Annotated in this window: 117 protein-coding genes, 1 tRNA gene, 2 pseudogenes and 1 other annotated feature (1 of these 121 cut by a window edge); of the genes and pseudogenes, 9 read left to right on the top strand and 111 right to left on the bottom strand. The window is 50.4% G+C overall.

Translation table 11 applies throughout. The features are described 5' to 3' along the window. The 10 genes from NR121_RS07635 to NR121_RS07590 form a co-directional block, all read right to left on the bottom strand. On the bottom strand, positions 1–1,576 hold a 1,576-nt coding region (locus NR121_RS07635; RefSeq protein ID WP_256831043.1), incomplete at its 3' end, for a dynamin family protein. A 57-nt stretch (positions 1,577–1,633) separates the two neighbouring features. After that, positions 1,634–1,906 carry a hypothetical protein gene (locus NR121_RS07630; RefSeq protein WP_054818310.1) on the bottom strand — a complete coding sequence of 91 codons (273 nt, stop codon included), beginning with the start codon at positions 1,904–1,906 and terminating at the stop codon, positions 1,634–1,636. Between the two features lie 21 nt (positions 1,907–1,927). Continuing rightward, positions 1,928–2,620 carry an endonuclease III gene (gene nth / locus NR121_RS07625; protein ID WP_062408827.1) on the bottom strand — a complete coding sequence of 231 codons (693 nt, stop codon included), beginning with the start codon at positions 2,618–2,620 and terminating at the stop codon, positions 1,928–1,930. Between the two features lie 174 nt (positions 2,621–2,794). Further along, the gene (locus NR121_RS07620; protein ID WP_256831042.1) at positions 2,795–5,557 is read right to left on the bottom strand and encodes an S-layer homology domain-containing protein; all 2,763 of its coding nucleotides are present in this window, start codon (positions 5,555–5,557) and stop codon (positions 2,795–2,797) included. A gap of 46 nt (positions 5,558–5,603) precedes the next feature. Beyond that, entirely contained in the window at positions 5,604–6,188 is a 585-nt protein-coding gene (locus NR121_RS07615; protein ID WP_054818309.1) for a GerMN domain-containing protein, read from the bottom strand. 13 nt (positions 6,189–6,201) lie between these two features. Further along, on the bottom strand, positions 6,202–7,842 hold the full coding sequence (locus NR121_RS07610; RefSeq protein WP_256831041.1) for an N-acetylmuramoyl-L-alanine amidase family protein: 1,641 nt from the start codon (positions 7,840–7,842) through the stop codon (positions 6,202–6,204). Between the two features lie 213 nt (positions 7,843–8,055). Beyond that, positions 8,056–9,555 (bottom strand): AAA family ATPase, encoded by a 1,500-nt coding sequence (locus NR121_RS07605; RefSeq protein ID WP_062408830.1) that lies wholly within the window; start codon positions 9,553–9,555, stop codon positions 8,056–8,058. Continuing rightward, positions 9,548–10,081 (bottom strand): hypothetical protein, encoded by a 534-nt coding sequence (locus NR121_RS07600; protein ID WP_054818308.1) that lies wholly within the window; start codon positions 10,079–10,081, stop codon positions 9,548–9,550. The genes NR121_RS07605 and NR121_RS07600 overlap by 8 nt, the downstream gene beginning before the upstream one ends. A 192-nt stretch (positions 10,082–10,273) precedes the next feature. Next, complete coding sequence (locus NR121_RS07595) at positions 10,274–10,771, bottom strand: cell wall elongation regulator TseB-like domain-containing protein (protein ID WP_054818315.1); 498 nt, start codon at positions 10,769–10,771, stop codon at positions 10,274–10,276. Positions 10,772–10,803: 32 nt separating this feature from the next. Further along, positions 10,804–12,102 carry an amidohydrolase gene (locus tag NR121_RS07590; RefSeq protein ID WP_256831040.1) on the bottom strand — a complete coding sequence of 433 codons (1,299 nt, stop codon included), beginning with the start codon at positions 12,100–12,102 and terminating at the stop codon, positions 10,804–10,806. Positions 12,103–12,375: 273 nt separating this feature from the next. On the opposite strand from NR121_RS07590, the gene NR121_RS07585 reads away from it, so the two are divergent. Both NR121_RS07585 and NR121_RS07580 read left to right on the top strand, forming a co-directional pair. Then, the gene (locus tag NR121_RS07585; RefSeq protein WP_054818307.1) at positions 12,376–12,996 is read left to right on the top strand and encodes a DUF47 domain-containing protein; all 621 of its coding nucleotides are present in this window, start codon (positions 12,376–12,378) and stop codon (positions 12,994–12,996) included. A 51-nt stretch (positions 12,997–13,047) separates the two neighbouring features. After that, on the top strand, positions 13,048–14,049 hold the full coding sequence (locus NR121_RS07580; protein WP_054818306.1) for an inorganic phosphate transporter: 1,002 nt from the start codon (positions 13,048–13,050) through the stop codon (positions 14,047–14,049). 46 nt (positions 14,050–14,095) lie between these two features. Here the strand turns inward: NR121_RS07580 and NR121_RS07575 are convergent, their stop codons facing one another. From NR121_RS07575 to NR121_RS07510, 14 genes are all read right to left on the bottom strand, one after another. Further along, entirely contained in the window at positions 14,096–14,719 is a 624-nt protein-coding gene (locus tag NR121_RS07575) for a redox-sensing transcriptional repressor Rex (protein WP_256831038.1), read from the bottom strand. Beyond that, positions 14,716–17,568, bottom strand: a complete 2,853-nt coding sequence (gene dinG, locus NR121_RS07570; protein ID WP_256831037.1) for an ATP-dependent DNA helicase DinG — start codon at positions 17,566–17,568, stop codon at positions 14,716–14,718. The genes NR121_RS07575 and dinG overlap by 4 nt, the downstream gene beginning before the upstream one ends. An 87-nt stretch (positions 17,569–17,655) precedes the next feature. After that, positions 17,656–18,297, bottom strand: coding sequence for a tetratricopeptide repeat protein (locus NR121_RS07565; RefSeq protein WP_054818305.1), 642 nt, complete (start codon positions 18,295–18,297; stop codon positions 17,656–17,658). A gap of 119 nt (positions 18,298–18,416) precedes the next feature. Next, positions 18,417–18,800, bottom strand: coding sequence for an aspartate 1-decarboxylase (panD, locus tag NR121_RS07560; protein WP_054818304.1), 384 nt, complete (start codon positions 18,798–18,800; stop codon positions 18,417–18,419). Positions 18,801–18,828: 28 nt separating this feature from the next. Continuing rightward, positions 18,829–19,698, bottom strand: a complete 870-nt coding sequence (panC, locus tag NR121_RS07555) for a pantoate--beta-alanine ligase (RefSeq protein ID WP_062408836.1) — start codon at positions 19,696–19,698, stop codon at positions 18,829–18,831. Positions 19,699–19,719: 21 nt separating this feature from the next. Beyond that, a complete protein-coding gene (gene panB / locus NR121_RS07550; protein ID WP_074726818.1) occupies positions 19,720–20,586 on the bottom strand; it encodes a 3-methyl-2-oxobutanoate hydroxymethyltransferase in 867 nt (288 codons plus the stop codon). Between the two features lie 272 nt (positions 20,587–20,858). Further along, positions 20,859–21,830: a biotin--[acetyl-CoA-carboxylase] ligase gene (locus tag NR121_RS07545; protein WP_062408838.1), complete on the bottom strand. Its 972-nt coding sequence runs from the start codon at positions 21,828–21,830 to the stop codon at positions 20,859–20,861. Next, positions 21,827–23,137, bottom strand: a complete 1,311-nt coding sequence (locus NR121_RS07540; RefSeq protein ID WP_254611290.1) for a CCA tRNA nucleotidyltransferase — start codon at positions 23,135–23,137, stop codon at positions 21,827–21,829. Before NR121_RS07540 ends, NR121_RS07545 begins: the two co-directional genes overlap by 4 nt. A 14-nt stretch (positions 23,138–23,151) precedes the next feature. Continuing rightward, positions 23,152–24,318, bottom strand: coding sequence for an N-acetyl-alpha-D-glucosaminyl L-malate synthase BshA (gene bshA, locus NR121_RS07535; RefSeq protein WP_256831036.1), 1,167 nt, complete (start codon positions 24,316–24,318; stop codon positions 23,152–23,154). Positions 24,319–24,354: 36 nt separating this feature from the next. Next, entirely contained in the window at positions 24,355–25,053 is a 699-nt protein-coding gene (bshB1, locus tag NR121_RS07530) for a bacillithiol biosynthesis deacetylase BshB1 (RefSeq protein ID WP_054818303.1), read from the bottom strand. After that, the gene (locus NR121_RS07525; RefSeq protein WP_171005824.1) at positions 25,050–25,469 is read right to left on the bottom strand and encodes a methylglyoxal synthase; all 420 of its coding nucleotides are present in this window, start codon (positions 25,467–25,469) and stop codon (positions 25,050–25,052) included. Before NR121_RS07525 ends, bshB1 begins: the two co-directional genes overlap by 4 nt. A gap of 99 nt (positions 25,470–25,568) precedes the next feature. Beyond that, positions 25,569–26,369: a 4-hydroxy-tetrahydrodipicolinate reductase gene (gene dapB, locus NR121_RS07520; RefSeq protein ID WP_054818302.1), complete on the bottom strand. Its 801-nt coding sequence runs from the start codon at positions 26,367–26,369 to the stop codon at positions 25,569–25,571. A gap of 37 nt (positions 26,370–26,406) precedes the next feature. Then, entirely contained in the window at positions 26,407–26,925 is a 519-nt protein-coding gene (locus NR121_RS07515) for a tetratricopeptide repeat protein (protein WP_062408841.1), read from the bottom strand. A gap of 97 nt (positions 26,926–27,022) precedes the next feature. Then, positions 27,023–27,352 carry a nucleotide pyrophosphohydrolase gene (locus NR121_RS07510; protein ID WP_054818300.1) on the bottom strand — a complete coding sequence of 110 codons (330 nt, stop codon included), beginning with the start codon at positions 27,350–27,352 and terminating at the stop codon, positions 27,023–27,025. Between the two features lie 166 nt (positions 27,353–27,518). On the opposite strand from NR121_RS07510, the gene NR121_RS07505 reads away from it, so the two are divergent. Next, complete coding sequence (locus NR121_RS07505; protein ID WP_062408842.1) at positions 27,519–28,388, top strand: YitT family protein; 870 nt, start codon at positions 27,519–27,521, stop codon at positions 28,386–28,388. A 12-nt stretch (positions 28,389–28,400) separates the two neighbouring features. On the opposite strand, the gene NR121_RS07500 is transcribed toward NR121_RS07505, so the two are convergent. The 33 genes from NR121_RS07500 to mtrB form a co-directional block, all read right to left on the bottom strand. Then, positions 28,401–29,276, bottom strand: coding sequence for a sporulation protein YpjB (locus tag NR121_RS07500; RefSeq protein ID WP_074726817.1), 876 nt, complete (start codon positions 29,274–29,276; stop codon positions 28,401–28,403). A gap of 45 nt (positions 29,277–29,321) precedes the next feature. Then, positions 29,322–30,005 (bottom strand): DUF1405 domain-containing protein, encoded by a 684-nt coding sequence (locus tag NR121_RS07495; RefSeq protein ID WP_074726816.1) that lies wholly within the window; start codon positions 30,003–30,005, stop codon positions 29,322–29,324. A 62-nt stretch (positions 30,006–30,067) separates the two neighbouring features. Further along, entirely contained in the window at positions 30,068–30,961 is an 894-nt protein-coding gene (locus tag NR121_RS07490) for a c-type cytochrome (RefSeq protein ID WP_062408844.1), read from the bottom strand. Positions 30,962–31,023: 62 nt separating this feature from the next. Next, entirely contained in the window at positions 31,024–31,695 is a 672-nt protein-coding gene (gene qcrB / locus NR121_RS07485) for a menaquinol-cytochrome c reductase cytochrome b subunit (RefSeq protein ID WP_054818297.1), read from the bottom strand. Positions 31,696–31,714: 19 nt separating this feature from the next. Then, complete coding sequence (locus NR121_RS07480) at positions 31,715–32,260, bottom strand: Rieske (2Fe-2S) protein (protein WP_054818296.1); 546 nt, start codon at positions 32,258–32,260, stop codon at positions 31,715–31,717. Positions 32,261–32,504: 244 nt separating this feature from the next. Next, positions 32,505–32,960: a DUF2487 family protein gene (locus tag NR121_RS07475; protein WP_054818295.1), complete on the bottom strand. Its 456-nt coding sequence runs from the start codon at positions 32,958–32,960 to the stop codon at positions 32,505–32,507. A gap of 115 nt (positions 32,961–33,075) precedes the next feature. Next, positions 33,076–33,267, bottom strand: a complete 192-nt coding sequence (locus NR121_RS07470; protein WP_054818294.1) for an IDEAL domain-containing protein — start codon at positions 33,265–33,267, stop codon at positions 33,076–33,078. 45 nt (positions 33,268–33,312) lie between these two features. Then, the gene (locus tag NR121_RS07465) at positions 33,313–33,831 is read right to left on the bottom strand and encodes a gamma carbonic anhydrase family protein (RefSeq protein ID WP_054818293.1); all 519 of its coding nucleotides are present in this window, start codon (positions 33,829–33,831) and stop codon (positions 33,313–33,315) included. A gap of 111 nt (positions 33,832–33,942) precedes the next feature. Continuing rightward, positions 33,943–35,061, bottom strand: a complete 1,119-nt coding sequence (locus NR121_RS07460; RefSeq protein WP_054818314.1) for a hypothetical protein — start codon at positions 35,059–35,061, stop codon at positions 33,943–33,945. A 133-nt stretch (positions 35,062–35,194) separates the two neighbouring features. Then, the gene (locus NR121_RS07455; RefSeq protein WP_256831034.1) at positions 35,195–35,797 is read right to left on the bottom strand and encodes a histidine phosphatase family protein; all 603 of its coding nucleotides are present in this window, start codon (positions 35,795–35,797) and stop codon (positions 35,195–35,197) included. A gap of 81 nt (positions 35,798–35,878) precedes the next feature. Next, positions 35,879–36,514, bottom strand: a complete 636-nt coding sequence (locus NR121_RS07450) for a zf-HC2 domain-containing protein (RefSeq protein WP_174350384.1) — start codon at positions 36,512–36,514, stop codon at positions 35,879–35,881. Continuing rightward, the gene (locus NR121_RS07445; RefSeq protein WP_062408848.1) at positions 36,511–37,104 is read right to left on the bottom strand and encodes an RNA polymerase sigma factor; all 594 of its coding nucleotides are present in this window, start codon (positions 37,102–37,104) and stop codon (positions 36,511–36,513) included. The genes NR121_RS07450 and NR121_RS07445 overlap by 4 nt, the downstream gene beginning before the upstream one ends. 444 nt (positions 37,105–37,548) lie before the next feature. Then, positions 37,549–38,637, bottom strand: a complete 1,089-nt coding sequence (locus tag NR121_RS07440) for a prephenate dehydrogenase (RefSeq protein WP_062408849.1) — start codon at positions 38,635–38,637, stop codon at positions 37,549–37,551. Beyond that, positions 38,634–39,734: a histidinol-phosphate transaminase gene (hisC, locus tag NR121_RS07435; RefSeq protein WP_054818291.1), complete on the bottom strand. Its 1,101-nt coding sequence runs from the start codon at positions 39,732–39,734 to the stop codon at positions 38,634–38,636. The genes NR121_RS07440 and hisC overlap by 4 nt, the downstream gene beginning before the upstream one ends. Positions 39,735–39,779: 45 nt before the next feature. After that, positions 39,780–40,592 carry a tryptophan synthase subunit alpha gene (gene trpA / locus NR121_RS07430; RefSeq protein WP_074726813.1) on the bottom strand — a complete coding sequence of 271 codons (813 nt, stop codon included), beginning with the start codon at positions 40,590–40,592 and terminating at the stop codon, positions 39,780–39,782. Further along, positions 40,579–41,784, bottom strand: coding sequence for a tryptophan synthase subunit beta (gene trpB / locus NR121_RS07425; protein ID WP_256831033.1), 1,206 nt, complete (start codon positions 41,782–41,784; stop codon positions 40,579–40,581). The genes trpA and trpB overlap by 14 nt, the downstream gene beginning before the upstream one ends. Further along, a complete protein-coding gene (locus tag NR121_RS07420) occupies positions 41,777–42,454 on the bottom strand; it encodes a phosphoribosylanthranilate isomerase (protein WP_062408852.1) in 678 nt (225 codons plus the stop codon). The genes trpB and NR121_RS07420 overlap by 8 nt, the downstream gene beginning before the upstream one ends. An 8-nt stretch (positions 42,455–42,462) precedes the next feature. Then, entirely contained in the window at positions 42,463–43,272 is an 810-nt protein-coding gene (trpC, locus tag NR121_RS07415) for an indole-3-glycerol phosphate synthase TrpC (protein WP_054818290.1), read from the bottom strand. After that, positions 43,262–44,332 carry an anthranilate phosphoribosyltransferase gene (gene trpD / locus NR121_RS07410; RefSeq protein WP_375162513.1) on the bottom strand — a complete coding sequence of 357 codons (1,071 nt, stop codon included), beginning with the start codon at positions 44,330–44,332 and terminating at the stop codon, positions 43,262–43,264. The genes trpC and trpD overlap by 11 nt, the downstream gene beginning before the upstream one ends. Positions 44,333–44,343: 11 nt before the next feature. After that, positions 44,344–45,885 (bottom strand): anthranilate synthase component I, encoded by a 1,542-nt coding sequence (gene trpE / locus NR121_RS07405; RefSeq protein WP_054818288.1) that lies wholly within the window; start codon positions 45,883–45,885, stop codon positions 44,344–44,346. 303 nt (positions 45,886–46,188) lie between these two features. Next, positions 46,189–46,566, bottom strand: coding sequence for a chorismate mutase (gene aroH, locus NR121_RS07400; RefSeq protein WP_062408854.1), 378 nt, complete (start codon positions 46,564–46,566; stop codon positions 46,189–46,191). Positions 46,567–46,569: 3 nt separating this feature from the next. After that, positions 46,570–47,667 carry a 3-dehydroquinate synthase gene (gene aroB / locus NR121_RS07395; protein WP_054818287.1) on the bottom strand — a complete coding sequence of 366 codons (1,098 nt, stop codon included), beginning with the start codon at positions 47,665–47,667 and terminating at the stop codon, positions 46,570–46,572. Positions 47,668–47,682: 15 nt separating this feature from the next. Then, a complete protein-coding gene (aroC, locus tag NR121_RS07390) occupies positions 47,683–48,846 on the bottom strand; it encodes a chorismate synthase (protein WP_054818286.1) in 1,164 nt (387 codons plus the stop codon). Positions 48,847–49,046: 200 nt separating this feature from the next. Next, positions 49,047–49,217, bottom strand: a complete 171-nt coding sequence (locus tag NR121_RS07385; RefSeq protein WP_171005810.1) for a hypothetical protein — start codon at positions 49,215–49,217, stop codon at positions 49,047–49,049. An 88-nt stretch (positions 49,218–49,305) separates the two neighbouring features. Further along, complete coding sequence (locus tag NR121_RS07380) at positions 49,306–50,085, bottom strand: CheR family methyltransferase (RefSeq protein WP_054818313.1); 780 nt, start codon at positions 50,083–50,085, stop codon at positions 49,306–49,308. A gap of 150 nt (positions 50,086–50,235) precedes the next feature. Further along, complete coding sequence (locus NR121_RS07375) at positions 50,236–51,210, bottom strand: polyprenyl synthetase family protein (RefSeq protein ID WP_137669761.1); 975 nt, start codon at positions 51,208–51,210, stop codon at positions 50,236–50,238. Then, the gene (locus tag NR121_RS07370; RefSeq protein WP_054818285.1) at positions 51,207–52,070 is read right to left on the bottom strand and encodes a menaquinone biosynthesis protein; all 864 of its coding nucleotides are present in this window, start codon (positions 52,068–52,070) and stop codon (positions 51,207–51,209) included. Before NR121_RS07370 ends, NR121_RS07375 begins: the two co-directional genes overlap by 4 nt. Beyond that, positions 52,067–52,663 carry a UbiX family flavin prenyltransferase gene (locus tag NR121_RS07365; RefSeq protein WP_054818284.1) on the bottom strand — a complete coding sequence of 199 codons (597 nt, stop codon included), beginning with the start codon at positions 52,661–52,663 and terminating at the stop codon, positions 52,067–52,069. Before NR121_RS07365 ends, NR121_RS07370 begins: the two co-directional genes overlap by 4 nt. Beyond that, a complete protein-coding gene (locus tag NR121_RS07360) occupies positions 52,660–53,532 on the bottom strand; it encodes a UbiA-like polyprenyltransferase (RefSeq protein WP_062410955.1) in 873 nt (290 codons plus the stop codon). The genes NR121_RS07365 and NR121_RS07360 overlap by 4 nt, the downstream gene beginning before the upstream one ends. Before the next feature lie 7 nt (positions 53,533–53,539). Further along, positions 53,540–54,274 (bottom strand): demethylmenaquinone methyltransferase, encoded by a 735-nt coding sequence (locus NR121_RS07355; RefSeq protein ID WP_062408859.1) that lies wholly within the window; start codon positions 54,272–54,274, stop codon positions 53,540–53,542. 13 nt (positions 54,275–54,287) lie between these two features. After that, positions 54,288–55,151, bottom strand: a complete 864-nt coding sequence (locus tag NR121_RS07350; protein ID WP_054818283.1) for a heptaprenyl diphosphate synthase component 1 — start codon at positions 55,149–55,151, stop codon at positions 54,288–54,290. 90 nt (positions 55,152–55,241) lie between these two features. Beyond that, positions 55,242–55,763, bottom strand: coding sequence for a hypothetical protein (locus NR121_RS07345; RefSeq protein WP_062408861.1), 522 nt, complete (start codon positions 55,761–55,763; stop codon positions 55,242–55,244). A 101-nt stretch (positions 55,764–55,864) separates the two neighbouring features. Next, positions 55,865–56,086, bottom strand: a complete 222-nt coding sequence (gene mtrB, locus NR121_RS07340; protein WP_054818282.1) for a trp RNA-binding attenuation protein MtrB — start codon at positions 56,084–56,086, stop codon at positions 55,865–55,867. A gap of 240 nt (positions 56,087–56,326) precedes the next feature. On the opposite strand from mtrB, the gene NR121_RS07335 reads away from it, so the two are divergent. Further along, entirely contained in the window at positions 56,327–56,545 is a 219-nt protein-coding gene (locus tag NR121_RS07335; RefSeq protein WP_375162515.1) for an antibiotic biosynthesis monooxygenase family protein, read from the top strand. A gap of 24 nt (positions 56,546–56,569) precedes the next feature. On the opposite strand, the gene NR121_RS07330 is transcribed toward NR121_RS07335, so the two are convergent. Both NR121_RS07330 and NR121_RS07325 read right to left on the bottom strand, forming a co-directional pair. After that, positions 56,570–57,490, bottom strand: coding sequence for a phosphatase PAP2 family protein (locus NR121_RS07330; protein ID WP_074726809.1), 921 nt, complete (start codon positions 57,488–57,490; stop codon positions 56,570–56,572). 212 nt (positions 57,491–57,702) lie between these two features. Beyond that, positions 57,703–57,776 (bottom strand) — tRNA-Pro (locus NR121_RS07325). A gap of 262 nt (positions 57,777–58,038) precedes the next feature. On the opposite strand from NR121_RS07325, the gene NR121_RS07320 reads away from it, so the two are divergent. Continuing rightward, positions 58,039–58,482: an aminoacyl-tRNA deacylase gene (locus NR121_RS07320; RefSeq protein WP_054818278.1), complete on the top strand. Its 444-nt coding sequence runs from the start codon at positions 58,039–58,041 to the stop codon at positions 58,480–58,482. A gap of 283 nt (positions 58,483–58,765) precedes the next feature. On the opposite strand, the gene NR121_RS07315 is transcribed toward NR121_RS07320, so the two are convergent. The 29 genes and pseudogenes from NR121_RS07315 to NR121_RS07175 form a co-directional block, all read right to left on the bottom strand. Next, a complete protein-coding gene (locus NR121_RS07315; RefSeq protein WP_054818277.1) occupies positions 58,766–60,628 on the bottom strand; it encodes a sigma-54-dependent Fis family transcriptional regulator in 1,863 nt (620 codons plus the stop codon). 518 nt (positions 60,629–61,146) lie between these two features. Continuing rightward, positions 61,147–61,914: an alpha/beta hydrolase family protein gene (locus NR121_RS07310; protein ID WP_054818276.1), complete on the bottom strand. Its 768-nt coding sequence runs from the start codon at positions 61,912–61,914 to the stop codon at positions 61,147–61,149. Positions 61,915–62,143: 229 nt separating this feature from the next. Further along, a complete protein-coding gene (locus tag NR121_RS07305) occupies positions 62,144–62,620 on the bottom strand; it encodes a flavin reductase family protein (protein WP_074726807.1) in 477 nt (158 codons plus the stop codon). 124 nt (positions 62,621–62,744) lie between these two features. Further along, entirely contained in the window at positions 62,745–63,815 is a 1,071-nt protein-coding gene (locus NR121_RS07300; RefSeq protein ID WP_074726806.1) for an LLM class flavin-dependent oxidoreductase, read from the bottom strand. A 358-nt stretch (positions 63,816–64,173) separates the two neighbouring features. Continuing rightward, the gene (locus NR121_RS07295) at positions 64,174–64,449 is read right to left on the bottom strand and encodes an HU family DNA-binding protein (protein WP_062408868.1); all 276 of its coding nucleotides are present in this window, start codon (positions 64,447–64,449) and stop codon (positions 64,174–64,176) included. Between the two features lie 196 nt (positions 64,450–64,645). After that, positions 64,646–66,124 (bottom strand): stage IV sporulation protein A, encoded by a 1,479-nt coding sequence (gene spoIVA, locus NR121_RS07290; RefSeq protein ID WP_062408869.1) that lies wholly within the window; start codon positions 66,122–66,124, stop codon positions 64,646–64,648. A gap of 256 nt (positions 66,125–66,380) precedes the next feature. After that, positions 66,381–67,109, bottom strand: a complete 729-nt coding sequence (locus NR121_RS07285) for a hypothetical protein (protein WP_062408870.1) — start codon at positions 67,107–67,109, stop codon at positions 66,381–66,383. Then, positions 67,109–67,459 (bottom strand): 2Fe-2S iron-sulfur cluster-binding protein, encoded by a 351-nt coding sequence (locus tag NR121_RS07280; RefSeq protein WP_054818273.1) that lies wholly within the window; start codon positions 67,457–67,459, stop codon positions 67,109–67,111. The genes NR121_RS07285 and NR121_RS07280 overlap by 1 nt, the downstream gene beginning before the upstream one ends. A 45-nt stretch (positions 67,460–67,504) precedes the next feature. Continuing rightward, the gene (locus NR121_RS07275; RefSeq protein ID WP_054818272.1) at positions 67,505–68,119 is read right to left on the bottom strand and encodes a nucleotidyltransferase domain-containing protein; all 615 of its coding nucleotides are present in this window, start codon (positions 68,117–68,119) and stop codon (positions 67,505–67,507) included. Positions 68,120–68,135: 16 nt separating this feature from the next. Then, a complete protein-coding gene (locus NR121_RS07270; protein WP_062408872.1) occupies positions 68,136–68,315 on the bottom strand; it encodes a DUF2768 family protein in 180 nt (59 codons plus the stop codon). A gap of 98 nt (positions 68,316–68,413) precedes the next feature. Then, the gene (locus tag NR121_RS07265) at positions 68,414–68,737 is read right to left on the bottom strand and encodes a stage VI sporulation protein F (RefSeq protein ID WP_171005811.1); all 324 of its coding nucleotides are present in this window, start codon (positions 68,735–68,737) and stop codon (positions 68,414–68,416) included. A gap of 67 nt (positions 68,738–68,804) precedes the next feature. Beyond that, positions 68,805–69,854 carry an NAD(P)H-dependent glycerol-3-phosphate dehydrogenase gene (locus tag NR121_RS07260; RefSeq protein ID WP_062408873.1) on the bottom strand — a complete coding sequence of 350 codons (1,050 nt, stop codon included), beginning with the start codon at positions 69,852–69,854 and terminating at the stop codon, positions 68,805–68,807. A gap of 25 nt (positions 69,855–69,879) precedes the next feature. Beyond that, complete coding sequence (gene plsY, locus NR121_RS07255) at positions 69,880–70,476, bottom strand: glycerol-3-phosphate 1-O-acyltransferase PlsY (protein ID WP_174350366.1); 597 nt, start codon at positions 70,474–70,476, stop codon at positions 69,880–69,882. Between the two features lie 14 nt (positions 70,477–70,490). Beyond that, positions 70,491–71,813: a ribosome biogenesis GTPase Der gene (der, locus tag NR121_RS07250; RefSeq protein WP_062410956.1), complete on the bottom strand. Its 1,323-nt coding sequence runs from the start codon at positions 71,811–71,813 to the stop codon at positions 70,491–70,493. A 253-nt stretch (positions 71,814–72,066) separates the two neighbouring features. After that, positions 72,067–72,231, bottom strand: coding sequence for a capping complex subunit for YIEGIA (locus NR121_RS07245; RefSeq protein ID WP_373864961.1), 165 nt, complete (start codon positions 72,229–72,231; stop codon positions 72,067–72,069). Further along, positions 72,220–72,710 (bottom strand): annotated as a pseudogene (locus tag NR121_RS07240) (YIEGIA domain-containing protein); the annotation flags it as partial. The pseudogene NR121_RS07240 and the gene NR121_RS07245, both read right to left, overlap by 12 nt. Positions 72,711–72,783: 73 nt before the next feature. Continuing rightward, complete coding sequence (locus tag NR121_RS07235; RefSeq protein ID WP_256831018.1) at positions 72,784–73,410, bottom strand: YphA family membrane protein; 627 nt, start codon at positions 73,408–73,410, stop codon at positions 72,784–72,786. 66 nt (positions 73,411–73,476) lie between these two features. Beyond that, the gene (gene fni, locus NR121_RS07230; protein WP_309144122.1) at positions 73,477–74,550 is read right to left on the bottom strand and encodes a type 2 isopentenyl-diphosphate Delta-isomerase; all 1,074 of its coding nucleotides are present in this window, start codon (positions 74,548–74,550) and stop codon (positions 73,477–73,479) included. A 30-nt stretch (positions 74,551–74,580) separates the two neighbouring features. Continuing rightward, entirely contained in the window at positions 74,581–75,783 is a 1,203-nt protein-coding gene (gene rpsA, locus NR121_RS07225; protein ID WP_062408877.1) for a 30S ribosomal protein S1, read from the bottom strand. Between the two features lie 84 nt (positions 75,784–75,867). Continuing rightward, entirely contained in the window at positions 75,868–76,449 is a 582-nt protein-coding gene (locus NR121_RS07220; RefSeq protein WP_062408878.1) for a lysophospholipid acyltransferase family protein, read from the bottom strand. A gap of 2 nt (positions 76,450–76,451) precedes the next feature. After that, on the bottom strand, positions 76,452–77,132 hold the full coding sequence (cmk, locus tag NR121_RS07215) for a (d)CMP kinase (protein ID WP_054818268.1): 681 nt from the start codon (positions 77,130–77,132) through the stop codon (positions 76,452–76,454). A 108-nt stretch (positions 77,133–77,240) separates the two neighbouring features. Beyond that, the gene (locus tag NR121_RS07210) at positions 77,241–77,480 is read right to left on the bottom strand and encodes a hypothetical protein (protein ID WP_054818267.1); all 240 of its coding nucleotides are present in this window, start codon (positions 77,478–77,480) and stop codon (positions 77,241–77,243) included. A gap of 60 nt (positions 77,481–77,540) precedes the next feature. Next, positions 77,541–78,194 (bottom strand): flagellar brake protein, encoded by a 654-nt coding sequence (locus NR121_RS07205; RefSeq protein ID WP_074726800.1) that lies wholly within the window; start codon positions 78,192–78,194, stop codon positions 77,541–77,543. A gap of 144 nt (positions 78,195–78,338) precedes the next feature. Continuing rightward, on the bottom strand, positions 78,339–79,694 hold the full coding sequence (gene ypeB, locus NR121_RS07200) for a germination protein YpeB (protein WP_062408880.1): 1,356 nt from the start codon (positions 79,692–79,694) through the stop codon (positions 78,339–78,341). A gap of 330 nt (positions 79,695–80,024) precedes the next feature. Next, positions 80,025–80,717, bottom strand: coding sequence for a glutamic-type intramembrane protease PrsW (gene prsW / locus NR121_RS07195; protein WP_062408881.1), 693 nt, complete (start codon positions 80,715–80,717; stop codon positions 80,025–80,027). 16 nt (positions 80,718–80,733) lie between these two features. Beyond that, positions 80,734–80,982, bottom strand: a pseudogene (locus NR121_RS07190) (glutamate dehydrogenase); the annotation flags it as partial. A gap of 140 nt (positions 80,983–81,122) precedes the next feature. After that, entirely contained in the window at positions 81,123–82,634 is a 1,512-nt protein-coding gene (locus tag NR121_RS07185; RefSeq protein WP_062408883.1) for a DnaB-like helicase C-terminal domain-containing protein, read from the bottom strand. Between the two features lie 90 nt (positions 82,635–82,724). Beyond that, positions 82,725–83,324 carry a genetic competence negative regulator gene (locus tag NR121_RS07180; RefSeq protein WP_062408884.1) on the bottom strand — a complete coding sequence of 200 codons (600 nt, stop codon included), beginning with the start codon at positions 83,322–83,324 and terminating at the stop codon, positions 82,725–82,727. 232 nt (positions 83,325–83,556) lie between these two features. Further along, the gene (locus NR121_RS07175) at positions 83,557–83,925 is read right to left on the bottom strand and encodes a hypothetical protein (RefSeq protein WP_062408885.1); all 369 of its coding nucleotides are present in this window, start codon (positions 83,923–83,925) and stop codon (positions 83,557–83,559) included. A 124-nt stretch (positions 83,926–84,049) separates the two neighbouring features. Here NR121_RS07175 and NR121_RS07170 point away from each other — a divergent pair, with 124 nt between their 5' ends. Together NR121_RS07170 and NR121_RS07165 are read left to right on the top strand one after the other, a co-directional pair. Then, the gene (locus tag NR121_RS07170; RefSeq protein ID WP_074726798.1) at positions 84,050–84,238 is read left to right on the top strand and encodes a hypothetical protein; all 189 of its coding nucleotides are present in this window, start codon (positions 84,050–84,052) and stop codon (positions 84,236–84,238) included. Between the two features lie 168 nt (positions 84,239–84,406). Continuing rightward, positions 84,407–84,625, top strand: a complete 219-nt coding sequence (locus NR121_RS07165; RefSeq protein WP_306274365.1) for a polysaccharide deacetylase family protein — start codon at positions 84,407–84,409, stop codon at positions 84,623–84,625. On the opposite strand, the gene NR121_RS07160 is transcribed toward NR121_RS07165, so the two are convergent. Further along, positions 84,615–84,833: a hypothetical protein gene (locus NR121_RS07160; protein ID WP_062408888.1), complete on the bottom strand. Its 219-nt coding sequence runs from the start codon at positions 84,831–84,833 to the stop codon at positions 84,615–84,617. The two genes, NR121_RS07165 and NR121_RS07160, sit on opposite strands and share 11 nt — an antisense overlap. Then, on the bottom strand, positions 84,830–85,423 hold the full coding sequence (locus NR121_RS07155) for a type II CAAX endopeptidase family protein (RefSeq protein WP_062410957.1): 594 nt from the start codon (positions 85,421–85,423) through the stop codon (positions 84,830–84,832). Before NR121_RS07155 ends, NR121_RS07160 begins: the two co-directional genes overlap by 4 nt. Positions 85,424–85,491: 68 nt before the next feature. On the opposite strand from NR121_RS07155, the gene NR121_RS07150 reads away from it, so the two are divergent. Continuing rightward, on the top strand, positions 85,492–86,400 hold the full coding sequence (locus tag NR121_RS07150) for a hypothetical protein (protein ID WP_062408889.1): 909 nt from the start codon (positions 85,492–85,494) through the stop codon (positions 86,398–86,400). Positions 86,401–86,476: 76 nt separating this feature from the next. Here NR121_RS07150 and NR121_RS07145 read toward each other — a convergent pair whose 3' ends face one another. Then, on the bottom strand, positions 86,477–86,806 hold the full coding sequence (locus NR121_RS07145) for a rhodanese-like domain-containing protein (protein WP_054819906.1): 330 nt from the start codon (positions 86,804–86,806) through the stop codon (positions 86,477–86,479). Between the two features lie 186 nt (positions 86,807–86,992). Further along, positions 86,993–87,235: a binding site (T-box leader), on the top strand. 76 nt (positions 87,236–87,311) lie between these two features. Here NR121_RS07145 and serA point away from each other — a divergent pair. Beyond that, positions 87,312–88,895, top strand: a complete 1,584-nt coding sequence (serA, locus tag NR121_RS07140; protein WP_054819905.1) for a phosphoglycerate dehydrogenase — start codon at positions 87,312–87,314, stop codon at positions 88,893–88,895. A gap of 91 nt (positions 88,896–88,986) precedes the next feature. Here serA and NR121_RS07135 read toward each other — a convergent pair whose 3' ends face one another. The 20 genes from NR121_RS07135 to ribE all read right to left on the bottom strand — a co-directional run. Beyond that, positions 88,987–90,834, bottom strand: coding sequence for a HAMP domain-containing sensor histidine kinase (locus NR121_RS07135; protein ID WP_256831013.1), 1,848 nt, complete (start codon positions 90,832–90,834; stop codon positions 88,987–88,989). 1 nt (position 90,835) lies between these two features. After that, the gene (locus NR121_RS07130) at positions 90,836–91,552 is read right to left on the bottom strand and encodes a response regulator transcription factor (protein WP_054819904.1); all 717 of its coding nucleotides are present in this window, start codon (positions 91,550–91,552) and stop codon (positions 90,836–90,838) included. 41 nt (positions 91,553–91,593) lie between these two features. Next, positions 91,594–92,841, bottom strand: coding sequence for a cytochrome c biogenesis protein CcsA (ccsA, locus tag NR121_RS07125; RefSeq protein ID WP_054819903.1), 1,248 nt, complete (start codon positions 92,839–92,841; stop codon positions 91,594–91,596). Next, positions 92,838–94,514 carry a cytochrome c biogenesis protein ResB gene (gene resB / locus NR121_RS07120; protein WP_062408893.1) on the bottom strand — a complete coding sequence of 559 codons (1,677 nt, stop codon included), beginning with the start codon at positions 94,512–94,514 and terminating at the stop codon, positions 92,838–92,840. The genes ccsA and resB overlap by 4 nt, the downstream gene beginning before the upstream one ends. A gap of 34 nt (positions 94,515–94,548) precedes the next feature. Then, complete coding sequence (locus NR121_RS07115; protein WP_062408894.1) at positions 94,549–95,067, bottom strand: redoxin domain-containing protein; 519 nt, start codon at positions 95,065–95,067, stop codon at positions 94,549–94,551. A gap of 67 nt (positions 95,068–95,134) precedes the next feature. After that, positions 95,135–95,896: a pseudouridine synthase gene (locus NR121_RS07110; protein ID WP_062408895.1), complete on the bottom strand. Its 762-nt coding sequence runs from the start codon at positions 95,894–95,896 to the stop codon at positions 95,135–95,137. A gap of 19 nt (positions 95,897–95,915) precedes the next feature. Continuing rightward, positions 95,916–96,257 carry an N-acetylmuramoyl-L-alanine amidase gene (locus tag NR121_RS07105; RefSeq protein WP_062408896.1) on the bottom strand — a complete coding sequence of 114 codons (342 nt, stop codon included), beginning with the start codon at positions 96,255–96,257 and terminating at the stop codon, positions 95,916–95,918. Positions 96,258–96,332: 75 nt separating this feature from the next. Beyond that, the gene (locus NR121_RS07100) at positions 96,333–96,866 is read right to left on the bottom strand and encodes a spore maturation protein (protein WP_062408897.1); all 534 of its coding nucleotides are present in this window, start codon (positions 96,864–96,866) and stop codon (positions 96,333–96,335) included. 6 nt (positions 96,867–96,872) lie between these two features. After that, positions 96,873–97,472 carry a nucleoside recognition domain-containing protein gene (locus tag NR121_RS07095; protein WP_054819902.1) on the bottom strand — a complete coding sequence of 200 codons (600 nt, stop codon included), beginning with the start codon at positions 97,470–97,472 and terminating at the stop codon, positions 96,873–96,875. A 22-nt stretch (positions 97,473–97,494) separates the two neighbouring features. After that, positions 97,495–98,667: a D-alanyl-D-alanine carboxypeptidase family protein gene (locus NR121_RS07090; protein ID WP_062408898.1), complete on the bottom strand. Its 1,173-nt coding sequence runs from the start codon at positions 98,665–98,667 to the stop codon at positions 97,495–97,497. Between the two features lie 206 nt (positions 98,668–98,873). Next, positions 98,874–99,170 (bottom strand): DUF6509 family protein, encoded by a 297-nt coding sequence (locus NR121_RS07085; protein WP_074726796.1) that lies wholly within the window; start codon positions 99,168–99,170, stop codon positions 98,874–98,876. 111 nt (positions 99,171–99,281) lie between these two features. Further along, positions 99,282–100,214, bottom strand: coding sequence for a manganese-dependent inorganic pyrophosphatase (locus NR121_RS07080; RefSeq protein WP_062408900.1), 933 nt, complete (start codon positions 100,212–100,214; stop codon positions 99,282–99,284). A 164-nt stretch (positions 100,215–100,378) separates the two neighbouring features. Further along, a complete protein-coding gene (locus tag NR121_RS07075; RefSeq protein ID WP_054819901.1) occupies positions 100,379–100,831 on the bottom strand; it encodes a DUF441 domain-containing protein in 453 nt (150 codons plus the stop codon). 185 nt (positions 100,832–101,016) lie between these two features. Continuing rightward, positions 101,017–101,484, bottom strand: coding sequence for a GerW family sporulation protein (gene ytfJ, locus NR121_RS07070; RefSeq protein WP_054819900.1), 468 nt, complete (start codon positions 101,482–101,484; stop codon positions 101,017–101,019). A gap of 66 nt (positions 101,485–101,550) precedes the next feature. Then, positions 101,551–102,243: a DUF2953 domain-containing protein gene (locus NR121_RS07065; RefSeq protein ID WP_054819899.1), complete on the bottom strand. Its 693-nt coding sequence runs from the start codon at positions 102,241–102,243 to the stop codon at positions 101,551–101,553. Positions 102,244–102,372: 129 nt separating this feature from the next. Further along, positions 102,373–102,987, bottom strand: coding sequence for an SMC-Scp complex subunit ScpB (gene scpB / locus NR121_RS07060; RefSeq protein ID WP_054819898.1), 615 nt, complete (start codon positions 102,985–102,987; stop codon positions 102,373–102,375). Beyond that, positions 102,956–103,741, bottom strand: coding sequence for a segregation and condensation protein A (locus NR121_RS07055; RefSeq protein WP_062408901.1), 786 nt, complete (start codon positions 103,739–103,741; stop codon positions 102,956–102,958). The genes scpB and NR121_RS07055 overlap by 32 nt, the downstream gene beginning before the upstream one ends. A 37-nt stretch (positions 103,742–103,778) precedes the next feature. Next, on the bottom strand, positions 103,779–104,249 hold the full coding sequence (gene ribH / locus NR121_RS07050) for a 6,7-dimethyl-8-ribityllumazine synthase (protein ID WP_062408902.1): 471 nt from the start codon (positions 104,247–104,249) through the stop codon (positions 103,779–103,781). A 29-nt stretch (positions 104,250–104,278) separates the two neighbouring features. Further along, positions 104,279–105,499, bottom strand: coding sequence for a bifunctional 3,4-dihydroxy-2-butanone-4-phosphate synthase/GTP cyclohydrolase II (locus NR121_RS07045; RefSeq protein WP_074726794.1), 1,221 nt, complete (start codon positions 105,497–105,499; stop codon positions 104,279–104,281). A 40-nt stretch (positions 105,500–105,539) separates the two neighbouring features. Continuing rightward, positions 105,540–106,158, bottom strand: the 3' portion of a protein-coding gene (gene ribE / locus NR121_RS07040; RefSeq protein ID WP_054819897.1) for a riboflavin synthase. 47 nt of this gene lie beyond the right edge of the window; 619 of the gene's 666 nt are visible here — the last part of the coding sequence; its start codon lies off the right edge, out of view — the gene reads right to left on this strand; the stop codon is at positions 105,540–105,542.

The raw sequence follows: 106,158 nt of genomic DNA, 5'->3' as shown, positions 1-106,158 counted from the left end.
CTTCCGATCTGAGCTCGGCGACCTGCCCGCGCAGCGCCGTGAGGCGCGGCTGAAGCGCCGCCGCGAGGGCGTCGGCCAGCTCGTCGGCCACGGCGAACGCCTGCTTGCGGTAGAGCGCCTTGGCCTCCGCCGCAATCTGCTTCGAATACGTCATCGTGTATTCTCCGCCAAAGACAGCCGCCTCGTTCACTTGAGCGGCCAGCCATTCGGGCGTGATCTCCGCATGAATCCGATCCGCCGCCTCGGCCGCTAAACCGGCCGGCAGACCCTGGCCTTCAAAGGCCGCTTTGACCGACTGCTGAACATGCCGCTCCACCTGCGTCTCCACCTGCGATACAAAATCGCGATGCAGCGCGGCCAGACGCTGCTGCCGCTCCGCCGCCGTCTTCGCCGCCGAGCCCAGCCAGCCTACCTTAAAGCCCGGCCGCCGGCTGTCCAAATAGACATGCGCAAGGTCCCGCGTCACAGCAGGAATGACGTTCGCGGCTTCGAGCACCGCCGTTACGTCTTTACGCAGCGCCGCCACCAGCTCCTGCGGCAGAGCGGTCAGCCGCGCAAGCTCGGCGCTCGCTTCGCGCATTTGCTCCTGCGCGGCCTCATATCCCTCGTCCGCGGCGATCTTGACGCGCAGCGCCTCCTTGGCCGGCTCGTTCGCCTCGGCCATCTTCGCGGCATGCGCCGCCGCCAAAGCGCGCGCCGACTTCTCGAGGCTGAGCCGCACCAGCGGCTCCCGAAGCTCGATCAGCCGGCCGAGCAGGCTCTCCAGCTCGCCCCACTCGCTGGCCGGATGATCCGGCATCTTCACCGAAGTATAGACGATCCCGGCAGGGGTCACCCCCCAGTTCGCGAACGCCTCGCGCACTCCGGCCTGATAAACATCCAAAGGCACTTCATGCTCGCGGTGTTTATCCATCATGTTGACAATCAGATAGAGCGGCTTGCCCCACTCCGTCAACTTTTTCGTAAACGCCAGATTGATTTCCGACTGAACATGGTTGTAATCCATCACATAAAAGACCACATCGGCCAAGTGCAGCGCCGATTCCGTAGCCAACTGATGCGCATCGTCCGTAGAGTCGATCCCCGGCGTATCCAAAAGCGCCGCATGCCCCTTCAGAAACGGAATCGGATAACGGATTTCCACCGTTTCGATCGCTTCACCGTTGCGGCAGTGCTCCGCCAGATCATCCAATGGCACCTGCTCCACTTTCGCGGCGCCGTCCCCGTCAAGGGATTCATGCCGATAAATGACCCGGGCTCCGGCTTCCCCATCCACGATACTGACGATATTGGCGCTAGTCGGAATCGGACTGGAAGGCAGCAGCGTATGCCCGCACAGCTTGTTAATCAAACTTGACTTCCCCGCCGAAAAATGTCCGCAGAATGCCAGATGAAGCCGGCCGCTCTCCGCTTTAGCCAGCAGCTGCTTGAATTTTCGGCCGTTCTCCTGATCGCCGGCCTGTTCGACTTGTGTCAGAAGATGACGGACGGCCTCCTCCATCGTTGCGTCCGGATTCATATTCCCCGCTTGCTCTTGAACCGATATGGCTTCCCCTGAAGTCATTACGCTTTTCATCCGTTTCTCTACCCCTAATCCTCTGTTTGAAAGAAAAAAAACCGAATTGCTTCGGTTTTAGTGTACCATATTTTCGGTCTCAGGGATAAAAATTTCGAATACATCGCGGTGCTGCAAAATGGTAATGTCTTTATCCTTCACCTTCATGACCACAACCTCAGGACGCTGCTTCATTCGGTTCAGATAATTTTCCGGCACGCTGCCGGACTCCGAAACGGTAACGCCGTCCACCTGCTTTTCTTCATTTTCCTGAAGCGGAGTTTGGAGCACCTTCTCATAAATATCTGAAAACACTTCAAAATTACTGGTATATACCGATATGCATTTCACTATTATCCGATCCTTTCTCATTCACACTTTTACAGTTTTTCCCTTTGACATGGATTTCCTGCTCGGGTTCGTTTTCGTTTTCAACCGTTTTTTTCCTTCTCGGCAATATTCCAGCAATGGGCACAGCTCACATTTCGGGTTTTGCGCCTTACAGTGGTAACGCCCGAAAAAAATGAGCCGATGGTGCGTCTGCGTCCATTCCTCACGCGGCACCTTTTTCATTAATTTCTTTTCCACTTCCAGCACGGAATCCTTTTCTCCAGCCAGCCCTAACCTTTTGGATACCCGCTCCACATGAGTATCGACGGCGATCGCGGGCACACCAAATGCATTGGAGACTACGACATTCGCCGTTTTTCTCCCGACACCGGGAAGCTCGACAAGCTTCTCATGCTCACGGGGAACTTCTCCATCATACTTGTCCAACAGGAGCGCGCAAAGCGCTTGAATGTTCTTCGCTTTGTTCCGGTAAAGCCCGATGCGCCGGATATCCTGCTCTAATTCCTCCAGCGGCACGGCCAAATAATCCTCAGGTCTCTTATACTTCTGAAACAACGTGGCGGTCACTTTGTTCACGGTTTCGTCCGTACATTGAGCGGACAATAGAACAGCGATCGTCAGCTCGAATGGATTCGAATGGTGAAGCTCGCAATGGGCATCGGGATACATTTTGGCGATTTGATCAAGAATGATTCTGGTCTTCGTTGGTTTCATCGTCTCGCCCCTCTTTCCGCCCATTTCTTACAGTTTACCGAATTGAGCAGGACGAATCAATGACCCGGGCCGACAAAATGCGAACTTTTTACGAAAAAACCGCCTGTGAGTAAGGTTTCCTTACCACACAGACGGCAGATAAGCGAAAAAAGTTTCATCATGGCTTAAAAAAGATTAGGGCTTTTCGATCTCGATAATTTTATCGTCCAGCACATAAATGGTCACTTCTTCATTCTCCATGAAAGCATTCGCGGCCACGGTTTGATTGCCTTTATGCAAATAAGCTTTGGCAAAGAAGCTGTATGACGTTTTGTCATTGTTGCCCGTTGGCTTCAGAATCAACTGGTTTACCGTATACATGTACGATGAAACGACGCGCTTGGAGGCAGTGGCAACATGAATCGTTATTTTATCGTTCACGTCGCGGATCACCTCCACCCGGTCATCCGGCTTCAAAGAGGTAATCGCCGCCGATGTGGTCCCATTCAGCTTGATTGTAAATTGAGACCCGAGCGGCTGCACCTGAACGTTTCCTTGGAAGTCCTGTACCGTTATGGTTCCCAGCGCGGCGTCTACAGCCGTCACCTTGCCGCGCAGTGTATTCAGAATAGTGACATTCGCCAAAGTCACACCGTTAAAGCTGGCTTTTACATACTCGTCCACCTGGATATCTTCGAAAGCGTTCGTCGATTTACCCGGATTGCTGATCTTATCGTTGCTGTCCACCACAAACGTCAGAAGCGTTCCGTTCTCGTCCTTCACACTCACCTGACGGGTAGACGGTGTGGTGTAAAGCACCTTATACACTCCAACCTTTTTCATCACGATATCTGAAATCATCGTCTGATCCCCGAGGTTGATATTAGCGCGGATCGAGTCTCCTACCTTCAGATCAGCCAGCGTGCCGTTCGTTTTGTTCTGCAGCTCCACCTTGGTGCTCGCATACGCTTTGAACGTCAGATTTTGGCCGCCTACCGTCCGGATCGTCATCTCATTGGTTGTACTGTTGATCTGTGCGACGGTACCCTCGATATACTGCGTCATTTCGACCTGAACGATTTTATCCTTGGATACCTTCAGGTCGATTTTTCTCTTATTGTTTCCATTCGAGATGAACATCGATTGGAAGTTGGACACCGGAAGCGTGGCATCTCCAATGCGAACGGCCGTGGAGTCGGTCAGCCGGAACACGCCGAATTCCCCGTTGTCGGCTTCAATCGTAAGCAGTTTCCTATCGGGGTCATAACCGACAATAGAAGCAAAAACATACTGTTTTACCGAACGGCTCGTCACAGTGACCTTGACCACTTTATCGTTGACAAGGTCCAGCTTCAGCGTATCGCCGGTTTCAATATCGTACAGGCTGGCGTTCGGCAATCCGTCGATCGATATGAGTGCATTGTCGGCAATAAAGTAAGCTCCGAGCGCGCTGCCGCCGGCTTTTTTGATCGTCATAATTTTCTTGTCGTTGCTGAGGCTTTCCAGCGTGCCTTCTACCGATTGGGTAACGTCCGCCTGCTTGCGGATCGTGATGGACACCGCCTCGTTAGACTTGATGGTGTAAGCCACCGTATCGCCGACGCGCAGCTTCGACAGGTCGGAAATCGTTCCGTCAGGCAGCGTTACCGTAGCGAGAACCGGGAAGGAATAGGTCTCCTTTTGTCCCGAGGTTTGTTCAAGGAACGTCACCTGCTTTTGTTCCAGATTAATGCTTAGTACCGTACCTTCCGCCGTTTTGTTCAGCGGAACCTGCTTCACGATGATATGGGAGATTTCATTTTCTTTCAGCAGCATGTTCCGCTTTAACTGCAGGATGCTTCCCGGTTCAATAGAGCCCAGGCTGAGCCCCCGGCCCGATGCATCCGTTATCGTTACATTGGAAGCAAGCTTATACAAAGTGCTTTGCGTCCCTTGTTGAATCGATACCATCATTTGATCCAGGAAGGTTTGGCCAAGCGTACCTTCGTACGTTTCCATCTGCTCCTGATCGTCTGTCAGCTCGACATACAAAGCTTCGCCTTGATTATGTACAACATAAACTTCATTGGTAAGCTTAATGGACGATAAAGGAATCCGGGTGTCGTCCTTCGCGTTATAGATGACCGTATTCGTCGAGATGGTGTAGCTGTCCGTCGTTCCCTGACTATTCAGCACGCTGATTTTGCGGTCGGTCAGCTCCATCACGTAACCGATGGACACCCGGTCGGAACGGGTGGTCAATTCTTTGTCCGCACGGCTGAGGAACGTGGCCATTTGAGCCCTCGTCACTTTGCCTTGCGGATGGAATCCGTTGTCTTCAAAGCCTTGAACAATCTTGAGCACAGCAGCGGCATTAATGTACCCGTTGGCCCAGTCGGACATGTCCTCGGCATCCGCGAACATAGACGACGAAGCCGCCTCCTGCCTTGCAAGATCTTCTTTTCCGATCGCCCGAATAATCAGCTTCGCCACCCATTCGCGAGTAGCGTCGCGGGATCCCCAGGCTGTCTTGGAGGACGTATCGCCGGCCTCCTCCTGCGTCAGGATCAATCCTCTGTCAAAGGCATAGGCAACATAAGGCTTGGCATAATCGCTTACCTGAACAGGTAACACCGTCTCTGCTTTATTTTCGAGCGCCTGCTTTTCCAGCCCCATCATCCGGATCGCCATCACAATGACATCCTGCTGGGACACGGAGTTTTCGGGACGGTATTCCGCTCTTTCATAGCCTTGAATAATGCCAATGGCGGCAAGCTTCGTAATATGCTTGATCGCCCAATGCTGCGGACTCACGTCAGAGAACCGCTGAACGTTCCCTGCCGTCGAGGCCGCCGATGTTCCCGTCGTGCCGGAGCCCGTCCCCGTTTGCTCGGCAAAAGCCGAGCCGCTTACCGTAAGAGAGAGCGCCAGTACGGCAGCGGCCAGCCTGCGTGCTTGCTTTTGTTTCTTGCTCTTCATGTATCCAATAGCTCCCCTCAGTTATCTGGTAATCCACATATCAGCATTAATTACGTTTGATCGGGTGCGGCAGATCCATATGGCCCATCAAGCTTTCCACTTGTTTGCCGTCCACCAGCACTTGAATCGATTGAACCTCCGTGAACTGAAACAGCGTGTTTTGCAGCGCAGTCAGGAGCATTTCCTCTCCTCCTGAACCCAAATGAGACTCAGGAGACATGGACAAATCGATCGTCAGCTGACCGTTTGACAATTCCACTTTATGGAACGTAAAGCCTTTAAATAATGGAAGCGTTTGGTTGTCCGGACTCGTTTCCAGCTTTTCCAGCGCCGCTTTGTACTTGTCCTGATCCTGTTTAAAGCTGATCGTCACTTCTTTTTCGACCAACTTCTCAAAATTGGCATCCGTATAATAGGCCTTTACCTTCAATTCCTTATTCTGTTCCTGATTCGGTTGAGGCGTCGCGGTCTGGGGAGGCTCATTCGTCCCCTGCTGAGAGCCCTGCTCCGTAGTTGCAGGGGGTGCTGCTGCCCCCGGGTTCTGCGCGGGCGGTTTACTCTGTCCACAGCCCGAAAGCAGCAAAGTGAAAACGGCTGCGGCTGCCAATCCTTTATGCCATTTTTGATTCATGGTCACCAACTCCTTAGTCAAGATTCAACTGCTTCTTAATGGCAGCAACGATGGATTCGGCAACCCGATTTTGGAATGCATCCTGATACATCAGAGCTTCTTCCGCAGGATTGGACAAAAAGCCGATTTCCAGGAGTACTGACGGCATCGTGGTGTTACGAATCACATAGAAGCGCTCCTGTTTGACCTTCCGGTCGGTAAAACCCGTTGCTTCAACAATAGATTTGTGCATCAGATTCGCAAAATCCAGGCTTTGCGGCGTCCAGTAGAACGTTTCCGTTCCTCCGACGGATTCCTTGTTAATCGTATTGGCGTGAATCGATATGAATAAATCGGCCTCGGACTCTTCCGCTTTGGCTACCCGATCCGCCAGTTCAATGAACGTATCGTCGGTTCTTGTCATCACTGCTTCGATGCCAGGCTCCTTCTGAAGAAGATCGGCTACCTTATGGCCAAGAGATAGCACTAAATCTTTTTCAAATCGGTTCGTCACCGAAACCGCACCGGAATCCTTCCCGCCGTGTCCCGGATCAATGACCACCCGGTAGCGGTCTTTACCTTTGGCGAACTTGGCGGAGATCAGACCGCCAGGCAGCACATCCGATAAGATCAATTCGGATTTTTTTTGCAAATCAATTACTATTCTAACGGTAGACGGTTCTTTTGAAAATAGAGAATAGCGAATTTTTGCCACGATATCATGCGGTTCAGTTAAAGGAACCGTACCTTCCTTGGCTTCATTGACAACCGTCGCCAAGGTCGCATCAAGCTCCGCTCCCGGGATATCCAGTACGATCCGGTCCGGTTCGGCCAGTTTGAACATCGTAGGCTTCACTTCGCCGCCGGTCGTCTGAATGCACAGCATCTCGCCATCAAATGTGATCGATTGCACCTTAACCGGCGCTTTTCCATCTTTCACAGCGGGAGCGTTGGCATCGGCCGCCCCAGGCGCCAATGACCTGGTGGCGCTTTGCGGTACTGCGCATCCGGGCGAGGGAGCGTTCGCACCCGGATTAACAGGCTGCTCGCCGGCTTTTACCGGATTGCCCGAGCCGTCTGAAGAAGCTTCCTTATCCCCTGTTTTATCTTTGCTTTCTTGCGGATTTTTGCCGCCGGCAGAGTTATTATTGCCCGCAGAATGATTGCCGGCCGCTGCCGCATCATTTCCCGGCTTGACTTTTCCGTCTTCTGAACCGGTCTGATCAGGTTCAGGGCTTTCTTTTTGTTTTTGATACAGGAATACGGAGCGGGTTGGCTCGTCCCATGTGACTTCCACACCCAGATTCTCGCTTACAAAACGAATCGGAAGCATGGTGTTCCCTTCAATAATGGTCGGAGCTGTTTCAAGAATATAGGATTTGCCGTCGACCGTCGCCTGCTTTTTGTCAATAAACAATTGGATGCTGGTGCCTTCTTTGGCCACCGACACCTTGCGCAATTTAGGGTCCCATGACACCTTGGAGCCGAGCGATTCCGCGATAATCCGGATCGGCACGATCGTATTATCGTTGACGATACGGGGGGCAACCTCGGGGACCAGCTGCTTGCCGTTCATGAACAATTGGATCGGCTGAGCCGCGGCCAAACCTATAACGGGCAGCAACAGGAATGACAGGAGCAACATCGTGAACCAGGCAGTGAAAACCTTCATCATGCACCTCAATTTATATTATTGGTTCTATGTAGAATGCCGAAAGATTGTGTTGCTTTCGGACGGCAAAAGGAAGACGGTGGTGAAATCTACCATTATATTAGACTATGAAAAAACAAAAAAGTTGCACTTTTGGCGAAACAAGCAGAAAAACATAAAAAAACGCAAAAAACCGGAGGCCAAACGCCTCCGGTCCATCGATTGCTTCTATATTCTCTATGCAATTTGCTGGTTTATCGACCTCTGCAGCAGTTCCCTGAACTGATTGCCGGACAGCACTTCCTCCGCAATCAAGATGTCGAGCGATTCTTCAAACACTTTGCGGTGCTGCTCCAGCATGTTGCGTGTAGCTGTCATCAACTGATTCAGGATCGCCGCATTTTCCTTCATCAGCTCTTCCTTGGTTACCATGTCTCTGTCAATAATGCCAAGCCTTGTGAGTCCTGAATCCATCATGGTCCGAACCATGTTCAACGCCTGCTCGAAGTCGTTGCGCGACCCCGTGCTGCGGCCGCCGTAGAACATCTCTTCTGCGACCGCACCTCCCAGCGCAATCATGATTTGATGCTCGATTTGTTCTTTGGTATACAAATACTGATCCTGCTGAGGGTTATGCCTTACAAACCCGAGCGCCTTGCCCCGCGGACTTAGCGATACTTGCGATACCGATCCCGGACGTACCAGCTCTGCTGCAATAGCATGCCCAAGCTCGTGCATGGCTACCCGCTCCCGCTCCTCTTTTGTCGACTCGCGGTCCGTTTTCTCGCCGAGCATCACTTTGTCGACCGCCAGAGACAGATGCTCCTGGCTGATCTTATCCGCGTTATCGCGCATCGCATAAATGGCCGCTTCGTTCATGACGCTCTCCAACTGCGCTCCGGAGAAGTGAAAGGTCTCCCTCGCGATCAGCTCCATATCAATATTGTCCGACAGCGGTTTATTTTTGGCATGGATGTTTAAGATATGGAGACGGCCCTTTTTATCCGGCAGATCGACTTCAATGTGCCGGTCGAAGCGTCCGGGACGAAGCAGCGCCGGATCCAGCATTTCTTTGCGGTTGGTTGCGGCCATGATGAGCACGCGCGGCGTTTCGTCGGTATGAATCCCGTCCATCTCGGTCAACAGCTGGTTTAACGTCTGGTCATATTCCCGATGCTGACCGCCGTCCCGCTTGCCTCCGATCACATCGATTTCATCGATAAAGACAATGGCGCTGTTTTTGTTTTCTTTTACCGCCCGGGTTCTGGCTTCTTTAAACAGGTCCCGAATCCGGCTTGCGCCGACGCCCACATACATCTCTACAAATTCACTGCCCGACGCCGCCATAAATACCGAATTCGTATAATGCGCCGAGGCCTTGGCCATTAACGTTTTGCCCGTTCCCGGAGGTCCCGTCAACAATATGCCTTTAAGCGGACGGATGCCGAGCCGCTGAATATCCTCCGCGCGAATCAGAAAGTCGAGCGCTTCCTTCAGCTCCTCCTTTGCCCGTTCTTGACCTCCGATATCATCAAAGGTCATGTAAGCAGGCGTTCTGCTCCTTGCTTTTCGCTCGGAACCGACATTCATGCCGTTGCGCACTCGGGTCATATACACAAAGGCTCCCAGAAAGGCCGCCATAAATACGATCGGAATGATATTCACACCAAGAAATAACAAAAATGCTATAAGAACAGGTACAACGCCAATCACGATTTCTTTACCGTACTTACTCATTAGGCCACACTCCCAATTTGGCAGGCGTCCGTGGAAGCATCACATACTTGCTGTCCTTACCGTCCGTAATCGTAATGTATACGAATTTATCGTCCATTTCTGTCGTTGCTTGAATCCCTTCGCTTTTCGCCGTACGATCTTCAAGCGTTTTTGGAATTTGCGCATACTGCTTTGTTTCCATCGCCTGAGCGATCTCGAACAATGCCGACGACCACCACTGCTCCAGCCGTTCGGACGGTGGATTGACCACTTTGAGTTTCAACTCTTTGCTGCCGAGCGTCGAACGCCCTTCGTTCTGAATCCGGTGGTACACTTCCCGGAGACTTGTCCCCGGTGCGACCGCAAGCTCCAATTGTGCTTCGTTACCCGATAATTTTATAGATTCAAGTTCAACGCCGGGAATAGCTGACACGACTTTTTCAAGAGGGCTTTCCATAGCGTAACTTTGATATGCAAAATATCCGCCGAATAATAAGGAGGCTGAAACCAGAACACTCAATACAACAGGCAAAAGACGTAGTTTCATGAATCAACGTCCTCCTTTCGTAAATAGTATATCATAATAGCCATACTCGAAGTATATCATATGATATATACTGATGGCGATGCAATGTGTGGAAAATACGTAAATGCTCTGTAAGAAAGCCAAAACACAAGGCCGCGAAAGGCATTGCTTCTTCAGCTTGCTCTCCCGCGGCCTGTATAACATCGCCTGCCGTTACTGTATGGATAACCTCCATGTATCCCGATGCAGTCCGTCTTTAAATGTATAAAAATCGTAAAAATATTGATCCCGCGAAGCGTTTTCCGGTTTCAGCTTGTAGAAAACTTCCCAAACCGGCTGCCCGTCTTGAACGCCGAGCATCACTCTGAGCACATCCGCCTGAGGATGCTTGGTCTTCACCAACGCTTCGGCCTGTCCCGCACTCAAACCGGCCGATCCCATTTCGGTTCGAATTTCATCTTCAGCCACCCACACATAAATCGGCTGTCCGATTTTATCTTCCCCATAGATGACGGTGTATGTTTTGTCGCCGACAAATCGTTCCACTTTGTTTGCCTTTGCCAATATGGTCTTCTCATACGCTGTTTGAACCGCCATTCGCTGAATGCCCCATTCACGTTCCGTCACCGCGCGAAAGGCTATGATCATTCCGATGCATAGGACTGCCGCCGCAAACACCGCAATTGCGGCGATCTTCCAGCTTTTGCTCACCAACGACTCTCCTCCTCTTTATTCCGTCCCCGTCAACCGGCAGTTAGCCGCTCAAAACATTGCTGCGCTTCAAATTTTATTTTTTCTTCATCCAATGTCAAGCACTCATTATTTCTGATAATCCATCGGCCGTCGATGCACACGTCGGTAACATCCCGGGAACTCGCCGCATAAACGACATGAGAAATCACATTCGTCCGAGGATAATAGTGAGGCTGCTGCATATCCAGCGCAATGAAATCCGCCTTCATTCCGGCCTTAAGCGCCCCTACATCCCCAAGCCATATCGATTGGGCGCCGTACAGCGTCCCGAGCTTTAATGCGTCCCAAGCCGGAACAGCTACGGGATCCCCTGACACACCCTTATGAATCAAGGCGGCTAAGCGAATTTCCTCCAGCATATCCAGGTTGTTATTGCTTGCCGCTCCGTCCGTCCCCAGCGAAACAATAACACCGGCCTTCAGCAGTTCAGGCACACGGGCTACTCCGCTCGCCAGCTTCAAATTGCTCCCCGGATTATGAGATACGCGCACGTCATGGTTTTTCAGGACGGCGATTTCCTCGTCTGTCAGGTGTACCGCATGCGCGACAAGCGTCGGCCTGGAGAATACCCCCAGCTTCTCCAAATGAGCCACGGGTCTTGCCCCGTACTGCTTTACATTTTCCTCCACTTCTCTTGCCGTTTCCGACATATGGATATGGATCGGAAGATTCAAGTCGTGCGCGGCCTGTACAATTCTTTCAATATAATCTGGAGGGCATGTATAAGGAGCATGCGGCGACATCATGGTCGTAATCCGACCGCCGGCTTGTCCGTGCCACGATTTGGCGAATTGGATCGCTTCCTCCAGCTTGGCATCCTGCTCCTCACGGGAGCACAAACCGATTACGCCGCGGGTCAGACAAGCACGTATACCGCTTTCCTCCGCAACCTCCGCCACTTCGTTCATGTGGTCGTACATGTCAACGAATGTTGTCGTTCCGCCCTTCAGCATTTCCAAAACCGAAAGCTTGGTCCCTGTCCGTACATCGTGCGCGGTAAATTTTCCTTCCATAGGCCACATTTTCTCCTGCAGCCATACCTGCAAGGCCAAATCGTCCCCATAACCGCGCAAGAGCGACATGGCGGCGTGACCATGCGTATTGACCAATCCGGGCATATACAGCTTCCCGTTTCCATCGATCCGCTCATCGAATGTCGCCTCTGGCGAGGGAGCCTGCTCTCCTATATATGTAATCCGATTACCTTCCATTGTCATATATCCGTTAATGACAGGTGTTTTCTCATTCATCGTAATAAAAGTGCCGTTCTCAATGATTGTTTTTTTCATTAGACCCTTCCTTTCCCCTGCAAATTACAAGTCCGTTTCCAATGTACAACTTCAGCGCGGCAAAATCAAGGAGTCTAGTACTTATAACCACTTTTACCATTACATATCAGAAACAAATTTTTCATATCCTAACTCAAGAAATCTTCATTGCTTTCCATCAGCCGATTGTGTTATTTTTAATTTTGTGAAAAAATTGACGGCACGTTTCTACATATTTTTTATCTTCGCGATGTGATCTTCATTAATTTTTAACAATTTCGGGAGGCCAAAGCTATGCTTTTCACTAAAAAAAATGATACGGATTTTCTTCTCCTGCTGATTAACGCATCGGAGAACACGCTGCAAGCGGCACAAATGTTTCGCAATGCCGTCATGGGAGATCAGCCTCCGGCTGCCTTCTACCCGCAGTTGAAAGAACTGGAGAACAAAGGCGACCAAATCACGCATCAAATTTTCAAAGGGCTTAACAAAGTGTTTATCACACCTATAGATCGCGAAGATATCATGGAACTGGCCGCCAAGGTTGATGACGTCCTGGACGGGATCGAAGCTACCATTGCACGATTCGATTATTTGAACATCACCGTCTCCGACAAATATATGAGAGAATTCTCGGCGGTCATCGTCGCCAGCTGCCAGCACATCCTGGATGCGTTCAAGCTGCTTTCCAAAAAGAAATATATGCAGCTCACGGAGCATACGGTTCAAATCAACAGCCTGGAAAATGAAGCCGACCGTCTGATGCGCGAAGGCATCCGTGAAATTTTCACCAATCCAACGGACCCGTACCACGATTTCAAGCTAAAAGAGCTGTACGAGCGTTTGGAACAAACGACCGACGCATGCGAAGACGTAGCCAACATTCTGGAAAGCGTTGTGCTGAGATATTCCTGAACAGCCGTTGTGCCGGCCGCTAAGGAACCCCAGCATGCTTAGGAGGACATTATGTTAACTATACTTATCATCATCGTCGCCTTGGCGTTGATCTTTGACTTTATTAACGGCTTTCACGATACGGCCAACGCTATCGCAACCTCCATATCTACAAGGGCATTGTCGCCGCGTTTTGCCGTATTTTACGCAGCGGTGCTGAACTTTATAGGTGCATTGTTTTCTTCAGAAGTTGCCAAAACCGTAGGCGGAAGCGTAGCGAATCCTGCTGCGATCGAGAACGGCATGTATGTCGTTATCGCCGCCTTACTATCAGCCATTATCTGGAACCTGCTTACGTGGTATTACGGGATTCCCTCATCGTCATCTCATACGCTTATCGGATCGCTGGCCGGAGCGGTCATCGCCGGAGGCGGGCTTAGCAGCGTCAACTGGTCGGGATTCCAACAAATCGTGCTGATTCTCATTTTATCGCCTATCGTTGCATTTGGTACCGGCTTTATCATTATGTGGATTATCCGTCAACTGATATTGGCGAGCGGCAATCAGTCACGCTCCAAGCTTAACCGTACTTTCCGCGGCTTTCAGATTTTATCGGCCGGGCTGCTGTCCTTTTCTCACGGGGGGAACGACGCTCAGAAGGCCATGGGGATTATCGTATTCGGATTGGTTGCTCTCGGCTACCAATCGGATTTGGAAGTTCCGCTTTGGGTGAAACTTTCCGCGGCCACCGCTATGGGGCTCGGAACTTCGATCGGCGGCTGGAAAATCATTAAAACCGTGAGCAAAAAGCTGCTGAAGATTGAACCGATCAACGGCTTTGCCTCCGACCTGAACTCATCCATCGTGATTCAAACGTCCACCCATCTCGGGATGCCGCTTTCGACGACCCATGTCATTTCGTCATCGATTATCGGTACCGGTTCGGTCCTGAGATTTCATGATGTCAAATGGGGCACGGTCACCCGGATGGTCATGACCTGGGTCATCACGATCCCGATCAGCATGGTGCTGGCCTTTCTGATTTACAAAATTATTTTCCCCTTTATATCGTAAAAAAAGACAAGCCCGGTGCAACTGGATCATTGCACCGGGCTTCCTTTTATTCCTCCAAATAATAGGCCAGACTTTGCAGATCCGTCGTGAAATCCGCATGGTGTACGCGAATCCCGCTGGGCACCTTGATAATCATCGGAGCAAAGTTGAGAATGGCTTCCACCCCTGCCTCGACAAACTGATTGGCCACGTGCTGCGCCTCCATAGCAGGAACAGTTATGATCCCGATCCGCACCTTTAGCGCTTGAATCGTATCACAAAGCTCCTCCATCGGTTTTACCTTCAAATTGTTGATCGATTCTCCGATTTTTGTTTTTTGGGAGTCGAACACGGCCACAATTTTCATATTATCCTTAAGATAAGCGTTATAATTGCATAACGCCCGACCCAGATTCCCTGCACCGACCAATGCAACCGGGATCACCTTGTCGATTTTTAATATTTGCCGGATTTTTTCAATCAGATAGTCCACATCGTATCCAATACCCTTTTTCCCGAATTCTCCGAAATAGGCCAAATCCTTGCGGATTTGAGCAGGGTTTAAATCCAGCTTTTGCCCCAGCTCCTGAGAGGATACCGTTTGTACGTTTTTCTTGCTGAGTTCATTCAGAAATCGGAGATAGATCGGAAGCCGACGAACAACCGCTTCGGATATTTTCGGAGTTTTCATTCTGCATTTTCACCCATCCACTGCTTTATTCTTGGTACCAACTGATTCGAATTCATGTGCTCGATCTTCGGACCTGGCAGCGAATATAAGAAATACTTGCCATAGTTCGTATCGATAACGCGAGTGTCGTATATAATCACAATTCCTTTATCCGAAGCCGTTCGCACCAGACGTCCGAAGCCTTGCTTGAAGCGAATGACCGCCTGGGGTACGGACAGCTTCATAAAAGGATTCTGGTTCTTTTGCTTCAGCTTTTCCGTTTTCGCTTCAACAAGCGGATGATTCGGGGGCTGAAACGGAAGCCTCACAATCGCCAGACAGCTGAGCGCATCGCCGGGAATGTCCACACCTTCCCAAAAGCTGCTCGTCCCAAGCAGCACACTGGCTGGGTTGCTTTGAAATAACCGGGTCAGCTTGCTTCGGTTGCTGCTGTCTACGCCTTGACCAAGTACGGTCACTCCGAATGAAGAGAGCATGTCCTTCAATCCCGCATGAGCGACCTTGAGCATCCGGTTGGATGTAAACAATACCAGCATCCGGCCGCGCGTTTCGAGCGCCACTTCCGCCAGCGACGGCACTAGCTTGTCCAGAAATTCCTTCTCGCCGCTGGCTCCCCGCAGCGTCGGAAAATCCCGGGGTATGGCGACCAGCGCCTGCTTGCGGTAATTGAAGGGCGATGGCAGCTGAACGGTTTTGAGCTTACCGTCCGGATCCCCGTAAGCCAGCCCCAGCTGCTCGCAGGTGTAATCAAACGATTTGCCGACCGAAAGCGTAGCTGAAGTCATAATCACGCTGTCCTTCACTCCGAAAAAGGTTTGCCGCAGCATTTCGCTGACATCTACCGGCACACAGAAGAGCTGAAGCGAACGGTTCTTATTGTACATGCCGCCTTCGAGCCAGTAGACATAATTGTCATCGGGCATCGTCATAAAAAAATGCAGCGCATCCCGATGCCTGTACAGTTCCTTCACGGTTCCGGTCAAATCGGTGATCGAGCTTTGCACATCGTATTCGTCCTGAACCTCTTTGATTTCCATGATCATCCGGTCAAGCCGGTGCAATGCTTCATTGAAATGAAGCTGCATGTTCTCCTCTAAGATCAGCAGCTTGTCCCAGCCGGCGGGCAGCTTGTCCTTCTTCAACCGGTACACGAACGAGCTGCCCTCCGTTTGGCTGCCATCCCCCCCGGAGACAAGCAGTTGATAGAGCAGTTCGGTCAGCTGATCCCATTCCTCTTTTAGCTGCACCAGCCTCTCCACGGCCTGATCGATCATTGCGCACCAGCCTTGCGACCGTTCTTCCTCAAATTTCTGCAGCCGCAAGCGCAAGGAGGACAACTGGCCGGACCGGGAATCTTTATATAACCAATGCAGCGTATTCATCAAACCATGGTAGTGCAGGTCAATGCCCAAATGCTTGCCGGCCACTTCTTCAAAATGATGCGCCTCATCGATCACCAAATGTTTATATGCGGGCAGCAGCCGGTTTTCCGCTTTCGTATCCGTGAACAGCATCGAATGGTTTGTAATGATGACATCCGCCGTATTGGCGTCATGCCGGGCACGATGGTAAAAGCATTTTTTAAACCAGGGACATGCACGGTTCAAGCATGAATCCGCATCGCTTGCTACCGTATGCCAGAACTGTTGGCCTTTGTTTCCAAAATGAAGCTCCTCTTCATCTCCGCGCGCTGTCTCCCCAAGCCAAACCAGCATTTGACCTGCGGTGATCCGGTCGTCCCATCCGTGTTCAAAATCAAGCGAGTTCAGTTTTTGTTCGAATTTGCGCAAGCACAAATAATGGCTTCGGCCTTTGAAAACGGCCGCTTTGAAATGAACCGGAAATAAGCTTTCCAGCAACGGCAGATCCCGTTCCCGCAGCTGCTCTTGAAGATTGATCGTGTGGGTGCTTATCAGTATTTTTTTGTCCTGCTTTAAACCGTAATATAGCGAAGGAATCAAATAGCCGAGCGATTTTCCGGTTCCCGTTCCCGCTTCAATAATAAGATGCTTGCCCTGCTCGAAAGCCGATTCCACTTCTCTCAGCATCGTAACTTGAGCTTCCCGGTCCTCATAGGCGTCAAAACGCTGCTTTAGGACCTGCTTCAGCTGATGGTAGAACGAATCAAAGTCTTCCGGCAGTTCGCCCGCCATTTTCTCATCATTTTCCGGCTCCTCCGCCCCCCAATCATTCACATTCAAGGCAAACTGGCGGAAATAGCGGTCCGAGTCCGTATCCAGCGGATTATGCAGTTCCTTATGCTGTCTCATTTCCCGAATAAACCAGCCAAAATCGTTAGCGGAGTCCTCGAAGAGCAATTCTAATCTCTGAAGTGTAAGCAGAGGAAGCGATTGAAAGCGTTCCATGCACTGGAGCCAGATGAGCGCCGTAGCTTCGGCATCGCTGTCGGCTTGATGCGGCCTGTCGTGCTTGATCCCGAAGGCATGACTGACCATGGATAGCTGCAGACTGGACAGGCCGGGATAAAGAATTCGAAGAGCATCTATCGTATCCAGCACTCTGCCGTCGAATGCAAAATATCCGCTTTCATCCAAAGCCCGCTGCAGAAACGCCAAGTCAAAAGGCGTATTGTGTCCCACCAGCACAGCATCCTGCAGCAGCGGCACCATCTCCGCGATCACACTTTCAATGTCCGGTGAATTCTTCACCATCTCGTCATCAATACCCGTTAGCGAGGTAATAGAAGAAGGTATACTCATGCCCGGGTTGACGAGTGAAGTATACCTGTCCGTAATTTCATAATCGTTTATAATAAAGAGCCCGACTTGGATAATTCGATCCGAAGCCGTGCTCCCGGTCGTTTCAAAATCCAAAACCGCAAATTTCATTGGTAGCTAGTCAATCCCTTCGTTCCCACTATTTCTATAGGATAACAAGATTACGGGCAAAAGGGAATAGCAAACTTAACCTGCGGTTTAAGAAGGTACCCGCGAGTTGGAAAAAGCAAATTCCAGCCCGCCCTTTTTCTCGCAACACACGCCCGAATCCAGCAGCGGTTGAACGCTGGCGGGATAAGTACGATAAGCCATATTGAAAAATTCGCAGGCCTTCTCCATATTGCGCTGCTCGGCTTGGATGCACCCCAATACATTATAAGAGATGGCCTTTATCTGTATATTTTCCGTGAGCTGTGTCAAAAAATGAAAGTGCGCATAGCTTTCATTCGTTTCTCCTTTGCGAAGATAAGACATCGCAAGATAGATACGCGCCAGGGTAAAGTCCGGTTGGTGTTTGACCAGCTTATCGAATTCTTGAATCGCATCATCAAACATGTGGAGCTTATAATAGCCCTGGCCGCGAATAAACCAATCCGTTCGTTTACCGGAAAGTTCCGGATCAAGCGGGTCAGCCGTTCCAAAAGAAACCCCCGGAACACTCATGAGCTTGCCCAGCTTTTCTTCGAAAAGCATCCATTCCTCAATGCAATTGTCGCTCATCGCCTTTAGCGCCCGCAGCTTTTCCTGCAATTGTTTACGTTTGTTGCCTGTAGAGGACGGGTATTCCGATATCACGTCATCGAGCATTTCGTTCATGGAAGCAAAAAGATGTTTAAACATTTCTCTAAGCACCCACCTTTACGCTTCTCGCTGACCATAGTCAGGGCTTATTGATCCCTGCCTCGGCCCTCGACTTATTGTATCTTCATTGTTTGTCTCCCCGCCCTGTTTCATTCTCTCTACAGCACTGTGGAATGAATTTCTTCTTTCAGCACACTGATGACTTTATTCTGATCGCCCATGATCGCAATACGGGGAGTATGCGATCTCGCTTCCTCGTCGGACAGCATTACGTAAGATAAAATGATGACCGTATCTCCCGGATGGACCAGTCTGGCCGCCGCTCCGTTCAAACAGATGACGCCGGAGCCGCGGGGTCCCGGAATGATATACGTTTCGAAGCGCGCACCGTTATTGTTGTTGACGATTTGCACTTTTTCGTTCGGCAGCATATCGACGATATCGAGCAAATCCTGATCGATCGTAATGCTGCCGACATAGTTCAGGTTTGCTTCCGTTACGGTTGCACGGTGAATTTTGGATTTCAGCATGGTGCGAAACACGGCTTCCGCCTCCTGTACATATATGTTCTTACGCCCTCAGGTGAAACAAACGGTTATCGATCAGACGGGTGCTCCCGAATTTTACGGCCAAGGCCACAATGATTCGATCGGCCTCCGACAAAGCGCGGATCGGTTCCAATGCCGGATAGCTCAACACTTCCGCATAATCTATCTCGGCGAGCGGAGCCGTGCGAATGGTTGCGGTCACGGCTTCACGCAGCTCGTCAGCCGAGAGTCCGTCGCGCTTGTCCCGGATCATCCGCTCCGCGGTATCGAGCGCCTGAGACAAGACGACAGCCTGACGCCGCTGCTCCGCAGTTAAGTATACGTTGCGCGAGCTCATGGCCAGTCCATCGCTTTCCCGAACCGTAGGACAGGGTACGATCGTGACAGGGATATTCAGGTCATAAACCATCTGTTCAATGACAGCCACCTGCTGTGCGTCCTTCATTCCGAAATAAGCGTAATCCGGCTGCACGATATTCAACAGCTTGGTCACGACCGTCGCAACCCCGTCAAAGTGCCCGGGACGTGAAGCTCCGCACAGCCGCTGCGTTATTCCGGAGACAGAAACGATCGTTTTGGTGGGAGCAGGATACATCTCCTCTACTTGCGGGAAAAAGACAATATCGGTTCCGGCGGCACGCGCGATAGCCATATCCCGTTCTTCATCCCTCGGATACCGGCTGAAATCCTCATTCGGTCCGAACTGAATGGGATTAACGAAAATGCTGAGCACAACGACATCGCACTCCCGCCGCGCGGTGTCAAGCAGCGATTGATGGCCTTGATGAAGATATCCCATCGTGGGTACAAATCCGATTCGAGCCTCCGGCCGATTCCATCGGGTCTGACGGATGAATTGCCTAAGCTCCTGTATATGCTTTACGGTATGCATAAGTCCCTTTTCTCCGATCTTTTAACTTCTGGGGGAAGCAGCGCTTCCGTACAAGCTTGCCGCAAATTCTTCTTCCATACGGAACGTATGCTCTTGAGCCGGGAAGCGGCGTCCTTTCACTTCATCGACATATTGGCGGATGCCGCTGCGGATCAATTCGCCTATCGACGCGTACTGCTTGACAAAACGTTTCGGATGCAGCTCTCCTCCATACCCGAGTAAATCGTGAAATACTAGGACTTGGCCATCACAGGAAGCGCCTGCCCCAATGCCTATCGTAGGGATGGAAAGCTGTTCGGTGACATGTGCCGCAAGCTGATCGGTGACCAGCTCCAGCACAATCGCAAAGGCTCCGGCCTCCTCCAATGCCTTCGCATCATCCATTAACTTTTGTGCAGCCGCGGGGGTTTTCCCCTGGATCTTATAGCCTCCGATTTGATGGATGGATTGGGGAGTCAGACCGATGTGTCCCATAACGGGAATCCCCGCTTGCACCAAGGCTTTCACGGCTGGCACGATTTCCGTGCCGCCTTCCATTTTTACCGCTTTGCTGTGCCCCTCCTGCATTAGCCTGGCCGCGTTCTTCAACGTTTCATCGATACTTCCGTGATAGGTCATAAAAGGCAAATCCGTTACGACAAAGGTCGTCTTCACCGCTCGCGTCACCGCTTTGGAATGATAAATCATGTCATTCAGCGTAACCGGAATGGTCGAATCATAACCAAGCACCACATTGCCCAGCGAATCTCCCACCAGTATCATATCGATGCCTGCCTGCTCCGCCAGCATGGCGGATGGATAATCGTAGGCCGTCATCATGCTGATCGGAACCCGGTCCTGCTTCATTTTTTGCAGTTTCGCCGTCGTTATCGGTTTACGTGTTTCCATAAAGCACCTCCGTCCACCTTTTTGTTCATAGTATTTCAAAGAACGGCCGGATTGTTGCAAAAGCAAAAAACCTTTTAGCCGGGAAAGCAGAGGCTAAAAGGTCACATGTTCTGTGTCATATGATCCTTCTGTCTCGGTCCGGTTAGGCTCAGAGCAGAATCCGACATATAGCATAAAGCAGCTTTTCAGTTGGGAAAACACAAAACGCAGGAGTGCAATTCCGGCCGGATACTGCCTCCGTGTGTTGATTATACCAATCATTACATGAAAAGTCACCTGAATTCGACATCGCCTGAATACATTTTCCTGATCGTCCCGTCCTGCAGTCTGATCGCAAGTGCCCCCAGCTCGTCAATCCCCTCAGCGTACCCGTCGACAAGGCCTTGTGCGGTTTGGCAGCGAATCGGCTTATGAAGCGATACTGACAGTGCCTCCCAAAGAAGCTTTATAGGGGCAAATCCCTGCTCATGGTACAGGGCATACAACTGCTCCCATTCCAGCAAAAAGCGGCAAAGCAGCTCCACTCTGTCAATCCGGTATCCGGCCTCGATAAAGAGCGATGTAGCCACATTACGCAGCTCGGGGGGATAATCGTCCGGTTCCAGGTTGACCCCGATGCCTACACCGGCAATAATATGCTGAAGCGTCTCATTCTCCGCGCTGGATTCGAGCAAAATCCCGGCCGCTTTTCGTCCGCCGATCAGCAAGTCATTGGGCCATTTGATGCCGGCCTCCACAGGGACTATAGCGCGGATGGCACGGCATAAGGCAACGGAAACCAGAAGCGTGAGCTGAGGAGTGAACGATAAGGGGATATGCTTCGGCCTCAGGATCATGCTCATCCAAAGACCTTTGCCCTTCGGAGAGTGCCACTGTCTGCCCATCCGGCCCCGGCCCGCCGTTTGGCGCTCAGCCAGAACAAGCGTTCCTTCAGGGGCCCCTTCCGCTACCAGCGATAAAGCAACCGTTTGGGTGGAATCCACTTCATCGTAATATTTGACATGCTTTCCGAAGCGCTCCGTTTGCAGCTTGCCGATAAAAGCAGGCAGATCGAATATGTCGGGCTTCGCAAGCAAACGGTACCCCTTGCGCGGTGCAGCCTCAAAGCGATACCCCTGCTGCCTCAGTCTTTCGATTTGTTTCCATACGGCGGTCCGGCTGATTTGCAATCGTTCGCTAAGCTCTTCCCCCGACAGAAAAGCTCCATTCGACTGCTCGAACAGCTCCAGTAGTCGATCGGTCATAGGGTCCCCTTCTTCTGCATCGTGACATATTCCCGCTCCGCCGTCTGAAGCAGCGCCTCCGTTTCATTCGGAAGCTCTCCAAGGGCGACTAGCTCCAGCAAACGGTTCAGCAGCTTGCCGGTCCATGGTCCGGATTTCGCCTTCAGGCGCTCAAGTACAGCTTGTCCCGTAACGGATAATTCCGATAACTCTCCTGCAGGCATCGTCTGAAGCCAACCGTGTCCGTGATCGCACCACCGCGTAACCGCCCCGGCGGCCAGCGGACTGCTGCACCTCGCTGCAAACCATAATGCATCAGCAGCCATCAATTCCCGGATGCCTCGAAGCGTTTCACGGCCATACTGTAAAGCGGTACGCAGCCACAGCCGTCTGTACTCTTCCTCTTCAGCAGAAGAGCGGTCCAGCCGCTCAAGCCCGTGTGCCAGCATATCCGCAGCCGCCGCGGTCCGCTTGATCTCCTCCATCATTTGCTTGGAAAAGGTCAAGGTTTTCATATCTTCTGCAGCTTCAGCAGGAGAGACGCCTGCACGGAGATAAAGGTAGGCCCACCGGAGCTCATCACGGGCAATCCGTTTTAAATCGGTGATGCTGTCGGGCCTTATGGCTGCCGCAAGCTTTAGCTCCCGTTTTACATGCTCCAGGGCCCGTGACCGAGAGAGCAGCTCGAGCGCCCGATTCGGATCGTTTCCTGCCAGCATCCGCTCCAGCTCCAAACGCACGCGCTCCATGGCAATGTGCCGCAGAAGAGGCATGCAGGCGATCAGCGCCTCCCAGGTCGGTCCGTCCACCTGCAGGTTATACTCCGCGGCAAAACGAATGCACCGCAGCATGCGAAGCGCATCCTCCCGAAATCTTTCTTCCGCTTCTCCGACACAGCGAAGCACGCCTCGCTGCAAATCGGCTCTGCCGCCAAAAGGATCGATCAGCCGGCCTTCGCGGTCGATAGCCATGGCATTCATGGTGAAATCCCGCCTTTTTAAATCCTCCAGCAAGCTGTCGATGTATTCCACTTCGCTGGGGCGACGGAACGCTTCATAGTCAGCCTCCTTGCGGAAGGTCGTGACTTCAAAAGGCCTTTTGCCGATTATGACGGTGACGGTCCCGTGCTGCAATCCTGTCGGTACGGTCCGCTCGAACAGCGCTATAACCTGCTCGGGTCTGGCCGATGTAGCAATATCATAATCTTTGACAGGACGGCCAAGCTGTTCGTCTCTGACACAGCCGCCTACCAGGCAGGCTTCAAATCCCTTGTCCGTCAGCCGGTGAACAATGGTCATCGCTTTTTCTCTTAACGATTCGGTCATCATTTCCGTTTTCCTTTTCAACATTGCAGAGGTTTTGCGCTCAAAGCATCAGGTACAGGGCGTTCGAGCACCCGATAATAAAGTTCTTCGTACTGGCGTGTAATCAAGTCGTTACAGAAGGTATATCTCGCACGATACAAACAAGCCTCTCTCATGCGCTGATACATTTCGTTGTTCGTCAGCAGCATACGTGCATAAGAAGCCATCTGCTCCACATCGCCAATGTCCGCCAAATATCCGGTTTCCTCGTGTGTGATGAGCTCGGGGATGCCGCCGGCATTCGATGCGATGGTCGGCACTCCACAGGCCATGGCCTCCAGCGCCACCAGGCCGAAGCTTTCCTTTTCCGAGGGAAGCAGCATAAGATCGGCAAGCGACAGAAGCTGCGCCACATCATCCTGTTTGCCGCAAAATGTGACGCGTTCCTGGAGACCGAACTCCTTCACCTTGCACAGTACTTTGGAAAGCTCAGGCCCTTCGCCGACAAACAGCAATCTGGCCGGTATGTCCCGGTGAACCCGTTCGAATATGTCCACCACATCCATCACCCGTTTTACCGGTCGGAAGTTGGAGATATGGATCAATATTTTTTCATCCGGGTGGGCGAATTCCTTGCGAAGCGCCGTAACCTCCCGCGGATAATACACCCGTTTGTCTACGAAGTTGTAGGCCAGATCAATCGGCTTCTCAATCCCGAGCAGCTGGCGCGTTTCCCGGATTAAATCCTGGGAAACCGCCGTCACCGCATCGCTTTGGTTGATCGCATACCGGATCAAATCACTGAGAGACTCGTCCTCGGCGAGCACGGTAATATCGGTCCCATGCAGCGTCGTGACCACCTTGAGGTGAGAACCCACCATCTGCTTTGCGAGCAGCGCACAGACGGCATGAGGGATCGCATAATGCACATGGAGCAAATCCAGCTCCTCCTGCTTTGCCACCTGCGCCAATTTGCTCGCGAGCGAAAGATCGTAAGGCGGATATTTGAATACATAATAGTCGTTGACTTCCACTTCATGATAAAAAATATTTTTATGGAATTTTCCCAGCCTGAACGGCATGCTGTGGGTTATAAAATGAACCTGGTGCCCTTTCTCCGCAAGCAGCTTTCCGAGTTCTGTGGCTACGACTCCTGAACCGCCCAACGTAGGATAGCACGTAATTCCGATTTTCAACCGTTCCATCCTGCGCGCCTCCCTCGATCACAATCGATATACGTCTTAAAACAAATTCGTCAAGTAAGGCAGTTTGCTGATGAAGCCTTCGGCATAAGGCACCGAACGCTGCTGGCCAAGCAGCTGATCCCTGGCCTCTACCCGCTCCAGGTAGCCCTGATTTAGCGGGGTATGGACGTAATCATTCCCGGCGCCTGCCGCCTCGAATTGCGAGCGGTAGGCTTTCAGTGAAGAGCGCTTCTTCTCATAGACAGCGGTTACGTCTACCATGACATCCGGCGGAATGACATCGTTAATAAAATAAAAGTAGCTCTCCTGAACCGTATGCGCCGGAACATGCGGTATATACCTCCTAAGCTTCGCATTGAACAAAGCTTCCTGCACCAGCTTGCTGCACGCGATGTGATCGGGATGCCGATCCTCCCAATAAGGAGCGAATACGACGCGAGGCTTCCATTTGCGAATTTCCAGCACAATGCGCTCCACATATTCCGGCAGCAGATAAAGACCGCGGTCCGGGAGCTCCAGATTGCTCCTCATCGCAAGCCCAAGCCGCTCCGCCGCTTCCGCCGCTTCTTTACGTCGGGTTTCCACGTTTCCGTTGGAAGACATTTCAGCTGAAGTTAAATCACAAACACCGACACGGAGCCCTTGCTCCGTATGCTTAGCGATGGTGCCGCCCATTCCGATTTCAGCATCGTCCGGATGAGCGCCGAATATGAGCAAGTCCAACGATTCTTTCATCCGTCTACACCCGGCTTATATTTATGTACGAGCTCTCTCCAGGCAAAATCTCCCCGATCCAGTGCCTTGACCAGTATTTCAGCAGTTGCAATATTCGTCGCACACGGGATTCCCTGCACGTCGCAAAGCCGGAGCAGCGCGATAATATCCGGCTCATGAGGCTGAGCCATCAACGGATCGCGCAGAAAAATAATCAGATCCATCTCATTGGTGGCTACCATGGCTCCGATCTGTTGGTCGCCTCCAAGCGGCCCCGACATAAAACGGTGCACGTTCAGCTTGGTTTTCTCCATAATGCGTGTTCCCGTCGTTCCCGTGGCATAAAGACGATGTTGCTCAAAGACAGATTCATAAGCCGTTACAAAATTAACGATTTCATCCTTCTTGCGATCATGTGCAATCAGTGCAATATTCATAGGCATGTCATCCAGCTCCTCTTCTGCTCTGCCGCTTCCCTACAAACAAGGACACTCGAACGGACCTTGCGGCCTGATCCATGTCCTCCTCATTATTCATTAATCGATAAAATGCTCAAATCCGTACACCATGCCCGCATACTCCATCACTTTTTTGACGGCAACGTTCACCCCGGGCATGTAGCCCGCGCGGTCGTATGAGTCATGGCGGATTTTCAGCGTTTGACCGAAGGCGCCAAAAATGACTTCCTGCTGGGCAAAAATGCCCGGAAGCCGAACGCTGTGAATTCGGAAGCCTTGGTAATAACCGCCGCGTGCGCCTTCAATCGTCTCTTCCTCTTTCGGATTCCCTTGGCGGAGCTCCTCGCGCACTTCGGAGATCAATTCAGCGGTTTTTACCGAGGTACCCGACGGAGCATCCAGCTTCTGATCCCCATGGTACTCGATAATTTCTACATGAGGCATATATTTCGCTGCTTGAGCGGCAAATTTCATCATCAAAATGGCACCGATCGAGAAATTAGGCGCGATGAGCCCGCCAATGCCTTCCGCTTTGCACTGCTTGTCCAGCTCCTCTATATCTTCAGGAGTAAAGCCCGTCGTTCCCATTACAGGGCGAACTTTGTGCTTGATGGCCAGCCTTGTGTTCACAACAGCCGATTGGGGAGTCGTGAAATCGACCAGCACATCCGGCTTTGATTCGACGAGCGCCAGCTCCAAATCATTCGTAACCTGAACGCCGCATGGCTCCAGACCAACAAGTCTTCCTGCATCCATATTTGTCGTAGAGCGTGCAACCGCCGCCACTAATTCCAGTTCGGGATCGCCAAGCACCATCTTTACGACTTCACGTCCCATACGGCCGCTTGCACCGGCCACAGCAACTTTAATTCGAGTCATTTCGTTGTTTCGTTCCTTTCTTCCTGCGATTTGGAGTTCATCCTTTGTTCATATATTGTTTCCATTTTAAATCATAATCTTTAAGCAGTCTTTTGCCTATAGCGTGCTGAGGGTCCAGCTTCAAAAGTTCTTTGACCGCTTTCACCGCCGAACTGTATTCCTCAAGGCGATAATACGCAATACCCAGCAGAAGGAATGCCTCAATGGCCAGGGGATCAAGCTCCACAGCCTGTTGAAGCAGCGCGACGGCCAACCACAAGCGTTCATCCTGCTCCTCGAACAGCCTTTCAGCATGCAATATCAATTTCCTGGCCTGAAGATGCTGCAGGTGAAACGAATAATGCTCATCCTCCGGCTCAAGCCGAACGGCCTGCGCCGCATGACCAATCGCTTTATCGAGCTTATTGCTGCGGGCAAATGTGATGGACAGCTTATAATGATACGCCGCACAATGCGGGTCCAGGGCAATCGCGCGTTCAAACCATGCAATCGCCCTTTCGAAGTCGTGCTGTAATATCGATTCATATGCTTTTTTTATGGCGTTCTCCCCGTCCATAATGACCATCTCCTCTCCAAACCGTCCGAAGCATGTTCCCTCCTGGACGAGGTCTGCAGCATATAAGGTGATGGTACACTATATGACAAAGATGAAGTTAAGTGTCCACTCGAGTCCACCGATCGGCGTCACGCGTGCGAAACTTATGCATGATTTTGTCATGTGCCTCGGCAAGGTCAATCCCCAGGGAGTTGGCAAAGCAAATCGTGATAAACAAAATGTCGCCCAGTTCGAGCTCGATGGAGTTCTCTTCTTCCGTAGCTTTTTTCGGCTTCTCCCCGAATCGGTGATTCACTTCCCGGGCCAGCTCCCCAACCTCTTCCGACATTCGGGCCATCATGGCCAAGGGACTGAAATACCCTTCTTTAAATTGGGATATGTATTCATGCACCTCCTGCTGGAGGTCCTTTAACGATTTATCGGACATGATCCTAACGTTCACCTGCCTTCATTAAATCATTCTCTATCCATAAGAGCGCATTATCATCATGTTAACGCAAAACACGCCGTCATGACAAATTTTTTTTGAAAAAGAAGGGAACCGTTATATTATACCGAATTTCATGTTCATCTGAAACGAATGGAGTTGAATCATGCGGTTTTCTGAAGCTTCCACCCATGCCAAAAACATCATCCCGATTTGGATCGGGACGGCCGTATATGCTTTCGGGCTTCATTATTTTGTCATTCCGAATGAACTGATGGAGGGAGGGCTGACCGGCTTTGCGCTGCTCTTGAACTACATTTTCAGTTTTCCGCCATCCCTGACCACGCTCTGCATGAATGTTCCGCTGTTTTATTTGGGCTGGCGTATATTAGGAAAATCCTCCATGGCATACACCATCATAGGTACACTTTCTTTGTCGTTTTTTCTCTGGATCATGGAACGGCTGATCGGCAGCGGTTGGCTTGTGCCCTTTCGGACGGAGCACGATTACTTTCTGGTCACCGCTTATGCCGGATTTACACTGGGATTGGGCCTGGGCATCGTCTTCCGTTTTGGAGGAACAACCGGGGGGACCGATATTTTGGCCCGGGTCATCCATAAACTGAAAGGTTGGCGTATAGGGCAGATTATCCTGACGATGGACGTTATCGTGATTGGTTCCTCTCTCTTTTTCCTGCCGAAAGAGAAAATCCTGTATACGATTGTTGTTGTTTTCATCGCTTCCAAGATGATCGACATTCTGATTGAAGGAGCATATGCCGCCAGGGCTTTCACCATTATTACCCACCAGTCGGAAGCTGTCGCCGCCGCCATTACGGAATCACTCGATCGGGGAGCCACATTATTACCGGCTGTGGGCGCTTATTCCAAACAGCAGAAGCATATTGTTTACTGTGTAGTGGCCCGCAGTGAAATGAAAAGGCTTAAAGACCTTGTCCGTTCCATCGATCCTCTCGCATTCATTATCATAACGGAGGTACACGATGTCGTTGGAGAAGGCTTCAAGCCTAAATAAGTCCATATTGAACTAACGCGTATCGTCATTGCTGCGGCGAACCGGCACAAGACCGTCGTTCTTTTTGGAGAGCCGCCACCCGGCAAAAGCAAGTGAACTCAAAATGATCAACCCGAACGTCAGCGTCCACAGAATCGGATTCTGCGGCTCCGGATAAGGCAGATAGGCTGTTGTTGCCTGTCTCATAAACAGTTTGTCCAGCATTTGCCGCATGGCAGGGACGGCATTGAGCACGTCATCGAACGGTTCGCCCTGAAGCAGGGACTGTGACCGGACGAACGCGACAAGCGAATCCATTTTCTCCACATCGGAGGGCATCCGTCCAATAACCAGGCTGGGCTGCACAATGCTGTAATTATGCTCTAACCGGGAGGAAGCCGATTGTAAATCCGACTGTCTTTGGCTTTTAGCCGCTTGTTCCACACCGGTAACGTCATCCTGAAGACGGTCGTAATATTGAAGCCATAACGGCTGGGTGGGGTGTGTTAGCGCATCGGCCGCCAGCCGAACCTTTGCCGCGGCGATTTGCCGATCTTCAGGCTGAACCTTGGCCAAACCAAAAATGCGCTGTGCATCGGTAACGGTTTGGGTCAGAGCGGTCATTCCTTCAGCCGAAGTCAATCCCTCATAACGAATTTGAGATATTTGGTCTGTCAGCTGCTGCAATACGATTCGGCTATCCTCTACCTCTCCCTGCAGCAGTTTTTGATACATATCATCGGCAGTACGGTTCAACAGATCGGCCTTCTGAAGCTGCTCCTGGGAAGGCTTTGGCGCCTCCGCCTCATTTTTGTCCTTGTCATTCCCGCTGCAGCCGCCGAGCAAAGCAGCAACGAGCAGCGCCGTTATGATCAGACCGAGCCGCTTCACGTTGTAAGCTCCGAACATTGGTACATCCCCTCCTAAAAACATCGTATGGGAGGATGTCCAAATTTAGACCGATTTTGTACCGGTCTCCTTCCGTTCCTTCCGTACCCTCCATCTCCAGAGAAGCAAAGCCACGGCAATGCTGGCCCAGCTTAACAACATCGTAAAAGAGGCGATCGGAGTCAGATCATCCTCCAGCACCTCCGGGAGCCATGGATAAATGCCGACGGCGTAATCCATGATGTCGTTCAGAAGCACCCAGCAGGCTGCGAAAAGAACCGCCATCCATCGGAAACGGTAAAAACGGTAGTACAGCAATACTTCCATCGCCATCCCCAGATGTGAAAACGTCAGCATCCAATCCTGCCAAACCAGCCGGTCCCCTTGGTACGCTCCTGCCATGATCATGGCTACTGCCCATATCCCGTATTTAAATGAAGTAATAACGGCAAAAGCCTCTACAAAACTTCGTAATCCGCCAGACGGCTTCCGTCCGGTATCTTTATCGTTCGCTCTTCTCAGCAGCAAAATCAGCAGAAACCAAGTGAAAAACAAACTGGCCGTAGGGCTGTCCGGGACAAAGGGAAGATAAAGCGGAGACATGTTTTCTGCGGTGAACTTTAATTGATTGCCATACCATATGTATCCGTAAATCGTACCAAGGAAGTTCACCCAAAACAAGGTCCACAGCATCTGCCGGCTGCCCAGAAACTCGCGTGAGAAAAAGTAAGTCCAGCCCCTGATTGACAACAATGACTCCTCCTCTTCTTTCTAAAAAAACCTGACCGCATTAGCGGTCAGGTTTTATCTTGTTATTGTTTTTTCTGTCTGGAGAGCCAATCCGCAAGCTGTTCGATTTCGGCCGGTGTCAGACCTTTGCCAATGTTGGCATCATATTGTCCAGGCATCTGACCAATACCGTTATGGATAATTCCCAAAATCTCATCCTTGGAGTGAAGGTCTCCCACTCCGCGAAGCGCCGGGATTTTGGCCGAAGGCATTCCCTTCAAGTCCCCGCCATGACAGGAAAGGCAAGTCGACTTCGCATAAATTTGCGCTGCCGGATCATCAGGAGCTACAATTGCAGCGGCTTGCTGTGCGGGCGGCTTCGCTCCGCCCCCGCCTGCGCCGCCTGATGTGCCTTTGTTGGCGTGCATTTCTTCTTCACGTTTGATATGCTCCGGAATAATATTTTTCTCCTTGAGCTCTGCCTGATAGTGGCTCCAGGACACGACCGTCAAATAGGTGCAAGCGATCAAGCTCAAAAACATTAAAGCGGATGCGATCGGCCGCTTGTAAAAGCGTCTTTCCTTGCCCGTATCCAGAAACGGAGCCAACAGCAAAGCACCGAACGCGATACCCGGAACACCAACGGTACCCAGCACCACGAAATTTTCCGAAGTATACGGGTATTTGAGAAGCTGATACATGAACAGGAAGTACCAGTCCGGCATCGGAATGAACTGTGTATTCGTCGGATCAGCAGGATAGCCGAGCGGAGCCGCATGAGACACGGTCAGAGCCAAAATACCAACCAGCACGACAACGCCGACCATCCATTCTTTCAAAAGGAAGTTCGGAACAAATACTTCCGATTTTCCAGGGTAAGCAGAAAAATCTTGCGGAGTCAATTTCGTCGATTTTACTCGAACGCGTGAATCCCCAACGTAAACGATTTTCTCGTCCGATTTATGACCATGAGCCACGGAACGCTCCTCCTTCTCGTTTTCTTGGTAGAAAACCGTAAGCTGCAAATTTTACGGAAATCTTATAGCGGCCCGGAAATACCTTGCTTGCGAATCATGAAGAAGTGTCCTGCAAGCAGAGCCAATAATGCGCCCGGAAGGAAGAACACGTGCAATGCAAAGAATCTCGTTAACGTTTGCGCCCCTACGATTTCCCCGCCTTGCAGGAGGGTTTTTAAATATGGACCGATATACGGTGCGGATTCAACAATTTTAAGCGTAACGCTTGTTGCGAAGTAAGCTTTATTGTCCCAAGGCAGCAAATATCCCGTCAAACCAAGACCCAGCATGACAAAGAATATCAGCATCCCGACAACCCAGTTCATTTCCCGGGGAGCCTTATAGGATCCAGTAAAGAACACGCGAAGCGTATGTAGGAACATCATGACAATAACGAGACTGGCGCCCCAATGGTGCATCCCGCGTACTATCACGCCAAAAGCCACCTTATGCTGCAGATAGTCTACGCTTGCATAAGCGTTGATGATATCCGGCACATAATACATGGTCAGGAACATGCCCGACAGAATTTGTATAACTGTGATAAAGAACGTCAAGCCGCCGAAACAGTATACAAAAGCGGAGAAGTGATGAGCCGGGTTAACGTGCTCCGGCACCTCGTGGTCCGCTACGTCTCTCCACATCGGCGTGATATCCAGGCGTTCATCGATCCAGTTATAAACCGCTTTAAACATCTGATGCTACGCCTCCTTATTACACCCGTTTATTAGGTCCGAGCTGACCAACATACACAAAACCGTTCTCGATCTTCACTTCATATTCGTCGAGCGGCAGTGGCGCTACGGCTAATGCTTTTCCGTCAATTGTGTAATGCGCACCGTGACAAGGACAATAATACTGGTTCTGGAATTGCGGACTGCCATTCCAGTTTACCGTACAGCCCAAGTGCTTGCATGTCGGGTTCAGGGCAAAGATTTTGCCGTCCGGACCTTTTGCAATCCATGCTTCGAGTTCAGGACTGCTTTCGTACCAGCCGTCCACTTGATGCACTTGGAACTTGAAGGATTTCGGCTCGTTCGTAACTTTGGACTCTTCCACAACCTTTACCCATTCAGCTTGCGACTTAGGCTGAAGAACCGGATCCACTGCAAAGCGAACCATCGGAACCAGCATCCCTGCGCCCATGAATGCTCCTGCTCCACCGAGGGTGTAAGAAAGAAACTGGCGTCTGGACATTTCACGACGTTTGACTGGTTTATCGCCGTGATGCTGCGTCTCTTGATTCGTGTGATCGTTCATTCTCGTTCTACCCCCTTTTTGCAACATATATCAGTCGTTCGACATAACTTTACACCATACACTAGGACATTACTAATAATAGCCTACACCTCAATGGGCGTCAAGAATGGAGTCTGCTTATTCCTAGGTGTAATCTGAAGTGTCGAAGCTACATGTAACGAAATTGTCACAACTGGCGATGTTGGGTAATGTGCCAGGCTGTTACATAGAATTCTCAACATTTCCATGAATCATACATGCGTCATTAGGTCAGACTTCCATTCCACAGGTTTGCCATCAATTCCGCCGCTTGGCGCTTCAATTCGCTGCCGGAAACTCTGAGTTCCTCCGGCGTAAAACGCAGAACCAAATCGGCATGTTTCGTTTCAAGGAACCCTTCCCCAAACTCGGGTTCAGACTTGGCCGTTACGATAACAACGAACCGAAAGCCGGTTTTCTTGAGGCCTTCACAGACCTGGTCCAGCAGCAAGCTGCCAGACTCCTGCCTTGTGGCGCTTGCAAAATGCATGGCGGGATACGTTACGATACGGCCTTTGAACGGAATCTCAATCAAGTCGAGCGCATCGCGTAAATATTCCAGTTCCCTGGTGGCCTCCCAAGGCGTCTCCCCTCCGTTTAATCCCGTAACCGGCAGTACCGCCGTATCCAGATACGGACGGAGCTCGTCCCATGTCTGCTCCTCAATGTCGCTAAATTTCAATGATTTCACCTTCTTTCCCTGTATCACTTTAGCACAGAAAAAAAGACATATGAACTATCTTCATATGTCTTTCAAAGAAATGTCATCATTGGCGCTAGCTCTATTTATTCCGGATTCATTCACCCAAGTCTCTCAGTGTATTCAGTTCGGTCGTTAGGGCAATAAAGGATTGTTCGTCACCATTAGCCAATGCCTGATCTATTTCTTCGTATAATATTTCCTCTTTGTATTTACGCAGCGCTTCGTCAAGCAACATTTCTGCAAACAAACTCAGCATCATGTCGTTTGTCACGTTCATTTTGCCCATAAGAACCTACCTCCAAACCGGGTCATAATCATCCATTTACACCACTTACTGCTTAAGGCTGCCCCTCAGATACTCAGAACCTCTGACGCAATAGCTCTCCATCGTCCGCTTCATCCGCTCCAGATCCTTCTCTTGCAGCTCCCGAACCACTTTTGACGGCGATCCGAGAGAAAGCGTGTACGAGGGGATTATTTTGTTCTCGGTCACAAGCGTTCCTGCCCCTATTAAAGCATATTCACCGACGGAAGCGCCGTTAAGTACAATCGCCCCCATCCCGATTAATGTGCCTTTGCCTACATGGCATCCGTGAATGATGGCACCGTGTCCTACGGACACTTCATCTTCGATGATCAAGGGCTGATTGGTATTCACATGGCCGATGCAGCCGTCTTGAATGTTGCTTCGCTTTCCGATCCGAATGGGGGCCAAATCTCCCCGAAGCACGGTGTTGTACCAGATGCTCGCCCCTTCTTCGATAATAACATCACCGATAATTTGTACACCGGGCGCCAGAAACACCGTTGGATGAATCTGGGGCAGAATACCGTTATAACTGTGCAGCATGAACCGTTACACTCCTTGGATAGGGCGCTGTGAAGGCCGGATACTCCGCCGCGATACAGCAGCCTCGATTTTTGGAGTGATTGTAGCAAGACCTTCAAAGATTGTCAATTGTCAAACATCAATGGTAATCTTTTCTTCGTCGGGCACATACGTTCCTTCAATAATGTGACTGCCCAGCTTAGTGACCTGAACGACGCGTCCCCACCTTTCGTCCTCGCCTATCCTCAAAAGTCCAAGATGCATCATCATCTGGATAATCCGCTGGTCCAGGATCGAATCGGCCGTATCGTAGTAGTAAGGCCGAATCAATGGAGTCAACACCTCTCTTAGCGAATGATAGGTAACCCATGATTTGCCTAAACGGCTTAACCAATGGACCAACGATTGAAGGTTGGGAATAGGGCCTTTATACAGCCTTAACCAGAAACGGTAAATTTGGAACGGGTCGTCTTTTTGGCCTTCGTCCACCTTCGCTTCGCCTTTGCTTGTGAGTGCCAGCACCTGGTTGTGTTCCGTAATCAAATCGTTGTAGTAGCAGTAATCGTAAATAAAAGAAAACCGATTGGGATACTCACGGAACATTCTGCCGTAGCCGAATCTCCATGCGGTTTTGCCCACAGGGTCTTCCCTGACCGCCAAGCGTTCCAGAATCTGCTGGAGATTGCGTTTGTACATGACATTCTCAGCAGTAAGAATGACTTCCTGACTCCGGAGAAAATGAAGAAAGCTCCAGATGTCCTCCGCCAGAAATCTTTGCTCGTCCCGGTAGACGGGCGGCTCTTCGGTCGTTTGAAGCTTTTGCTGAAATTGCCTGGCCAGTACGAGAATGAATCTGCTTTTTAAATCGGCGGGCAATTGAAACAAGTATCGCGTTTGATGGGAATATCCGCTGAACAACCATCCCCTTTGCTTGAAGCGTGAAATCATTTCGCGCGGATTCCAAGCCGTGTTCTCGTCATCCTTCGTAAATCGGCTTTGCTGCACCCGGGCAATCAGCTCCTCCAAGCTGAATGACCCGCGCTGGTCAAACAAGAGCGAGTTGAGAAAACGGATGTCTTCGATCGATAAGGCTTCAACCTGAGTATCGAAAACCTCCCGCCGTCCTACCGCACACAAGATCGACTGGATGAGCTCATTTTTCGAATGGCCGTTGCACTCGCAATGATACGTAACGGCGATGCGGCTCAGCTCATGGATATCCGCATAGCTTAACATGTCGGCTAGATTCATGCGTCTGTCCCTCCAGAACTTCTTAATACCCATTATAGGAAAATGTTCCGGTTTTAAACGCGATATGAAAAAAATTGCAAAAAAAAAGCGGATTCCCATGCAGCATCTTGCTTTGCATAAGAACCCGTTGGTTTCAAATACTTTGACCTTGCTCCTGCTCCAGCTTCACCAAGTGAGAGGTACAGTTTAAGAGCCGGCAATGCCAGCTTTCTTCTACACGTTCGATGACGGTCAGAGACGTATTTTTTAAATGCTCCTCTATGGGCTGACCCAAGAAAGAAGCAAGAACAGGTGCGATATATCCCCCGTGGCTGACGATCAGAATCCGTTTCCCCCAATGATCCCGCTCCATATCCAAAAGAAATGACCGCCAACGCGCCAGAAGCGCTTCATCACTTTCAAGGCCCAAATCCAGCTCGCGCCAATTCTCCCCCCATCTTAAAAGGCGATCCTCCGTCGTCGTCCCTTCCAGTTGGCCGAAAGCTCTCTCGCGCAATCTCGAATCTACCCCTATAAAAGGCGAGCCTGTAATGTCCGCTATCAGCTGCGCCGTCTCCCGTGCCCTGATCAAATCGCTCGAGATAATCGCGTCCCAGTCTTCTCCCTGCAGCCTTTCGGCCAACAAGCGCGCCTGTATCCGACCGACCTCGGCCAAAGGCGTATCCATTTGACCCTGCATACGACCCGCCAGATTCCACTCTGTCGTTCCATGCCTTACGAATCCAAGTACAGTCATCCTGTCTTCAACATCCCTTCTAAAAGCTCAGTCAAAAAAAGAAACGGCCCTCGGGGGACGGTAGTGCCAGTCCGAAGTCCGCTAGATTTTGGTGCGTGTCAACCAGTTCATAATCAGTAAAGTACAGGTCAAACCGAACAACGAGACGAACAACATATAATCATTCACCGTCTGAATCGGTCCGACACGATACATGAACGGCTCGTTAAATCCTTTCAGACTGGCTACCGCCGTTGGCATGGCGTGGACATTCAACGATTCCCCCCCGCCGCTAGCCGCCACCACAACCGGGTCCCCCAACCGGCCGAATACGCTGGACTCTTGAGCAAGAGGAGGAGCAGCATCTATGCTCATCTCATGAGATAGAGAAAAGAAAAAAGTGAAGACGAACAGCGCAATACAAAAGGAGATGACCGCCGTAAGGTTGCGGCGGAATTTGTATGAGAATGGATGCAGCCGGTCGTGGGCCGGAATTCGCCAAGACTCATCCTCGTATATCCGCTTCATCACACTGGAGGAAACCGACTTTTCCAATGACACGACAGGCTCATCATTGGCGGTAGAACGAATCAGTTGCGTGCTTTCCTGCCAGATCTCGAACTCTTCCTCACAAGCCTTGCAATGCTTGATATGTTCATCCACCGCCTGCCTTATTAAATCGTGCTCCGGCAAATCCCAATAGACGCCGAACCATTCATGTATGTCTTCGCATTTCATCTTCGATTCATCCCCTCATACTCCTCAAATATCGGTTCAAGAAAGTATGGTTCCAACTGAAGCTTTACGCTAGCCCTTGCCCTGAATAACAAAGATTTGACCGAGCTTACCGTCTGCCCGAGAATATTGGCAATCTCCTGGTAGTCAAGCTGGTCGTATTCACGCAATATTAGTGCGGATCGCTGCTTCTCAGGCAGATTATTTATGGCATCCCTTACCATAGAAACTCTCTCGTTCCGCAGAACGGTTTGTTCCGGGAGCGTGTCCAAAGAAGTTTGAGGCGTATATCCGCTTTGCTCCAAGGAAACCTTTATATTTTTATGTTTGCGCAGCTCGCTTAACACCGTATTGCGCGCGATGGTATACAGCCAAGTGGAGAAGGTCGCCTCGACCTCACGAAACGAATGAAGGCTTTTATAAGCCTTATAGAACGTTTCGTTGCAAAGGTCTTCCGCCAGAGATTCCATCTGCGAGCTTTTCAGCATGTGAAAGATGAATGCCAAAATCTTACGTTCGTAGCGGCGCATTAATTCATCATATAGCTGGACGTTGCCGTCCTTGATTTCTCTGATCAACTGGGAATCGGTCATGCAATTCGACCCTCCTTGTGATTCCTGCTTACTCCCAGCGATACTACTTGTTTGTACTGTAGGGGGAGTATAAAAGTTGCGGTAGTTTCGAAAAAAAAATGAAAATGATACTTTGCTGCTCTTAGATGCTATACTATTCGTGGTATAAGGCCAAAATTCCTTCTTTATCGACAACTTCATAGGGTCTCCCCGATAAAGATGTACAATATATACTACGATTAGTTTATCAAAATAAGATATGCTGGAGAAGCTTACAACATGAACATGTCCGCCAACTCGTGAAAATTACAAAAAAAAGACCGCCTGAATCATCAGGCGGTTGCACATTGTGCCATTATTCGGATAGGAGTGGAGAGAAACCATACTGTACTTTTATTATATGTATCCGTTTACAAAAAGTCAACGTTTTTTTGAAAACGTTTCCTGCCAGTTTTAAAAAAAAGATTACACGTGAACCGTGTAATCTTTTTTCAGCAGCTCCAGCGCTTTATCCATATCGTATTCCTCCCGGAACGATAATCTCAAAACGCCTGGAACGTCTTCCCTGCTTTCGATAATCTGAATGTTGCTCAAGTTCACACGATGGCTGCCGAGCAGCATGGTAATTTGACCGATGACGCCCGGGTGATCCGGAACATCGACATAAATATCGTAAAAGGAGTGGATGACTCCCTTGCGGCGTTCCGGCAAACCTCCGCGGAATTGGTTTGCCTTATGAAACTCCTGCTCGATCCCTTCGCCGTTGCCGGTCTCCAGCAGCTTGATGAATCTTCCGACTTCTTCATTCCAATCCTTGAGCAAATTCAGCATCACGGTTTTGTTGCTGATCAGAATATCCCGCCATATGATCGGATCACTGGAAGCAATCCGGGTAATGTCGCGGAAACCGCCCGCGGCCAAATTCTGATAAAGCTCGTTCGATTCATTGTAGCGCGCCACCTGATTCACGAGAGCAACGGCAATAATATGCGGCAGATGACTGATAGCACCTACGATTTCATCGTGAAGCCTGGCATCCACCTTCACAATGTGCGCCCGGGTCCATTGGAGCAGGTCGGTCAAGCGGGTGTATGCCTCTTCGGGGGTATCCTTGTCCGGTGTCAAAACGTAGAACGCATTCTCGAACAACCGAGAGGTTGCCGCTTCGACCCCGGACTTTTCCTTGCCGGCCATAGGGTGGCCTCCGATAAAGGATACGCCTTGCAGGTTCAGCCTTGACGCATATTCCGCCACAGACGCTTTCGTGCTGCCCACATCGGTGATGACACAGCCCGGCTTTAGAGGAAGCTTGGACAGCCTGGTCAAGTACTCTTCCAAATTCCCTACAGGAACGCACAGAAAAATAAAATCCGCGCCTTCTGCGGCTTCCTCGAAGGAAGTGGTAGCATAATCGACCACTTCACGTTTCAAATACTTTTCTACGGAACTCGGATTGCCGGAATGACCGACGACCGTCAACCCCGGTTTTCCTTTGAAGCACAGGGCGAGCGATCCACCGATCAGCCCTACGCCGTATATTGCAATTTTGGTCATGAAACCGCCACTTCGCTCAATACTTGCTCCAGCGCCTCAAGGAATTTACGGTTTTGCTCCTCGCTGCCTACCGTTACGCGGATCTTGGTCGGATAGCCCCAGCCCGGGTCATGACGAACAATGATGCCTCTCTGAAGCAAGCCCTGAAATACCGCTTGACCCGGACGCTTCACATCGATCATGATAAAATTCCCATGAGCCTCAAAATACGGCAGGCCCAGCTTATCCAATTCCGCTGTCACTTGCCGGATACCGGCGGCGTTTGCCTCACGGCACGTGCGGATAAACTCGTGATCCTGCAATGCGGCAAGCCCCGCCTTCTGTGCAAAGCTCGTGGTATTGAAAGGCTCACGCACCTGGTTAATCGAACGAACCACATCCGGATGTCCAATGCCAAAGCCGATGCGCAGGGAGGCCAATCCGTATATTTTGGAGAACGTGCGCAGCACCACAATATTTTTGTATTTATTCAGCAGCGAAATGCTGTCCGGATACTCTTCGTTGACGGTGTACTCGGCATAGGCTTCGTCGAGAACGACCATGACATGATTTGGAACGGATTCAATGAAGGATACGATTTCCCGTTCGCTTAACATGGTGCCCGTCGGATTGTTCGGGTTGCAGATCCAAACGATCTTGGTACGTTCGTTTACTTTGGCGAGCATGGCCTTCAGATCGTGCTTTCCGTTTTCATCCACGGGAACTTCGATAAAGGTAGCCCCTTCGATTTCCGCGTTATGCTTGTACTGGGGGAACGTCGGAAACGCGGATATCGTTTCATCATTCGGCGTTAAAAAAGCGCGCGCGATCATCAGAATCACCTCGTCCGAGCCGGCGCCGAATATGATTTGATTCGGCTTTACGCCGTAGTGCTCAGCTACTGCATGCGTCAGGTCTACGGCTCCGCCGTCCGGATATATGCTGACTTGATCGAGCAATGAAACAATGGCTTCTTTCGCTTTCGGAGAGCATCCGAACGGGTTCTCGTTGGAGGCCAGCTTGATGACATCAGTAAGCCCCAGCTCCCGCTTGACTTCGCTGATCGGTTTTCCCGGTTGATACACCGGAAGATGTAAAATATTTTGTTTAGGCTGCACTTCGGTAGTCACCTCGTTATAAGATTGATGAGCAGAAATATGAAATCAGTTACCCATCAATTTTCGCACAAATTCATTAATTTGCAAGAGGCCTTGTGATTTTGTTACATCTTGTGTCAGCAGCGGCAGCGCTTCTTCCACTTTTTTCACCAAGGCGCTGCCCACGACAATGCCGTCACAGGTCTTGGCAAATCGGGCATACTGCTCTGGGGTGGAAATACCGAAGCCGATCGCAATGGGAAGATTCGTCGAGGCTTTTACCGTTTGCAGGAACTCATCCACGCCGCTGTGAAACTCCGTCCGCGTCCCCGTCACGCCAAGCGAAGATACACAGTACACAAAACCGCTTGCCCGCGAGGCGATTTTCTGCACCCGCTCCCTGGAGGTCGGAGCTACTAGCGGAATCAAATGAATCCCGTGCTTCTTGGCTAACGCCCGGACCTCTTCATCCTCCTCCATAGGCAAATCCGGAATGATCAGACCGCTGATGTCGCTTTCCTGAAGAAGTGAAAAAATCCGGTCAAGCCCCGTTTGAAGTACAGGATTGAAATAAGTGAACAATATAAACGGCAATTCGCACCCCTCGCTGCGCGCTTGTTTGGCAGCGTAGATGCAATCCAGGATGGTGATGCGGTTCGCTTTCAAGGCCCTCATGGAAGAACGTTGAATGACGGGACCGTCGGCAAGAGGATCCGAGTAAGGTACGCCTAATTCCACCATAGCCGCTCCCGCTTTTTCAAGCTCCTTGATCACATCAATCGAGGTCCGCACGTCCGGATCCCCGATCGTCAGGAAAGGAATAAAGGCCGGTTTTTGTTGCTCCCGCAGTTCGGCAAACTTCCGGTCAATGCGATTCATCGGCATTTCCTCCTAAATAACTCATGATGGCTTCGACGTCTTTATCTCCGCGCCCGGAGAGACTGACAACAATAATTTGATCTTTGCCCAAGGCCGGAGCCCGCTTAATCGTCTCGGCTATCGCATGGGCGCTCTCCAGCGCCGGTATGATGCCTTCCTTGCGGCTGAGCAGCTGCAGCGCATCGAGCGCTTCCCGGTCGGTAATCGGGATATATTCGGCACGCCCGGTGTCCTTCAGATACGAATGCTCCGGTCCGATCCCCGGATAATCAAGGCCGGCGGAGATGGAATGAGCCTCCTGCACTTGTCCGTACTCATCCTGCAGAAGATAGCTGTAGGAGCCCTGGAATACGCCCTTGCTTCCTTTGGTCATCGTGGCGGCGTGTTTATCGGTCTCCACACCGCGCCCTGCCGCTTCAACGCCGATTAACCGGACGCTCTCGTCATTCAGGAAAGGATAAAACATGCCGATCGCATTGCTCCCGCCGCCTACGGCAGCAATGACCGTATCCGGCAGCCGGCCTTCCCGCTCAAGAATCTGCTTGCGCGCTTCATCGCCGATAATGCGCTGGAAGTCGCGGACCATCATCGGGTATGGGTGCGGTCCTGTTGCCGAACCAAGGATATAGAAGGTATCGTCTACATGGCTGACCCAATAGCGAAGGGTCTCATTGCACGCATCCTTCAATGTTCTCGTGCCCGAGGTGACCGGCACGACTTCCGTGCCAAGCAGATTCATCCGGAATACGTTCAGCTGCTGGCGCTTCATATCTTCTTCACCCATAAACACCTTGCACTCAAATCCCATCAGGGCGGCAACCGTAGCTGTCGCCACGCCATGCTGGCCAGCGCCGGTTTCGGCGATAATTTTGGTTTTGCCCATCCATTTGGCCAAAAGCCCCTGACCGAGCGCATTATTGATTTTGTGCGCCCCGGTGTGGTTTAAATCCTCCCGCTTCAGGTAGATCTTCGCGCCGCCCAAATGCTCCGTCAGACGCCCGGCATAATAAAGCGAGGTCGGCCGTCCGGAATAACGATGAAGCCAATAATTCAGCTCTTCCTGAAATTTCTCGTCTTTGGCATACTTCTTAAAAGCTTCCTCCAGCTCGATCAATGCGTTCATCAGCGTTTCCGGCACATACCGCCCGCCGAATTTGCCGAATCGGCCATACTCATCCGGTCCGTTAAACAATCGATTTCACCCTTTCGACAAAAGTCGTAATTTTTCCGATATCTTTTACTCCGTCGACCTCTACGCCGCTGGACACATCCACACCGTCAGGAGCGTAGCGATCGATCAGCCCCCGTACATTGTCAGGCTGAAGTCCGCCGGCCACCAGAAGAGGAATACCCGCTTCACGGCACCATTGCTGATAGGGAGGAATCGTTTCCCAGGCAAAGGTCTTGCCGGATCCGCCGCCGTACATCGGGTCGAATGTATCCAGCAGCATGCCGTCTACCAAACCGCGATAAGGCTCCAGGCTGCCGCGGACGGACGCTGTTGCATTCTCCGATGACATGGCCGCGGAAATCGCCATCACTTTAAACACTTTGACGCCCGGAAACCATTTTTTCACGGATCGGCAAAACTCCGGGCTCTCCTGGCCGTGAAGCTGAACAACGTCAAGCGCCGCCTCGCGGAGCACGGCTTCCAGCTCATCCAGGCCCGGATTGACAAAGACACCCACGGCCTGCGGCCGGTGCTCCGCCGTCCGGATCGCGCGGAGCATCGCTGCGGCTTGGCCCGGAGTGACCTGACGTTTGCTTCTTGCGAATACAAAGCCGATATAATCAACGGGCAGACCGGCAACCTGCTTTGCCATTTCCTCTGTTTGCAGCCCGCATATTTTAACGCTGACCATCGGATACTTCACTCCTTGACCGCTTCTGCATCGGCGTAAGCTCCCAGCAATCCGTGAACCGCAGCAGATACATCCGGCTGGCGCATAAAATGCTCGCCCACCAGCACCGCATGGGCACCGGCCGAAAGCAGCCAATCGATTTCCTCCGGCTTGGATATACCGCTCTCGCTAACGACGGTAACCCCTTTAGGAATATGCTTTACCAGCTCCTCCGTCGTTGCCAGATCGGTGACGAAGGTTTTGAGATTGCGGTTGTTGATCCCGATCATCGTCGGGTTGAGCTCCAGCACACGCTCCAGCTCTTCCCGGTCATGAACCTCGATCAGAACATCCATCCCGAGATCTTTGGCAATCGTATGGAATTCTTTCATTTGCTTCGTCGTCAGTATAGCGGCGATCAGCAGAATCGCATCGGCGCCGATGCAGCGCGCTTCATAGATTTGATGAGGGTCGATCGTAAAATCTTTACGCAATAAAGGCACCTGCACGGCTTCACGTACCCTGGTTAAGTAATCGTTAGCGCCCTGAAAGTACTGAACGTCGGTCAAAACCGAGATGCAATCCGTCCCGGCCTGCTCGTAAGCCTTCGCCAGCCGGACAGGCTCGAAATCATCGCGAATCAATCCTTTGGACGGGGATGCTTTTTTTACCTCCGCAATCAGCCCCATGGAACGTTTGCGTCCGGAGCTCAGCGCCCGCTCAAATCCGAGGCAATCGGGAAGCCCGGCAATGCGCTTCTCCATTGCGGCTATGTTGATGCTCTCTTTCAGCTGTTCAACTTCCCGTTTTTTGGTCATGACAATACGATCAAGAAACATGGCTCACTTCTCCCGTATATTGGACTAACTGCTCCAGCTTTTCCTTCGCTTTGCCGGAATCGATGACTTGAGCCGCCAGCTTCACGCCTTCCGGCAGCGTTTCGCTGAAGCCGGTCACATAGAAGCATGCGCCGGCGTTGGCCAGCACAACATCCCTGCAGGCACCCGGCGCGCCGGAAAAGACGCCGCGGATGATCTCCGCATTCACCGCTGCGTCCCCGCCCACGACGTCCTTGAGGCTGTATACCTTCAGCCCCAGCTCTTCCGGAGTGATTTCAAACGTACGGATGCCGCCGTCCTTCAGCTCCGTCACCTGGGTCGCATCCGAAATGCTGATCTCGTCAAGCCCGTCCAGGCTGGCGACCACCAAGGAGCGTTTCACGCCCAGGGCCAGCATCACATGAGCGATCGTTTCTGTCTTGCCGCGATCAAACACACCCAGTACCTGCCGGTCAGCACCCGCCGGATTCGTGAGCGGTCCAAGCAGGTTGAACACCGTGCGGAAGCCAAGCTCTCTTCTGGATGCAGCCACATGCTTCATCGATTGATGATACAGCTGCGCGAACATGAAGCAAATGCCGACCTCCTCAAGGCAGCGAGCCGCCTGGGTCTCGTTTAACTGGATGTTGACTCCGAGTGCTTCGAGCACATCCGCACTGCCGCTTTTGCTCGACATCGCCCGGTTTCCATGCTTCGCCACCCGGACGCCCCCCGCCGCGGCTACAATCGCCGCCGTCGTAGAGATATTAAAGGTGTCGGCTCCGTCTCCTCCGGTTCCGCACGTATCCAATAAATTCTCCCGTCTCGTTTGTACACGATTGGCTTTGGCGCGCATGGTCTCGGCGAATCCGGTGATTTCCTCAATCGTCTCGCCTTTCATGCGAAGTCCGGTAAGCATGGCTCCGATCTGCGTCGGTGTGGCCCCTCCTTCCATGATGTGAGACATGACATCCCGCGCCTCCGCCCGTGTCAAGTTCGATTGTCCGACAATTTTATGAATCGCTTGCTGTACAGTCAATTGCTGTTGGTCCAACGTACTCGCCTCCCCATGATGGGTCATCCCCATTATGCTTATTGATAATAATCGTGGTTGATCGGCACATATTCGCTCGACTTGGTTGCGAATGCCGCCTCGGCTGTCCGGATCGACTTCAGCAGCGGTTTGGCTTTATTCACCGTTTCCTCGTACTCGTTCTCCGGAATCGAATCCCATACGATGCCCGCTCCCGCTTGTGCATAAGCTTTGCCGTTTTTGAAGATGATCGTCCGAATCGTGATGCACGTATCAAGATTGCCGGAGAAGCCAAGATATCCGATCGCTCCCGCATATGCACCGCGCGCTTCGTTTTCCAGTTCCGCGATGATCTCCATCGCTCTCAGTTTCGGAGCCCCCGACACGGTGCCCGCCGGCAGGCAGGAAATGAACGCATCGTAGAAATCCTTGTCGGCGGCCAACTGGCCGGAAACGTTGGAAACGATGTGCATGACATGAGAATACCGTTCGATTTCCATGAACGTGTCGCATTTGACTGTCCCGAATTCCGCTACGCGGCCGATATCGTTGCGTCCCAGGTCGACGAGCATCAAATGCTCCGCCCGCTCCTTTTCATCGGCCAGCAACTCCTTCTCCAGCAGTAGATCCTCTTCCGGCGTCCGCCCGCGGGGACGGGTTCCCGCAATAGGACGGGTCTCCACTCTCTCATCCTCGACCCGGACAAGAAGCTCCGGAGAAGTGCCGACAATGACTTCGTCGTCCATTTTGAGACAATACATATACGGAGACGGATTCATTGTCCGCAGGATGCGGTAAACATGAAGCGGAGATACGTCCGTTTCAATCTCAAACCGTTGGGAAAGCACCACTTGAAAAATATCTCCGGCACGAATATATTCCTTCGCCCGATTCACATTTGAAATAAACTGCTCCTTCGTCAGGTTGGACTTCACTTCGCCCAAATCGACTTCGTCCGGTATCGCCCGATTCGTCATGGACATGGCGGGCAAAGGACGCTTCAAACGTTCGATCGTGGCATCAATTTTGGCGCAAGCCGCTTCGTAAGCTTGAATAATCTCGCTATCCGTGCCGTGCGGGGGGACATGAACATTGGCGATGATTTTAAGCTGCTGTTTAAAATGATCAAAGACGATGACCTGGTCGCAGAACATAAACTGGATGTCGTTCATTTGCAGGTCGTCCTCCCGGTGCTTCGGCAGCTTCTCATAATACTGCAGCAGGTCGTATCCGAAAAATCCGACCGCTCCTCCCGTGAAGCGCGGCAGATCCGGCAGCGACGGACTCTTGTAATCACGGAGATAAGCCTTCAATACGTCCACCGGCTTCTCCATCGACGTGCTCAGGCCCTCCGGGCCCTCAATCTGTGTCACGCCGTTCTTGGCCCGGATCATCATAAAAGGGTCCGTGCCGATGAAGGAGTATCGCGCCCATTTGACGCCACCCTCAACACTCTCTAGCAAAAACGCCCGATTCTCCTCATAAAAATGCTGAAACACGCGAATCGGCGTATCCGTGTCCGCAATCAAATGGCGAACGACCGGTATCAGGTTATAATCCTTCGCCAGCCGGATGACTTCCTTCACTTCCGGTGTGTACATATCCATCTCTCCTCTTCTCACCTGAGACTTGCATCTGCTCTAAAAAACAAAAAAGCCTCTACATGGAGTAGAGGCGGTCATTCAGCCGATGATCGGTCAAGCCCAAAGTAAACAGCTTTTCAGCAGCACTAAAAAACACGAAGAAACCATGGCTCCCCCTTTAAAACCGTGCCGCAAAAACGCATATTCTCTCTTCGAGCGAAACGCTCACTCATCTCATCTCAACTGAACTCAACTGATCTCTACTCTGCTCTCAAACCAATACTTACACCTTTTACGTTAATACCAACTATACTACCTCTGTTATGCGTTTGTCAATTTGGACAAATCGGGACGGAGCCTTTTGGCCTCCCTCTGAAATACATGCTTGATCTCCGCCTGGCTCTTCTCCGTATTGACCGTCACCATCAGCCGGACGCATTTGGGTAGGCTGCCTTCCACCGGAATTTCCAGCGAGCACATGAGCGGGACTAACTCCCAGCCTTCCATCTGCCTGATGGCCTTTGCCGGAAACGTCGCCGTTAAATCTTGAGTTACCGTGACAAACACGTGAGCAATCTCTTCAGGAATGATTCCGTTTTCCGCAATAATCTCGTTCAAAAGCTCCGTTGTAGCCGATAAAATTTCGTTCTCATCATTATTTTCTACTGTTGTTGCCCCGCGTATTCCCCGTACAAACATAAGTCAGTCCTCCTGTTTCAACTGATCCACGATGTCTCTGACCCATTCCGCGGATACATTTTTATTGATCTCCACCTTGCCGATGTCCGTAGGAACGATGAAGACCATCTTGCCTTCCTTGAACTTCTTGTCATACATCATGGCCTTCATGATTTCATCCGTATCCATATGCGCAGGCACGGCAACCGGCAGACCGAATTTCTTGAAAATCCGCTTCGTCGTCGTATAGATATGCTCCGGGTTGCCCAATCGGACGGACAGCTTCGCCGCGCCCACCATGCCAATCGAGATCGCCTCGCCGTGCAGAAGCTCGTTATAACCTGCAACCGCCTCCAACGCGTGTCCGATCGTGTGTCCCAGATTGAGGATCGCTCTCAGATCATTCTCGCGCTCATCCTGCGATACGACGGCCGCCTTCACGCTGCAGCCCTTGTACAAACCATATTGCAGCGCCTCCGGGTCCAAACCGATCAGCTTTTCCGCATTGTCCTCGCACCAGGACGTAAACTCCGCATCCCAGATTAGACCGTGCTTGATCATTTCGGATAAGCCCGCACGCACATCCCTATCCGGCAGTGTACGCAGTGTAGCCGTATCGTACAAAACCATTTCCGGCTGATGGAATGCGCCGATGATGTTTTTCGCCAAAGGATGATTGACCGCCACTTTTCCGCCTACGCTGCTGTCATGCGCCAAAATCGTCGTCGGAATTTGGATGAAGCGGATTCCCCGCATATAGCTCGCCGCCGCAAAACCGGCCAAATCGCCGACCACGCCGCCGCCCAGCGCAATCACCGATGAATTCCGGTCAAGCCCTGCTTTGAGACAGGAGGTAATCACCTCCTCCAGTACCGCTAGCGACTTCGATTTCTCCCCGGAAGCTACAATGTGCGAAGCCGTCTTGAACCCGGCCCGTTCCAGCTTCCGGATGACGGGCTCCAGATGCTTCTTCGCCACATGCTCATCCGTTACGATCAGCAGCGCGGAGCGTTTGCTTATTCCATGCTTTTCGAAATACGAGTCAATATTCTCCAAAATCCCTTCACCGATATAGATCGGGTAGGATCGTGCTCCCAAATCAACCGTAAGCTCTTTTATCATATCCGGTTCTCCCGATTAATAGCTTTTCGTTTGTTCCAAATAGCTTTCATAGTTCCTGCGGATTTCTTCGATGGAATCGCCGCCGAACTTCTCCATAAACGCTCTGGCGACTTCCCAAGCGATCACATTCTCCATGATGACGCTCGCCGCAGGCACGGCGCAGGTGTCGGAGCGTTCTACCTGTGCGGTAAACGATTCTTTCGTATCGATATCGACGCTTTGCAGCGCCTTGTACAGTGTCGAGATCGGTTTCATCACTCCGCGCACGACAATCGGCTCCCCTGTCGTCATCCCGCCTTCAAAACCGCCGGCACGGTTACTGGCCCGGCAGAAGCCGCGCGCTTCGCTGTACATGATTTCATCATGAACCAGGGAGCCTCTGCGCTTCGCCGCTTCGAAGCCGATCCCGAATTCGACGCCTTTGAACGCTTGAATCGACAGCACCGCCTGCGCGATCCGTCCGTCCAGCTTGCGGTCCCATTGGACATGGCTGCCGAGACCGACCGGAACGCCTTCGATAATGCATTCTACAATGCCGCCAAGCGTATCCCCGTCTTCTTTTGCCGCATCGATGGCCGCAATCATCCGGGCTTCCGCTTCTTTATCCGTCACACGCACCGGAGATTCCTCGGTGATCCGGATCAGGTCGTCAATCGGCATGTCTTGGCGCTGCACCTCGACATCACCGATACGGATCACTTGACCGGCCACTTTGATGCCGAATTCCTTCAACAGCTCTCTGGCTATGCCGCCGATAGCTACGCGCATCGTCGTCTCTCTGGCGCTGGAGCGCTCCAAAATATTGCGCAGATCGCGCTGATTGTATTTCAAACCGCCATTCAGATCGGCATGTCCGGGACGCGGACGGTTGACCCGCCGTTTGGTTTCATCCGAGCCTTCGATCGGCTCGATGTTCATGACAGATGTCCAGTGCTTCCAATCGTTGTTCTCTACGACCAGCGCAATCGGAGCTCCGGTCGTTTTGCCATGGCGAACGCCCCCGACAATAGATGCGGTGTCTTTTTCGATTTGCATTCTGCGCCCGCGGCCGTAGCCTTTTTGCCGTCGGGCAAGCTGATGATTGACCGCCTCGAAATCAATGGACACATTGCTTGGGAAACCTTCGATAATCGCCGTCAGCTGCGGCCCGTGCGTCTCTCCTGCTGTTAAATATCTCACTTATTAGTCCCCTTTCATCCTATCCCATGAAAGCATAAGCCTCAGAGCGCTTAGTCGCTTTAGCGCTTTTATGTACTCCATTCCTGTGCTAATTATAGTATAGGTGTCTGCCTTTGACAAGAAACGCCCCCACAAAAAAAGAAACGCCGTCCTTTGGCATGATGCCAGTCAGACAGCGCCTCTTTCTTGATTCGGCTGGTTTAGCGCCAGCCGTTTGCGGGTTGTTTATTAAGTACGGAAGAGCCGTCCTTATGCTCGGGCTCGCCGACCAATCCCAGAATTTGAACCGAATCGATTCCCAGGATTTGCGCGCATTCCTGCATCGTAATAAATCCACGGCGGTACGCGGTAATGACCTTTCGTTTATCCATGTGTGTCCTCCAGCATGCTTTGCAAGCAAGCACAGCTTTCAAAAGCAATTTATTCTTAGTATGGAACAACATGGAAGCGATTATTCACTTACGCCATCTTCCGGTAAAAAAACGTATCCGCCGTTTCCAATCCATACTGGCCCGGACTGAAAATTTGCTCGGTGCTGCCTACAAACAGAAGACCGCCAGGCTTCAAAGCATGGGCAAACTTCTGATAAAGCATATGTTTCGCCTCTTCCGTAAAATAAATCATCACGTTGCGGCAAACAATCAAATCAAACTGTGTATCGAACGTATCGACAAGCAAATTTTGCTTTTGAAAACGGACCGCCTTTTTCAGCGATTCGTCAATATGATAAGTCATTTGGTCCTGACGATAATATTTGCGCAAATATTTTTTCGGCACATCCTTCACCGAGCGGTCGGAGTAGATCCCCTTCTTCGCCTTATCCAGCGCGCCTTCGTCGATATCGGTGGCCAACAACTGAGTGTTCGAAAGCGCCCCCAGCTCCGAGAGAATCATCGCCAGCGTGTAAGGCTCCTCGCCGGTGGAACAAGCGGCGCTCCAGCATTTAAGCCTATCGGTTTTGCGAAGCATCTCCGGCAAAAAGCGCTGTTCGAGCACCTCCCACCGGTTCGCGTTGCGCCAAAACTCGGATACATTGATCGTCATCCGGTCCAAAAATTCATGGAATAAAGCCTTGTCTTTGCTCATTGCATCAAAGAATGCCGCGAAGGTGGAATACCCTTTTTTCATCCGCAGCGTGGTAAGACGCCGCTTCATCTGAGCTTCTTTATACTGCGCCAGGTCTATGGACGTATAGTCCTTCACCTTCTTGATAAACAGCAGAAAATCCGTATCCTCCATGACGCCATCCCGTCCTGTCAAATCTTCTTTTGTATTGATTGATTATAGCTAAGCAATGCTTCCGCCCTGTAAAAATGGGCAATCTCCCGTTCGCCGCTCTCCGGCTTAACCATGGCAAACGATTTTTCCATTTTCCTGTCCCCTCATGCTCTAATAAGAACGGTTCCCCACAAAATGCGCAATGCTGACCAAGTCTTTTTTGGCTTGTATATCGGGCAACCCTTCCAGGGAGCGAATGGCCTTGTTAATGTAATGAGATACCATCGCCTCTGCACGGGTTACGCCTTCACTGGCGCGGATCATGTTCAGAAAATCGGTGACGTCGGTTTGCCCGTCGGAGGCTTCAATTCTTTCCAATTCACGAAGCAGAACCGGACGAAGCGCGGGATTTTGCAGAGCAAAGATAACCGGAATCGTAATATTCCCCTGCTTGATATCGCTTCCGGGAGGCTTGCCGATTTCCTTTTCGGTACCGCAAATATCAAGCAAATCGTCGCGTACCTGGAAAGCCATGCCGACATTGTAGCCAAAATTAAAAAGCTGCTTGGCCGTTTTCTCTGATGCTTGTGCCGCGATCGCCCCCAATTGGCAGCTGATGGCCAGAAGCAGCGCAGTTTTTCGTTTGATCCGGAGCAAATAATCCCTTACCGTTTGTTCCGTATGAAAGAACATACGGATTTGCTCCATTTCGCCGATACTCATTTCCACGAGAGCTTTGGACATGATCTGATGAATGGACGGTTCGGAAAGCCGGGTCACAATCGTCAAGGCTTTGGCAAAAATGTAATCCCCAGTATACATTGCAATACGATTATCCCACTTCGAGCGCACCGTCAGTTGACCCCGTCTCGTTTGGGCATCATCAATCACATCATCGTGCACAAGCGATGCCATATGAATCAGCTCCAGCGGTACCGCCACATGTTTGACCCGCTCCAGATCGTAATTTCCGAACTTGGCTCCCAGCAGGACAAATACCGGACGAATCCGCTTTCCCCCTGCCTTAAGCAGATGTAAGGAAGCCTCGCGAAGGATCGGATGCTCCACGTCGATGCTTCGCTCCAGCTCCTTCTCGATAAAGCTGATATCTTTTTGAAATTTTGCATAGATATCCAAAAGTCTCATTCCGTCACCCGTACTACAGAATTGTCATTCCAAATGTTCAGCGACACCTCCCGATCCAAAAAACCGAGCTCCGCCGCATAGCGATAATATAATTTAAGTCCCTCCTGCTGCTTAGGGCCGAACTCATAGCTGAGCGTAGAAAAATAATGCCGCCAATAAGCTTCCGTACCCCCGATTAACGCCTGCGCGTCCTGCACAAGTCTTGTCAAATCGGCCAGCGATTTGCGTTTGCTTTCCATAAAAGCATCAAAGATGCGCCGGATCTGCTCAGGCTGCTGCTCTACCGTCTGTCTCCGAATCGTGCAAACGGCAAAAGACATCCATTGGCCAGTTAATCTCGTCCATTCCGCCCCCAGATCGGTAACGAGATACCCGCTGTCTTCCCAACTGGCGCGAATCGCATGATCTCCGATAAGCAGCGCGGCATCGGCCGTTCTCATCATCGGCCTCAATTCGGGTGACGCATAAACGTAATTCGGTTCGAGCCCGTAAAATTTGGTCAAAATGATTTTGAGCAGGTTCACCGATGTAGCCGAGGTCGTAGGAAGCGCGATCGTCGCTTTCCCGAGCTCTTCCAAAGGCTTGCGGTGAAACAGCAAAATGGAATTTACATGACTGAATGCGCTGACGGACATATGGGGAAACAGCATATAATTCTCGAAATTTTCCCCGTAAGCAAACGAAGAGATCGGACCGATATCGATTTCCCCTTTTGCCATGGCACGGTTCAGCTGAGTCGGAACTTGCTGAATAACCTCCAGCTCGCTGCCGAAAGAGGAGAACGGGAAATAATAAAAGAGCGGCCATACATTGGTAAAGTCAATGCGGCCGATACGGATCGCCCGATGTTTCTTTGTCATGTCTGCATACCCCATCTTTTATACAATTGATGTTCGATTTCCATCGTGTCCAATATTTTTCCTACAACAAAATCAATCATGTCGTCAACCGTTTGCGGACCTTGATAGAACGCCGGCATCGCCGGAATCATTCGTACGCCCAGCCGGGACAGCTTCAGCATATTTTCCAGGTGAATCGCATGCAAGGGGGTTTCCCTGGGCACCAAAATCAACTTGCGGCCTTCCTTCAGCATCACATCGGCCGTCCGCTCCAGCAGATTGTCCGATGCGCCGTTGGCAATACCGGATAGCGTCCCCATCGAACAGGGGACAATCACCATGCCTTTGGTCAGGAACGATCCGCTCGCCGTCTTGGCGCCGATATCCTGGTTAGGAACGTATTCATAGGAACCGGCAGACCCGCCCAAATGTTTCTTCAGGCTTTCCTGCCTGCGCCCCGCATCCCAGCCCAACTCCTCTTTCAATACCCGCCATCCGGCATCCGTAATCACGAGATGCAAATGCTCGCCTCGTGACAGCAGAAAACGGCATAACCGGACGCCGTATGCTGCACCGCTTGCGCCCGTAATGCCGATTACCCAAGGTCTGCTCATCCCGTATTCACCACCAAATCGATTAGCGTAAATACAAATAAAACGATGCTCAAGGTGCTGTTCATTGTAAAGAACGCCGTATTCAGCCTTGTCATATCCTTCGGATTAACGATCAGATGCTCGTACATCAAAAGGGCATAGGAAATCAATACCCCGACCAAATACACCCACGTCAATTCGGTCAAAAAAAACAGGCCGATGAAACCTGCCGCAGTGATGATATGAAACCAGCGTGCAATTTTGAGCGCTTTCGGTATGCCGAACCGGCTCGGAATAGAATGAAGCCCTTCCTCCCGGTCGAACTCGGCATCCTGGCAAGCATAAATCACATCGAAACCGGCCAGCCAAAATACGATCGCCACATAAAATACCAAAGACGTCAGCGTAATTTCACCGGTTACCGCCACCCATCCGCCCAAAGGAGCAAGCGCAACGGTCATGCCCAATATAATGTGGCATGCCCAAGTGAACCGTTTCGTATAAGAATAAATAACAAGAAAAAAAACAGCGACCGGAAGCAGCTTAAAAGCCAAAGGACTCAATTGCGAAGCCGCCCAAAACAGCAAAATAAATGAAACGAGAACAAACAAAACCGCTTCCTTCGAGGAAATAAGCCCGGCCGGAATCGCCCTCATCGCTGTACGCGGGTTTTTGCCGTCAAACACTTTGTCGATCACCCGGTTGAGTCCCATCGCTGCGCTTCTGGCTCCGATCATCGCAAGCAGAATCCAACCGATCTGCCCCCATGTCGGAAGCTTGCCCAGCATGACCACAGAACCAAGCAGCGCCCCCATGAAAGCGAAAGGAAGCGCGAAAAGCGTATGCTCGATCTTGATCATTTCCATATAAATTTTGGTCTTTCTCCACAGCATGTCGTTATTCTCCCCCAGCTCCGATTGCCGCTTGCGGCTTCTTGCCCATATGAAGGGCCGCAATGCCCCCGGTAAGAGGATAAACCTCAACGTCCGTTAGACCGGTTGTCCGGAATATCTCTGCGAGCTGCTTATGATCCGGAAAGTGAACCAGGGACTCCGGCAGCCATTTATACTGCTCATAGCGTTTTACAATCAATTTTCCGAGCAGCGGCAAAATCTTTTGAAAATAAAAATAATAAATCGATTTGAACGGCTGCCAAGTCGGTTTGGAAAGCTCCAGCGAAACGACCAGCCCTCCGGGCTTGACCACCCGCTGCATCTCTTCAATGACCTTAACCAGATCCGGCACGTTCCGAAGCGCAAAGCCGATGGTCGCATAGTCGAATGTGTTGTCCTCAAACGGAAGTTCCATCGCGTTGCCGCGAACAAGACGGATCTGCTTGTCCAGACCCAGCCGTTGGATTTTCTCCCGGCCCACATCAAGCATATTTTGGCTGAAATCGAGTCCGACCATTGCCCCCGTCCCGCTTGCTTCCGCCAAACTGATCGTCCAGTCACAGGTGCCGCAGCATAAGTCAATCGCCGTGCTTCCCGGCCGCACATTCATCTTTTTCATGGTAAAGCTTCTCCATGCTTTATGCCGGCGAAAGCTTAATATGTCGTTCATCAAGTCGTATTTGGGCGCGATGCTCTCAAATACGGAGTGAACGAATTGTTCTTTGGATTTGCTTTGCATTCCGCTTGTCACCTCAAATTTCCTGCGTCGCCCGCGGTCCTGATAAGTAGCTGCGAAAAGATTCACCAATCGAGCTGAGTTCCTTCCCGAGATTCTCCGGCTGAATCCCCTGCAGCTTTTCCTGCAATTCCTTAAAACAGGCGTCAAGCAATTGGTACAGCTGGGAGGTCACTCTGTATTTCAACCAAATCGAACGAAGCTTCGCCTGATCTGCTTCCCCATGCTCAAGCAGCTTTTTCTCTTCCTTCGTCCCCCATTGCAGCACATGCCAAAAGCCCCAGCTCTCTCTGTAATGCTGGGACGTTTCGGAGCGGATGATCTCTTGCAGCAGCACTTCGCAGCGGGTAAACAATCTCAGAATCTCCGGCCAAATACCGTAAAACCGCTCTTCAAGCAGAGAAGAAAAGGATAAGAACAATTGTGTTTTTACTTCAACCATTTGGCGGATGTATTCATCAGCCGTCAGCTTGAGCTGCTTTTTCATCAAGTACAAATTCATTTTTAACCGGTTCACTTCACAAATCCCCCTGGAAAGCATACCGACCAAATCGATTTGTCCTGCATGCGACAGCAAGTAATAAAACCGGCTGCTGAAATAATCACCGGCCAGCACTTTAAGCTGTCTGGAACGGCTCTCCGCCTGTTCCTTCACATCATTGTTGACGCTGACCATGTCGTGTGTATCCATTCCGATTTGAACAAGTGAGGTCACCAGCGTAAACAGTTCGCTTTGTTGGGCCAACGCACTGTGTTTATCAAGAAAAGCATACAGCAGCCGACTGCGAAATTCGGGAAAACGAGGCAGATCCGTATGCTTTTGAATCATGTCGTACTCCAAATATTTTGCAGCGATCTCCGGAATCCGATAAGAGTTCATATGTAAGCCTCCGAACGAACGAAAAATAACTCAATCTTTCTCCATCTGAATTAGTATAGCATAAAGTGGTTTTTTTCGCATGTTCCAGGATCAGCTTTTTTCTAAAAACCGTGCCTTCCATTTCGGAGCATAGGTCATTCTATAATGCGCATCGAGAAACTGCTGCAATTCATTCGCGTTTTGCGGACGAAGCCCCGATTCGTTCGCAAGCCATTTCTCACGTCTTGCATCGGCGGCAACGAGCAGACCGGGACTTCCGCTTCCCTCCTGCGAGCCGTCCAATACCCGAATCAACACCTGATATATATTGGTTGACGAACCGAACATCACCTTGGGAATTTCATACAAATCTTCGAAAATATCTGCTTTCTCCGTCGATTTAACGGAAAGCAGATCAATGGAAACGATCGCATGGTTAAGTTCCACACGCCGGATTCTCTGATGCAGCTGCATTTTGGATACGACATCCACAATGTTGGCCTCGGAGACCGGCTGTGCCTGTACAGAACGAAACACGCTGACGGTGGCATCCAGCTTGGACAAGTAAGACAACCCGGCGGCAACTGCGACCGATACCGCTGTCATGAGCAACAGACGAGGAATCCATTTCACTATGCCTTCTTCCTCCTTTAGACGGCAGCCCCGTCCAAATCCATGTCTGTTATCATTGTACAACGAAAAAAAGCAGGCTATGCCTCCGCCTGCCCGAAAAATTATTCCTCCGTATCAATTACGCCGTACTTTGTCATAATCTTAGCCTTGCCGCGGATTTTGACCGCCGACGTATGGTCTGTAAACTGGGCAATCATGACCTCGCCTTTGTCCAGCTTCTCCGTATGATGAAACCGCGTATCCTGCCCTCTCGTAAGTCCAATCACCTGCACTCCGTTATCCATTGCTTTCACGATAAAATAATCATTGTGGTTCGTTTCCATCCGTCATGTCCTCCCGCACTTATGCTTAGATAACCCTAATCATGCAGAAAAAACTTGCCAATGTCAACTTTTAAGAGAAAGGCTGTGTTAAATTACATGGTTGATATTCGGCAGGCACAACATTTGTCCTATTGACCGGCCGTTTTAATGAGGCTGCAACGAAGGAGTTGCAGAGCATTATTGGGGTTGGTTCTGTTATTTTGATAGCAAGGAATAGAGAATACAACGTCGAATAAGGCTCTGCAAATTTCTGAACGAACAGAAGGGGATCATGGTTATGCTGAAATGGCAGACGAAATGTTAAAGCTTGCATCAATCCAGCCCGGATTTCTGGGAGTGGAAAGTGTCCGGGAAGGTTTAGGCATCACGATGTCTTATTGGGATTCTCTCGAAGCTATACAGCAATGGAAACAAAACGAGAGACATCTAATTGCACAAAGTAAAGCAAGCACGAATTGAGTCTTGCAGTTGGGCTGCCTTTATTCAGGCAGCCATCGTTTTGTTTTGAAAGGGGTCTTTATTCGTGTAAAATCCTTTGAGACGGCCCGGAACCAGCCTGACCGCCAAGTGAATCAACAGATCCGCCAGCTTCACCACCCCATATGCAAAGGCCATTCCGGCAATGACGTCGAGCACCCAATGTATCTGAAGGTACATGGTAGAGAAGATGATCGCCGAACAATAAGCAACCATCGTATATTTGAACAGGCGGTCCTTCTCGCGGAGGGCCAGAAGCAACATTGCAAACGAAATCGAAGTATGCATGCTCGGAAAACAGTTCATGACGTTCATAAGCAGGTCATTTTGCGTTGCAAACTGCCGGCTGAGCAAATCGGGCTGGCCTTTGACCCACCATACTTCCCGAAGCAGAATCAAATTGTAGAACGGCAGGATCAGCGGGAACTGCAATAAATGGCCGGAAAGTGCATACGACAGCATTTTTTTAACACTTCTCGTCCAGAAGCTGCGGACAATGCAAATCCATAGGGAAAGCACAAATCCGTAATTATAGATCCACACCATAATCCGATCTGCAGCCGGGTGGTGAAAGTGTCTGGCCCATGCGGCGTCGTTCAGCGGAATACTTCGCATAAAGGCATCCCAATTCCATGGATGACGATTGTTTTCAAACATCCAGTTGGCAATTTTCCACCACAATCCATTCCCGGATCCATAGAAATAATAGAAAATGCCAAGCAAAGGAATCCCCACAACAAAAAAACGCTTCCAATCCATGTCCACTTGATCTTTGCGTACACCCATCAAGCAAATGAGAAGAAGTACCCAACAGCCGAAGCTCCAATTGCCTATCACCCCGATTCTCCATACCAAAAAAATCGAGGCCAGAATACCGTACATTTCCCAATCTTGTGATGCCATCCATCGCTTCCACTTTACTGACATATTGTGGTCTTCCCCTCTTGCATGTGCTATGAAATTGTTTGTGTTTAGTCCTGAACTAAGACGAGATTAGTATACCAAAAAGAACAAACAGTGTCTTCATGAAATTTTAATAAATGACCGTTGTTATTACGCTATTTCTCCTGCAGCTGAAAACTTTTTTGGGAAGAAAAAAAGATCGCTCCAACATCATTGGAAACGATCTTTGCTAATAATCGGAGTAGCGGGATTCGAACCCACGACCTCACCCACCCCAAGGGTGCGCGCTACCAGACTGCGCCATACCCCGGCATCATCGCGCTGCCTTACGTTCAAAAACGCTTGTCGGACAAGGTATTCTGCATTTTCATATTCACCCGTCCTTTATTCGGCGAGATTCATTATAGCACGTAGCCGCACACCCATGCAATACTAAAACGCGCACCCGTGCGAAATAAATATTATTCTGCGAAACATGGCGCAATCCACACTAGTGACCCTCATGAATGTGGCGCGGCGGGTAAGTTATGGTAAAATATGACTCGAAGAGATTCTAAAGGGGGAGCCTTCTTATGGACAATTTAAGAACCTTTTTGCAAGAAAGCGGAGTTCAATTTGAAATCATTCATCACGAAAAACAGATTCGTACTGCACAGGAAGGCGCGGATTTTTTTGGAATTGAAACAGGTCAGACAGCACCTGCATTAGTTCTCAAGTCGGAAAAAGGCTACTTTGCGATGATTGTTTCCGGAAGTCGTGGGCGTGTAGATTTAGAAGAAGTGTCGGGAATTCTAGGATGCCATCAATTGAAAATGGCTAGCCCAAAAGAAGTCCGAGAGATAACTGGATACACTGTTGGCAGTGTCTCTATCGTGCTTTCTTTGCCTTGTATCGTTGATAGAGGACTTTTCCGTTATCCATTTATTTATGGTGGTACGGGAGAGCCGACGTCGACACTGAAAATAATCCCAAGTGCTTTGGAAAAACTAAATCAAGTTGTTGCTTATTTGGATTAAGGTGGTGGCAATTCCATGAAAATTTCACTTCTATTTTAGTACCGCGGTGCTGTATAACGGACAAAGATTTCGTAATAAATCGTACTGGTCTGTTTCTCATTTGAACAATCCGTTTTTGATGACTGGAAGCCGTTTTTCCTTCTTGTTCACCGTCTGCTCTGAAGCCGCTATTGCCGATTTCAAGCATAGCGATGCCCTCCATTCATTCTCAATACATCAGAGATGGAACATCACACTTAAGGAATAAGGATGATGTTCTTATTCACCGATTCAAACCGCAAATCTATAGCTGGTCAAGTTTAAACGTACGTAATCTGCGGTAAAACGTACTCCGCGGCAGGGCCAACAGCTTCGCGGATTTGGATACATTTCCTCCCGTCTGTTCCAGCGCCCATATTATCTGGTCTTTTTGAACACGCTTCTGGTAGTTTAAAGCCGCCGGGTCACGATTCGGCGATTCCGCAAAATCCGGGTTTTCTCCGCAGTCGGATGCATTTCCGAACAAAGAACGGATATCCAGGCCGGAAAGATTCTCTCCCCTGGACAAAACGGATAACCGCTCCAAAACATTGACTAGCTCTCTGATGTTGCCCGGCCAATGGTATCGCATCATCGTTTGCATCTGGTCCACAGTCAACTGAATGGACCAACGGTTATTTTTACAAATATAGCTAACCAGATGAGGGATATCCTCCCGCCGGTCGCGCAGCGGAGGTATAGTGATGGAATACACAAACAATCTGAAATACAAATCTTCTCGAAATGCTTTTTTTCTGACCAGTTCCCGAAGATCCTGATGCGTTGCTGTGATCAATCTGAAATTTAACGGGATCACTTTATCACCGCCTACCGGTGTAATCTCCCGCTCCTGCAAAACACGTAAAAGCGCGACCTGCACTGCGGGCGAAATCTCCCCGATTTCATCAAGAAACAGCGTTCCGCCATTGGCCTGCTCGAATTTTCCTTTGTGTCCATTGCGTTTTGCCCCGGTGAACGCTCCTTCCACGTAACCGAAAAGTTCGGCCTCCATCAACTGCGGCGCAATGGCGCCGCAGTTTACAGCAATGAACGGAGCATCCTTGCGCAAGCTGTTCTCGTGTATAGCGCGGGCGATGACTTCCTTCCCTGTTCCGGTTTCGCCGTTCAGAAAAACCGTGGTATCGGTGGGTGCAACTAATTCCATTTCCCGCAGCGTACGCGAAAACGCTTTGCTCGAGCCGGATTCCCCCCGGAAAATAAAGCCTGTTCTCCGTTGGTTCTCGACCGTGAACTGCTGATGACCAACCTCAAAATAGACGGAATATCCAATGATTCTGCCGTGGTTCGCAGAGGATATGGGAGTCCTGTATAACTCCTTGTAGCCTTCCTGAAGGATATCGTCCACCTTCAACCTGCTGTGAGGAGGAACGGAAAATTGAAGTTCATTACTGGTTAAAACGACTTCCTGCTTATTCGTGCACACGGCGACCAACCCGCCGCTTTGAATGCGGCCAATAGAATGTTGAAGCAGCTCGATCTCATCGTTTTGTTCTGCTATTTTACATTGCTGTTCAATGTTATAGGCTATCGATACGACCAGCCCAAAAGTGTAGTGGTGGAAACGATGCACGGGGCTTGTAACGTTCAGGATGCCGATTAGCGTACCCCCTCCATCATATATCGGGGCAGCGGCACAGCAGCAATGGTGGTAAGCACTCGAGTAATGCTCGGTACCGTTTACCAATAAAGCCTCCCCCGTGCACAGTGCGGTAGCAACGGCATTCGTGCCAACATCCTCCGTCCATCTTACGCCTCTAACGATGTTGGACTTCTTTGCCATTTGCAGGGTTTCCGGGTCTCCCTCAAGCTCAAGAACGCAGCCGCTAGAATCGCTTAATAATACGATGGAGCCCGAACCTTCTATGATCCCGCATATTTTCTGCATATACGGTATCGCAATGTCGATCAAGGCCGCATTCTTTTCCTGCTGTTGGATGAGTAAATCACCGGCAAGGATCGTCTTGCATTCGGCTGCAGACGGATTCACTCCTGCTTGTTGACAGCGGAACCACGATTCCGAGATGCGCTTGCTTATTCTGGACCTATCCATTACTCCTTCTCTGACAAAGCGATCCCATATATGGGTTGTGACTTTATCGTTAATCATTGACCATCCCCCTACCTGGTATAATTAGACTCCCGTCAGAAGCCGGAATAAATTCTGCTTGCTTTGAGCTTTCATAATGTATTCATTTATCAAAGAAACTGCGAAAAACCCACAATTCCTCCAGCTTTGCTATCATATCCGGTTGGTTTTGCCGGAATTCGGAGAGCCTCCCCGTGGCCCGATTCCATTCTTGGGGAAACCGGTTTTGCCGCCATCAAGTAATAATAGCGCTGTGATTTTGCATTGAATCATCTCTTCAATAAACATACTTATGGCGTTATGCAATTATTAGTATTTTGGATACTATGGGATGAATCGTGTTTTAGTTGATTCAACGTTGTTAGGGCAGCTTAGGGCAGCCTAGCCCGAATAATTCTCTTCAGGAAAACGCAAAAACTCCTAATGTCGGAAGGTAGGGGTTCCCATGGACATAAGGAGCTGCTTTTCATGTAATGCGGATATTGATATTTGTATTCCCGGATCAAACTGCTGAGGAGTAACCCCGGCCTTTCGGGTTGTCAAAGGTTGTGCAGCCAATTCAGAATCACGGTTTGCAGCTGTTGGATGCGGCCTGTAAACACATGGTCGGCGTCCGGCAGCACATGAAGTTCAATCCCGCTGCCGGATACGCGCTGCAGCGTCTGTGAACCTGCGATAGGAACAGCAATATCCGCTGCACCATGCACGATTAAACATCGTCCCTGCAGACCAGGCTCTGTTGTCAGATCAGGCTGCTTGAGCAAGTCCCGTACAAAGCCTCCGTCCAAGGTGAAGCCTTTTCCGTAAAAATTAGCGATGGTCTCTCCACGTAACGCTTGTTCCCACAGTTGAGGTCCAAGGATGATCTGCTGAAAATTTTCGACCGGCCGGACAACAGGCGCCAACGCAATTTTTCCGGCCGCCGGGCCCTCTGAATCGTCATAGGAACACGCTAAATAACCTCCCAGACTATGGCCCAGCAAACAGACCTTCAATCCGGCCAGCGTCGGCTGCTGTCCGGCCCATGCGATAACGCTGCGCAAATCCTCCTTCCACCCTGATACCGTGGTATCAGAAGCAAACTCGCCCTCGCTTTCTCCGGAGCCGGCAAAATCAAAGCGCACCACATGGATTCCGGCAGATTCCATGGCAAGTGCAAGGCGAAGGAGAAGCTGATTCGCGCCGATTTTGTCTCCTGTAAACCCATGGCACACCACAACCAGCAGGTCACCTGCGGGATGCTCGGGTGTATGAACTATCGCTGACAATCGCCTGTTACGGCTTGGGATCCAATAGTGTTCTTTCATCGTCTTACTCCCCTCCTTTCACATCTTCGGTCATCCGGTTCATTGAGCGTGTACATCGAGCACCCGGCTCTGACAAAAACCAATTTTATATCCGGATGGCTTGCCCTTGACGGGACGCGGTTCTTTCAGTTTCTATGATATCACTTATGTTTAAAACCGGGAATCCCGCGGAAAGCAATGGAGCAAGCATCGCCGTAATTCGACGGTTCAGCGTTCCGCAAAAACATATCTATATTATTTTTTTGTAGGCCCCCTTATAAAACAACAACGGATCCCCGTCATCCATTTGTATGGCCTTGACCTCCCCGACAAACAGGGTATGGTCGCCGCCGTCGTATGTTCTCCATAACGTGCAGGCTAAGGAGGCCAGGCAGTCTCTGATGATAGGAATATCTTCATGATAGTCATATTGGATCTGCTCTTCTACGGAGTCTTTACATTTCCCGGCAAAATGACCGGACAGCTCCTGCTGGCTTTCTCTCAGGATGTTGATGCCGAATGTTTTATTCTTTTCGAGATAAGCATGCGTTTGCGCCTTTTTACCGACACACACCAATACTAACGGAGGCTCCAACGAGACAGACGTAAACGCATTGGCCGTCATTCCTTTAACGGCATATCCGTCCGATGTAGTTATAACCGTCACCCCTGTGGAGAACATCCCTAACGCCCCCCGAAAATCTTTGCTGTCAAAATGGGTATTCATCGTATGCCTCCTTGTTTTATCCTGGTACGGGCACTTCACAAAGGCGGTGTCTAAAAGACGTACCGGATACGGCTATCGGTCTTCTAGACACCCATGAGCATAAGGCTTATTCACAAAGGTTGTTTCACTTTTGGATGCGCGGCAGCACTTCTTCCATCAACAGCTGCATGGACTGCTTCCACTGTTCCGGCGCATCCAGGTAATCATAGGTAGTAACCAGGAGCGTCCCAAAGCCTCCCACGGTGTCGTAAAGCGCTTGCAATTTTCTGGCTACCGTATCCGGAGAACCTACAAGCCAGCTGGTTCGCGCCATGTATTCAGGCGTTACCTCATCATCTGTGACCGAGGAATCCTGCTTAAGAATATCTAAGGCGCCCAACTCCTTGAACGTAGGCAGCCAATATTCTTTATGCTGACGTCCCATCATTCCGCCAAGCGACCATTCCAACGCTTCTTCATCCGTCCGGGCAACAAATACTTCCCTGGTAATCCGCCATTCCTCGCGGTTCGGCGTACGCCCTGTGCGTGCGGCCCCTTCGACTACCGAGTCCCAATGGCTGGCAATATACTCGTTTTTAAAGCCGAGACTCATCGGAATGTACCCTCGCTCACCGCAAAGCTTCAGTGTCGGAGAGCCCGGGCTAAGCCCTGTAATGCCGATCGGCATATGCGGCTTCTGATAAGGGTACATGTGAAATTTCAGCAAATTTCCGCCGATGTGCGTGTTCACGTTCCAGTATTGACCCTCAAATCTAAACGGCTCTTGTTCGGTCCAAAGCTTCAGCATGATGTCAAAAGCTTCATTCATCATTTTCCGGTTTTCTCCAGCCGGTATGTCTACATCGAACAGCGTACCGTCACCGAGCAGTCCGCCTGCGCCTACTCCTAACATAAGTCTTCCTTGCGCCAAATGGTCAAGGTAGGCAAGACGGTGGGCCAGTTCGATTGGATGATGGTATGGCAGCAAATGAGCCCCCGGAGCCAGTTTGATCCGTTCTGTACGCTGCAATGCCTGAGCTATAATAAGATCGGGAGAAGGCACGGGTTCCCAGGGCGAGGAGAAATGTTCCCCTATCCATACTTCTGAAAATCCTAATTGATCCGCCCACTGAATGACATCTAAATCCCATTGGGCTGCATCGTACCGGTTTCTTTCCGGGGGATGGGAAGGCATTAGAAACAATCCGAAATTCATACAAATTCCTCCTTAAGGGATTGGGATGTTTGCTCTACGGGAAGGAAGATCTGTAGATGGACTCCCGCTCGCTTAATTTTAGTGAGCAATATTCGTGCCAAAGCATTCAGCCCGTCATCCGCCGGATAAATCAACAGCCTGATGCAGCTGCCATTGTCATGTTGATACAAAAAATGGCTTAGCCGTCCCATTGTGTCCCATAATGTTCATGTATGGAAAATCACCTTAAGGAATCAACCATGGTAAAAAAACAAAAAGAGCAACAAGGCATCAGCCTGTCGCTCTTTTTCTGAAGAAGAATTTTACTGCAATTCTGCACTCTTTACAGTATGTACATTCACTTGATATGACTAAATTATTAATTGTTTGCTAAGTCTTTCAAAGCTTTACCTGGCTTGAAAGCCGGAATTTTGCTGGAAGGGATTTCGATTTCTTCACCAGTTTGCGGGTTGCGACCTTTGCGGGCGGAACGCTCACGAACTTCGAAGTTACCAAATCCGACCAATTGTACCTTCTCCCCGTTTTGCAACGCTTCGGAGATGGCCTCAAATACAGCTTCAACTGCTTTGGTTGCGTCTTTCTTGGACAACTCGCTTGTTTCAGCTACCTTGTTGATCAAATCGGATTTATTCATGCGATTCACCTCCTCCCGAAATCATCGATTATGCCGTTACTCTCTTTGTTAACCGTTTCATTAAAAAATATACGTAGATTACGTTTACAACAAGGAAATCAAGATTTATATTAATACAGCACTAAGGTATTTTCAAGTAAAAAGACAAAAAATGCACCCTTTGGAGTGCATTTTTTAGCGAAAATAGTCAAATTCGTTACAGAATGATGGCGATCAGACCGCCCGAGCCTTCGTTGATAATACGTCCAAGCGTTTCTTGAAGCTTGTAACGGGCATTGTCCGGCATCATCGCCAGCTTGCCTTGGATGCCTTCCCGTACGATGGAATGAAGAGAACGGCCAAAGATGTCGGACTCCCAAATTTTGAGCGGGTTGTCTTCAAAATCCTGCATCAAATAACGGACCAGCTCCTCACTCTGCTTTTCTGTCCCGATGATCGGCGAGAATTCCGACTCCACATCCACACGAATCATATGAATCGACGGCGCGGTGGCCTTAAGCCTTACCCCGAACCGGGAGCCTTGGCGAATCAGCTCCGGCTCGTCAAGCGCCATCTCCTGAAGCGTCGGCGGGGCAATACCATAGCCGGTCGTTTTGACCATCTCCAGCGCCTCGGCAAAATGATCGTACTCCCGTTTGGCATGAGTGAATTCCTGCATCAGCTGGAGCAAATGGTCCTTGCCGCGGATTTCCACACCGACGACTTCCATCAGGATACGGTCGTACAGCTCATCCGGAGCGTACAAATCAATCTCTGCCACGCCCTGCCCCATATTCATTCCAGCCAAAGCGGCTTTATCAATAAATTCATATTCCTCGAAGCCCGCAACGACACGATCCACGTCACGCAGCCTGCGAATGTCCTGTACCGTTTCACGAACGGAGCTTTCAAAGCTTGTGCGAAGCCAGTGATTATCACCCAGAACCATAACCCAGCCCGGCAGATTGACATTCACTTCATGTACCGGGAACTCATACAGCACTTCACGGAGTACGGACATCATATCATCTTCATTCATATTGGCTACGCTCATGGCTACGACAGGCACGTCATGCCTCGCCTGCAGCTCGCTGCGCAGCTCCAGCACCGCTTCGCTCTGCGGTTTGGTGGAGTTGACAATGACAATGAACGGCTTTCCGACTTCCTTCAATTCATTGATGATACGCTCTTCCGCTTCTATATACGAAGCCCGGGGAATTTCGGCGATGGAGCCGTCTGTCGTAATCACAACGCCAAGCGTCGCATGCTCTTGGATCACTTTGCGCGTCCCGATTTCCGCGGCTTCCTGAAACGGGATGGCCTCGTCGAACCAAGGCGTGTTGATCATACGAGGTCCATTCTCATCCTCATAGCCTTTTGCCCCCTCGACTACATACCCGACACAATCAACCAGACGAACGTTAACATTCAGCCCTTCCGCAACATGCAGCTGCACCGCATTGTTTGGTACGAATTTCGGCTCCGTCGTCATGATGGTACGGCCCGCTGCGCTTTGCGGCAGCTCGTCGGTTGCCCGGGCACGATCGGCTTCGCTTTGAATGTTCGGCAGCACGATCGACTCCATAAAGCGCTTGATGAACGTTGATTTTCCCGTACGGACCGCTCCAACGACCCCCAGGTAAATATCCCCGCCAGTACGCTCTGCAATGTCCTTAAAGATATCCACTTTTTCCAATGAGAATCCCTCCTACAGGTTGTTTAAGACGAAACTCGTACATGCTACGGTCTAGTACAAATATATGTATGACAGAGCAAAATATGATGGCAAGAGCATAAAATATTTTCGTCACTCTTTGGCCTGCCTTGTTTTCCGCAAGACGCCACAGCTTTCATTCCTGAAAAATATATGTTTGCAGGAGAGTCTTTATTCTATCTTTTTGGAAAAAGAAAAACCTCTATGACCTTTTATAAAAGGTTCATAGAGGTGATAGTCAAAAATGCGCGGCTGTGGGAACAGGACGACCGTTTTTCCATTGATAAGCAACAGAGCGGGCGGGGACGAAATAAGAATCCTGTACCAACAGCACTCGAAGATCCTGCATACCGTCCAGTTGATTCTGCAGCTGTTTGCTGTCAATCAGCCGCATAATTTCAATCGCGTAGTCAATCCAGACTTGTCCGGAATCCTGGATGATAAAAGGCAGCTTAATCGCGGGTGAATACATGCTTGCCGTTTCTTCCGCCTTGCGGTTTAATATTTTGTAATCAATGGTATAAAAGCCCGGAGAAATTTCTTCCCCCAGCGGAAGCTTGCCTCCTGATTTGATCTTGTATTCGTCAACGGCCTTCTGAAGATCCAATGTTTTTTGAAATGAAGGAATATCCATCATTTTTACCGCAGGCTTTGTTTCCACATCGACAAGAACATAGGCAGCGGTGCCGCCGTTCTCAAAGGCATTAACCGGGATAGAGCTGAGATAGGGACCCTGAAGCTTTCTAAAATCAACCGGATATTTCTCATAGATCGGTGTATTTTCGGTGCTGTTTTTGATAGGCAGTACCCCTGTCTTCGCTTTGTATTGATCAATCGCGTTCTGTACAACCATGACGTATTCACCGCTCGCCATCTGGTTTTCCTTACGCAGTTCCTTAGGGTACAAGCAGCCGCTAAGCAAGACGGCCGACAGCAGCAGCGTCCCAAAAAGACGCCATAATCTCATTACCATTCCTCCTCCTGCTGTTTTTCCAACTGACGGCGTATCGCACTTTTCAGCGGATCCTCCGGGACAAAGACGGTTACGGGTTCCTGGCCGCTTAATTTGGCCTGACAGGCTAACCGATATCCTTCTTCATAAAGGCTTCCCAGCTTCAAACGTTCATTTACGTTCATCGCCTTCAAACCCGTTTCGCCGCCTGCAATGACTCTTACCTTGCACATCAGGCAAGCGGCTTTGCCGCTGCATCGAGTTCGAATGTGCACACGAGCCTTCCGGGCCGCATCGAGAACCGTGGTGCCGGGCCTCGCTTGAATCGACTTGTCATCCGGCATAAAAGTGATTTCCGATGCCATATCACGGCCTCCTTCATTGAGTTAGAACACGGCCTAAGAACTTTCTTATTCCCCCATATATTCTAATAGCTGCTTTAAACGCGCGATCAGCTCGGCACTGAACTGATTGCGTTCCGCCAGCTTTTCCAAAACAGTCCTGTGAATGTCCAATCCACTTTTACGGCAAATGTCTGCAATCGCATGATAGCGGTCCGGACGGTTTCTCAGCATATTAAAAATCATTTCGTGCATGAGCGGCATAAGATGGATGACGGTCCCGTCGTGTAATGAACCCCTCACCGCATGCTCCGCCGCCAAGTAACCGGCTTCTACCCGATATACGCTGTCCATGGCCCGCACTTCGAATGCGCCTACCAATTCCACCTTGACTCCCGCGACCTCATAATGACTCAGAATCGAGCTGTAGATCGCCGTCTCGCTTTCGATCTGCTCATCGGTGGAAAAATGCGCCAACGCCTTGTGCATGACAGGCGCCTGCTCGCGATCAATATACAAATCCAAATCCCGCGGAGCGGCTGACAGGGCAGCACCTTGCAGCATCAGCCCCGTACTTCCTCCGACCAGCCATGTCAGGTTCATATGACGGGTGGATGCAACAAGCTCTTTAAGAGCACTATGAAGCGGCTCCGGTGCGGTTATGACGTTCTGATATTTTATCACGGCTTCCGTCTCTCCCCTACATTATGGATACAAACATGTAGAGCAGGATCGGGATAAACATTAAAAAAGCAATAAGCGATAAAATAAACCGGACCACGCCGGTCGTTTTGTTTCTTGCATACGTGATCAGCAGTGAAGCAACTACCATCAAGCCGATGGCAACAAAAGATGCCCACATCTTGTCCAATGGCGACATATCAATTCCTCAACCCCCAAAAATGCTGCATAGATAATTACATCATAACACAAAAAAAGCACAAGCGCCCTTGTACGGCAGCTTATGCCATAAAACTGTTACTTTTTCATGATGTTTTTCATGAGCTGTTCCATATTATTCGGGTCCATCTTACTGCTTTTGATCGCTTGAATGAGTTCTTTCGTGGTTTGTTCCGATACAGGGATGTTCACCAAGCCCGCTACCTGTTTGATCAGCTTTCTCAGTTGAGCTTCACTTTGCATGGTTGACGGTTTAACGCCGCTGGCCAGCTTATATATATCCTTTTCCGAAACACTTTTACCGGTCTTCTTTTTCACGACATTGAGCACTTCTTTGGGCGTGTTCTTGCCAGTCAATAATTTCGACCTCCTCAGACAGAAAATGACCACAATAGTCCGCATGGCCGGACTAAAGTTTCAGTCTGAGGTATTATATGTATCTTTTGCTAGACCCGTGTAGGCGGAAGCCTCAACACAGCCAATCCGTTTGCAACTGCTTGGCCACTTCCTCGATTTCATGTGTAGGACCGCGGCCCATCAGATCCTCTACCGCCGTCTTGGGGTCTTTACCGTCAAATAAAACCTGATGCAGCTCATCTGTAATCGGCATGGTAATCCCGTGTTTGCGAGCCAACAGATAGGCAGCTTGCGTCGTCTTTACTCCTTCTACCACCATCCCCATCTGCGCAAGAACCTCCTCAAGGGAAAGCCCCTTGGCCAGCATCGAACCGGCCCGCCAGTTGCGGCTGTGCCGGCTGGTACAAGTCACTACCAAATCCCCGATCCCGGCTAAACCTGCAAACGTCAGCGGGCTTCCGCCCATAGCCGTACCAAGTCTTGCGATTTCGGCCAGTCCGCGGGTAAGAAGCGCCGCCTTCGCATTATCCCCGAAGCCAAGGCCGTCGGAGAGACCGGCTCCCAATGCAATAATATTTTTGAGTGCGCCTCCTACTTCAACCCCTACCACATCCGGATTCGTATAGACGCGGAAATACGAGTTAATCAGCAGGTCTTGAGCTTTTTCAGCCGCTGCTTTATCATGCGCAGCCACGACAACCGTAGTCGGACAACGCTCTATCACTTCTTCCGCATGGCTCGGCCCGGACAATACAACGATCCGATTTGGGTCATACATTGGCAGCTCATCCTTCAGAACCTCGCTCATCCGTTTCAAGGTACCTGACTCAAACCCTTTGGTTGCGTGGATTAACAACGTATCTTCATTTACGTAGGACTTCAAAGCGGAGGCAATTTCCCTCATCGCCGATGATGGAGAAACAATGAACACGGCCTCCGCGCCGTTTACCGCTTCCTCCATGGAGTTCGTTGCCCGAATGAGAGGGGATAGCTCCACGTCATGTAAAAAACGGCGATTGCGATGCTCCGTGTTAATCTCCTCCACCTGGTTCTCGTTTCGGGACCACAGGCAGACCTGACGGCCGTTCTCCGCAAGCACCGAGGCAATCGCGGTTCCCCAGCTTCCTGCGACCAACACCGCAACTTTGCCGGAATCAGGCATGTACGAACACCTCTTTAGCATAGGATTAAAGTTGCTTTTTGGCACCAAGCTTATTTTCATTTCCTTTTAGCAGCTTCACGATATTGCTCCGGTGTTTAAACCACGCAAAAACAAAAAGAAGCAAACTGAGCACTAATATTTCATTAGGCAGGCCCATAAACCAGATAAAAATCGGTAAGAGAGCAGTAAACAAAAGCGAGCCTAATGAAACGTATCTGGTCAATACGATGGATAATATGGCAATGATTCCGGCATAGAGCGCTGGAAAAAAGGCAAGCGTCGCCATCACTCCGATGGTTGTCGCTATTCCCTTGCCGCCGCGGAAGCCAAAAAAGATCGGCCAGTTATGTCCGACGATGACGCTGATTCCTGCCAGTACTTCGAATAGGGAACTGCCGCCGCTTAAATAGCTGCCGATCCATACGGCGCTCATCCCTTTGATCACATCCAGCAGCAGCACGGTAATTCCCGGACCTTTGCCAAGAACACGCATCGTATTGGTGGCCCCGGCATTCCCGCTCCCGTGCTGACGGATGTCAATTCCCTTCAGCAATTTGCCGGCTAAACAGCTGAAGCTTACCGAGCCAAGCAAATACCCGATCACAAGTGACAATAAGCTCATCAAGACACGTTCTCCTACCCTTCTTCAGACTTGCGCCGAGTAAACATCCGAACGGGTGTTCCTTCAAAACCGAAAGCACTGCGGATTTTATTTTCCAAATACCGTTGATAAGAAAAATGCATAAGCTCGGGATCATTGACAAAAAAGACGATCGTCGGAGGCTTAACCGCCACCTGGGTAGCGTAATTAATTTTCAGGCGCTTTCCTTTATCCGTCGGAGGCGGATTAATGGCAACGGCATCCGATACCACATCGTTGAGGACATGGGTTTGAATCCGAAGCGTATGCTGCTCCGCAACATGATTCACCATGGGAAACAGTTTATGCAATCTTTGTTTGGTTTTGGCCGAAAGGAACACGACGGGCGCATAAGTCATGAATAAAAAGTGATCGCGGATTTTCTGGGTAAACTGGTGCATCGTTTTGTCATCCTTCTCGACGATATCCCATTTATTCACTACGAAAATCGCCGCTTTCCCCGCCTCATGCGCATATCCTGCGATATGTTTGTCCTGCTCGATAATTCCTTCCTGCCCATCGATCACGATCAGAACAACATCGGCCCGTTCAATGGCTTTCATGGCCCGCATCACGCTGTACTTCTCCGTCGTCTCGTATACCTTGCCTCGTTTGCGCATACCCGCCGTGTCAATAATGACGTACTTCTGCCCATCCTTCTCGAATGGCGTATCGATCGCATCCCGTGTCGTGCCGGCCACATCACTGACAATAACCCGCTCTTCCCCAAGAATCGCATTGACCAAAGAAGACTTGCCGACATTCGGACGGCCGATCAGCGCCACCCGGATGACGTCCTCTCCATACTCCTCATCCGAGGTATCCGGAAAATGTTTAGTCACCTCTTCCAGCAAATCGCCGATGCCTGTGCCGTGAGAACCGGAAATGCCCACGACTTCTCCGAATCCGAGACTGTAAAACTCATAGATATCGTCCATGCGCTGTAAATTATCTACTTTATTCACGGCGACGACGACAGGCTTTTTCGCCCGGAACAACAGTTCTGCAACCTCGCTGTCAGCCGGGGTGATCCCTGCTTTCGCATCGACCATAAAGATAATGACGTCCGCTTCCTCAATAGCGAGCTCCGCTTGCGCGCGAACGGAGCGCAGAATATGATCTTCGCCATCAATTTCAATCCCGCCGGTATCGATGACGCTAAATTCCCTGTTCAGCCATTCCCCTGTACCGTACAGGCGATCGCGGGTTACCCCTGGCTTATCTTCAACGATCGCCAGCTTATCGCCGATGATACGATTGAATATCGTCGATTTTCCTACATTAGGCCGCCCGACGATGGCTACGATTGGTCTTGCCATGCACTTCATTCCCTTATATATAATGTGGATAATCCAATCAAACGCGTATAGCGGTAGTTTTTGGCGCAATATCATAGCTTCCGAGCCATGCTGCAAGCTTGGGTCATTAAGCCAAAAACCATCGATGCAATTCGAAGATGAGCGACCGCGTATAGCGGTAGTTTTTGGCGCAATATCATAGCTTCCGAGCCATGCTCGCAAGCTATGATATTATAACAAAATATAGCAAGCAAGTAAATGAAATGAGACATCGCTAATCATGATAAGCTTTATGATCGACGATGATGAATGTCCCATTCTGCAAATCATAAGCGGAGGCATCCAACTTTTTCTCCAGCTTGAACGCCACCTCCTGTTGTTCATCCGGATTATCTACAATAAAGATCGGAGCTCCTCCGCCTACCTTATTTTTGTACATCGTCACCACGCGCACGGCAAGCCGGCCGTCATTCATATCCAGCCTCGCAAGAGGGACCAGAGAAGGCTCTCCTTCGTCCCGGTAAACGCCCATAATCGTTGATATATCATGGAGAAGCGCCTGCCTTTGTCACGGATTGGCGATCGTAACCCGTGCATTTTTGTCCTTGGGCACCAGTACCAGTCCGAGTGCTTTTTCGCGGAGAATGTTTTGTGATTCACTTAATCCCGCATTCTTACGTCCCTGAACTGCTGAGCGGCCATGGCCAAAAACGTAATGGCGGTATAGTTTTTCTCAAGCAGAGACGGTACGGCTACGGCACCCAGCCCCGCCGCAATCACCCCCAACGAGAGGTGAATGATTTTCCCATGAGGATAGGTCGGGTATTGCCGGTAATCCGTCCTTAGCATCGTAAACCGGGCGGCTACCCCAAACAATACGCCCAAGACAATCCCTACGGTAAACTTTTGCTCAACGATCCAAGCCTACATTTCAATCCACTTCCTTCCGGATTTTTTGACCGGCCCAGATTCACCAATGTGTTGAAGTCCCTTACTCCTTGCGCTCCCGTATAGCATTCCAAACATAATAATACGCTTTTTTGCATCCTGCAGCCGCTGACTCCAACACAAGCGAGCTTCCTCTTGCCGCATAGAGGGTCAACCACCATACATCCTGAAACCCCGCATGACCTATCACCATATCCGTTTGTTCCCGATGGGAATAGGCGTACATTCCCTCTCCAATAAGCAGCCCCAGAGACAAAGCGGCTACCTGGAAAGCAGGCCAGCGCACCAGTGCAGAAACGAGCAAACCATTGATTATCGCCATCGTCCACTCTGGATTAAGAATGATCATCGCCGGCATCAGATGGATGGTTTCCTTCAAAAAGAAAAAAACCGACCCGAGCAATAGTCCTACGGAGAATAGATGAAAACGCAGCAGCATTCCCCGGGTTCGCAAAATAACCAGAAACGACACCGCCAAAAGTAAAGGAACGCAGCCGAATATCCGCCATTGATCCAGCGTAAAGCTCCAGCCCAGTAAAAGCAGCCAAGCAATAAAAAAAAGAAGTAGACTCAGATGAGTAATACCTCTTAATATAATCTCTTTCCAGCCACTGGCGAACAAAATCAGCGATACAACAATCAATAATAAGGACAGATAGCCCGCGTTCATTCGCACCACCCCAAATGTAAACACCCAGCTCTTTACCTTAGTATGGCTTTCCATATTTGGTTTTAATCAAACTTTTCGGTATCCCGTACGCAAAGCGTAAGAGCTTATATCCACCCCGCGAGCGGCGCACCACTCCGCCGTTTCTCCCGTTATCACTACCGGCATCTCATGCAAACGTTCTATGGAGTTTGCACCCATCGCCGTCATCAGGAGACAAAGTTCTTCATGGAGCGTCACGATGTGGGTCACAAGCGCCTCCGTTCCTTGTTCGCGCAGCACTTTCAAGAGAGATCCTGCCATGCCTACAGCGGATGCGCCAAGGGTTAAAGCTTTGCAAACCTCCAGCGTCCGGGAGATCCCTCCCGCGGCAATAATAGAGGCGTCAATTTGATTCCGATGCTTAGCTTCCAACACTTCAAGAAGTGCGATCGTTGTCTTGCAGCCCCAATCATTCAGCCAATCCATAGGAACACGGCGTCGTGCATTCTCTATGGCAGCGAAATTGGTACCGCCTGCACCCCCTACATCGATTATTCGTACACCGCATTGAAACAAAGCCTCCGCGCTTTCCTTGACCATGCCGAAGCCGACTTCTTTTACCATGACAGGCACGCCGACTTGATCGACAATCGTTCGGATCCTTTCCAGCACCCCGCAGAATTCCCGGTCACCTTCCGGCATAATCAGCTCCTGCATCACGTTCAAATGAATCTGCAGAGCGTCTGCCCGAAGCATGTCCACAGCGCGTAAAGCTTGCTCCAGCGTCGCTTCGCTCCCTAAATTCCCGAAAACGATTCCTCCCGGATTTACCTTGCGGACAACACGGTAACTGGATTCCACTTCCGGATTCTTGATCGCCGACATTTGAGAGCCGACGGCCATAGCGAGTCCCGTCTCTCTCGCCGCCGCTGCCAGTTCCCTGTTAATTTCTTCCGTCTCATGAACTCCTCCGGTCATCGCATTAATGACAATCGGCGAGCTCAAATTGAGTTCGCCGATTGAGGTTTGTAACGATATCTGGTCCGAAGAAATGCCCGGGAGACAATTATGGATCAGCTTGATATCGCGAAAGCCATGCTCATCGCTATGACCAAGCTGCAGAGCATGATGTACATGCTCCATCTTCCTTGATATGCGCACCCGTATTCCTCATTTCTTGAGATAAATGGCTTATTTGAATTTGCTTAATTTATCACCAAAACGCTCACCCAGCGTTAAGTTCAAGCTTTGAAGCTCTTCATGGGAAACCGATTCTCTTTTGGATCCTCTTTCTCTATCCGCTTTCGGTTCACGAGCTGGCGCTTCTTCCGTTTCTTTAATGCTCAAGGAAATGCGTTTTTCATCAGGATTCATATCAAGCACTTTCGCCTGAACCTCTTGACCCTCCTTCAGCACTTCAAACGGAGTAGCGATGTGACGATGAGCAATTTGGGAAATATGAACCAGTCCTTCAACACCTGGAGCCACTTCGATGAATGCGCCGAATTGAACAAGACGCTTGACGGTCCCCGTTACGATATCGCCAATTTTAATTTTGTCCTGCACCTGCTGCCAAGGTCCCGGCTGAGTAGCTTTGATGCTCAGGGAAATACGCTCATTCTCGGGATCAACCTTCAGCACCTGAACTTTAACCTGATCGCCTTCCTTTACAACTTCAGAAGGGGTTTCAACATGGTGCCAAGCCATTTCAGAAATATGAACCAGACCGTCTACTCCGCCGATATCGATAAATGCACCGAATTGCGTCAGACGCTGAACCGTACCGGTCAACTCTTGACCGACGGAAATTTTGGAAAGAACTTCCTTCTTCCGGGCTTCGAATTCTTCATCCAACACATCTTTTTGAGAAAGAATCACTTTGTTTTTTTCGCGATCCATTTCTTTCACGCGCAAACGCAGCGTGCGGCCCTTGTAATCGCTGAAATCCTCAACAAAATTGCGCTCCACCATGGAAGCCGGCACAAAACCGCGAAGACCTACGTCAACGACCAAGCCGCCTTTCACCACTTCAGCAACTTTTGCCTCCAGGATCGTTTTATTTTCCATATCGGCCGCCAGCTTATCCCACGCTCTTTCATTATCGATAGCGCGCTTGGAAAGCACCAGCTTTTCCTTGTTGTCGTCAATGGTCAATACCTTTAATTCCACTTCCTGACCTACTTCAACACCTTCAGCGGCATTTTCCAATTGAAGGGAAGATAATTCACGCACAGGAATGACGCCGTCATATTTGTAACCTACATCGACGATGGCTTGGTCGGAATCGACTTTAATCACTTTACCTTTAACGATATCGCCTTTCTTAAGAACGACGACATTCGCCATGGATTCTTCTTGAGATGCCTCTTGCTGTACATTTGTTTCTTCTGTCATATCAATTACCTCCTTAACAACCTAACCACAGTAATGTATTTTAGAAAAAATTTCATCATCGTTTTTTAAGTATGCCACAATTTCTCATTTCGATTCGTGCTGCTTCACCATAGCGCGAATGACGGTCATAATTTTGTCAGTAGCCTGCTCCAATCCTTCCGGACCTCCGTCGGCAAATTCACTGATGTCAACCGGCGGGCCGTAGACTACCTTCATCCGTCTAAAAGGCTTGTAGCTGCCGATGATGGCTGCAGGAATAACGGTCGCTCCCGATTTCATCGCCAAGCTGGCCGCACCTTTTTTCCCTATGCCTCCGGCGTTGCTTCGCGTGCCTTCCGGGAATATGCCCAGCATATGGCCGTCTTTCAGAAGCTGCAGTGAAAGTCGAATCGATTCTTTGCTGACGCCGCCGCGCTTGACCGGAAAAGCTCCGATTCTCGGAAGAATATAACCCAGGACCGGGACTTGAAACAGCTCGGCTTTGGCCATGTAATGAACCTTGCGGTCAAGCGGCGTGCCCAAAACCGGCGGATCCCAGTTGCTTCTGTGATTGGCGCAGAGCACCACGGCGCCTTCCTTGGGAATGTTTTCTCTCCCTTCGGCCTGCAATCGGAATAAAATACGGAACAAAAGACGGAAAATACCGCGAAAAAAAGTGTACAGCAATCTTAGTTCACCCCACTTACACGGGTCTTGCAGAGCTCCAATATGCGATCCACCACTTCGGGTATCGTCATTTCGGTGGTATCCATCCATACGGCATCCGGCGCTTTCACAAGCGGCGAGGCCTCGCGCTGTTCATCCATCCGGTCCCTCTCCGCAATTTCGCGTTCCAATTGCTCAAGCGTAATATCCGGTCTGTCGCCGCTGATTTCCTTGAGTCGTCGTTCGGCACGGACTCTGACGCTTGCGGTCAGAAAGATTTTCAATTCGGCATCCGGCAATACATGACTGCCGATGTCTCTGCCGTCCATAACAACACCTTTCTTGCTGGCCAGTTCCTTTTGCTTAGCGGTTAGAATACTGCGGATTTCGGCGATGGATGCAATCCTGGACACATTCCCTGTCACCTCTGCCGAACGAATCATGCCCGTAACGTCTTTGCCGTCCACAAAAACCAATTGTCCGTGCTCGCCGGGTTCCAAACGGATATCCAATCTTTCCGTCAACGCAATCAAATCCGCCGTTTGCTCCAGTGGAAGGCCCTGCTGCAAAATACTCCAAGTAACGGCCCTGTACATCGCGCCTGTATCAACATATACAAAACCAAGCGCATTTGCTACGAGACGAGCTATGGTGCTTTTGCCTGCCCCTGCCGGACCGTCGATGGCGATGTTAAACTTCTCCAAGATGAGGCCTCCTTAATACAATGAAGCGGACGAGCATTTTGAAAAAAAAACAGGCCGAAGCCTTAAGCAATCAAAATTATACCATAGTTTTCCCTATGAAGCAAAACTCTAGTGCCTAATCCGGTTTATAGCCGGAGAGGAGGCTGACGGATAGGGATTGCCTTCGAGCTGTTCCACTTTTACTAAGAGATGCCGAATCTGCGGATGCTGCAGCAGCAGCTGCGATACGGCCAATGCCATCATAAGTATAACGAGCATGACGATCAGCGCTTTTTCCACCCTTTGAGCAAACAGCAAAAACAAGTCTTCGTATCTGCCCGTCGTTTCGTTATGATTCTTAGGCTTCATGAGCATGCCACCCTGTTATTTTGGATGGTAGTATACCCTATGACAGGAAAAATATGCCCTTTAATTTTTACGGATTTCGAGCTGCCTTTCGAAGCAGAAGCGGATAATCTTTTGCCGGTCGCGGTCGCTGATTTCGGCGTAACGCAGGATGACCTGCTGCTTTCCCGTTTCCACGGGCTTTACGCGCACGATTTCGCTTTTGAACGGCACATGCTCGATTTGCCCGTTCTTATAGTGAATCAGCAGCATGCAGCTTGCTGTTTGCCCGGTATGAGCGGGAATGTAACCGTCGCAATAAAAGGAAATGCCGCCGCCGCTGACATCCTCCGTCAACGTAACGAACTGCAGCTGCTCAGATAATTTCACGGCAATCTCAAGTTCGGCAGGCACACGCAAAAAATTTCTTCTCTGTGCCTTTGTTATGGATTCGGGCTGCGGTTTTTTGATGTGCACCAATCTGATGACATCATCTGAAAAACCGGTAACGGAAGTGTTAAAATAATTTTTCACTCCGTCTTCGGTAATGAAATAAACGGAAAGCTCGTCCCCTTGGTATAATCGCTTGAAACGTCCTGTTTTATCCGACATCGGAATCTCCATGCTGATATGGGATTCCGTGATATCGGCTATCCTGGATTTATACTCTTGTTTCGCTTCTTCCTCATCGATGGAGTTGATTTGTATGTACAAAATTTGGTTTATTTTTGGTAGCAAAGCCCGACCCCTCCCTGTGTGCTTACCGCCAAGTCTTTTTGTACTGTGCAGCCTACTTGATTATTATAGCATTCCAGGTGCATATGGAAAGGGGACAACGAAAAAAAGCCCTTACTGTTGAAGTACGGGCTTTTTTCACACGAATTATTGACTTACAGCGGCGGCTTCATCCGCTCCCAAATGGTCGATTTTTTCTTCGGCACCGGAGTCCGCATTAATGTAAACACGGTACACGCCTCCATTCACGCGTCCGACATACTGATAGCACAAGACCTCTTCATCAATATCGTTGCGAATCAGCGCTTTATCCACACTCGTAACCTTGAAGTTCGGACTTAATGTTTTGAGCGCTTCTTCGTTCGTCAGCTTGGGTGCCGGAAGCTGGCGGTCTTTCTTATCGAACACATAATCGCTTGCCTCAAGTCCGGTCACTTCCCCATTATCCAGCGCCACTCTAACGGCTACCTTCTCCAAATAATTGATCACATCATTCGTCCGGGCGGCGAAAGTCAAGTTGGCTGTATTGTAGTATTCGTCATAACTTACGGCTGTCATATCCTTATAGTCATGTTCGTCCAGAAATTGTGCCGCAATATCTCTGGCTTGGCGCAAATCCAGCTTCTTTTCAGGAACATCGCGCGGGGCCGAAAACCATAGCAGCTGTCCGCCTTTGCTGGAGAAATCCATCTGAATTCCGTCCGGCGAACCGTCTCTCGGCGCGCTTACGCTAAACGAATGGTTCTCGGTACCCGCCCCGTTCTCGACCACCTTCAGCGCGGATGCATCAATCCCCAGGAATTTTGCCGCCTTTTGCTTTACGTCCTCCGCCGTTACCTCCGGTCCCGAGAGCATGCTGATATCCCGTCTTTGATACATGCTCATCACGGCGGGACTCCAACTGATCTCCGGATATTCACCTACCTTTTTGTCCATGGTGGAGAAGCCGTCAATAATGGCGTTGTCTTGGTTTTCTTTGTTGGAAGCCAGAGCGAGCTCTACATCCATCCAACGTAAATTGTTCTGAAGGACTTTCGTCTGGACGTCGCGCAAATCTTTCGCAATTTCGGTGGAATGCTGGTAAAGTGCGTTCATCGTCTTGATCTCCTGCTCATCCAGCGGATGCTTGCTCAGGTCGCGGACGGCAGCGCGATAAGCGAAATTGGAGATTTTGGACAAAAAGTCTTCAGTCTTGCTGAACGGAAGCATGGTCAACGGCAGCTGGCTGATCTCATTCTGCGCCTGGCTGGTAATGCGCCAAACGTTGATCAACCCTTTTTTGTATGCATCCTGTGAGGTGGAATTCACTGCGAGCGTATTGCCGAGCTCGGTGTGCAGCTTGTCCAGATGAAACGATAAGTCATGGAAAGCACGTTGATATTGATTTTCCGCCTTCATCAAGATCGTGTTTTTTTCCTGATGCTCGAGGTACCCCCACACCCCGGTCCCGATGAGCGCCAGCAAAAGAAACGGAAACATGACGATGCTCAATCTTTTGTACATTTTCGACAGATCTCCCTTCATCAGAAAAACTTGGGCTTAGTTTGCGCTTGAAGGTAGATCCTTTATGCAATCAACAAAATAAAAAAGTCGGCTTCCGCCGACCCTGACACTTCAGAAATCATGTGTTTCGATGTCAAAATCCATTTCATTATTGCAGATGCACTGCTTAAAGCCGGTATCAATCTTTCCTTTTTCCTTCCGGCCCCTCAAAATAAATTTCTCTCCGCATCTTTTACAGCGGATCGTTACTTTCACGCGCGGGCTTGCTGCGGTCATGGCTTCCCTCCGGTATGCGCAATCGTTATTGTACTCCCATTATGGGCAAACCGGCTATATTTTAATCCGTTCTTCCCGTGTTATCCTCCCGAGAGGCGACTTGGCGTTGGCCCGGTTCACTTTCCACAGGCTCCGCAGCCACAAGAAGCACATCAGCGGCGCCATAAACCAAACCCAATACGATTTGGTGGCAAGCAAAATATAGTCAAAAATGCCGTGCCAGAAAAACGGCAGCGCGAAAGCATAGAACAAATGCCGATTGGTCCGTTCCGGAGTAAATCTCGCTTTGCCGAAATGAAAACCCATCATGACACCGAACATGGCGTGACCCGAAACGGGCAGGAATGCCCGCATCATCAAATCCGCAAAATGAAGATTGCTCAAAAAAGCGTAAATGACATTCTCCAGCGTGGCGAACCCGAGAGAAACGGCCACGGCATATACAATGCCGTCGTAGGGTTCGTCAAAGGAGGTATGCTTGAATATAACAAAATAAATGATGAACCATTTAAAAAACTCTTCTGGAAATGAAGAGGCGACAAATGAAAAGACAAACGGATCTTCACCGAGCCCCTGCAGCAGCGCATGTTGAAGCACCATGACAGGAAACACAAGGATCATCCCGAACAAAAAAAGCTTCAACACCTGAGAGATCGGCTCGGGATCGTAACGGTCTTTTAAATAAAAATACGACAGCAGAGCGACACCAGGCGCAATAGCCATCGTAAGGATAGATAAGACGCTCAAAGCGGCCCTCCCATCTTTACGCCCAGCCGCGGAAACGCGCAGCCTCCGCCATTTTGCGGACGCCGGCCATATAAGCAGCCAAACGCATATCGACATTTCTCGTCACATGAATATTATAGACATTTTCAAACCCTTTTTCCATCATTTCTTGCAGCCTGGCATGCACTTGCTGCTCCGTCCAGTAATATCCCTGATTATTTTGCACCCATTCGAAGTAGGACACCACCACGCCTCCTGCACTAGCCAGCCCATCAGGTTCCAGCAGGTCATCGCCCTTGAATACCCCAGCTTTGTAAGGGTCTGTTCAATGCTGTGCTGTGTCGCGTGAAGAACGTTTAAGTTGTCGGTCACAAGCAACCCACCCTCTGTTCAAACCTTGGAAGGAGATCAAGCCTTCCTCGGCATTTATGGGTTCGCCGCTACTACAAACACTGCCTTTTGGTCATGAAAACGCAATTGGATTGTCTTTAAAGAACCGTTTCGGTGTTTCAGCAGATGGAGAGCTACGCCACGCCCTTGGTTCGGCTCCCCGACGGGCTGCGGCTTTAACAGCATAATAACATCCGCAGAGGCCTCCACGCCTTGCGGAAGAGCTTCTTCCCCGATATCCGAAGGAATCGCTGCCAGAACGGGACCGCCCCGCTCTCTGGACCACTGCTTGAGGACATAAGCCAGCATCGTCTGATGCTCGCTTGCTGATTTGGGAGTCTGCTGCAAGCCGGTCACAGGAATCCGGTTAAGATGATCAATGAAAACGACCGGCGTTTTTCCTGCCATCGCCCCGATTCGCTCGATGGAAGCCATCACCCGGTCCATGGGCGTGTCAATGGAGCATTCGATCGTCCACAACATTTTGCTGATTTGGGTATACTGCTTGTTCGCATCACTTACTTCTTCAGGGGGAATTTTACCGCTCAGCACTTTTTGCGGCTCCGTGCCGATGATGCGGGCAATGCTTCGAGCCCATAGCTCAAAAGCCGTCATATCCCACGAAACATAGACGACTGGCGTTTGCTCGGAAGCGATATGATCGGCTATTTGTTTCATCAGCATCGTTTTGCCGGATGAGGCGCCTCCAGCAATCAAATAAAGCCCGCTGCGCAGCCCGCCGAACAACGTTTCATCGAGTTCCGCAATTCCCGTAGGAATGCCGGACGACTGGCCGCGGTGTCTTTTCATATATTCTTCCGTATATATCGTAATATTTTTTACATCGGGGGCGATGGGTAGCATCATCGTTTCTTCCATCGTTTCATTTAACAATTTCATGAAGGTATCCAACGGATGTTGTACGCGCACGAAGAAATCGTTGACATCTCTTATGGATTCCGGCATTTGAACGATGAGCGCCTGCTTGGCTATCGGTTGCAGCATGGTCAGTATTCTTACACTTTCACTCCTGCCAAGCTCATCATTACCGAGACAAATAAACACTCTCTTCTCCCTAAGTTTCTCCGCATGACTATCCTTGAAGGTCATCCAGACAGGTACGCATACCGCCGGGAGCCGGGCCTGAGCCAAGCTAAGAACATCGAAGACACCGCTTGCGAGAATGACATCCTCCGTTTCTTCCAGGATCTGTTCATTAAACATTATATCATCGACACCGAGCAGCGATTTGTATTTCGGTTCGCGATGATCGATCGAACGACCGATTAAATCAACGGCAGCGCCTTCCGCATCCGCTATCGGAATGATCACCCGGTTTTCAAAATAATCCCCCAGTTTGTTTGAATTCACATAAAAACCGATTTTACCAGGCTCGAAGCCGATCCGGTAACGTTCAACCGTTTCCTGAGCGATGCCCCGCCGCTGCAGATACAAGAATGCCTCCTCGCGCAGCTGTTTCTGATAATGAACGACCAGCTCCTCTAAATCAAAGGTAGCTACGGCCGCGCTTCTATTGGTTCCCGACATCGCCTTACTTCCCCCCGCAAAAAAAGCATTCCAACAAAAACGAACGTTTTTGTGAATGCTTCATGTCTTAGTCTGTGTAGACAGGATTAGTTAGAATTTAGCGCAAAGCACCTTCACGGCATCGGATTCAATGACCGTTTTGCCATATTCCTCAAGCATGGCTTGCGTAACCGAAGTCGCCTCCCCATACTCCGATAAAACGGCTACAATCAATTGCAGCTGTTTATCTTCCATATCGGCTGCGTCAAGGAGCAAGATCCACTTGTTTTTGTATGAATACAGAGTTCCGCCATTCGTCAATAACGGGTTAATGACTTTGGCCATGCGAAGCAGGTCTTCGAAATCATGAAAAGCATAGGTGACCTGGTCCGTTTCATCCATAGTCACTTCAAGCTCGTATACCTCTTCCAAGTCTTCGTCAATCGCATCTTCACCATGGCTAAAATTCATCTTGCCCCGTGTTACGATCACCATCATTCCTTGTGCCGGCATGGCCAGCACCTCGACGGCAAGCGGACCTGTTGCATCAAAGCCAAGCTCCATATAAGCCTGATCCATCATTTCACTAAACAGCTCGTGCACCTTAGGTATTTCTCTCCACATGTCATCCTTATGAATGCCGCGCTCCGTTAAGTCATCGAATGTGAGGAAAATCCGTATCTTGTCCTGACTTAAACGCTCCATTTTCATACTGGATTCCTCCCTTGCCGACTGTAATAATATCTTATGAAGTTTGGGTTACAAAGGTGAGCCATGGCCCTGCGATTCATGAAATGAAGAGCTTGTATTTTCATGATATGACTATTATATCACAAACCTGAAAGAAAAGAACGGTTATACCCCTAAAAATAACACAATAAAGAAAAAGACACAACCGCCGTCTTTGAAAGACAACGCTGTGCCCGATATCTAATTCTGAAAATTAATGTGCGCCATATTGTTCTTTTCCCGCATTGCTGTCCAAAATTTTTTCTACAGCGGCCTTTAGTCCGGGATCTTGATTTACAATATCGCTAACCTTGTTCAACCCGTCTTCTTTAAATAAATCTTCATTCAAGCCCTTTTTCGGCTTATTCGCCTTCTCTTTGGATCCTGATTGAAAGGATTGAGATTCCGACGCGCCCGACTTGGTTTGACCTATTGTGCCCGACGATGACGCCATGCCCATCGACGGGTTTACCGAATCGCTGCTGCTGAACGCGGCACCGAACAACGATTTGTTTCTATTGGACAAATAGACGACAGCCGCCGCTCCTACAAGTCCTCCGAGCAAAAATGCTCCTACTCTCATAGTCCATCCCTCCGCTTAGATTCGTCTTCCTCATTTATTCTCCTCTATGTAACATGGAGACATGCATGATAAAATAAGGAAAGCTGTAAGCCAACAAACATGACGTTAGAACAGGAGCTTCCTTATGAAGAATAACTGGCTTCTCTTGTCCGCGGCGGCGCTGGTCCTGACCTCTTGCGCCAATCCGAACGCCAACACGCCGGCAGCCGCACCGGTCCCTGCAAGTCCGGCGGCCACGCCCGCTTCCCCTCATGCGGCACCGCCCGCGGCCGATCCGGGAACCCCCTCCTTTGGAACAAAAGAAGCCGCCTGAACCTTCAGCCCCGCAGGAAAAGCTCAAGCTATATATGATGAATCCGAAAACGGCGCCCAAAAGGCTGTGCAGGAGCTGACAGGCAAAGCCCCGGCCTTTTACCGGCCTCCCTTCGGTTCGGCCAGCGAGGCAGTCCGTGCCAAGGTAAAAGAGGAGCATATGATTTACATGACATGGTCAAACGGTTCCAAGAACTGGGAGATGATGGTCAAAAAAAATAATCCGGGCCGGATCATCTCAAATGTATTGGAACAGCTTCGTCCCGGAAGCAACATCTTGATGCACGAACTGCCCTGGACAGCAAAAGCGCTGGACACGCTCCTGACCCGATTGAAGAAAAAGGGCTGCGCCTTCGTAGACCCCGAAACGATCGAAATCAGGAATTAAACAGCGTCCAGCCCCAAATCAAAAGACCTGCAACAAGGAGTACAAAAATCCACAACAGCGACCGATAAAAGATAAATACCCACTTTTCTTTCTCGGTCGGGTGAACCGTTTGTCGCGGCGGCAGGTAATGATCATCCAACTCCGCCACCGCTGCGTGCTCCGGTTCTTTGCGTTCTTGTTGTAACAAGGTTTGTCGTTTCCTGCTCATGTTTCCTCACTCCTGAATCGAAGGATGCAGCCCATGGTGAAGTCGATGAGAAAGTGAGCTGCGATCGGAGTCCACAGCGAGCCCGTTTGGATATAAATCCAGCCCAGGCCGTAGCTGATGCCAAATACAAGCCCGGTCATCAGCCAGTGCTGCAAATAACGGATATGAATGGCGGCAAACAATATGCTTGTCCAATAAGGCCCCCAGGAAGCCTGGATCGCACCGCGGAACAACAGTTCCTCGCAGAACGCCACGACCAGAGAAAGCAAAGCGATATGCCACAACGGCCTGTTTTTGAAAATCTTTTCATTAATGCCGCCGTCATCTGTCACTTCAGGAGGGACCTTGCTTGAAATCAATAAATCGACTATGACCACCGCTGCCGCGAAACCAATGCTCCATATAAGAATGCGGGTACCCGCGGCGATGGAAAAGATGGCGCTGAACTGCGGTTTTTGAAACAACAGGATCACCACAGCCGCGATCAGCACGACCAATTGGGTTACATACAGATTGATCAGCAAAAAACGATCGTCTACTTCATCCAGATTGACTTTTTGAAATTTAAAATGCTTTATGAATTTTTTCATCATGATTCCCTTTTTCGACATTTTCACCTATACTATCAGCATACAACAGAATCAGAGGTGTTCACCACATGGACAAACGGTTGACCCGAACGGATTACCTATTCGCCGTCACTTTTATCTTTATGCTTGTCGTGGCACTTGGAGCATTTTTCTTCGGCTTGAAGATGGGACAAGAGCGGACCGCGGTAAAATATGAAAAAATGCTCGCCGAGAAAAACGAAGCGGAAAAGGGTTTTGCCGCTTACCACCAACAGTATCTGGTGTCTTTCTATCATACCATTTATCAGCCATACAGGGAATTTCATAAAAGATGGTTCGACAAAATGGAAGAGCTGCAAACCAACAGTCCGGCGGACGCTTCCCTGATCCTGAAGGAACTCGCCAAGCTGGCGAAAGAAACTTACGACGGACTGGGCGCTAAATCGATGCCCGATTCCTCGCCTCTTCTCAAAGAGGCGCATATGAACTATATGAGAAGCTTAAAACTGTTCAATGAAGCGCTCGGCGGATACCAATCCAAGGCCAATGCGGTACCCGGTACCGAGCTTGTCTCCCAGCTGGATAAAGACGCTTACCTTGAGGAAGCGAAAAATTATGCGCTGCGGGCCGAAAAAGAATACTACGAATCGATCGTCAAATGGAATCAAACGGTGAATGAACAGTTCAAACCGATTGACGTAACCAAACCGGTATCCATCAACGATTGGAGCCGTCTTGGCCTGAATATGAAAAACGAATACATAGCTCAAATGATGATGACTTCCAAGTTATTCAAAGCGTTCACACCGCAGGATTTAACCGCCCGGATCGATGAAATGCTTGCTTCCGGACAAGCCAAGAATTTGAATTTGCAGGAAATTGAGGGCATCGTTGATGTTCTGATCGCAACAAACGCAGTCAGACCGGGCGATTTCCTCCGGGGCAAAAACAGATATGCGAATGAGACGCTGCCCCAGCTTCCTTTCTTCACCAATTAACCCTATGCCTTATCGGTCGTACCGCAAAAATAAGTACCCTGTCGGGTACTTATTTTTGCTTATACAAGGAAAAGGTTTAATCGTACTGAAACCCGCGCAGCGCAGCCAACGCAGCCATTCCTCCATCCACATTGACCACTTGATCAAACCCCTGCTGCTTCAAATAATAGCTGACATTGGCACTTCGTACGCCATGGGCGCACACGACATAGATGGGTTTATCCTTGGGAAGCTCCCCCAGTCTCTCCGGAATGGAATTCATCGGCATAAGAACCAGCTCATCCCAGCGATAATACTCCCATTCGTACGGCTCTCTTACGTCAATAATAAGGGAATCTGATAATTCCCCGTTCTCCAGCTTTCGCTTGAAGTCTTCCGGCCCCACTCGATCAAAAGGATATTCCATGAGTTCCTCCTTGCATCACTGCTCATTTCAACCTCTATCTTAGCATGTTTGACCGCTCCGTCCAAACGAACGGGAATAGAAATCCAGGAAAAAAATATTCACAAAGATTTCGTATTTTAATTTCAGTTCGACACCTATTGACAAGGCCGAAACGGTCGTGTTAATCTAATGAAAAATTTCACTTGCAATAAAGCCATGACGGAGCCAAGCATATGACGAAACGTTCAGAGAGCCGGTGGTTGGTGCGAACCGGACGAATTTCAATATGCGGAGCACTCCTGAGTTGCTGCATCGAACTTGAAGTAGCTGCAGCCGGCCGGAAGCCGTTACCCTTCCGGGTCTGTGAATTCGGCAGACCACAAGAGGCTGTTCGCGCGAGCGCACAGTGAATTAGGGTGGTACCACGAGAGCCAGCTCCTCGTCCCTTGTATACGCTAGTCGTGTCGGGGTGGGGGGCTTTTTTTGATGCTCCAATGTTATTTTTATACTAATGGAGGGTTATGAAATGTTTAAAGTATTAGTCATGGACGGAATCAGCGACATGGGGATTCAAATGCTGTACGAGGCACCGGATGTAGAGGTAGAGAAAAAGAACGGCTTGTCCGAGGACGAACTCGCAGCCATCATCGGCGAGTATGACGCCCTGTTGGTGCGCAGTGCAACCAAGGTGACCGAGCGCATCATGTCTGCCGGTACCAAGCTGAAGGTCGTCGGACGCGCCGGTGTGGGCGTGGATAACATCGATCTGGAAGCCGCGACCAAGCGCGGGATCGTGGTCATCAATGCCCCGGACGGCAACACCATTGCCACATGTGAATTGACGTTCGCTATGATGATGGCTATTGCGCGTTCCATCCCGCAGGCATACAAGAAAACGGTTGGCGGAGAATGGGACCGCAAAACGTTCGTTGGCGTCGAACTGCGCAATAAGGTGCTCGGAGTTCTCGGCATGGGCCGAATCGGCAGCGAGGTAGCCAAACGCGCGAAAGCTTTCGGTATGCAGGTGATCGGTTACGATCCGTTCCTGACAGAAGAACGTGCCGAGAAAATCGGGGTGAAACTGGGAACGGTAAACGACATTTGCGCCAAAGCGGATTTCATTACGGTGCATACTCCGCTTACCAATGAAACCCGCCATATGATCAGCCGTCCTCAGTTTGAAACGATGAAAAAAGGGGTTCGCATTATCAACTGCGCCCGCGGCGGGATCATCGATGAGCAGGCTCTTGTCGAGGCGATTGATTCCGGTATCGTGGCCGGCGCTGCCTTCGACGTATTCGAACAGGAGCCGCCTGCCCCGGATCATCCATTCCTGAACCATCCGAAAATTATTGTTACTCCGCATCTTGGCGCTTCCACCGTTGAAGCCCAGGAGAACGTCGCCGTCGACGTATCCGAAGAAGTGCTGCATATTTTGCGCGAGCAGCCGTTCAAAAATGCGGTCAACATGCCTACGGTACCGGCTAACGTTCTGAACGCACTGCAGCCTTACTTCAACTTGGGCGAGAAGCTCGGCTTGTTCCTCGGCCAAACCGTCGACGGGCCGGTCAGCGAAATCGTCGTGAACTACGCCGGCGATTTGGTCGACGTCGATACGTCCCCGCTCACCCGGCATATCGTCAAAGGCATATTGTCGAACCAGCTTGAAGGAGTCAATATCGTTAACGCCATGCATTTGGCCAAAACGAGGGACGTCAAAGTGATCGTACAGCAGTCCTCGGCTTCGCCGACGTTTACCAACCTGGTCTCCGTTACGCTCAAGACCAAGCAGCAGCAGCACTTGCTCGCCGGTACTTTGCTTGCGGGTTATGGTGAACGCATCGTGCAGATCGATCAATACCCGGTCGACATCGCTCCATCCGGTAACCTTCTGCTGATCTCCCACAATGACCGTCCGGGGATTATCGGTAAAGTAGGTACCCTTTTGGGCAGCAATGATGTGAATATCGCAACCATGCAGGTAGGCCGCAAGGTCATTGGCGGCCAGGCGATCATGGTGCTGACAACCGACAAACCGACGCCTAAGGACGTTATTGTGCAGCTGTCTCAGCTTCCTGAACTTACTGACGTTATCGAACTGACCCTGTAATCCGGTTGTTTCACGAACAACAAGAAAAAGTTGGACGATTCAACAAATAAAATAAAGCCTCCGATGACGAATCGGAGGCTTTTGTTTGGTTTTACACACCTTTGCAGGGAAGCTTGATAGAAAATGTCGTTCCCTGTCCGGTTTGACTTTTCACCTGAATGGTTCCATGATGAGCTTCGATGATATTTTTGACAATTGCAAGACCAAGGCCGGTTCCTCCGTTGGTTCCCCTGGTACGGGCTTTATCCGCCTTATAGAAACGTTCGAAAATATAAGGAATATCCTCCGCCGGTATGCCATAGCCTTGATCCGAGACTTCGATCAGAATGGCATGTTCACCTTTGTAACGCTCTTCCGACGCTCTGATTTCGATTTGAGCCCCTGCAGGTGTATGCCTAAGCGCATTATCCAGCAGATTCGTCATAACCTGCTCAAGGCGATCCTCGTCCGCTTGACAAAGCAGCAGCGGTTTATCCGGCAGCGTACAGCTTATCGCGATGCCCCGTTCTTTAGACAGCCCCGCAAATTTCCGGTGTATCCGCCTGAGGAAAGCCAACACGTCCAGTTCCCGGAAATGAAGCTCCATATTCCCCGTCTCCATCTTGGCCAGATCGAGCAAATCCCTGACCAGTCTGCCCATCCGAAGGGATTCGTCATGAATGACCTGCGCCAATTCTTTCCGTTCCTCCGGCGTGGCCGCGATATCATCGATGAGCGCCTCACTGTATCCCTGCATCATAGACAGCGGCGTCCGCAGCTCATGGGACACGTTGGCCACGAAATCCGTTCGCAGCTTCTCCAGACGAAACTCCTCCGTGACGTTGCGCATCACGGCAACGACACCGCGTACGATATCTTGGGAGTACAAGGGCGCCATGACGACGGACCATACATCACTTCTGACATGAACCTTGGAGGTCAGTTCTTTCGCTTCTGAAATCACGGATTCAAAGAGCGGCCTGAGCGGCTCGGGAATGGTGCTCATCGAACCACTGCCCGCTTGCCCGCCGGTCAGGGCAGGCTTTTCATCCGACCACTGGATCTGATTCCATTCCTGAATAATTTTCTCCCCTTGGGGATTCGTCAGTATGACACGCCCGGCCGCATCAAAAGTGATGACGGCATCGGTCATGCTTCGCAGGACGCTGGACAAATGCTCCTTCTCATGGTTGAGCGCTTTAATCGTATCGGAAAGCTGCCCGCCCATGTGGTTGAACGTTTGAGCCAGCTCTCCGATCTCGTCCGTAGATGTAATCGGCACACGAGTGCCGTATTCTCCCTTAGAGATCAGATCCGCCGCCTTCTTAAGCTGCTGTATCGGTTGGGTAATACGGGTAAGAAGGAAAAAGGCGAAAAAGGTGGTCATTAAAAAGCCGGCAACCCCAACCACCACAAAAAGCTTTTTCACATAAGCCTGCGTCTCTTCCGAGGACTGGGTAATCTGATACAGAATCAGCGCTCCGGCCACCTGCGATTGTTCCTTATTCATGAACGGCACGGCAACGGCCGTATATTGATTCTCCAGCTGTGTATTCGGCATGCCGCTATTTCTAAGGCGGTTGTCCTTAATCTCACCCGCAAATACTTTCTGCAGATCCGAATTCAGAAAAAAATCATCATAGCGTATTTCCCGATGATCGGGTTGACCGACCGGCGCCTGAATCTGTCTAAAATCCGTAGTAACGATGATGACGCTGGTATCCTGAGCGCTTAACAGCTCATTAACGACCTGCAAGTAACGCCGCTCTTCCTGGTGCAAAGAAATCTCACTGGCCACCTTCACCGCCAATTTGCTCAGCGTTTCCGCCTGGTCCTTCGATTTAGGGAATGAGGTTTCTATAAAACGGAATAAAAAAAGGCTGAGCGTAAGCAGTACGACAACGACCAGCCCGATAATCGTGATCCACAGTTTGCCTACGACGCTTTTGAAGATAAACACGTTACTTCGGCACCTCAAGCTTATAGCCCACGCCCCACACGGTTGTAATCATGGAGGCCGCTTCCGGCGATACTTTATTCAGCTTTTCGCGCAAACGTTTTACATGCGTATCAACGGTCCGCAGATCACCGAAAAACTCGTAATTCCAAACATCCTTCAGAAGCTCTTCCCTGGAGAATACCTTATCCGGCGATACGGCCAAATAATGAAGCAGCTCATATTCTTTCGGAGTCAAGGCAACCTCCTGTCCGCCGGCCGTCACCCGATGCGCATCATGCTCGATCACCAGGTTAGGAAATACGATATTGTTGCTGGAATTGACTTCCTTGGACAAATAAGCGGTAACCGAGGAACGCCTTAATATGGCCTTCACGCGATAGATCACCTCGCGCGGACTGAACGGCTTAACGACATAATCGTCAGCCCCGGATTCGAAGCCTTGTACGCGATTGGTTTCTTCCCCTTTCGCCGTCAGCATGATGATGGGCGTCGATTTAACTTGACGCAGCCGTGCGCACACTTCATTACCGTCAATGCCCGGAAGCATGATGTCGAGCAATATCAAGTCGTAGTCCGTTTCGAGAGCTTTCCGAAGCGCCGTCTCCCCGTCCTCCGCTTCATCGATATGGTAATTCTCTTTCTCCAGATACATCCGCAAGAGCCGGCGGATCCGTTCTTCATCATCCACAACCAAAATACGCGTATTTGTGTCTGTCATGGATATCCCTCTTTTCTTCAGATGTAAAAGATATGGCGCCGCTACGTACCGGAGTAGGAGTGCAGCCCGGCAATAACCAGATTGACGCCAATAAGCGTAAACATCACGACGAGAAAGCCGATAACCGAAAGCCATGCCGATTTCTTGCCCTGCCAGCCGCGGGACAGCCGAAAATGCAGGTACGCAGCATAAAAGAGCCACACGATGAGCGCCCACACTTCTTTGGGATCCCAGCCCCAGAAGCGCCCCCAGGCTTTTTCCGCCCAAATCATGGCAAAAATTAATGCGCCCAGCGTAAAAATAGGATAGCCTATGGCAATCGAACGGTAACTGATTTCATCGACATCGTCCGGGTCAATCCCTTTCATCAACGGCTGCAGAGCCCGGCCAAGCGGCTTTCTTGCAATCCGCCGGAGCAGAGAATAGAGTACGATCCCAAGCAAAATCGACCAGATCACCGTATTCAGCTTCCTGCCGGCGTTCGCTCCCTCCATCCAAGAAGGCGCCTCGAACAGCGGCTGCGTCATGCCCAGAAACGGCTTCATTTCCACCAGCTCGCTCTGGTAAGGCTTGACGATCGGCGGAAGCACATATTCGACCCGATTCGTGACCACCTGTTCCACTTTATTCTGGTCCAATATCTTCTCTTGATGCGTAAAGACCGCTTCGTATCCCGCCGCTTTAAAGCTGAATACGGATACGACGAAAGCCACAATCATAATCAGGGTGAACAGGGTGAATTCGACGCCGCGTTGCTCCCACCGCTCGCTGCGGCTCGTTCCTTCAAAGTTGACGCTTTGCAGCAGGTACATGATACCGGCCGCGAAGCCAACGGCAAAGAAGGCCTCGCCCAAAGCAGCGGTGGTCACGTGAATTTTGAGCCAGTAGCTCTGAAGTGCAGGAATCAAAGGCTGAATTTCCTGCGGAAATACCGACGCATAGCCAATCATAATGATGGCTACAGGCAGGGCGAAGACGCCGAGTGCTTGAGCCCGATAAATCAAATATAACACAATAAACGCAAGAACAATCATCATGCCGAGGAACGTCATAAATTCAAACATATTGCTGGTCGGGATATGTCCCGCCTCTATCCAACGGGTGAAGAAGAAGGTCACATGGAACAAGAAACCGAAAATCGTCAAGCCAATGCCAATCTTGCCCCAACGCCGGCCATAGTTTTCCGGATCCGTCACCCGCACCGATTTTTGCCCCGTGATGCCGATGACAAAACCGATCATGGCTATACAATATATGATAAAAGCAACGAACAAGAAAGTACTGCTCACGTTTGGACCTCCTTTCTTTCCAATATTTTGGGATCGATGTCGATTCCCGATTTTTGCAGGACCTGCGCCACCTCTTTACGAATCCCGTACCAATTTTTGTTCGTGTGCGCCCCGAGCGCCAGCCGCCCGTTATCAATGCGCAGCCACACCCGGCGGTGGTGCCAATAAAATCCCATCACCAGACCGATCATGGAGATCGCCGCTCCGACCCATATGAACGGCATGGCACGATCCACTCTAATATTCAAGAAACTGATATACTCCGATATTTGGACATCGTCCATAGACCCTACGGATAGCTCCAGCTTGTCCGCTAAAGCGCCGTTAATTTCATCCTGACGGAAGTTCACCTTATCTACCTGCCGAGGGAAGTACATATAAGGCTCGCCTTCCGGCTTCAATCCCGGTCCCTTGATCTCAAAAACGAATGCCGGCTTGACCGGATCGTTGGATTTCGTCAGCGGCATTCCCTTGTTGTCCATTCCAAAATCCGGAAAATAAGCTTTTAATTTCAGCTCGTAAGGGCCGGCCTTATAGCTTTCTGCAGGCTTCTTCATCGAGATGTCGAAGCTGCCGTAGTTTTCGCCGGTTTGCTTGTTTTTTAGCGATGGCTTGACGGATAGCAGCATCGGTGACATTTTGAAGTCGAATTGAAAGGCCATGAGCCCTTCATACATCAGAGGCTCATTGACCTGGATGTCATGACGATGCACCTCCGTAAGAACCGGTTCCTTCACCGGATCATCGCAATCCGCCGTACATTTGTACAATACAGCCTCCGTTTTGTAAACCTTGGGTACGATCTGACCTTTTTCACGGAAATCCTCTGACATTTCTTCTTCTGTGTATAATTCCAGCGTAAATTTTTCGTTTTTCAGATAATAAGGCGTATCCGGTATTTTGACCAGCTGTCCTTCAGGAAAAGCCAGATGCTGGTCCATATGCCATCCGGGAATACTCCGCATCAGTACAGCCGCCAGAAAAATAATGAGACCGATATGATTAATATAAGGCCCCCAGCGGCTGAACCGGTTTTTCTCGGCCAGCAAGGCCGTACCGTCGGTATATACACGGTATCGCCGCTTGCGCAGCAGCCCGGCGGCCTTCTCCGTCCATTCCAGCGACGCCTTCTCTCCGAGCTCCGCTCCCGGAATCTCTCCGACGTAGGATACCTTCTGTCTCGTGATGAAACTGGTGTGCTTTCGGATCTGCTGCTTGCTGAGTGCACGATACAGCGGCAGAACCCTGTCCAGACTGCACACGACAAGGGAGGTGCCGATCATAAACAAAAGCGTGATAAACCACCATGATTCAAAGGTGTGCGTCAGCCCCAGCAAATAATAAATGTGGCCGATGGTTCCGTACGTCTCCTTGTAATATACCGACGGATCGATATTCAAGAACGTGTTCTCTTGCGGGTAAATGGTGCCGAGCGAGGCGCCGATCAATGTGATGATAATCAGCCAGATGGCAACTTTGACCGAGGAAAAAAAACTCCACACCCGGTCAAGCACACCGGGATTGGTCCGCTGGGAACGTCTTGCCACCCCGTCATACCGCATCTCAAGCGGCTCGTCGCCGCCATCATCCGTCAGAGGCTTGCCGCAGGATTCGCACAGAACCGTGCCGACATGATTCTGATGCCCGCATTCGCATTTTGTATTGTGAATCATGTGACCTCCTTGGTTACATCTGATTTTCTCTAAGTTACTTCAGCATGGCTGAAACCGTTTGTTCGATAAAGGGTTCATCCATTTCACCGATGCGGATGTGTTTGACAATGCCGTCAGGTCCGACAAAAAAGGTCGTCGGATACTGCGACACCCCGTAACGTTTACGAATTTCTTCGTTTTTGTCCATCAGGATAGGGAACGTCACCTTGTATTGCTGAATGAAATTTTCTACGGCTACTTTCGGTTCATCCAAATTCAGCCCGAGCACGACCAGCTGATCTCCCCATTTGGCATGCTGCCGTTCCAAAGCAGGCATCTCGTTGCGGCACGGCTCGCAGAATGTCCCCCAAAAATTAACGACAACCGCCTTCCCCTTAAAATCGGACAGCTCATAGGTATTCCCATCAAGTCCAAGCAGCTTGAAATTGGGAGCCGGAGCCCCTTGGGTCGGCTTTTTGTCGCCGGAGTACAGCTGGCTTGCGAGGGTCAACGCGCCGATTACCACGATCACGGCAAAAATAGTGATTTGGATCCATTGTCTATGCTTTCCCATGATCACTCACCTTCAAACCATTGGATGTAAATCCTTTTTTCATTATAGCGAAAAATGTCATAAACGATTATTCGCCTTTTTGAATTTTATGTGTCTTGCCGCCGCCTGCCGAGAGCGCTTCATTCCTCAATTCTTCCACTTCCTGAGGGGTCAAATGACGGAATTTGCCCCTGGGCAGGCCGGAAAGCTGAAGGGGGCCGAACTGAACCCGCTTCAGCTTAATGATCGGATGATGAATGGCATCGAACATGCGCCGTACCTGCCGGTTGCGTCCTTCATATATGGTAATTTTGATGACCGCTTCCTTCTTGTCCATATCCACGTCCTGATATTCTACCTCAGCCGGCGAGGTCATGCCGTCGTCCAGCTCGATGCCGTTTCTCAGCTTGTCCAATTGTGTTCCATGCGGGATCCCTTTGACCGTTGCCAGATAGGTGCGCGGCACATGATGCTTCGGATGCGTAAGCAGATGGGCAAAATCGCCATCGTTGGTCAGCAAAAGCAGTCCCTCGGTATCATAATCGAGCCGACCGATCGGATAAATGCGCTCTTTCATGTTTTTGAAAAATTCGGTAACCGTTTTGCGGCCCTCCGGGTCCTTGGCGCTGGTAATGACGCCCTTGGGCTTGTTAAAGATCACATATACCTTCGCTTGTCGCCGGATCGGACGCCCGTCCACTTTAATAAAATCCTGGGACGGATCAACCTTGACGCCCAGGGTAGTGACTACCTGATCATTGACTTCCACGCGTCCGGCGGTAATCAACTCCTCGCATTTTCGACGGGAGGCCACACCCGCTTCGGCCAATACTTTTTGCAAACGTTCCATTTTGTCGATTCACCTCAAGCTAATGATACCTATCCTCAGGCGAAATCACAAGTTGAGACCACGGAAAAAAGCGGCCCGGACACGAATTCGTATGCGGAAATATGTCGGCCGGGTGAAACTTGTATGAATCGGAGAGCTTTTGAATCAATTTGTTCAGCAAAAACAACTGTTCCTTCTCTTCTGTGTTGTACTCTATAGGAAGCACGGAGAAATCACCTTCGAGGCAAATGTGGATGTACAGAGGGTCGGTTTGTTCGGAAGAAGGGATGATGGCGCCGCTTTTGGCAATAAAGAAATCATACCCTTTTCCGTTTATAGCGGGACAGACGGAATGATGAACGATAATTCCGTAAAACTGCACGCAGCTCACCTCTTCCGGGTTGACTGCTTACAGTATATGTGCGGATAGCGGAGGGGTTCCATGCGGGACTTGCCATCAAACGAATACGAGGTAGCAGATAACGACGGAAGCGATAAACCCGACGGCGTCGGAGATCAGACCCACCTTCAAGGCGTAGCTGGCCTTGCGGATGCCGATCGCCCCGAAATACACGGTAATCACATAAAGTGTTGTATCGGTGCTGCCCTGAATGGTCGATGCGATGCGTCCTACCAAGGAGTCGGGGCCAAACTGCGAGATCAGGTCCGTAGTGAAGGCAAGTGAACCGGCGCCGGTAATCGGTCTCAGAAAAGCGAGGGGAACGACCTCGGTAGGCAGACCGATCGCTTCGCAGATCGGCTTCAGCCATCCGGTAAACAGATCCATAGCCCCGGAGGCGCGAAACACGCTGATGGCAACCATCATCCCGACCAGATGAGGGATAATGCGGATAGCCGTATCAAACCCGTCCTTGGCTCCGTCTACGAACGATTCGTAGACGGGCACTTTACGATAAGCCGCATAAAGCGGAATGAAGACGATAATGACGGGGATGGCCCATGAGGAAATTAAATTGACCAAATCATACACGTGCCATCATCCTTTCCCCGATCCGAGCGGCGAGCTCTTGCTCCGATACCAGCGGTCAACCATAATGGCGGCCGCGGTGGAGATGAAGGTAGCCAAAAGTGTGGTTCCGACGATTTCCGCCGGATTGGCCGAATTGTAGCTCATGCGGATGGCGATCAGCGTCGTAGGAATCAACGTAATACTGGCGGTATTCAGCGCAAGCAGCGTGCACATCGCCGGACTCGCAATATCCTTGTTCGGATTCAGCTTCTGCAGCTCCTGCATCGCCTTAATTCCCATCGGTGTGGCGGCATTGCCCAAACCAAAGATGTTGGCGCTCATATTCGACATGATATATCCGAGCGCCGGATGATTCCGGGGGACCCCCGGGAATAAAGAACGGACTACGGGGCTCAGCAGCCTGGACATTTTCTGCAGCAGTCCGGCGTCCTCGGCGATCCGCATCATGCCTAGCCAGAACACCATAATGCTGATCAATCCGAAGCATACAGTTACGCCGCTCTTGGCACCGTCGAAAACCGCTTCCGTCACCAGATCGATTCTTCCTTGAAAAGCCGCTACAATAAAGCCGGCTACCATAAAAAACAACCAGATGTAATTGACCATGAACGTTCGCTCTCCTTCCCGTTTACTTGACTTGACCGGTAAAGAGCACACGGGATAATGCCTGAAGAATATACAGCCATTCTCTGGCGCGCGCTTCATTCAACATTTCCATTTCCGTGAGGGAAAAGGAAGAACGGTCATTCAAATGAAGACGGGGACTGTCCTTTGCGTACAAAGGAACGGAACCGATCGGTTTGCCGTCCAGCAGGAACTGCAGATGCCCCGCTTCACCAAGCCTGTATGCCGTTGATCCGGCGTCATTCATCACCAATTGCCGCGTAAACCGGCTCCGTTCTGCTTCTTCCGCCGGGTAGCTGAACGATCCGCCGGCTGCGAGGTCTGTGCCTAACACGGGTTCTCCTGAACGGATGAAGGGGACAAGGGGGTAATGCTTGAAGCCGTAATCCAGGAGTCTGGCGTGATCGATCCAATCGTTCGGATCGTTCAACGTCACCGCAGCGAGCTGCTGCCCTCCTCTGGTTGCTGAGGAGACAAGACATCGTTTGGCAAGCTTGGTATATCCGGTTTTGACCCCGTCAGCGCCTTCATACAGCGATAGCATCTTATTTTTATTGACCCAGGAATAGTCCCAGGATTCATTCGGATTAGGCACTTTTTTCACTTTCGTTTTGACGATTTCCTGGAAGACCGGATTTTTGAGCGCGTAGGCCGTCAGCCTGGCCATATCGTTCGCCGTGGAATAATGCCCTTCCGCATCGAGCCCGGAAGGATTTTTGAAGCTGGAATTCGTCATCCCGATCATCCGCGCCTTCTCATTCATTAAAAAGGCGAAGCCCTCTACGCTGCCGCCGACATGCTCGGCGATCGTCATCGCTGCGTCATTGCCGGATCGAAGCATCAGTCCATACAAAAGGTCCTTCAAGCTCATTTCTTCATCCAGCCTTAAATAAATAGAAGATCCTTCGGTTCCGAACGCATTCTTGCCGACCTTCGCCATATCGCTCAGTTTCCCGTGTTCAATCGCCACTATTGCAGTCATGATCTTGGTCAGACTGGCGATTCTCATCGGCTTATCCCCTTGGACGCTGAACAGAAGCCGCCCTGAGGTGACATCGATCAGCGCCGCGCTTTCTGCGCTGGTGGATACGCCGGGCGCCGCCTGGACCTCTGCAGGCAGCAAGCCTCCCGTACAAACGAGTAGTAAAGCAAGTAGCAGCAGACATCCTTTTCTCATCCTAAATCCTCCCGCAAGCCATCCTTTGGAAACGAAGCCGCCGCCACCTAAGGGCAGGCCCATTCCTTCTCATCTTGTACATATATATGCATTCAGGACAAGGTTATGTATGGCTTGACCGAATCAGGCCGACCGGGCGAATCAGATACTTTCATTAAAAAAAGATGAATACATCCGGAACGGATATACTCATCTTTTTTATAGATTTATTTCACGGCCTTGGGCAGGTGCTCTTTACAATAAGCGTCTACCGTTTGTTCTTCATCTTCTTCCAGATCGAACTCCAGATACCGTTCTGTCGTTTTTTCGAAAATTTCGTATTTCACGAGATTGGTTTTATTTTCGTCCACACGATAAATGACCCTAATATATAAACCGTTCTCTGAGTATAGCTCATCATCCTCAGAAACCTCGACATCAAGCAAAAACTCATACCGCTCTCCGGACAAGATGCCGAAGGGGTCTTTGATCCATTCGACTTTATGGCCGATAATGGTCAACATGCTGTCATTCCCTTCTCAACATTGGCGATTGCCGCTTTATCATCGGACAAAGGCTGCCGGACCCAACGGCCGGCAGCCTTTCTTACTTGGAATCTATCCAACGCGGATGATTCAGTTTTTGTTAAAAATGTCGGTCAGCACAGGTACGATTTGCGATTTACGTGATACTACGCCTTTAAGAACGGCTTTATTATCAACCAGCTTTACATTGTACGCTTGCTCTACGGCATTCGCCTTATTGCCGAGGGCCAAAGCAATGGAATCGTTATTTAAAATATCCGTTACAACGAAAAGGAACAAATCCAAGCCTTTTTCCGAAATGATTTGCGAAAGAGCCGCTTCCAGCTCCGCTTGGCGAGAAAGAACATCGTTCGTATCAACAGCGTTAACTTGAGCGATTTCAACCTTGGAGCCTCCCATTTGGAATTCCTTAGAATCCAGGGAGATCAGTTGGCTGATTGTTTTGTCGCTCAAATCAGCACCGGCTTTGAGCATTTCCAAACCGTAGCTCTCGGCATTCACGCCGGCGATTTCAGCCAGCTCACGTGCCGCAGCCACATCTTCCTCCGTGCAAGTCGGCGATTTGAATAGAAGCGAATCGGAAATAATAGCGGATAACATCAAGCCTGCAATAGGTTTATCAATGGAGATCCCGTTTTCTTTATACAATTTTTTGAGAATCGTCGCTGTGCAGCCGACCGGTTCGGCACGGTAATACAAAGGACCGCTGGTTTCAAAATTCGCGATACGGTGGTGGTCGATCACCTCTGCCACGCGAACCTGATCGATGTCCGTCGCACTTTGCTGGCGTTCATTGTGATCGACCAAAATGACGCTTTTTACTTCATTGGCTACGGTCTCAACCAGACGAGGCGCCTCAACATTGAATTGTTTCAATGCATGCTGCGTTTCCCCATTGATCTCGCCCAAACGGACGGGTTCCACATTTTGACCCAATTTGGTTTTCAAATCAGCATACGCAATGGCAGAACAAATGGAATCCGTATCCGGATTTTTATGCCCGAAGATAAGTACTTTTTCCATGATCTTACTCCCTTATTCTTTTTTTATTAGCGAGAAAAGTATACCTTAGAACGATATTCACAATCAAGATTATATCATAATATCCTTCTAACTCCTATTATTTTAGTAGGAATACTTAAACCTTTCAATAGCCATGGAATATGTATGCACGAACTGCAGCCAGATTACATTCTCCCGATCATAAGGGATAAAATGCCGGCGGCAATCAGCGGGCCCACAGGAACCCCCTTGAATAGCGCTACACCCAGAATGGTACCAGTTAATAATCCTGTTGTGATCGCAGGCTGATTCAGCATCAGGGAAGCCCCACGACCGCCCAGATAAGCGACGAGGATCCCGACGGCAACGGCAAGCAGCGACTTCCAATGCAGAAAATTCTGCGCTAGCGCTTGAAGCGTCAGTTTCCCGCTGGCGACCGGCGTCATGATGCCGATCGTCAAGATAATAATCCCCAAAGTAAGTCCGTGCTTTTCCAGAAACGGAAATGCCTGATGAAGGTTGAGCGCTCTCAAGAGAAGCAGGACAACCATGGCGACGGTAATGGAGGTATTGCTGGATAGAATGCCGAGTGCTGCAAAAAGCAGCAGAATTAACGAAGGCATATCGAGTTGATGCATTTTGGCATCTCCCTTCTTCTATAAATCGCATGAAAATGACTCCTAAGTAAATATAAAGAAATCCTCGGCAAAGAGCAACCGAATCAAGAAAACAGTAAAGCTGCCCCGGTCGCGGGAGCAGCTTCTTATGGGTTAAAGCCATCGTGTTCCAAGAAAGGGATGAAGTAATATTCATCTGAAGAATGTTACACGATGTAATTCTCATTCTCGACAGAGGTTACCGTAGATGTTTCTCCTGCATCCTTTTTGGAATTCGCCTTGATCATCGATTGAAGCCGGTCGACCACGTGCGGAGCCGAGTCGATCAGCCGTTCCACCAGATGCGTCTGGTTATCCAGCGGCAAAATTTTCACGCCGTTCTTGCCTACGACCAAGAAAGCGATTGGCGTAATGGATACCCCGCCGCCGCTGCCGCCGCCGAAGGGCAATGCGACGGATGCGTTATGCGCATCGTTGCGGCTAACACTGCTGCCATCTTCAACATTGTAATCACTGCCGCCTGCAGCAAAGCCAAATGCCACTCGGGATATAGGCATAATTACGCTGCCGTCAGGGGTCTCCACAGGGTCGCCGACAATCGTATTCACATCGACCATAGCCTTAATATTTTCCATTGATGTTTTCATTAAACCTTGAATCGGATGTTCGCTCATGAAAATATACCTCCTTGAAAGATGACTTGACCTAAACACTTATATCGTGTCCTTTAAGAGGTATGATTATGTAGATCCCGAGCTTCCGGCAGGAAGCAGAACGTTCCGCCATACCTTAAGGCCACCTTTGACTTTAAGGATGCGCAACAGAAGCCGTAAGCCGGCACTAACCAGATATACCAGTCGAATTTGCAGGATGCACGCTCCTTCGATCACAAACAGCTTTTGGTTGAAAGCCGGCATAACCTGAAGTTGGGGCTGGGTATCCAATTGGATAAAACGGAACAGAAATCTGAGGATCATGGATTTGATCCCCCAGATGCTCCCCACCAGTAATGCCGTCTCGGGGGCATCCCCGATGCCGACAGAGGTCCTCCAATTGAACTGCGTACAATGGATTCGGCGCATCGTTCCGGATAACCATTCTTGAAAATGAAAGCAATGCTGAAGCAGGACCTGTACTTTTTCATAGGCTTCCTTCATTTTCTCCAGATTAATCTGCTTCTTCTGGTCCTTCATAAGCCTGTCGGCCGTCACATTCACTTGAGCCGTGTGCAGTTCAAATCCCTCCGCCCAGTTTTTGAAGCGAATCGTCGGAACATAGTAATTCACCTGCACAAGGCCGAAGAGAGCGCGGAGATTCAATAAAATTTCATCATTTTTATCTTGATGGGTAAACGTTATCCGGATCCGAACCTGGCTTAGTGCCAAGAGAACGATCAGCGCGCCGATCATCCCGGCGGCCCAAGCCCAAAACATATCAAGCAACCCCTTCCTGCAGGTAAGCCATCGTCCCGAAAACATTAAGAAAACCCCTGAATGACAAGAAGCTTGCCGCTTCTTTTTCCTCAGGAGTTAGTATAGCCCTGCTTAGGCGAAACATACATGTCAGATTTGATCCGCCGGATCAATCTCGTCGATCGTCATTTGCTTTCCATCCAGCTTCTCAAACAGAAGCCGCGTTTCTTCTTCCAGATTATCCTCGTTCTCGAACATCGTTGTTTCCGGCAAATCGGCAAGCGAGGCCAATCCAAAATAATCCAGAAACGATTTGGTGGTTCCATATAATATCGGCCGTCCGGGTGCGTCAGCGCGGTCTACTTCCTGGATCAAATCCTTGGCAACCAGCGTTTGCAGCGCACGGTCCGATTTCACCCCGCGAATTTCCTCAATATCAATACGGGTAATCGGCTGTCTGTAGGCAACTATGGCGAGCGTTTCCAGTGCGGCTTGCGATAAAGATGATCGGGATGGCGAATAAGCCAGACGTTCAAAATAAGGTGCGTGTTCGGGCAGCGTCGCCAGCTGGTAGGTCCCGGCAAGCTCGACGATCTGAAGGCCTCTGCCCTGCCTCTTCATGTCCGACTGCAAATCCAATATCATCTCGCGGATAAAATTGGCGTCCTGCTCCAGCACCTCAGACAACTGCTTGGCATCAAGCCCTTCATCTCCCGCCACAAACAGCAAGCCTTCAATAACTGATTTCATCTGTCCAAAGTCCATTCGCCGTTCCATCCTCTCTTGCCTGTATCACAATGTCGTCAAAAAGCCGGTGCTGAAAGCAAATAATCCGTTTGATCTTCATCAGCTCCAGCATTGCCAAAAACGTCACCACTACCGCTTCCCTTGTCGTATCCTCTTGCAAAAGTCTGGAGAAAAGCACTTTGCCTCCCTGGCTCTCCAGCGCTTCGAGCACCTCAAGCATCCGGTCCTTGACGGAAATTTCGTCTTTACGGATTTTGGCGATGGCTTGCCGGCTGTGCATGCGGCGCAGCGCTTTGCGAAACGCATGAACCAGATCGGCAACATGAAGTCCCTTCACCGGATTTTCAATGACTGTAGAGACGTATGGAGTTAAGTCCTCGGGCTCCCGCGTAAAAATCAGACTGCGTTCCACTTCTTTATCCCGTAAATGATCGGCTATCGCTTTATATTTGCGGTATTCAATCAGCTTTGCAACAAGTTCCGCCCTTGGATCGTAATCCTCATCCATCATATAGTCGTCAAATTCCAGGTCCACAACAGGCGGCTTGGGCAGCAGCATTTTGCTTTTAATCGACAACAAGGTGGCCGCCATGACGAGAAACTCGCTCGTCACTTCAAGCTCAAGCTCCTGCATGGCGTCCAAATATTCCATGTATTGATCCGTAATGTCTTTGATTGGAATGTCGTAAATGTCGACTTCCGCCTTATCAATCAAATGGAGCAGCAAATCAAGGGGGCCCTCAAAGGTTTCAAGTTTTACCGTGACTTTCACTTTCCGTTCGTTCCCCCTTAAGTCATGCCTTCAACGTTTATTTTGAGAATTGCTTGGCCAAGTTGGCCATTTCTATCGCGCTAGCGGCCGCTTCCCAGCCTTTGTTGCCGGCTTTGGTTCCCGCACGCTCCACGGCCTGCTCAATCGAGTCGGTCGTCAGAACGCCGAAGATGGTAGGTACGCCGGTTTTGAGCGCGATCGCTGCGACGCCTTTAGCCGCCTCGTTGCACACATAATCAAAATGAGGAGTTGAACCGCGGATGACGGCACCTAACGTGATCACGGCGTCGTACCGGCCGCTTTCAGCCATTTTTTGTGCGATCAAAGGAATTTCAAAAGCTCCCGGAACCCAGGCGATTTCGATTTCATCTTCTTGTACGCCATGGCGCTTCAATGCGTCCAGAGCGCCGCCCAGCAGCTTGTTGGTAATAAATTCATTGAAACGTCCAACCACAATACCGTACTTTAATCCCTGTGATACCAAATGTCCTTCGTATATTTTCGCCATAACGCTCTAACATCCCTTCATGTTCAAAATTATTTTTTCACGCCAAAATCGAGCAGATGGCCAAGCTTGGCCTGTTTCGTGTGCAAATAAACCGTGTTGTCTTCGTTTTCTTCCATTTGGATAGGTATCCGTTCGATGACTTCGAGACCGTAGCCTTCCAGCCCGCGAATTTTGCGGGGGTTGTTCGTCAGCAGCCGGATTTTTCTCACGCCAAGATCCTTCAAAATTTGCGCCCCGATGCCGTAATCCCGCAAATCGGGCGCAAAACCCAGCTTCAGGTTCGCGTCTACTGTATCGAATCCCTGCTCCTGCAGCTTGTAAGCCTTCAGCTTGTTGATCAGCCCGATGCCCCGTCCCTCCTGACGCATATAGAGGAGCACCCCGGCGCCCGCCTCGTCGATTTGCTTCAAGGCTGCGGCAAGCTGCGGTCCGCAATCGCAGCGGTGGGAATGAAATACATCGCCGGTCAGGCATTCGGAATGAACACGCACCAAGGTAGGGCGGTCGCTGTCAATCTTGCCCTTGACCAAGGCCACATGCTCCTTTTGATCCACGACATTCGTATAAGCGATCGCTTGGAAGACGCCGAAATCGGTTGGCATCCTGACTTCGACTTCACGCTGAACAAGCTTTTCCTTATGATTACGGTATTTGATCAAATCTTGAATCGTGATGATTTTGATGCCGTGCTTCCGGCTGATTTCCATCAGATCAGGCACCCTCGCCATCTCTCCGTCTTCCTTGATCACCTCACAAATGACCCCGGCCGGGTAGGCTCCGCATAAGTTGGCCAGATCTACCGCCGCTTCGGTATGGCCGGCACGGCGCAGCACTCCGCCTTTCTTGGCGATCAGCGGGAAAATATGCCCCGGCCGGCGGAAGCTTTGCGGCTTGGTACGCTTGTCGATCAGCGCCATGACTGTCCGCGAACGCTCCGAAGCCGAAATCCCTGTCGTCGTTTCGATGTGGTCTACGGACACCGTAAACGCGGTGCCGTGGTAGTCCGTATTCCGCGAAACCATCGGCGGCAGGTCAAGCTCCTTGGCCCGTTCCCCGGTAATCGGTACGCATACCAGACCGCGGCCTTCTTTGATCATGAAGTTGATGACCTCGGGCGTCGCCTTTTCGGCCAAAGCGACGAAGTCGCCTTCATTCTCGCGGTCTTCGTCATCCACAACGATAATGACTTTGCCGAGTATCAGATCGTAAATCGCTTCTTCGATCGAATGAAAACGGATTGGCTCTTCCATTGCTCTCACTCCTTTTTTTCTATCCCCGATGATCTTTGCCTTAGATGAAGCCATTCTCCGCAAGAAAAGCTTCGGTCAGCTTTGCCTTCGGTGAAATCGCCGAGCCGCTTCCGCCGCGGTAAGTCATGAGCCTCTCCATGTACTTGCCCAGCACATCGCCTTCCAGATTGACCTCGTCCCCTTGTTTCTTGTACTGAAGGACCGTCTCGCTAAGCGTGTGCGGTATGATCGATACGGTAAACGAGTTCTCCGTCGCTTCGACAACCGTGAGGCTGATGCCGTCGATCGTGATGGAGCCGTGAGGAATAATATATTTTAGAATACCCGTGTCACGCGGCTCTACACGAAAAACGACCGCGTTCTCTTCCGGGGTTCTACCTGTAATGACTCCGGTTGTATCTACATGTCCTTGGACGATATGCCCGCCAAAGCGTCCGTTGGCCGGCATCGCGCGTTCCAGGTTGACCGGAGCGCCGGTTGACAGCCGGGACAGGTTGGTCCGACGGTACGTTTCGGGCATCACATCCACGGTAAAGGCAGACTCGTCGAACGAAACGACGGTAAGACATACCCCGTTCACCGAAATGCTGTCTCCGAGCTTAACGTCGTCGAGAATCCGTTTGGCCCCGATTGTCAGTACCATGGCCTGCCCCTGCTTG

This window comes from Paenibacillus sp. Pae15, assembly GCF_024519685.1.
GTDB classification, from domain to species: domain Bacteria; phylum Bacillota; class Bacilli; order Paenibacillales; family NBRC-103111; genus Paenibacillus_G; species Paenibacillus_G naphthalenovorans.
The sequence above is the reverse complement of the archived record's forward strand: the minus strand, read 5'-3'. Positions and strand labels throughout refer to the sequence as shown.

Coding starts and splice junctions, on each gene's coding strand:
- nth (WP_062408827.1), bottom strand. CDS start 2,620: ATGAAACCAACGAAGACCAGAATCATTCTTGATCAAATCGCCAAAATG.
- NR121_RS07620 (WP_256831042.1), bottom strand. CDS start 5,557: ATGAAGAGCAAGAAACAAAAGCAAGCACGCAGGCTGGCCGCTGCCGTA.
- NR121_RS07615 (WP_054818309.1), bottom strand. CDS start 6,188: ATGAATCAAAAATGGCATAAAGGATTGGCAGCCGCAGCCGTTTTCACT.
- NR121_RS07610 (WP_256831041.1), bottom strand. CDS start 7,842: ATGATGAAGGTTTTCACTGCCTGGTTCACGATGTTGCTCCTGTCATTC.
- NR121_RS07605 (WP_062408830.1), bottom strand. CDS start 9,555: ATGAGTAAGTACGGTAAAGAAATCGTGATTGGCGTTGTACCTGTTCTT.
- NR121_RS07600 (WP_054818308.1), bottom strand. CDS start 10,081: ATGAAACTACGTCTTTTGCCTGTTGTATTGAGTGTTCTGGTTTCAGCC.
- NR121_RS07590 (WP_256831040.1), bottom strand. CDS start 12,102: ATGAAAAAAACAATCATTGAGAACGGCACTTTTATTACGATGAATGAG.
- NR121_RS07585 (WP_054818307.1), top strand. CDS start 12,376: ATGCTTTTCACTAAAAAAAATGATACGGATTTTCTTCTCCTGCTGATT.
- NR121_RS07580 (WP_054818306.1), top strand. CDS start 13,048: ATGTTAACTATACTTATCATCATCGTCGCCTTGGCGTTGATCTTTGAC.
- NR121_RS07575 (WP_256831038.1), bottom strand. CDS start 14,719: ATGAAAACTCCGAAAATATCCGAAGCGGTTGTTCGTCGGCTTCCGATC.
- dinG (WP_256831037.1), bottom strand. CDS start 17,568: ATGAAATTTGCGGTTTTGGATTTTGAAACGACCGGGAGCACGGCTTCG.
- NR121_RS07565 (WP_054818305.1), bottom strand. CDS start 18,297: ATGTTTAAACATCTTTTTGCTTCCATGAACGAAATGCTCGATGACGTG.
- panC (WP_062408836.1), bottom strand. CDS start 19,698: ATGCATACCGTAAAGCATATACAGGAGCTTAGGCAATTCATCCGTCAG.
- panB (WP_074726818.1), bottom strand. CDS start 20,586: ATGGAAACACGTAAACCGATAACGACGGCGAAACTGCAAAAAATGAAG.
- NR121_RS07545 (WP_062408838.1), bottom strand. CDS start 21,830: ATGACCGATCGACTACTGGAGCTGTTCGAGCAGTCGAATGGAGCTTTT.
- NR121_RS07540 (WP_254611290.1), bottom strand. CDS start 23,137: ATGATGACCGAATCGTTAAGAGAAAAAGCGATGACCATTGTTCACCGG.
- bshA (WP_256831036.1), bottom strand. CDS start 24,318: ATGGAACGGTTGAAAATCGGAATTACGTGCTATCCTACGTTGGGCGGT.
- bshB1 (WP_054818303.1), bottom strand. CDS start 25,053: ATGAAAGAATCGTTGGACTTGCTCATATTCGGCGCTCATCCGGACGAT.
- NR121_RS07525 (WP_171005824.1), bottom strand. CDS start 25,469: ATGAATATTGCACTGATTGCACATGATCGCAAGAAGGATGAAATCGTT.
- dapB (WP_054818302.1), bottom strand. CDS start 26,369: ATGACTCGAATTAAAGTTGCTGTGGCCGGTGCAAGCGGCCGTATGGGA.
- NR121_RS07515 (WP_062408841.1), bottom strand. CDS start 26,925: ATGGACGGGGAGAACGCCATAAAAAAAGCATATGAATCGATATTACAG.
- NR121_RS07510 (WP_054818300.1), bottom strand. CDS start 27,352: ATGTCCGATAAATCGTTAAAGGACCTCCAGCAGGAGGTGCATGAATAC.
- NR121_RS07505 (WP_062408842.1), top strand. CDS start 27,519: ATGCGGTTTTCTGAAGCTTCCACCCATGCCAAAAACATCATCCCGATT.
- NR121_RS07500 (WP_074726817.1), bottom strand. CDS start 29,276: ATGTTCGGAGCTTACAACGTGAAGCGGCTCGGTCTGATCATAACGGCG.
- qcrB (WP_054818297.1), bottom strand. CDS start 31,695: ATGTTTAAAGCGGTTTATAACTGGATCGATGAACGCCTGGATATCACG.
- NR121_RS07480 (WP_054818296.1), bottom strand. CDS start 32,260: ATGAACGATCACACGAATCAAGAGACGCAGCATCACGGCGATAAACCA.
- NR121_RS07470 (WP_054818294.1), bottom strand. CDS start 33,267: ATGGGCAAAATGAACGTGACAAACGACATGATGCTGAGTTTGTTTGCA.
- NR121_RS07465 (WP_054818293.1), bottom strand. CDS start 33,831: ATGCTGCACAGTTATAACGGTATTCTGCCCCAGATTCATCCAACGGTG.
- NR121_RS07460 (WP_054818314.1), bottom strand. CDS start 35,061: ATGAATCTAGCCGACATGTTAAGCTATGCGGATATCCATGAGCTGAGC.
- NR121_RS07455 (WP_256831034.1), bottom strand. CDS start 35,797: ATGACTGTACTTGGATTCGTAAGGCATGGAACGACAGAGTGGAATCTG.
- NR121_RS07450 (WP_174350384.1), bottom strand. CDS start 36,514: ATGAAATGCGAAGACATACATGAATGGTTCGGCGTCTATTGGGATTTG.
- NR121_RS07445 (WP_062408848.1), bottom strand. CDS start 37,104: ATGACCGATTCCCAGTTGATCAGAGAAATCAAGGACGGCAACGTCCAG.
- NR121_RS07440 (WP_062408849.1), bottom strand. CDS start 38,637: ATGACCAAAATTGCAATATACGGCGTAGGGCTGATCGGTGGATCGCTC.
- trpA (WP_074726813.1), bottom strand. CDS start 40,592: ATGAATCGCATTGACCGGAAGTTTGCCGAACTGCGGGAGCAACAAAAA.
- NR121_RS07420 (WP_062408852.1), bottom strand. CDS start 42,454: ATGGTCAGCGTTAAAATATGCGGGCTGCAAACAGAGGAAATGGCAAAG.
- trpC (WP_054818290.1), bottom strand. CDS start 43,272: ATGTTTCTTGATCGTATTGTCATGACCAAAAAACGGGAAGTTGAACAG.
- trpD (WP_375162513.1), bottom strand. CDS start 44,332: ATGACCCATCATGGGGAGGCGAGTACGTTGGACCAACAGCAATTGACT.
- trpE (WP_054818288.1), bottom strand. CDS start 45,885: ATGTACACACCGGAAGTGAAGGAAGTCATCCGGCTGGCGAAGGATTAT.
- aroH (WP_062408854.1), bottom strand. CDS start 46,566: ATGTTTGTACGGGGAATACGCGGGGCAACAACAGTAGAAAATAATGAT.
- aroB (WP_054818287.1), bottom strand. CDS start 47,667: ATGATAAAAGAGCTTACGGTTGATTTGGGAGCACGATCCTACCCGATC.
- NR121_RS07385 (WP_171005810.1), bottom strand. CDS start 49,217: ATGGATAAACGAAAGGTCATTACCGCGTACCGCCGTGGATTTATTACG.
- NR121_RS07380 (WP_054818313.1), bottom strand. CDS start 50,085: ATGGAGGATACGGATTTTCTGCTGTTTATCAAGAAGGTGAAGGACTAT.
- NR121_RS07375 (WP_137669761.1), bottom strand. CDS start 51,210: ATGAGACTTTTGGATATCTATGCAAAATTTCAAAAAGATATCAGCTTT.
- NR121_RS07370 (WP_054818285.1), bottom strand. CDS start 52,070: ATGACAAAGAAACATCGGGCGATCCGTATCGGCCGCATTGACTTTACC.
- NR121_RS07365 (WP_054818284.1), bottom strand. CDS start 52,663: ATGAGCAGACCTTGGGTAATCGGCATTACGGGCGCAAGCGGTGCAGCA.
- NR121_RS07355 (WP_062408859.1), bottom strand. CDS start 54,274: ATGCAAAGCAAATCCAAAGAACAATTCGTTCACTCCGTATTTGAGAGC.
- NR121_RS07350 (WP_054818283.1), bottom strand. CDS start 55,151: ATGAACTCTTATCGGATTCCGGAGATCGCTGCAAAATATTTGGAGTAC.
- mtrB (WP_054818282.1), bottom strand. CDS start 56,086: ATGGAAACGAACCACAATGATTATTTTATCGTGAAAGCAATGGATAAC.
- NR121_RS07330 (WP_074726809.1), bottom strand. CDS start 57,490: ATGTCAGTAAAGTGGAAGCGATGGATGGCATCACAAGATTGGGAAATG.
- NR121_RS07320 (WP_054818278.1), top strand. CDS start 58,039: ATGGACAATTTAAGAACCTTTTTGCAAGAAAGCGGAGTTCAATTTGAA.
- NR121_RS07315 (WP_054818277.1), bottom strand. CDS start 60,628: ATGATTAACGATAAAGTCACAACCCATATATGGGATCGCTTTGTCAGA.
- NR121_RS07310 (WP_054818276.1), bottom strand. CDS start 61,914: ATGAAAGAACACTATTGGATCCCAAGCCGTAACAGGCGATTGTCAGCG.
- NR121_RS07305 (WP_074726807.1), bottom strand. CDS start 62,620: ATGAATACCCATTTTGACAGCAAAGATTTTCGGGGGGCGTTAGGGATG.
- NR121_RS07300 (WP_074726806.1), bottom strand. CDS start 63,815: ATGAATTTCGGATTGTTTCTAATGCCTTCCCATCCCCCGGAAAGAAAC.
- NR121_RS07295 (WP_062408868.1), bottom strand. CDS start 64,449: ATGAATAAATCCGATTTGATCAACAAGGTAGCTGAAACAAGCGAGTTG.
- NR121_RS07285 (WP_062408870.1), bottom strand. CDS start 67,109: ATGAGATTATGGCGTCTTTTTGGGACGCTGCTGCTGTCGGCCGTCTTG.
- NR121_RS07280 (WP_054818273.1), bottom strand. CDS start 67,459: ATGGCATCGGAAATCACTTTTATGCCGGATGACAAGTCGATTCAAGCG.
- NR121_RS07270 (WP_062408872.1), bottom strand. CDS start 68,315: ATGTCGCCATTGGACAAGATGTGGGCATCTTTTGTTGCCATCGGCTTG.
- NR121_RS07265 (WP_171005811.1), bottom strand. CDS start 68,737: ATGCGGACTATTGTGGTCATTTTCTGTCTGAGGAGGTCGAAATTATTG.
- NR121_RS07260 (WP_062408873.1), bottom strand. CDS start 69,854: ATGCCTGATTCCGGCAAAGTTGCGGTGTTGGTCGCAGGAAGCTGGGGA.
- plsY (WP_174350366.1), bottom strand. CDS start 70,476: ATGAGCTTATTGTCACTTGTGATCGGGTATTTGCTTGGCTCGGTAAGC.
- der (WP_062410956.1), bottom strand. CDS start 71,813: ATGGCAAGACCAATCGTAGCCATCGTCGGGCGGCCTAATGTAGGAAAA.
- NR121_RS07245 (WP_373864961.1), bottom strand. CDS start 72,231: ATGTACAAAAATAAGGTAGGCGGAGGAGCTCCGATCTTTATTGTAGAT.
- NR121_RS07235 (WP_256831018.1), bottom strand. CDS start 73,410: ATGAACGCGGGCTATCTGTCCTTATTATTGATTGTTGTATCGCTGATT.
- rpsA (WP_062408877.1), bottom strand. CDS start 75,783: ATGACAGAAGAAACAAATGTACAGCAAGAGGCATCTCAAGAAGAATCC.
- NR121_RS07210 (WP_054818267.1), bottom strand. CDS start 77,480: ATGAAGCCTAAGAATCATAACGAAACGACGGGCAGATACGAAGACTTG.
- ypeB (WP_062408880.1), bottom strand. CDS start 79,694: ATGTACAAAAGATTGAGCATCGTCATGTTTCCGTTTCTTTTGCTGGCG.
- NR121_RS07185 (WP_062408883.1), bottom strand. CDS start 82,634: ATGTCGGGAACCAATAGAAGCGCGGCCGTAGCTACCTTTGATTTAGAG.
- NR121_RS07180 (WP_062408884.1), bottom strand. CDS start 83,324: ATGAAAATGGAGCGTTTAAGTCAGGACAAGATACGGATTTTCCTCACA.
- NR121_RS07175 (WP_062408885.1), bottom strand. CDS start 83,925: ATGAGAGTAGGAGCATTTTTGCTCGGAGGACTTGTAGGAGCGGCGGCT.
- NR121_RS07170 (WP_074726798.1), top strand. CDS start 84,050: ATGAAGAATAACTGGCTTCTCTTGTCCGCGGCGGCGCTGGTCCTGACC.
- NR121_RS07165 (WP_306274365.1), top strand. CDS start 84,407: ATGACATGGTCAAACGGTTCCAAGAACTGGGAGATGATGGTCAAAAAA.
- NR121_RS07160 (WP_062408888.1), bottom strand. CDS start 84,833: ATGAGCAGGAAACGACAAACCTTGTTACAACAAGAACGCAAAGAACCG.
- NR121_RS07155 (WP_062410957.1), bottom strand. CDS start 85,423: ATGAAAAAATTCATAAAGCATTTTAAATTTCAAAAAGTCAATCTGGAT.
- NR121_RS07150 (WP_062408889.1), top strand. CDS start 85,492: ATGGACAAACGGTTGACCCGAACGGATTACCTATTCGCCGTCACTTTT.
- NR121_RS07145 (WP_054819906.1), bottom strand. CDS start 86,806: ATGGAATATCCTTTTGATCGAGTGGGGCCGGAAGACTTCAAGCGAAAG.
- serA (WP_054819905.1), top strand. CDS start 87,312: ATGTTTAAAGTATTAGTCATGGACGGAATCAGCGACATGGGGATTCAA.
- NR121_RS07130 (WP_054819904.1), bottom strand. CDS start 91,552: ATGACAGACACAAATACGCGTATTTTGGTTGTGGATGATGAAGAACGG.
- resB (WP_062408893.1), bottom strand. CDS start 94,514: ATGATTCACAATACAAAATGCGAATGCGGGCATCAGAATCATGTCGGC.
- NR121_RS07115 (WP_062408894.1), bottom strand. CDS start 95,067: ATGGGAAAGCATAGACAATGGATCCAAATCACTATTTTTGCCGTGATC.
- NR121_RS07110 (WP_062408895.1), bottom strand. CDS start 95,896: ATGGAACGTTTGCAAAAAGTATTGGCCGAAGCGGGTGTGGCCTCCCGT.
- NR121_RS07095 (WP_054819902.1), bottom strand. CDS start 97,472: ATGGTCAATTACATCTGGTTGTTTTTTATGGTAGCCGGCTTTATTGTA.
- NR121_RS07090 (WP_062408898.1), bottom strand. CDS start 98,667: ATGAGAAAAGGATGTCTGCTGCTACTTGCTTTACTACTCGTTTGTACG.
- NR121_RS07085 (WP_074726796.1), bottom strand. CDS start 99,170: ATGTTGACCATTATCGGCCATAAAGTCGAATGGATCAAAGACCCCTTC.
- NR121_RS07080 (WP_062408900.1), bottom strand. CDS start 100,214: ATGGAAAAAGTACTTATCTTCGGGCATAAAAATCCGGATACGGATTCC.
- NR121_RS07075 (WP_054819901.1), bottom strand. CDS start 100,831: ATGCATCAACTCGATATGCCTTCGTTAATTCTGCTGCTTTTTGCAGCA.
- ytfJ (WP_054819900.1), bottom strand. CDS start 101,484: ATGAGCGAACATCCGATTCAAGGTTTAATGAAAACATCAATGGAAAAT.
- NR121_RS07065 (WP_054819899.1), bottom strand. CDS start 102,243: ATGTTTTGGGCTTGGGCCGCCGGGATGATCGGCGCGCTGATCGTTCTC.
- scpB (WP_054819898.1), bottom strand. CDS start 102,987: ATGGACTTTGGACAGATGAAATCAGTTATTGAAGGCTTGCTGTTTGTG.
- ribH (WP_062408902.1), bottom strand. CDS start 104,249: ATGGCGAAAATATACGAAGGACATTTGGTATCACAGGGATTAAAGTAC.
- NR121_RS07045 (WP_074726794.1), bottom strand. CDS start 105,499: ATGGAAGAGCCAATCCGTTTTCATTCGATCGAAGAAGCGATTTACGAT.